The following is a 112,032-nucleotide window of genomic DNA, read 5'->3' on the forward strand; positions in this document are numbered from 1 at the left end:
GGGGACCGAGCTCGAAGTCAGCGCCGCCGCCACCAACATCATCTTCCACGGGGGCCGTTACCTGGCACTCCAGGAGGCCAACCTGCCCTGGGAGGTCAGCGCCGACCTCGACACGATCGGCGTCCACGACTTCGGCGGCAAGCTCACCAGCGCGATGACCGCCCACCCCAAGGAGGACCCGGTCACCGGGGAGCTGCACTTCTTCGGCTACAGCCCCTTCCCGCCCTACCTCACCTACTACGTGGCCGACGCGGCGGGCGAGATCATCCGGTCGGAGGTCGTGGACGGCTCCGGCCCGTCGCTCATGCACGACTTCGCCATCACGCGTGACCACGCCGTCTTCATCAACTCGCCCGTGGTCTTCGACCACTCCGAGCACTCCGGCATCCCCTACCGCTGGCACGACGACGTCCCGCTCCGCATCGGGGTGATGCCGCGCGCCGGCGGCAGCACCACCTGGTACGAGGTGGCCGACCAGGCGGCGCTGCTGCACGTCACGAACGCCTACACCGACGCACAGGGCCGGATCGTCCTCGAAGCCCCGCGCTTCGACAGGTCCGCCTGGGACACCTCGTGGAAGTGGTGGATCGGCGCCCCCGGCTACGGCTCCACCTTCGACGCGGGCTCGACCTTCCACCGCTGGATCATGGACCCGGCCACCGGCAAGGCCACCACCGAGGCCCTTGACGACCTGGTCACCGAGTTCCCGTCGATCAACGACGCCCACACCGGCTCGGCCAACCGCTACAGCTACGCCATCGCCTTCCCCGGCGCGGGCCTGTCCGGCTACCACACCATCAAGTTCGACACGCAGACCGGTGAGCAGACGCTGCACGCGCACGGCGAGGACCGGATGCCCGGAGAGGCCGTCTTCGCCCCCGCCGAGGGCGGGACCTCCGAGGACGACGGCTACCTGCTCACCATCGTCAGCGACCTCAAGGCCGACGCCTCGGAGCTGCTCGTGCTGGACGCGAGCGACCTGCGCACCGTGGCCGCGGTCGAACTCCCCCGCAGGGTGCCCGCAGGCATCCACGGCCACTGGATCCCCGACCCGAGCCTGTCCGCCTGACCTTCCCCTCCCCCTCCCCCCCACCGCCCGGGCCGCCGCTGACTCGCCGCGGCGGCCCGGGCCCGAGATCCGAGGAACTCCCATGGCCTACCCCACGACCATCGACGAGAACGCCCCCGCTGTCGTCGACCGCACCATCCGGATCGCCGCTCCCGTCGAGCGGGTCTGGCAGCTGCACACCGAGATCGGCTCCTGGCCCGGCTGGCAGCCCGCCATCACCGAGGCCCGGCTCGAAGGCCCCGTCGCCCCCGGCACCACCTTTCACTGGTCCACAGCGGGCCTGTCCATCGACTCCACCGTCTACTCCGTCGACGCCCCGCACCGCATCCTGTGGGGCGGTCCCGCGCACGGCATCACCGGCGTGCACGAGTGGACCTTCACCGAGGACGGCGACGGCGTCGTGGTCCGCACCCGGGAGTCGTGGGCGGGCGCCCCGGTCGAGGCCGACCGGGAGAACCTCACCGCCGCGCTGGACGAGTCGATCGTGGCCTGGCTCGACGCCCTGAAGAAGGCCGCGGAGTAGTGGCCGAGCCCCTCTTCCTCACCGATCTGGTGCTGGCCTTCGTGCTGGCGGTCACCGGCGGCCTGCTCGGCCGCCGGGCCGGCCGCGGCCAGGCACAGGCCGTGTCACAGCGGCGCGAGGTGCGGCGAAGACCACTGATCCTTTACGTCACCACAGGCGTCGTCGCGGCCCGGCTGGCGGTCGCGGTACTGCTGCTGGCGACCAGCGGGTGGCAACTGGTCGGCCATCGCTTCCTGCTCGGTCTGCCCGTCGTGGTGCTGCCGTTGGCGTGTGCGCTGGTGCGTCCGACCGCCATCGCCGCGCACACCACCGCGATGGGCGCCTGGCTGTCGTTCTACTTCCTCTACGTCCCACCCGGTCCGCAGGATCTGCCGATCGCAGTCGGGGCGTCGTCGCTCGTCCTGGCCACGACGATCGGAATCTCCCTCCTGCTCGGCGACCGGCGCGCCCGCGGCGGCAGGCTCGCCCGGCTCCCCTGGCTCTCCGGGGTCGCCTCGGTGGTCACCGCGGCGGCACTGGGCAGCCTGTTCCTGGTCAGCGAGTCCGAGTCCATGGACTGGGGCGGCGGCCCGGAGCGCGCCGGGCACTCCGTGCACTCAATGGGCCATCAACACGGCGCCGAGACCGCCGCGATGCGCTCCGTGGACGAGCTGACCGGACCGCGCGAGGGCACCCCCGACGCCCGCTTCACCCTGACCGCCGCGCACAGCACCGTACGGCTGTCCTCGGGCAGAAAGATCGACGCGCTCACCTTCAACGGCACCAGCCCAGGCCCCGAACTGCAGGTCAGGCAGGGGCAGTTGGTGGAGGTCACCCTGATCAACAAGGACGTGGCCGAGGGCGTCACCCTGCACTGGCACGGCGTCGACGTGCCCAACGCGGAGGACGGGGTGCCGGGCATGACGCAGAACTCGGTCGGCCCGGGAAAGCGGCACGTCTACCGCTTCGTACCCGACCGCACCGGCACGTACTGGTACCACACGCACCGGGACTCCGACCGTACCGTGGAGCGCGGCCTGTTCGCCGCGCTGATCGTCGAGGACGGCCAACAGGGCGTGCAGCAGACCGTGTTCACGCATCTGTGGCCGGGCGGAACGGACCAGATCGGTGCCTTCGGCACGGCCGACACCGTCGAGCGGCGCGCGATCCGTGCCGGCCGGCCGGTGGTGCTGCGGCTGATCAACAGCTCCAAGGAGCCGCACCGCGTCCTGCTCGGCGGCACCCCGTTCCGGGTCACCGCCCACGACGGCAACCCGATCGGGGAACCGGGCCGACTGAAGCCCGGCACGGACCTGTTCCTCGCCGCGGGCGGCCGCTACGACGTGGCCTTCACCATGCCCGACGACACGGTGACGCTACGGCTGGACACCTCCGAGATCCCCAACAAGGCGGGCCTCGCCTTCAGCCCCGACGGCCGCGCCGCCCCCGCCGAACTGCACCCGGGCAAGCTCTTCGACCGCCTGTCATACGGCGAGCAGACCGGTCCGAAGCCCGAAGGCGGCCCGTACCAGCGCACGTTCGACCTCGTGCTGGACATCGGCTTCGGCTTCACCGGCGGCTCGTTCACCTTCACCGACACCATCAACGGCCGCCTCTCCCCCGCCGTGCCGACCTTGATGGTCCACGAGGGCGACCGCGTACGGATACGTATCACCGCGCGCGGAATCATCGACCACCCGATGCATCTGCACGGCCACCGGGTACGGGTGATCTCGCGCAACGGCGAGGCGGTCACCGGCAGCCCCTGGTGGACCGACACGCTCAACGTCGCCCCGGGCGAGAGCTACGAACTCGACTTCACCGCCGACAACCCCGGTGTGTGGATGGACCACTGCCACAACTTCGAGCACGCCGAGAGAGGCATGATCATGCACCTGGCCTACGACGACGTCACGACGCCATACCACGGTCCGGCGCACTGAGGGTGCTGTCGCCGGTCGGGCAGGTGTCGGCGTGTGGAGGTCAACCGCCGATCCGCTGGCCGAGGAAGCTCGTGATCGTGCCCATGACCTTCTGGGTCGACCAGGGGATGCCCGCCTTGACGTCGCCGAGGTAGGACATGTCGCCGTGGTTGGCGCCCTTGACCACGTACCTGGTTGCGTCGACGCCCTTGGCCTTGAGGGCGTCGGCGAGGATGAGCGACTGGCTCGGGGAGATGATGTGGTCGTTGTCGCCCTGGAGCAGGATGAACGGCGCGGTCCGGGAGTTGACGTAGGTCGCCGGGTTCGCGGCCGCGCTGGCCGCCGCGTCGGCGGTGACGGTCTGCTTGGAACCCGGCCCGAAGACGTAGGCGTTGATGAAGCTGCCCGGGGCGTTGTATGTCTTCTGCGTCGCCGCGTCGAAGTCGTCGGCGATCTTCGACAGGTCACCCGCCCCGAACTCGTCGACGACGGCCTGCACTTCGCTGCTCTGGTCGAGGTTGTCACCGATGTCGAACTGCTTGTCGCCGTTGGTGGTGCCCGCCATGGCCGCGAGGTACCCGCCCGCGGACTGACCCCAGACGGCGACCTTGGTGCCGTCGATGCCGTACTCGTCCGCGTGCGCGCGCAGATAGCGGATGGCCGACTTCACGTCCGCCACCCCGTCCTTGTACGTCGCACCGTTGGTGGTCGTGCGGTACTCGATGCTCGCCACCGCATAGCCCTGATCGGCGACAAAGGTGCGCTGCCCGATGTTGGCCGTCTTGTCGTCCGCGACGAAGCCGCCACCGGTGATGTACACGACCAGGGGCTTTGCTTCGGAACCCTTGGGTACTTGGAGGTCCAGCTTGAGGTCGACCTTCTTACCGGCCGTGGTCGGCGAGGAGTAGACGATGTCCTTGTGGGTCGACAGGTCGGCTTGCCCGCACTGCATCTGCGGTCCCGTCGGATCGATGACCGTGCTTGTGCTGGTGTCCGTGGGCTTCACGGTCTTGGCGATCGACATCGCCTGTCCCTTGGGCGTTGCGCCTCCCTCGCCGGCCCCGCCTTCAGGCGCCTTGGTCGGCGTGGATTCCTGGGGGCAGGCGCCGAGCTTCGACGAGGTGCTGCTGGAAGCGCTGCTGTTTGAGGCGATGCTGCTCGAACCCGAGGAGCAGGCCGTGAGGACCAGCCCCAGGGCAACGGCTCCGGCGACGGCGAGTCGACTGCGAGTGGCCATGACTTTCTCTTTCCAGGTGCTCGAAGAAACGGAGGGACGTTTCCGGTTAGCTCCGAGTCTAACACTAAGCGGAGAGATCTCCTCCACTTCACGCTGATGATGATCACGCAACGGCGACACGCCATAACCATGAGCGAGGCCGGCCGTCCACTCTCCGCCGCTGCGGAGCGAAGGCGAAGTGGTCGGCACCGGGAAACGCCGTCGGCCGGGTCGGCGGGATAGCCCGGCGCGGGACCGCAACGGCGTTGCTCCTGCCCACGATTGACCCCTAGGATCGATCGCGTGACTGCCGGGTCGGCCATGGGCCATTCACGAGTGAGGTTCCCGGCCTCGGCGTGAGCACGAGGCGGGCAAGAGGCCCGCCCCCTTCTCCGCGTCTTTGCACCGGCGCCCGCGTGTGGCGCCCCATCCCAGCGGATCCAAAGACCCGGAGACACACCACTGATGTCATACGACCAGCAGCACCCGCACGAATACGAGCCGTCGGCGACCACCGTCCAGCTGAACCACACCGCCATCTACGCCAGCGACCGGCACCTGTCGGCCGAGTTCATCGCCGCGATCCTGGGGCTGAAGGTCGGTGCCCCCTTCGGGCCGTTCCTGCCCGTCGACCTCGGCAACGGCGTGACGCTCGACTACTACGAGAAGCGGGACGAGCCGATCCAGTCGCAGCACTACGCATTCCTCGTGCCCGATGCGCAGTTCGACGCCATGATCGCCCGTCTGGAGGCGGTGGGGGTCACCCACTACGCCGACCCCAGCCACACGGAACCCGGCCAGATCAACCGTCTTTTCGGCGGTCGCGGCGCGTACTTCAAGGACCCGGACGGCCACAACATGGAGATCATCACCCGGCCCTACATCCGCCCGTAGCAGACCGTCCGGCGGGGTCCGCCGAGCCCCCCTCACCGACTGACGCTCCAACTCGATGGCCTGGGCCAAACACCCGGGCCATCGGGGCGAGCCGGTTGGCGAGGCTATGTCGGAGCGTTCGTTGAGAGGCGTACCCATGCGGGGGTAGGGCGTGGCAAGGGACTCCTGCGATGCCCGTCCGGGGGAGCAGGGAAGGAGACGATCCGGAGCCTGACGAGCGGCGGTAGACAGAACCAGGTTCTCCGCACCCCGGCTCGGATCATAGGAATCCATCGTCAGGCGACGGGGACCGACCGGGCGCAGACCTTCCGCCGCGGTCGGACGACGGGGAACCGTCCCTCCGCGGCAAGCGATTCTGAATCTCGGGTGTGGCCGTGCCGGTGCTCGTTGCTGCGCTCACCGCACGCGTCGCCGGACCCTGAGTGGGACCGCTTGCAAGGTCCGTATGACTGCATGAAGCATGACTCCGGCGAGGTTCACTTGAACCCCCAGTCCGACGGCGCGATTCGCGGGTTCTCGGGCCGGCGCAGCCCGGCATTGCTCACCCTCGTTCTCCAGTCCCCCAGCAAAGAGCCGATTGTCGGCACCCGGGCGTGGGTCGCCGTCCGGTCCCGGAAACTCCCTCCGCCCGAGCCAGGGGACTGCATGTCCGGGATGCCGAGACCGCGCTCCCGGACGACCTGGTCCGCACCCGCGAGAAGCCCGACAGCCACGTCCCTCATCGGCGGTTTGACCTTGCCGCGACGTCAGGGTCTGTACTGGACCCATGACCGCACACCGGTCAGGACCGCAACGAAGGGAAAGATCATGACCGCGTCGGGACACACCCAGGCCGATCAGTCCGCTGCTGACATCCTCCGTACCGCGTTCGCCGCGCTCAACCGGGGTGACTTCGACGCCTGCACGGCCTTGATGACGGACGACTTCATCATCAACATCTCCGGCGTGCCGTACCAGATGCACGGAGTGGACATGTGGTTGCAGAACTCGACGGCTGCACGGGACGCGTTCCCCGACCTCCAGGCCCACATTGAGGACATCTTCGGGGAGGGCGACCGAGTCGCCGTCCGTCTCACTCTGCGCGGCACCCACAAGGGCCAGTTCCTGGGCATCCCGGCCACCGGCAGGTCCGTGGAGTACTCCAGCCTGGAGCTGTACCGCTCCGTCGACGGCAAGCTCGCGGAGGAGTGGATCGCCTCCGACCTGGAGACCCTGATGAAGCAGCTCAAGGGCGAGGAGACGCCCGCCGGTTGAGGACGAGTCGGACCGGAGTGGTGAGGGTCCCGACCGGCGCGCGAGCCATCCGCAGCATCCGCGACCCGGCCACCGCCACGCGCCAGCCCGTCCCGCCCCGGAAGGCACCACCTCACGCTGCCCCGGACCGGCACGGGGTCACACCGACCACCGCAAAGGTCCGGCAGACGGCATTCCCCCGGCCGGCAGAGCCGATCTCTGCGTCCAAGGCATCAGGCGCCCAGGCAACGGATCTCACCAGCACCGCGACGCCCGAAGAACGAACGCCCCTGGCCGCGCCACGGCGTCCCGTCAGCGGGTGGCGAGGAACTCCAGCGTGTCGATCACGCGGTTCGAGAAGCCCCACTCGTTGTCGTACCAGGCGACCACCTTGACGTGGCGGCCCTCGACGCGAGTGAGGGCCGAGTCGAAGATCGACGAGGCGGGGTTGCCCACGATGTCGGACGACACCAGCGGGTCCTCCGAGTACTCGAGGACACCGGCGAGCGGCCCCTCTGCCGCCGCGCGGTACGCCGCCAGCACGTCCTCGCGGGTCACGTCGCGGGCGACGGTCGTGTTGAGTTCGACGATCGAGCCCACCGGCACCGGTACGCGGATCGAGTCGCCGGACAGCTTGCCGTCAAGGTTCGGCAGCACGAGGCCGATCGCCTTGGCGGCGCCGGTCGTGGTCGGCACGATGTTGACGCCGGCGGCCCGAGCGCGACGCGGGTCGCGATGCGGACCGTCCTGGAGGTTCTGCTCCTGTGTGTAGGCGTGCACGGTCGTCATGAACCCGTGCTCGATACCGGCCAATTCGTCGAGAACCGACGCGAGCGGCGCGAGTGCGTTGGTGGTGCAGGAGGCGTTCGAGACGATCGTGTGCAGATCGGGGTCGTAGGCGTCGGTGTTGACCCCGAACGCGAGCGTGACGTCGGCACCGTCAGACGGTGCGCTGACGAGCACCTTGCGGGCGCCCGCCTCGATGTGGGCGCGGGCGGCCTTGGCCGAGGTGAAGCGGCCGGTCGCTTCCAGGACGATGTCGACGCCCAGTTCGGCCCACGGCAGCTGCGCCGGTTCGCGCTCGGCCAGCACCTTGATCCGGCGGCCGTCGACGACGAGGGAGTCCCCGTCGACGGTCACCGGACGCCCGAGCCTGCCGGCCGTCGAGTCGTAGGCAAGCAGCCGGGCGAGCGTGGCGGGCTCGGTCAGGTCGTTGACGGCGACGATCTCAAGGGTGCTGTCGCGCTCCAGCAGTGCGCGCAGCACATTGCGGCCGATGCGGCCGAAGCCGTTGATGGCGATGCGAGTCATGAATGGAGTCCCTTCCCTTCACCACCAGGCTCGCCCACCGCTCACGCCGAAGACAGTGGCGCGATCGCCACGGTTCAAAAGGATCCCGCCACGACGACCTGCCACGACTACTCGTCGCGGCTACTCGCCGCGGGTGAAGGTACGCCGGTACTCACTCGGCGTGGTGCCCAGGATGCGCTGGAAGTGCAGGCGCAGGTTCGCGCCGGTGCCGAGCCCGACGTCGGCGGCGATCTGTTCAACGCTGCGTTGGGACCGCTCCAGCAGTTCGCGGGCCAGGTCGATGCGGGCGCGCATCACCCACTGCATGGGTGTGTAGCCGGTCTCCTCGACGAAGCGCCGGGAGAACGTGCGCGGCGAGACCCCGGCCTGTCGCGCCATGGTGTCGAGGGTGAGGGGCTCGCCGAGCTGGTGCAGGGCCCATTCGCGGGTGGCGCCGAAGCGCTCGCCGCGCGGCTCGGGGACGCTGCGCGGCACGTACTGGGCCTGGCCTCCGCTGCGGTAGGGGGCCGCGACAAGGCGGCGGGCCGCGTGATTCGAGGCGGCCACCCCGAGGTCGCCGCGCAGGATGTGCAGGCACAGGTCGATCCCGGAGGCGGCGCCCGCCGACGTGAGCACGCTGCCCTCGTCGACGAACAGCACGTTCTCGTCGACCTGGACGAGCGGATGCCTGGCCGCGAGCGCCCGCGTGTAGTGCCAGTGCGTCGTGGCGCGCCTGCCGTCGAGCAGGCCCGTGGCGGCGAGCGCGAAGGCGCCCGTGGAGATGGCGGCAAGCCGCGCGCCCCGGGCGTGGGCGGCGATCAGTGCGTCGACGACGGCCCGGGGAGGGTCTTCGCGGTCCGGGTGACGGTAGCCGGGGACGAAGACGATGTCCGCCCACGCAAGCGCGTCCAGGCCGTCGGCGACGGAGTACGCCAGGCCGTCCCCGCCGGTCACGAGACCGGGTGTCGCCCCGCACACCCGTACCTCGTACGGCATGCTCGCCCTGGTCGTGAATACCTGCGCGGGAATGCCGACATCGAGCGGCTTCGCACCCTCGAGGACCAGAACGGCGACGCGATGCAGGCGGGAGGCTGACACGGGAAGAGGCTACGTGGGACGTGACGGGGGCCGGCACACCGTGGTCGAACCGACCACAGGCAGCCCCCGCCCCATCGGCATCGGCGCCCCGGTCATCGCCCACCGGGTGACGTCAGGTTGTCCACCAGCATCGACAGGGCCGACTCGGGCACGGTTCCGCTCGTATCGCCGTGTCCCTGCTCCCACGACTGACGAGAATCCGTGAAACCTGAGCTGCCCTTGGTGTCGTTGACACCCTGGAAGATGCCGAAGTCGAGGGGCCCGTCGTCTGCTGAGACGGGGACGGCGGACGTCAGGAGAGCCACACCGGCGAGCGCGGCGGCAGCAATGATCTTCATGCGTGGCTCAACGATGAGACCGACGTCAGGATGTTCCGTACCGCGCCTTCGGAGTAGCGCAATCAGCTCTTTCCCAGCAGTTCGCGCACATGCTGAACGATCTCCTCGTTCGTGTACGCGTGGCCTCCGATGCCCCATCCACCGGGGACGGCCTCGGTCAGGGCGACCCAGGTGCGCTCGGCCAGCGACGCGTCGCCGGCGGCCTTGGCCACCAGTTCGGAGATTTCCTTCACGAGGCCGAGCTGCTGCTCCCGATTCAGGGCACCGGCGTTCGTGGTCACGGTCACCCGCACGTGGTCGTTGCTTCCGCCGGCGGTGGCGAACGCGTCCCCGTCCAACTCGTGGACGAAGGCGGCCGTGTTGTCCGTGAAGAACGGGACAAGGGCATCGGCGGAGTCCATGACGACACTGCCGTCCGCCAGCGCGGCACGATAGCCCTCGCCGAAAAACCGACAGGCCGGCCGCACCCCGCCGGAGCCGCCGACCTCGGAGTTAACCGGTGGCACGGCCCCGGCGGGACGCCGGCAGCTACCTCATGTCGTGGGCCAGGCGACTAGCGGCTTCAGCCGTACCTCGGTCACGCTCACGTACTCCGGCGCGCCGAACGCCTCAACCATCACGCCGATGTTGACGTCGGTGACCTGTAGAGCCAAGTGGCCGGCCCCGAGGCGCACGTCGACCCTTGCCACGGGCTGGCCCGCGAAGTCCCGCATGCGGTGGATCCGTGCCGCCGGGTACCTCAGGCTCGTCAGCTTGTCCCGCATCTCCTCGTACGTGGCCGTGTCCGTCCCCGAGAACGCCCTGTTGATGCGCAGTTGGAGCTTCTGGGCGACGCACTCCTCTGTCACGGTCAGCGGTACCGGGTCGACCAGGATGGGCTGGGTGGTGTCGGGGGTCGGCGCCGCTGCGGCGGTGTCGGCCACGGAGGCCGACACCACGGCATCGACGCCGCTGAAGGCACGCGGGGAACAAGACTGCCAGAAGATGTCCATCATCTCGAAGAACCGCGCCTCCGCGTCGTCGTCGCCCGTCGTCGCGACGGTGCTGACCACGGAGGTCTGTTCGGCGGTGGCATTCTGCGCACCGAAGCCGGCCAGGACGACGACGCCGCCGAGCGCGGTCGCCAGCAAGGGCTTCGGGAGTAATATCGATCGCATCTCCAAACCATGCAGGCTGCCGACGTCCGCCCGCATGAGCACCCGTACTCAATCCAGCGGCACATCAGCGGCCCAGCCGCGGGCTACAGGCACCGAGGCTGTGGTGTCAAAGCTATGACTAAATTGCGTGTGACTCCGGATGCGAACGCGAAACAGTGCGGTTGAAAAGCGACAGCCCACAAGACACCGCCCGCACCTCAGTGCCCCGAGCCGGAGCAGACGAACACCCCGGCAGCGACCGCCCGCGTCAGGCCCGATGCCTGGCGTCGAAGGCGACGGAGTGGGTGGTCAGCTTCCCCAGCAGTTCGATGAGCGTGCGCTTCTCGTCCCCGGTGAGAGCACCCGCCCACTCCTGCTCCCGCTCGTTGTGAGCCAGGAACGCGGACGCGATCGCCTCCTGCCCCGACTCGGTGAGGGAGAGCTCCAAAGCCCGTCCGTCGTAGGCCGCGCGCTCCTTCCTCACCAGACCGTCGCGCTCCAGCGTGTTGACCAGCGCTGACACGGCAGCCCGGCTCATGCCGGACAGTTCCGCCACCTTCCTCGCCTCGACCGGCGCGGACAACCAGATCGCGAACAGCACACGAAAGCCGGGCCAGGACCAGCCACGCGGCCTGTGCACACTGGATTCGAGGTCATAGACGACCATGTTGGCCGCCCGATGCAGAGTGAACACCAGCCGCATGGCGAGCGGGTCGATGCTCGGCAGTTCCCGGGAGACCCGCCCGACGGCGTAGTCGATGAACGACCAGAAGTGCAGGTTCTCGGGGTCGGACGGTTCCAAGGTCATGTCAGGAGTGTAGGGCGCAGCTCGCGGCGGGTTCATCGGCGGACGCAGGCCGGTTCGCGACGTTTCCGACAAGTAACGGGCAGCTGTCGTTCGGGGCTTCCCAACGGACCCGAGAGCGGGTACCGTCCAATTAGTCAAAGCTTTGATTGATACGTTTGACAGCGTTCCTCCTGGTTCACATCTGGTTCCAACGGTGCGAACCCTCCCCGGTGTGGCGTCACCCCTTGCGCCTCACCGGCTTCCCTGATCGAGCCCCACCCCGGCAAACGCGATGCGAGTGCCAGTTATGGGAGTCCTCATGCCTGAAGCCCTAGCCCCTCCCAGCCCCGGCGCGCTGCGCGCATGCATGTCCCGCTTCGCCACGGGCGTCACCGTCGTCACCTACGACGGCGAGGACGGTCCTCGGGGCGCCACCATGAACTCGTTCACGTCCGTGTCAGCCGACCCTCCACTGGTGCTGATCAGCGTCGCTCGCAGAGCCCGCTGCCATGACCGGCTCATCGGCCAGTCGTTCTGCGTCAACGTCCTGGGCGCCGAGCAGGAACGCCTGGCCCGCCTGTTCGCGGGGGCCCAAGGGCTGCACGAGCCCGACTGGGTGGCCGACGCCCGGGTGCCACGGCTCGCCGCCCCCCTCGCCTGGATCGAGTGCGCCCCCTGGCGCTCGTACGACGGCGGTGATCACACCCTCGTCGTCGGCCAGGTCACCGACCTCGGCCACCGCGACGGCGACGCCCTCACCTACGCCTGGAGCCGCTTCGGCACAGCCGCCGAGTCGTCCGACGGCATCGAACACCTCATCTGACAGCTCAACCTCCCCACCACTGACCACCCCTCAGGAGCACCACCATGGCCGCACGCACCGGCAAGGAATACCTCGAGCGACTGTCCAACTCCCGTCCCACCGTGCACATCCAGGGCGAGACCATCGTCGGCGGTGTCCAGGACCACCCGGCCTTCCGCAATGTGGTGCGCACATACGCCGAGTTGTACGACCTCCAGCACTCCGCCGAGCACAAGGACGTTCTGACCTACACCTCACCCACCTCCGGCGAGCGGGTCGGCACCTCGTTCCTCACCCCGACCACGCCCGACGACCTGGTCAAACGCCGCCAGGCGTTCAAGGTCTGGGCCGACCACAGCAACGGCATGCTCGGCCGCACCGGCGACTACATGAACAGCTCCCTCATGGCACTCGCCTCCGCCGCCGACTGGTTCGCCCAGGCCAACCCCGCCTTCGGCGACAACATCCGCCGCTACTACGAAAAGGTCCGCGAAGAGGACCTGCTGTGCACCCACACCCTGATCCCGCCGCAGGTCAACCGTGCGGTGGCCGGCACCCAGCAAGCCGGAGGCAAGCTGGCGGCGCGGATCGTGAAGGAGGACGACAACGGGGTCGTCATCCGCGGTGCGCGCATGCTCGCCACCATCGCCCCGTTCGCCGACGAGATGCTCGTCTTCCCGTCCACCGTGCTGCGCGGAACTCCCGAGGACAAGCCGTACTCCTACGCCTTCGCCGTTCCCAACGACACCCCCGGCCTGCGCTACATCGCCCGCGAACCCCTCGACTACGACCGCCCGCGCCACGACCACCCCCTTGGCTCCCGCTTCGAGGAATCGGACTGCGTGGTCGTCTTCGACGACGTCCATGTGCCCTACGAGCGCTGTTTCGTCCTCGGCGACGCGGAACTGTGCAACGGCTTCTACTCCCAGACCAACTCGGTCAACCACATGACCCACCAGGTCGTCACCCGCACCACCGCCAAGACCGAGTACATCCTCGGCCTGGTGTCGCTGCTGACCGAGGCCATCGGCATCGAACAGTTCCAGCACGTCCAGGAGGACATCGCCGAGATCATCACCACGTTGGAGACGCTGCGCGCGTTCCTGCGCGCCGCCGAAGCCGACGCCGCAGTCAATGAGTACGGCGTGCTCACCCCGGCCTTCGCCCCACTCAACGCCGCCCGCAACCTCTACCCCAAGCTCTACCAGCGCTTCCCGCAGATCCTCCGCAAGCTCGGTGCCTCCGGCCTCATGGCCACTCCGACCGAACTGGACATCAACGGGCCGGCAGCCGCCGACATCGAGGCATACCTCCAGTCGGCGACTCTGACCGGACCGGAGCGCGTGAAGCTCTTCCGCCTGGTGTGGGACACCTGCATCTCCGCCTTCTCCAGCCGACAGGCCCTGTACGAGTACTACTTCTTCGGCGACCCCGTCCGCATGGCCGGCGCCTACGTGAAGTCCTACGACCGCGAGCCCTACAAGGCCAAGGTCCAGGGATTCCTGGAGCGTTCCTGATGACACATCCGCTGGGGAATCCCCCATCGAAGATCATCGCGGTCCACCTCAACTACCGCAGCCGGGCGAGGGAACGCGGACGGATACCGTCGCAACCGTCGTACTTCCTCAAGCCGCCGTCGTCCCTGTCCGGTACCAAGGAGGCGATCGTCCGGCCCGAGGGGTGCGAACTCCTCGGCTTCGAGGGCGAGATCGCGCTCGTCGTCGGCTCACGCGCCCAGCACGTGACGCCTGAGGACGGCTGGTCGTATGTGCGCTGGGTGACCGCTGCCAACGACGCGGGCGTGTACGACCTGCGGTACGCCGACCGCGGCTCCAACCTCCGCTCCAAGGGCGCCGACGGCTTCACACCGCTCGGGCCGCGGCTGCTTGACGCACGTGAACTCGACCCAGGCGCCCTCCAGTTGCGCACCTGGGTCAACAGCGAGCTGGTCCAGGACGACACCACCGACACCCTGCTCTTCCCCTTCGGGCAACTCGTCGCCGACCTGTCCCGGCTGGTCACCCTGGAGCCGGGAGACGTGATCCTCACCGGCACACCGGCCGGCGCCTCCGTCGTCTCGCCCGGCGACCTGGTCGAGGTCGAGGTGAGCGGCGGCGGGCTGTCCACCGGGCGGCTGCGCAATCCGATCGCCGCGGGGCCCGCACTCGACTCGTACGGCGCCATGCCCCGCGTCGATCCGGCGGAGCGCGAGGCCGCGTACGGATCGGCATACGTCCCCGAGCCGCTGCTCGCCAAGGAGATCGAGGTCGGGCTGCGCTCGGTCGCGGTCGCCACGCTCAGCGCACAGCTGCGCAAGCGCGGTCTGCCGCACATGTCCATCGACGGCGTACGTCCCACCCAGCCCGGCGCGGGCATGGTCGGCGTCGCCCACACCCTGCGCTATCTGCCGCTGCGCGAGGACCTCTTCAAGAAGTACGGCAACGGCATGAACGCCCAGAAACGGGCGATCGAGCAGCTTCGTCCGGGCCATGTGCTGGTGATGGACGCGCGGCGGGACACCTCCGCGGGAACGCTCGGCGACATCCTCGCCCTGCGCGCCCAGCAGCGAGGCGCGGCGGGCGTGGTCACCGACGGCGGGCTGCGCGACAGCGCGGCCGTGACGGAACTCGGTCTGCCGGTCTTCCACGGCGGGGCGCATCCGTCCGTGCTCGGCCGCCGCCACGTTCCCTGGGACACCGGCATGCCGATCGCCTGCGGCGGCGCCCTGGTCCAGCCCGGCGACCTGATCGTCGGAGACGCGGACGGCGTCGTGGTCGTACCACCCGAGCTGGCCGAGGAGTTGACCGCCGACTGCCGCGAGCAGGAGGCGCAGGAAAGGTTCATCACCGAGCAAGTGCGTGCCGGGCGCGGCATCGACGGGCTCTATCCGTTGGGGCCGCAGTGGCGTGCGCCGTACGAACTGTGGCGCAAGCAGCACGATATGGGAGGAGAGTCCCTGTGAAGTTCAGAAGTGACCCGTCCGCAATCCGCGGGTCCATCGCCCCGGTCGTCACACCGTTCACCGCGGACGGCGCGGTCGACCACGACAGCTTGCGGACACTGATCCGCTTCCAGCTCCAGGCCGGATCGCACGGGATCTCGCTGGGCGGTTCGACCGGCGAGCCCAGTGCGCAGTCCGCCGCTGAGCGCATCGAGGCGATGCGTACCGTCGCGAAGGAAATCGACGACCGTGTCCCGTTCCTGCCGGGCACCGGTTCGCACAAGCTCGACGAGACCCTCCAACTCACCGCCGCAGCACAGGAGATGGGGGCCGACGCGGCGCTCGTCATCACTCCGTACTACGCACGGCCCACCCAGGAGGCTCTCTATCAGTGGTACGCGACGGTGGCCCGGGAGTTCCCTGACCTGCCGATCGTCGCCTACAACGTGCCCTCGCGCACGGCGGTCGACATCGCGCCGGAGACCGTGAAGCGCCTGTTCACCGACTTCGAGAATTTCGTCGGCGTCAAGGAGACGACGAAGGACTTCGAGCACTTCTCCCGCGTCCTGCACGCGTGCGGCCGCTCGCTGCTGGTCTGGTCGGGCATCGAACTGCTCTGCCTGCCACTCATGGCCTTGGGCGGTGCCGGGTTCGTGTCGGCCGTCGCCAACCTCGCGCCGAGCGCGGTCGCCCGGATGTACGAGCTGTGGGAGGCGGGCGAGTTCGACGCCGCCCGCGACCTGCACTACCGGCTTCATCCGCTGGTCGACCTGCTGTTCGTCGAGACCAACCCGGCGCCTGCGAAGTGGGTGCTGCACCAGCAGGGTCTCATCACCTCCCCGCATGTCCGCCCGCCCCTCATCACTCCCACCGACGCGGGCCTCGTGAAGATCCGCGCGCTGCTCGCCGAGGGCGGCGATCTCACCTCACAGATCGGAGACGCACGATGACCACGGCCCCCAACGGCTTGCCCTCTGTCATTCAGCACTGGATCGGCGGCGAACTCGTCGATGCGGCCGACGGCCGAACGTTCGACGTCTCCGATCCCGTGTCCAACACCCCGTACTCGCAGGCCGCCCGCGGTTCGGCAGCCGACATCGACCGGGCAGCGCGCGCGGCAGGCGCCGCCTCCACGGCGTGGGCCGGGCTGTCCAACCGGGACCGAGCCACCACGCTGTACCGCATCGCCGATGCAGTCGAGGCCCGCCACGACCGGCTGGCCGCCTACGAGACGTACGACACCGGACTGCCCATCACCCAGGCACGCGGCCAGGCCCGGCGCGCGGCGGAGAACTTCCGCTACTTCGCGGACGTCATCGTCGCACTCGGCGAGGAGGCCTTCCGACAGGGCGAGGAACAGTTCTCCTATGTGCGACGCACGCCGGTCGGAGTGGCCGGGCTGATCACGCCATGGAACACGCCGTTCATGCTGGAAAGCTGGAAGCTGGCGCCCGCACTGGCCTCCGGATGCACGCTGATCCTGAAGCCGGCCGAGTGGACGCCGCTCTCCGCGTCACTGTGGCCGGAGATCTTCGCCGAGGCAGGCGTGCCCGCCGGGGCGGTGAACATCGTGCACGGCATCGGCGAGGAGGCTGGCCAGGCCCTCGTCGACCACCCGGACGTGCCGCTGATCTCCTTCACCGGATCCACCGACACCGGTCGGCACATCATCCGGTCCAGCGCCCAGCACCTCAAGACCACTTCCATGGAACTGGGCGGCAAGTCCCCGGCCGTCGTCTTCGCCGACGCCGACCTGGAAGCCGCACTCGACTCGATCGTGTTCGGGGTGTTCTCCCTCAACGGCGAGCGCTGCACGGCTGGTTCACGGGTGCTCGTCGAGCGATCGCTGTACTCGGAGTTCGTGCACCGCCTCGCCGAACGGGCCGCGAATGTGCGCGTCGGGTTGCCTTCGGACCCGGCCACCGAGGTGGGTGCACTGGTCCATCCCGAGCACTACGAACGCGTCTTGAGCTACGTGGAGATCGGCAAGAAGGAGGCCCGGCTCGTCGCCGGCGGAACCCGACCCGCTCACCTCAACGACGGCAACTACCTCCAGCCGACCGTCTTCGCCGACGTCGAGCCTGACGCCCGGATTTTCCAGGAGGAGATCTTCGGCCCGGTCGTCGCCGTGGCCCCCTTCGACGACGAGGCGGAGGCGATCGAACTCGCCAACGCCACGCGATACGGACTGGCCGCCTACATCTGGACAACCGACCTCAAGCGCGGCCACCGCATCGCCCATGCCGTCGAGTCCGGCATGGTCTGGATCAACTCCCACAACGTCCGGGACCTGCGCACGCCCTTCGGTGGGGTCAAGGACTCGGGCGTCGGCCGCGAAGGCGGCGCGCACTCCATCGACTTCTACACCGAATCCAAGATCATCCATGTCGCTCTCGGCGACGTGCACACCCCACGGTTCGGGGCCGCCTCATGAACGCACCTGATGTCATCCGCTCGGCGTATGCCCAGCTCGCCGTCACCGATCTCGGCGCGGCACGCTGGTTCTGGGTCGACATGCTCGGCTTCTACGTCCAGTACGAGGACGCCGACTCCCTCTACCTGCGCGGCACTGACGAACTCACCCACCATTCCCTGGTACTGCGCCGAGGTGAACTGGCCGCCCTCGACCACATCGCCTACCGCGTACGCACCCCTGATGACGTCGACAAGGCCGAGCGGTTCTTCGCCGAACTCGGCCGCCCCGTCAAGCGCTTGAAGAAGGGAGAAGGTACACACGGCATCGGTGACGCCGTCCGTGTGATCGATCCGCTGGGCTTCCCCGTCGAGTTCTTCTACGAGATCGAACACGCCGAGCGTCTCATTCAGCGCTACGACATCCGTCACGGTGCCGAGGCCGCCCGCCTCGATCACTTCAACATCTGCACCCCCGACATCCCCGCCGCGTACGCGCACTACAAGTCCCTCGGCTTCGGCTGCTCGGAGACCATCGAAGGCGACGAACACGAGCTGTACGCGGCGTGGATGTACCGCAAGCAGACGGTCCACGACGTTGCCTTCACCGGTGGTGCCGGCCCCCGCCTGCACCACCTCGGCGTCGCCACCCACGAATCCCACCAGGTCCTGCGCTGCGCCGACATCTTCGGCTCGCTGCGCAAGGAGCACCACATCGAGCGCGGCCCCGGGCGTCACGGCGTCTCCAACGCCTTCTACCTCTACCTGCTCGACCCTGACGGTCACCGAGTGGAGATCTACACCTCGGACTACTACACCGGCGACCCGGACCACGAGACGTTCCGCTGGAACGTGCACGACGACCGCCGTCGCGATTTCTGGGGCAACGCCGTGATCGAGTCCTGGTACAAGGAGGCCACTCCGGTGCTGGACCTGGACGGACAGCCTCAGGCCGTCTCCGATGCCGTCCTCGATGAGTCGGCCGTCCAGGTCGGCGCAGACGGACTCGGCTGAGCCTCCCCCGGGGGTCCCGAAGATCGGGGCCCCTGGCAACACATTGCTGACAAGGTAAATCCGAGGAGTAGGAAATGGGCAAGACCCTGTTGATCGGCGGCACCTGGCAATCGGCCGCGTCCGGCGCCGAATTCGAAACCGTCGACCCAGCAACCGGTGTGGCACACGCCCACTGCGCCGACGCCGGCCGAGAGGATGTCGACGAGGCGGTATCAGCGGCCAGGGCAGCACTCGGCAGCCCCTCCTGGGCGGGCCTCATGCCGGCCGAACGGGCTCGCATTCTGTGGCGCATAGGTGACCTGATCGAGGAACATGCCGAGGAACTCGCTCAGTTGGAAACCCTGGACCAGGGCCAGCCGATCGGCGTCTCAAGGGCGGTGAGTGTCAAGGGCGCAGCAGAGCACTTCCGTTACTACGCGGGCTGGGTCACCAAGCTGTACGGCGAGACGGCTCCGATGTCGTTCCCCAACGTCCTTCAGTACACCAAGCGGGAATCGGTCGGCGTCTGTGCCCTCATCACGCCGTGGAACTTCCCCTTGATGATTGCGAGTTGGAAGATCGCGCCCGCACTGGCATGTGGCAATACGGTCATCATCAAGCCCGCCGAGCAAACACCCATGACGACGGTCCGCCTCGTGCGGCTGTGTCAGGAGGCGGGCATTCCTGACGGTGTGGTGAATCTGCTCACGGGTGGCCCGGACGCCGGTCGTGCTCTGGTCGAGCACCCGGGCGTCGACAAGGTCTCTTTCACCGGGTCCACCGAGACCGGGCGCGGGATCGTGCGCGCTTCTGCCGGCAACCTGAAGCGCGTTTCCCTGGAACTCGGCGGCAAGGCACCCAGCATCGTGCTTCCCGACGCCGACCTCGATGCGGCCGTCGCCGGGTGTCTACAGGGCTCACTGCTCAACAGCGGACAGGTGTGTGCCGCGTACGCGCGCTTCTTCGTCCACCGGTCGCTGGCCGACGAATTCGCCGAGCGATGCGCCAAGGCGGTCGCCCAGATGCGGCTCGGCCCGGGCAGCGCCGACGACACCGACCTCGGCCCGCTGGTCACCGCGGAGCACCAGGCGCACGTCGACGCCCTCGTCCGAAGTGGCGTGGACGAGGGTGCCGGCCTGCTCACGGGCGGTTCTCGCGCCGATCGGCCCGGCTACTTCTATCGGCCCACCGTCTTCGCCGACGTCCGTGACGACATGCGCATAGCTCGGGAGGAGATCTTCGGCCCCGTGCTCGCCGTCCTCCCCTATGACGAGGAAGACGAGGCGATCGCCCGCGCCAACGACTCCGAGTTCGGACTCGCCGCCGCGGTATGGACCCGGGACGTAGGCGCTGCCCACCGTGTCGCCGGCAACGTGCGCGCCGGAACCGTTTACATCAACATGCCCAACCCCGTGGAGGCCTCGGCGCCGTGGGGCGGCTACGGGTCCAGTGGATGGGGCCGCGAAATGGGCAGCGGTGCGATTGACCTGTACACCGAAGTGAAGAGTGTCTGGACGTCGCTGACATAGCCTGCGCGTCGCGCCCCTACACCCGACAAGGCGGCGCCCCCTCCGGACTCTTCTGCCGAATGCCGGCGACACAGTCCGGAGGGGGCCATCAGCACACCACCCTCGCTCAGGTGAAGAACGGGTCGTCGACGACGTGAACCCATCCGCCCTCGGGGTGACGCCGTAGGATTTCGGTGGTGTTGGATACGACGGGCTCGGGCGTGGCTCCGGTCAGGGTTGCGGTGTTGGACACCAGGGCGACGTCACCGACCACGCGCAACTCTCTCGGCTCCAGCTTCAACTTCGCACCGCTGTCGATCAGCTGACGAAGAGCGTTACGGATGGCGTCCGTGCCGACCGCGTGATTACCGGGTTCCGGAACAAAGTGGGCGTTCGGGTCGTACAGCGAAACCAGGCCTTCCAGATCGCCGGCCTGAAGGTACTCCATGAACAAGGCGCCCACCTGCTCCGGCGTTTCAGCACGTCGCCGACCGGCGGCAGTCACGGGCTTGTCGCCCCAGCCGGCCCCCGCGAGCAGGTCATGCCAATCCGGGTAGGCACCGTACGGAAGATGCCGACGCAGCGATTGACCTACGAAGGTGGTCGGGCTGGCCTTCTGCGGCTTGGCAATGGCCTGGTTCACGACGGCATCGGTGAACCTGTACGCCAGATCGGAGCGAGGAAGCAGGGCGTGCACGTCGTCAGCGAGGCCGTCGGGAAGAGCTTCGCTCCCCAGACCGAGAATGTCGGTGGTGATGCCGGCCTGCGCAATGGAGACCTCCGCTCCCTTGCGCGCGGCGATTCCGTCGGACGTGTGCAGGGCGATTGCGTCCCAGACGACCTGGACACGTGGTTCCTCGACTCCCTGCTCCCGTAGGAACGCCGCCGCCATGTCGGCCCCGTCGACCTCGAAACGCTGATCGCCGTTGCCTTCCTCGCTCAGCCCCACATCGTGCAGGAGGCAACTGAGGAAGAGGAGTTCGTCGTCGTAGTCCGCACCCGGCCGCAAGTCACGGTGATTCGCGTGCGCACGGGCGAAGACATAGCTTCGAACGCTGTGGTTCAGGAGGTATTCCGGTGTGACGCGTGCAGTGAACGCAAACGCCAGTCGGGCAATCTCCGAGTCAGGCAGAGAGAGTTGAGTGAAGACGAGCGGGGGTGTGTCAGTCACGGCGTGTTTCTTTCTTCCATCGAATGTGACCGGCCGGATCGGGACCGGTCATCTGTGAGCGGGCGCGACTTCGTCAGTCCGGACGCACCGGGCCGGCGACCAACTCGTCCAGTCCGGGGAACGGATTGTCCGGCCGGTACTTGCGATACACGATGTCGACGAACGACAGCGGCACCCACTTCGACGGCTGCTCGTCGATCTGATGGACCAGCTGCGCGTGGATGTTCTCCCGCAGATCCAGATACGGGAACGCCGCGTGCGCTGCGTCCAGTACCGCCCGGTCCACCTCCTCGACACCGAAAGCGAATATGTCGGCGCCGATTCCGAAATGGGCGAGAGCACAGACCGCACTCTTGTGAGGCGCGATCCCCGAGGAGGTGTGCAGCGCCACCGCATCCCAGATCTGGTCGGCGGCAGCATCGGACAAGCCGTGCTCTCGGGCAAAGCGGGCGGCCGTGAACGCACTGTCCACCTCGAACCGGTTCGGCCCCTGCCCCACGTCGGTCAGGCCGATGTCGTGCAGCACCGTGGCAAGGAAGAGCGTCTCGTCGTCGTAGTCCACACCGGCAACCAGGTCCTTGGCGACGGCGATACTGCGGGCATAGAAATAGCTGCGGACACTATGGTTGAACAGCCATTCCGGAGCGTGCTCGGCAGTGAAGGCGACAGCGGCCTCCGCAGCCGCCGTACGCGGCCAACTTCCGATCTCCTCCGGCAGATTCTCGAGCACGCTCACTTGACCTCGGCCTCCAGTGCCAGGTGCTCGGCCATGACGGCATCGCCCGATCGCAGTTCACCCACGAGGTTGGTCTGCTCGAAGTAGTCGTACCAGCCGGCGCTTTCGACACCGCCCAGGAAACCGTCGGCCAATTCCCTAGAAGGGGCCTGCCAGACGGCAAACCAGTCGTAGGACGTGGAATGCGGGGCCGGTTCCGCCCTGCCCCAGCCGAGTGTCACGACGCCGATTTCCGCGAGCTGCTTCATCGCTTCCTTTATCCCCGCGAACAGGTTGTGCAGCGTCTCCTCGTCGGCGGCGAAGAACGCGGGTTTCGGGGTCCACGTCTCGACCACAACGTACATGTTGCGCATCTCCTCACTCATCGCGATCGGAATGATGCGTCCAGCCTAGGAATTCCCAGGTCGCCGTACGATGGCCAGATGGACAGTAATCCCAAAGATCCGGCCAAGGTCGCTGTGGTGGTGCAGCCGGGCTACGTCCTGTTGGACGTGGCCGTTCCCCAGCAGGTGTTCGGTCACTGGCCGGACTACGTGACCGCCTGCTGGCCCGGCGGCGCTCCCTACAAGCTGACCTTGGTGAGTCCGGTTCCCGCGGAAAGCCCGCTGGTGCCCCGCGAGGTCGAGCCACTCGACCGGTTGGACACGGCGGACACCGTGATCGTCGCCGGAGTGCAGGACCCCACGGAGCCCCCGGACGCCGAGCTGGTCGGACGCCTGCGTGACGCATACGACCGAGGCTGTCGGATGGTGTCGATCTGCACGGGCGCCTTCGCCCTGGCGGCGGCCGGGATCCTGGACGGCCGCAGCGCCACCACCCACTGGCACTGGGCGGGACTGCTACGAGACCGCTATCCGTCGGTCACGATCCGCGAAGCGGAGCTCTACGTCGAGGACACCGGTGTCTTCACCTCCGCGGGTGTCCTCGCCGGAACCGACCTGTGTCTGCATCTTCTGCGGCTCGACCACGGTCAGGCCGCCGCGAACACCATGGCCCGCTTCCTCGTCAGCCCGCCCCGCCGCGAAGGCGGACAGGCCCAGTTCATCGAGCACATCCCGCCCGCCGGTGATGCCGAGATCACCGAGGTGATCACTTGGATCCTGGAACACCTCGACGAACCGCTCACCCTCGAATCCGTCAGCCGGCACAGCCACGTGAGCACACGAACGCTGCGCCGCAGATTCCGAGCCGTGACCGGAACGAGCGTCATGAAGTGGGTGGCCATGCAACGCGTAGCCCGCGCCCGCGAGCTCCTGGAGACCACCCGCCTCGGCATCGACGACATCGCCCACCAATGCGGCTTCGGCTCCGCGGAGTCACTGCGGATCCACTTCACCACGATGACCAGGACCAGCCCGTCGAGTTACCGCCGCACATTCGCCGCCTGACTGCCGGCTTCCGTCTCCGACCGGAGGGCCGAAGAGTGTGGTGCTCGACCGTTCGTGAGGCCGGGTCCCTCGTCGTCACGGCAGGATCGAGTCGACGTATCCCCCATCGACCCGCAGGGCTCCGCCCGTCGTGGCGGAAGCCTGGTCGGAGCTGAGGTAGACGACCATGTGGGCGATCTCCTCGGGCTCGATCAGCCGTTGCAGGAGGGATTGCGGCCGGTGCTTGCGCATGAACTCGCGCTGGGCCTCATCCCAGGGCAGATCGCGGTCGACGAGTTCGTACACGAAGTCCTCGACGCCGCCGGTGTGGGTGGGGCCGGCGATGACCGAGTTGACCGTCACCCCCGTGCCCGCCGCCTGCTTCGCGAAGCCGCGGCCGACCGCGAGGAGCGCGGTCTTGGACATGCCGTAGTGGATCATCTCGGCCGGGATGACGACCGCCGAGTCGCTGGCGATGTTCAGAATCCGGCCCCAGCCGCGCTCCGTCATACCCGGCAGGTACATGCGGATCAGCCGAACCGCGGCCAGCACGTTCACATCGAAATAGCGCCGCCACTCCTCGTCGCTGATCTCCAACGGGTCGGCGGAGCCGAAGATGCCGAGGTTGTTCACAAGGATGTCCACCTCCGGCAGCGCCTCCAGGACGCGCTGTGCGCCCTCTTCGTTCGCCACGTCGGCGGCCACGGGCACGAAGGAGCCGTCGGGCACCTCCGCCGCCAGCCGCGCCACGCCCTCCGCGACCCGCTGCTCGTTTCGGCCGTTCACCCCGACACGGGCGCCGGAGCGCGCGAGTCCGGCGGCGATCGCCGCGCCGATGCCCTGCGTCGAGCCCGTCACCAGAGCGGTACGCCCCGCCAGGTCGATCTGCATGTGGAACCAGTCCCCTTGTTCTACGTCTCGCCGTTCTGCGTGCCGGTACGTCTGCCATCAGCCTGGCGTCAGGGCGATCGCCTCGCCACTCCGGCCGATTCCGACGGGCACGGACTCGGCTGCGTATGCCCACTCGGCGACGGGTGACACTCAGGTCGCTCGTGTCGGACGGTGTCGATCTCGACTGACTCAGAGCTCGGCATCCGGTCCCGAAGGACAAGGGCCGGTACTGGAGCGGATGGAGATCAGCGATCTCAGCACGACGTGCCGGGGAGGGGCGCCGGGCGAGGCCAACCGCTCCAGCATCAGCTCGACGGCGAACCGGCTGATCTCGTCGATCGGCTCGTCGGCCGCGGTGAGCGGCGGCGTCACCGTTTCCACCCAGGGTCCGGACACCAGGCCGACGACCGAGAAGTCCCGCGGCACGACGCGGCCCGCACGGGTCAGCCCTCGGTACACGCCGCCCAGGGACGCCTCGTTCAGGGTCACCAGTGCGGTGGTGGTCGGCTCCTCGTGCAGGATCCGCTCGAGGCACGCCTCGCCCTCGGCCTCGTCGTCCCCGCAGTGATAACCGCGTCCGGTGAGCCCCAACTCCGCAATGCCTTGGTTGAACCCTTCGAGCCCACGGTGCGCGGACTCGTACCCGGCATGGAAGAACTCTTGTGACCGGTTGACGAATGCGATCCTGCGATGGCCCAGGTCGGCCAGGTGCCGCACACAGGCACTGCCGAGGGCCACCCAGTCCATGTCCACCCACCAGGTCTTCTCCAGGCCGGACTGTCCGATGGTGACGAAGGGGAAGCCCAGCTCGATGAGGTGGACGGCCCGGGCGTCCTCCAACCGGATCTCCATCAGGATCAGGCCGTCCACCCGGTGTCCGGTCAGCATCCGCTGGAACGGCTCGTCGTCCACCTCGCGGCCGGTGGTCAGCAGCACGTCGTAGTCGTGCTCCTGGGCCGCCTCGGCCACCCGGCCGATGAACTCCATCTGCGTCTCCGTGTAGTGATCGCCGGCCGGCGGGAAGACCAGTCCGATCGTGCGGGTGAGGCCGTTCGGAGGTGTCTCCGAGGCGGCGTCGGCGTTCACGTCGATCACCATGCCTGGCCCGTCGGGATGAGTTGCTCCGCCCAGATGGTCTTGCCGCTGACGGTCTGCCGGGTGCCCCAGCCCTGGGTGAGCTGGGAGACCAGGAGAAGGCCGCGGCCGCCCTCGTCGAAGGTGCGGGCGCGACGCAGGTGGGGGGCGGCGCTGTTGCCGTCGGAGACCTCGCAGATCAGGGTGCGGTCGCGGATCAGCCTCAGCTGGATGGGGGCCGCGCCGTACCGGATGGCGTTGGTGACCAGCTCGCTGACCACCAGCTCCGTGATGAACCCCGCTTCCTCCAGCCCCCAGGTCTTGAGCTGGCGGGAGGCCTGGAGCCGGGCGTCGGCGACGATCTCGGGGTCGGCCGGCAGACCCCAGGTGGCGACCTGGTCGGCGTGCAGGGCCCGGGTACGTGCGACGAGCAGAGCGACATCGTCGGCCGGGCGAGCGAGGCGAGTGGGGGATCCACCCGGTCCGAGGCCCGAGGAGAAACGGGGCTGCCCCTCACCCGGCTGAGAGATGGAGGAATGCAGCAGTGCATCGATCAGGGTGTCGCAGGTGACCTCCAGCGAAGGGGACGGGGAGGCCAGGGCCTGACACAGCCGGTCGAGGCCCGCGTCGATGTCGCGGTCGCGGGCTTCGATGAGGCCGTCGGTGTAGAGGGTGATCAGACTGCCTTCGGGCAGTTCCAGTTCGGTGGCTTCGAAGGGCAGACCGCCGATGCCCAGCGGAGGACCCGGGGAGACGCTGACGAGGGCGACGGTACCGTCGGGGTAGAGGACGCCGGGCGGGGGGTGGCCGGCGCTGGCGAGGGTGCAGCGGCGCGAGACGGGGTCGTAGACGGCGTACAGGCACGTGGCACTGATCCCGTCGGCGTCCTGCGCGTCGGAGACGGTCGTGTCGTCCTCGTCATCGGAGGTCAGATGGGTGACCAGGTCGTCGAGATGGGTGAGGAGCTCGTCCGGCGGCAGGTCGACATCGGCGAGGGTTCGGACGGCCGTACGGAGGCTCCCCATGGTGGCGGAGGCACGGACGCCGTGACCGGCCACATCGCCGACCACCAGGGCGACCCGGGTTCCGGACAGCGGGATCACGTCGAACCAGTCGCCGCCCGCACCGGCCTGGGAACCGGCGGGCAGATAGCGGAAGGCGGCCTCGACGGCCGCCTGCCCGGGGAGTCCCCTCGGCAGCAGGCTGCGCTGCAATGTGAGTGCTGCGGTGTACTCGCGGGTGTAGCGCCGCGCGTTGTCCACGCAGACCGCTGCCCTGCCGGCGAGTTCCTCGGCGAGGACCAAGTCGTCCGCCTGGAAGGGGTCCGGACGCAGTCGGCGCCAGAAGACGGCCACCCCGAGTGTGATCCCGCGGGCCTTCAGCGGCACCGCCATGCCCGAGTGGACGCCGGCGTGACGGACGCCGGCGTTCCTGACGTCGTCGTCCTCGATCCACCGGACGAAGTCGGCATCCTCCAGCCCGCTCAGGATGGGGCGGCCCACGGCCAGACAGCGGGCCGCCGGTGAGTACGCCGGGTAGGTGTCGACCGCGCCCAGGGAAACGGCGGCCTCGGGGACGCCCTCGACGGCGGACCGATGCGCGACCCGGCGCAGTACGACCTCGGCATGAATGGGCTCCGCGGTCGGCTCCTCCCCTTGGAGGACCGAGTCGAGCAGGTCCACGCTGACGAAGTCGGCAAGCCGCGGCACCACCAGCTCGGTCAGTTCCTGGGCCGTGCGCACCACGTCCAGGGTGGTGCCGATGCGGGTGCCCGCCTCGTTCAGCAGGGCCAGCCGTTGCTGGGCCCAGTGCTGTGCGCTGCTGTCGAACGACGCGGCGCTGACGCCACACACCCGGCCCGAAGGGTCCTTGACCGGCCACATCTCGATGCTCCAGGCACGGCCGCCGAACTGGCTGTCGTAACTCGTCGGCGTCCCGGTCCGGACCACCTGGCGCAGATGCCGCAGGAACCCCTGCGTGGCGGGATTGTCGGGGACGGTGTCCCGGTACCGGCGTCCGCGCAGCTGTGCGGCTGTGGTTCCCGCCATGTCACACGCGATGTCGTTGAGCCCCTGGTACCGCAGCTCGGCGTCGAACGTGGCCAGGGCGACCGAGGCCTGGGTGAACGCCCGCTCCAGCATCCCTCGATCGTCCCCGCCTGCGTCCTCGTACCCGTTTCCGGCCGGGGCCGGCTCGAAGGCCACGACGAACCCGCTGGCCTCGCCCGCGCCGTCCAGCGACGGGCACACACGCAGGCCGAGATCGAGGCGGCTGCCGTCGCGATGGCGGATGGCGGCCGTCCCGCTCCAGGCGTCCGCACCGGCCAGGGCTGCCCAGGCCTCGTCGGAGGGGTCCGCGGCGAGCAACTCGGTGACGACGCGCCCCACGACGTCCGTGGCGGCATGGCCCAGCAGACGCTGTGCGCCGTCACTCCAACTTGTCACGATGCCGTGTCGGGTCAGCGTTGCCGTGGCCAGATCGGTCGCCGGATCGTGATCATGGGGCGACTCGAGAACAGCTTTGCCACGGCGTGTCATCGTTGCTCACCTCGCAGCCGCCGAGTCGCGCTCCGTAAGCACCACCCACCATATCCGGCCAAAGCACACCCGGCACCGGGATCTGGCCCCGCAGGCGAGCGCCCACTCCCCCCGTCGACTCATCGATGTTCCCGCCACCCGGGCCCCGTCACGCTTCACGTCTCCCGGCACCTCGCATGGCGCGACGATGCGGAGCAGTCTGTAGGTGAATGTAGAGAAACAACCTGAATATCCCTTACGCAGGGAGCACCTCCATGTCTCCTCCTCCGTCCCCGGGGCCGGCCCCCACCTCCACCCCCACACCGGGCCCTGTCCGGCTCGGTGACCGGGCACAGGTCGCACTGCGGCCGGCCGAGTCAGCCCGTGTCACCGGCGGTTTCTGGTACGAGCGCCGACGCGTCAACGCAGAGGTGAGCATCCCCCAGGGCCCGGCACTGCTGGACTCCGTCGGCAATCTGCACAACCTCCGGCTGGCCGCCGGCACGGCGACCGGTGAGTACCGGGGCGAGCTGCCCTTCCTCGACACCGACGTGACCAAATGGCTGGAGGCAGCCTCCTGGCAGCTGGCGGCGACGGACCGGAAGGAGGAGTTCGCGCAGGCCGAGGACGTGGACCGGATGATCCGCCTGCTGGCCGAGGCCCAGCAGGACGACGGCTACCTACAGAGCTACTACCAGGTGGTCAAGCCCGGACTTCGCTTCGTCGAACTCCGCTGGGGCCACGAGCTGTACTGCGCGGGCCACCTCATCCAGGCCGCCGTCGCCCACCACCGGGCCACCGGACGGGACGATCTGCTCACCATCGCCCGCCGCTTCGCCGACCACATCGACGACACCTTCGGCCCCGGCAGGCCCGTCGACGGCATCCCCGGGCACCCCGAGATCGAGACCGCCCTGGTGGAGCTCTACCGGGAGACCGGCGAGCGGCGCTATCTGGACCTGGCCGGGTACTTCGTCGACCGGCGCGGGCACGGCCTGCTGCACGACGGGCCCCCCATGCTGGGCGACGCACACGCCGTCCCCCCGGGGCCCGCGTACTACCAGGACCATGTTCCGGTGCGGGCGGCCGAGACCGTGACCGGCCACGCCGTACGCCAGCTCTATCTGCTGGCCGGCGTCGCCGACGTGGCCGCCGAGACCGGCGATCCGCAGCTGCGCGCCACGATGGAGCGGCTGTGGGAGGCGATGACCACCACCAAGACGTATCTCACCGGCGGCCTCGGCGCCCACCACGAGTCGGAGGACTTCGGCGACCCGCACGAACTGCCCAACGAGCGTGCGTACTGCGAGACGTGCGCGGCCGTCGCCTCGATCCAGTGGAACTGGCGGATGGCCCTGCTCACGGGCGAGACCCGCTACTCGGACCTGATCGAGCGGACGCTGTTCAACGGCTTCCTGTCCGGAGTCTCCCTGGACGGGCTGCGCTGGCTGTACGTCAACCCGCTCCGGGTGCGCGACGGCTACGAGTCCCAGGGCGGGGACAACACTGCGCGCCGCACCCCATGGTTCACGTGCGCCTGCTGCCCGCCCAATGTCATGCGGATGCTCGCGAGCCTGCCCCACTACCTGGCCAGTACCGACGCCGACGGTCTGCAACTGCACCAGTACGCCACCGGCTCGTACGGCGGGCTCACCGACGGCGGCCGGGTCGCGGTCCGGGTGGACACCGACTACCCGTGGCAGGGCCGGATCGCGGTGACCGTGGACGAGGCGGGCCCCGGGGAGTGGACCCTCTCGCTGCGGATGCCGCACTGGTGCGAGCAGTACACGCTGGAGATCGGTGCCGCGCCCGCCGAGCAGGCGCCGGAGGACGGCTGGCTGCGGATCCGCCGCGCCTGGCAGCCCGGCGACACGGTCGTCCTGAACCTCGCCATGAATCCGCGGCTCACCGAGGCCGACCCCAGGGTCGACGCGGTCCGGGGCTGCGTGGCCGTCGAACGCGGCCCGCTCGTCCACTGCCTGGAGCAGGTGGACCAGCCCGGCCTCCCCGGCCTGGACGACATCGTGCTCGACCCCGCCGCGGAACTGACCGTCAGGCACCGGCCCGACCTGCTGGGCGGGGTCACCACCGTGGTCGGCTCCGGCCGGCTGCGGGCCCGGCCCGCCGGTCAGGGCTGGTGGCCGTACCGCGCGGTCCGAGGTACCGCTGGCGCCGCGCAGGCCCGGGACGTGGTGGACGTCCCCGCGGACGCACCTGTCGAACTGACGACCATCCCCTATTACGCCTGGGCCAACCGAGAGGACGGCAGTATGCGCGTCTGGCTGCCCACGAGCTGAGTGCGCCCCACCACCCCTTGAAGGACTGGTAGTCATGCGAACCAGCAGAACAACAGCAGCGGGTACGTTGCTGACGTCCGTGGCGCTGATCGCCACCGCCTGCGGTGGCTCGGACTCGGACACGTCGGGATCAGACTCGGGAACCATCACGCTGTGGGCCCGCGACGCCCAGAAGGGCTTCATCAACCTGGTCGCGGACGCCTGGAACGATGACCACGACACGAAGGTGAAAGTGACCGTCGTCCCCACCGCCAACTTCGTCCAGAAGTTCGGCACCGCGGCCGCGAGCGGCTCAGGACCCGACGTCGCCTCCATCGACCTCGTGTACCTGCCGTACTTCGCCTCCACCGGGGTACTGGACGACATCACGGAGCTGGAGAACGAGCTGCCGTACAAGGACGACCTGAGCGCGGCCCACCGCAAGCTCGCCACGTACAACAGCCGTACGTACGCGCTGCCATTCACCGCCGAGGCGTCCGTTCTCTTCTACAACAAGGACCTGTTCAGAAAGGCCGGTCTCGACCCGGACAAGCCCCCGGCGAACTACGCGGAGATCACCTCCGCCGCGCAGAAGATCCGCGCGCTGGGCAAGGACACCTACGGGTACGCCATCGCCGGACAGTGCGGCGGCTGCCAGGTCTTCGAGTTCACTCCGCACATCTGGGCCAGCGGCGGCGACGTGCTCTCCGCCGACGGCAAGAAGGCCCTGTTCGACACGGTCGAGGTCACCGACGCGCTCACCTTCTACCGAAAGCTGTACACCGACGGCTCGATGCCGGCCCAGTCCAGGACCGACACCGGAACCAACCAGCCCGCCCTGTTCCAGAGCGGCAAGCTGGGCATGACGCCGATCGGCGCCTTCTTCGTGCAGGTCCTCAACGCGGACGACAAGGTCGACTTCGGTGTCGCTCCGCTGCCCGGCAAGGACGGCGGCACGGCCTCCTTCGCGGGCGGCGACGAGATCGCCGTGACCAAGAACGCGAAGAACAAGGAGCAGGCGCAGGAGTTCATCAAGTGGACGACCGGCGAGGAGGCTCAGACAGTCCTCGCGGAGAACGGCGTCGTCCCGGTACGCACCGATCTGATCGACAAGATCTACAACCCGCTCGATCCCCGGTACAAGGTGCTGGGCGAGGCGATGGAGAAGGGCCGTACGCCGTACAGCACGGTCGAGAACGCGCTGTTCAACGACAACAACGGGCCCTGGGTCAAAATGATCAACCAGGCCGTCTTCGAGGGCGACATCTCCCAGGCACAGGAGGAAGGCCAGAAGGCCGCCCAGTCGATCATCGACAACGCGCCATGAGCTGAGACCGCCGCCGCGCCCCCGTCGTCGTCCTCCCTCCCCTCCTCGGAGTTGAGCAGATGCCCTCCCTCACCCAGCGCGGCGGCAGTGCCGGTGACGGCGCCGTCCACCGTCGGCCCCTGTCCCGGGCCGGGCGGCGCCGGCTGGCCGGTATCGCGATGACCACCCCGGCGCTGGCGATGATCACGCTCTTCTTCTTCGTCCCGCTCGTCATGATGCTGTGGATGTCGCTCCACGACTGGCCGCTGCTGGGCGAGCACCGCTTCATCGGTCTGGAGAACTATCGCGACGCCCTGCACGACAGCGAGTTCCGCACCGCCGTGATCTTCACGGTCAAGTACACGCTCATCACCACGCCGGTGCTGTTCGTCCTCGGGTTCGGACTGGCCCTGCTGGTCCGGCAGAGGCACCGCGGCGCCCGCTTCTTCCAGGCCCTGTACTTCCTGCCGGTCGTGGTCGGTCTCGCCTCGGGCGCCTTCCTGTGGCTGTTCATGTTCCAGTCCGACATCGGTCCGGCCGGGGACCTGGCCGACCACCTCGGTCTCGGCAGCCGCGCCACCAACTGGTTCGCCGGATCGACGTCCGCGATGCTCGTGGTCATCGGCATGGTGACCTGGAAAATCGTCGGCCTCCAGATGCTTCTGCTGCTGACCGGACTCCAGTCGATCCCCACCGACGTGGAGGAGGCCGCCAGAATCGACGGCGCGAGCCGCCTCCAGACCTACCGCTACGTCATCCTTCCGCTGCTGCGCCCCACGCTGGCCCTGGTCCTGGTCTTCTCCGTCGCCGGTTCGCTGCTCGCCTTCGACCAGTTCTACGTCATGACCGGTGGCGGCCCGTCGAACTCGACGATCACCGCGGTGTACGAGATCTACCGCACGTCCTTCATCAAGTTCCAGCTCGGATACGGCTCGGCCCTGTCCGCCCTGCTCATGATCGTGCTCGCCGCGGTCAGCGCGGTGCAGATGCTGCTGCTGCGCTCTTCCGACCACGGAGGATCCGAACCGTGAGGAGGCCGAGCAAGGGGACCCGCGCCCCGGTGAGAAGGCCGGAGGAGACGGACTCGGACTCCAGAAACCCGGTGGCCGCCATCCGCCAGTCGCTGCCGCGCGCCGCCTGGTGGACGGTCTGCGCCTGTCTGGCCGTGCTCTTCCTCTACCCGCTGTACGTGATGCTCTCGCAGAGCCTCAAGGCACCGGGCGAGGCCGCCGCCGCGCCGCCCACCCTCTATCCGCACGAGCTGTCCCTGGACAACTTCCGGGCCCTGGGCGGTGAGGCGGGGATCGACATCGTGGCCAGCGCAGGCAACAGCCTGCTGGTCTCCCTGGGCGCCACACTCGCGACCGTGGTCCTCAGCACCGTCGCGGGCTACGGTTTCGCGCGACTGCGCTTCCCCGGCAGCAACGTCCTCTTCTTCGCCACCCTCGCCACCTTCATGGTCCCCTTCCAGGCGGTCATCACCCCGCTCTACCTGCTCCTCGACAACCTCGGCCTCCAGAACTCGCTGCTCGGACTGGCCGCCGTCTACACCACCTTCCAGCTCCCCTTCGGGCTGTTCCTGATGCGCAATTCCTTCGCGGCCGTCCCGCGCAGTCTCGAAGAGGCCGCGCTGATCGACGGCTGCGGCATCCTGAAGGCGATGGTCCGGGTCGTCCTGCCGGTCGCAGTGCCGGGCGTGATCACCACCGCCCTGCTCACCTTCTTCGCCTGCTGGAACGAGTTCTTCGCAGCGCTGATCCTCGTCACCGACCAGGAGAAATTCACCCTCCCGGTCAGTCTCAGCGTCCTCGCCAGCGGCAGCTTCGGAAGCGTCGACTGGGGGGTCCTCCAGGCAGGCGTCGCGGTGACCATCGTCCCCTGCCTCGTCATCTACCTGCTGCTGCAGAAGTACTACGTCGGCGGACTGCTCAGCGGCGCGATGAAGTAGGCGCGCGCAGGAACGGGGAGCATGCGAGCGCGCAACCCACAACTCACCAGGAGCAACTCGGCGTTGCTCCTGGTGAGTTCCACGCCGCCTTCGCAGCGCGGCGCAGCGATCAGTACTGCTCGGTCTCCACGAAGCCGGCGTCCGCGTCGTTGTCCGCGCCGAACGCGTCCGCAGCAGCGGTCGGGTCGAATCCGGGCGGGCTGTCCTTGAGACCCAGACCCATGCCGGCCAGCTTCACCTTGACCTCGTCGATCGACTTCGCACCGAAGTTGCGGATGTCGAGCAGGTCGGCCTCGGAACGCGCGACCAGCTCACCCACGGAGTGGACGCCCTCACGCTTGAGGCAGTTGTACGACCGAACCGTGAGGTCGAGCTCCTCGATCGGCAGCACGAGGTCGGCGGCAAGGGCGGCGTCCGTCGGGGACGGACCCATGTCGATGCCCTCGGCGTCGATGTTCAGCTCACGGGCGAGACCGAACAGCTCCACCAGCGTCTTGCCGGCGGACGCCATGGCGTCACGCGGACGCATGGCCTGCTTGGTCTCGACGTCGACGATCAGCTTGTCGAAGTCGGTGCGCTGCTCGACACGCGTGGCCTCGACCTTGTACGTGACCTTGAGCACCGGCGAGTAGATGGAGTCGACCGGGATACGACCGATCTCCTGGCCCACCTGCTTGTTCTGAACGGCGGAGACGTAACCACGGCCACGCTCGACCGTGAGCTCCATCTCCAGCTTGCCCTTGCCGTTGAGCGTGGCGAGGACAAGGTCGGGGTTGAGTACCTCGACACCGGCCGGGGGCGCGATGTCGGCGGCGGTGACCAGACCCGGACCCTGCTTGCGCAGGTACATCACCACAGGCTCGTCGTGCTCCGAGGAGACGACCAGCTGCTTGATGTTGAGGATCAGATCGGTGACGTCCTCCTTGACGCCCGGCACGGTGGTGAACTCGTGCAGAACGCCGTCGACGCGGATGGACGTGACGGCAGCCCCGGGAATCGAGGAGAGGAGCGTACGGCGAAGAGAGTTGCCGAGGGTGTAGCCGAAGCCCGGCTCCAGCGGCTCGATCACGAACCGGGAACGGAACTCGTCGACGACCTCTTCGGTCAGGGACGGACGCTGAGCAATAAGCACGAGGTGTTGCCTCCAGTGGTTCGGCGCCCGCTATGTGACGCCGTTGACACCACAAAGACTACGGGCGATACGGGCGATACCGGCGATACGGCTGTCCAAGAGAGCCCAACTACCCGGTAGAGCCGCGTGTGACAGGGGCCTTTCGCCTCCAGTCCGGCGGGTCCCCTCGCGCTGGGACCAGGCTTCCACCGGCCCTCACCACGTACGCCCGACTTCCAGAAGGCGGTCGCGAACGATCGCGACATGCGGATCGCTGTTTGAATCAAGCCGCTCGACGAGATAGCCCGTGTTGATCGGAGAGTCCTCCGGCCGGCGGAGCAGAACCAGGGTGCCGTTTGCGAGGTGATCGGCACAGAGGTAGCGGGGCAGGACCGTGACGCCCGCACCAGCAGCGACTGCGGCCAGCACCCCACGCAGGTCCGGCACCGTGATGGCTGCACGCGCGGTGAGCCGGGTGCCGAAGACGTGGCGCCAGTAGCGGCGGAGAATAGGGAGGTCTTCGGCAAAGGCCACCAAGGGGACGTCCTGAAGAGCTGACGGACCATCGGAGTCCAGCCGTCGCGACCCACCGATCCGCTCGGCCCACACGGGGGCGGCCACGAGCAGGAATTCCTCGTCCGACAATGGGTTCGCGATCAGGCCACGCCCCCTGGGACGATAGGTGGATATGACGAGGTCGTGTCGCCCGGACCGGATTTCCTGGAGAACCTGATCGGTCATTCCAAAGGTCACACTGAGTCGGACACCACGCTCGATGACCGGTGCCAGCGCCGGAAGAACAAGGGCGCATATCACCTCGGCAGGGCCACCCAAATGCACCGGCGCAGAAATACCGCCGCCGTGGACTCCTTCACGCCCGCTCAGCGCAGCCAGCGCCTTGAGTGGCGCTGCTGCTTCCGAGGCCAGCTCATCCGCGAATGGGGATGGAATGACGCCCCGCGACTGCCGCTCGAACAGCTCACGACCGAGTTGTTGTTCCAGCGACCTCACCTGTGTAGTGACTGCTGGTTGAGAAAGGCCAAGCAGGCGTGCGGCAGCTGTGAATGACCCGGTTCGATGCACTGCCAAGAACGTCCGCAGTAGATTCAGATTCAATGGCGGCGCAGTCGACGTCGATTGTTCCATCGTTGGCTCATCCGGATCACCAGCGGTCACGTCAACACTCATTTCTGTCGCGATCACTCATCAGCTTATCAATGTCTGATACGGGATTCGCTATTGGCGGCTGGCGGCGCGACGAACCTATCGTCGGGCACGTCGACGAGGCATCAACTCGCCGATCAGGACCTTCCCTTGGAGGAAGCACGACATGACCAAGATCCTCTTCGTGGTGACAGGTGCCACTCACCTGACGCTCGCGGACGGTATTCAACACCCCACCGGATTCTGGGCCGAGGAGGTAGTCGCGCCCTACAACGCCTTCACAAGCGCAGGCCACACGGTCGTCGTGGCCACCCCCGGCGGCGTGATTCCGGCCGTGGACCAGGAGAGCCTTTCTCCCGAGCTCAACGGAGGCCAAGAGAACGCGGACAAGATCACGGCAGCGTTGGCCGCAATCACGGAACTGACGAAGCCCGTCGATCTGGACAGTGTCCGCCTCGACGACTACGTCGCCGTGTTCTACCCCGGTGGCCACGGACCGATGGAAGATCTGGCGGACAGCGGCCCCTCCGCCGAGTTGCTCCAGGCCACCCTGACATCAGGTAAGCCGCTCGGTGTGGTCTGCCACGGCGCAGCCGCACTCCTGGGGGCACGCGACGCCGAGGGCGCCTGGCTGTTCGCGGGCTACCGCATCACCGGGTTCACTCGCGCCGAGGAGACCCAGACCGGCCTCGCCGACAAGGTGAAATGGGTGCTGCAGGACCGGCTCGTGGAGTCGGGCGCCGTGTTCGAGGAGACGGCGCCGTGGGCGCCCCACGTCGTCGTCGACCGCACCGTGATCACCGGACAGAACCCGGCTTCGTCCGCTCCCTTGGCAGCGGAGATGCTCAAGGCACTGGGCTGAAGACATGAGCGTCGACTGGCTCACCTAGGCACTCGACGCAGCCGCAATCTCATCAGGAGGCCACCCATGCCTTTTCCCAGTCGGGAATGGCACCTCACCACCCGCCCGATCGGTGAGCCGAAGCCCGCAGACTTCACGCTCGTCACCACGACTGTCCCCGACCCGGCGCCGGGGCAGGTGATCGTGCGCAACGACCTCATGTCGGTCGACCCCTACATGCGCGGTCGGATGAACGACCGTAAGTCCTATATCCCCTCCTTCAACCTCGGCGAGGCGATGGATGGTGCCGCGGTGGGCACCGTCGTGGCCTCCCGGGCCGACGACGTCCAGCCAGGAACAGCGGTCAGCCACTTCGCGGGCTGGCGCGAGTACTCCCTAGTCAACGCCGCCGAAGTCAAGGTCATCGACGTCGACATCGCCCCGGCCTCGGCGTACCTCGGCGTACTCGGCGCCACCGGCATCACCGCCTACGCCGGGCTGACCGAGATCGCCCCGGTCACAAGAGACGACGTTGTCTTCATCTCCGGCGCGGCAGGCGCCGTCGGCACAGTCGCGGGAGTAGTGGCACGACATCTGGGAGCGGCCAAGGTCATCGGTTCGGCCGGCGGACCGGACAAGTCCCGCCGTTTGGTCGACGGGTTCGGCTTCGACATCGGACTGGACTACCGCGAAGGTGACCTGCCTGGCCAGCTCGCCGCCGCTGCTCCGGACGGCATCGACGTCTATTTCGACAACGTCGGAGGCGATCACCTGGAAGCCGCGCTGGGCGCGATCAACACCCACGGGCGCATCGCGCTGTGTGGCGCGATCTCGGTCTACAACGACATCGAACCCAGCCCCGGCCCGAACAACCTCGTCCTCGCGATCGGCAAACGCCTCTCGCTGCGTGGCATGAACGTCAACGACCACGAACATCTCGTCGCGGACTACCGGCAGCACGCCGTCGGCTGGCTCAAGGACGGCCTACTGCGCACCGAACAGACCATCGTCGTCGGCATCGAGAACGCGGTTGAGGGATTCCTTGCCATGATGCGCGGCGCGCACACTGGCAAGACGTTGATCGAACTGACCAGGAGTTTGAATTATGTTCAAGCCATTTGCGCCATTCAAGGACAAGAGGCTTGACGGCAAGGTGGTAATGATCACTGGTGCCGCGCGAGGAATCGGAGCGGGTCTTGCGGAGCGGATTGCAGCTCGTGGTGCGAAGGTCGCTCTAATTGGGCTCGAGGCCAGGGAGCTGGGAAGGATCGCTGATCGTATCGGTCCAACCGCGCGAGCGTGGGAAGCTGACGTTACGAGCTGGGACGATTTAGGGAAGGCGACGGCAAGCATTGCGGAGCATTTTGGTGGGATCGATATCGCTATCGCGAACGCCGGCATCGTGACAGCCGGATTCGTCCGATCTGTCGACGTGAAAGCATTCGAAAAGGTCATCGACGTGGACCTACTTGGCGTTTGGCGGACTTTCCGGGTAGCGCTGCCGCACGTGATCGAGCGTAAAGGCTACCTGCTTGCCATTTCGTCGCTCGCCGCGATCACCCACGGGCCTGGCATGGCGAATTACGCCGCCGCGAAGGCCGGGGTGGAGGCCTTCTCCAACAGTCTCCGTGTCGAGGTCTCCCATCTGGGCGTCAAGGTCGGGGTCGCTCACCCGACATGGATTCGTACGGACATGGTCGAGAGCGCCGACACGCACCCCTCGTTCGGCCCGCTGCGTGCGGCGATGCCCGGTTTGCTGGGTCGGACATACCCGCTGGACGTCGCGCTGGACAGACTCGAAGCCGGAATCCTGACGCGGGCCCGGACGATTCACGTGCCACGGTGGGTCGGGATGCTCAAGTTGTTCCGGGCGTGCCTACCGCCAGTCATCGAAATCGGATCCCGCAGTCACGTGGCGGCGGCGGACGAGGCCGCGCTCAACGACGTCAGGCAACGCGGCACACTGGAATCCTCGATCATCGGACCCGGCGGGCGAGCAGCCACACGATCCCTCAGCCATTCCCGAGAGCAGGGGTGAGTGCAGAGGCAGCAGCCACACATGCGCTGAGGGGCTCGGGCATTGCCCTCAGTCCCAGGTAATCGGCAGGGCCCGCACGCCGTTCACCGGGCCGTCGGACCGGAACACCAGCTCGGACTCCTGCGTTGTCACCCGCAGGTTCGGCAGCTTGTTGAGCATGGCGGGAAGGGCCACTGACAGTTCCATACGTGCCAGTTGTTGCCCGAGGCACTGGTGGATGCCATGGCCGAAGGCAAGGTGCGCTCCCGGCTTGCGCGTGACGTCGAAGACATCGGCGTCCTCGAGAAAGCCGGCGTCGCGGTTGGCTGAAGGCAGCGACACCATGACCATCTCGCCGGCCGGGATCGTCTCGCCTCCCAAGGTGATGTCCTCGGTAACGACACGTGGGGAACCGGTGTGCACGATCGACAGGTACCGCAGGATTTCATCGACAGCGGTTCCCAGCACACCCGGATCCTCGCGGACCAGCCGCATCTGCTCGGGGTGCTGCGTCAGGAGCAACGTACCCAGTCCGATGGTATTGGCCGTCGTCTCGTGACCAGCGATCAGCAGGATGTTGCCGATCCCGACGAGCTCGTCGTCACTGACATGATCCGAGTGTTCCCGGATGAGCATGCCGAGGATGTCGTCACCGGGGCTGTCACGGTGCCGTGCGACCAGATCCCTCATGTAGGCGTTCATCTCGCGGGAGTTCTCCGCCCCTGCCTCGGCTTCCACTGTCGGGTCCAGAAGCACGTCGCTGCGCCGCTGGAAGTCCGCGCGATCGGCGTAGGGCACGCCGAGCAGCTCACAGATGACAAGTGACGGGACGGGCAGTGCGAAGTCGTGCATCAGGTCGGCGGTCCTCCCCCCGGCCAGCATGTCGTTGAGGAAGCCGTCGACGATCTCCTGGACTCGCGGGCGGAGTGCGTTGATCCGTTTCACGGAGAATTCGCGGGTCAGCATCCGGCGGATCCGGGTGTGATCGGGCGGGTCCAAGGACAGGAGGAACCCCGGCTGACTCTGAGCGGCAGCGCCACGATTGAAACTGTTGCTCGTACGAGGGCTGGCCAGGAACTCGCGAACTTCCGCGTACGTGGTGATCAACCACATGGTCGTCAGGTGGCCGTTCATCATCTGCCGCTGAATCCTCAACACCGGCTTCTCAGCCCGCAGCTTGGCGAACTCCGGCGCTGGTTCGATCGGATGCCGCGAGTCCCGGTTCGAACTGGGGGCCGCGGGGGTGGACTGGGCCATCGTCAACTCCTTGGTGGGGGGCGTTTCAATGCTGGATCTACGGATTCGGCTCCAGGCCGACAAGAGCGGCGCTGTCACGCCACAGGCTGTCCATCGCGCTGTCGCTGCGGGCCAACGGCGCCGGGTCCGGCCACGTCAACTCCCCGCGTACGAGCGAGGCGTAGATGCGTCCGTCCGGCGGCCGGACCTCACCGAGCGCCAGGTCCGCCAGGACCCGGCCGGCTTCGACCACCGTGTTGATGTGCAGGAATCGCCGGGCGACGGGTACCACCGCACTCATGACGGTGCGCACGGTCCGGTTCGCGGACCGGTTCAGCCCGGTTCCGGGCGTGAAGCCGGGGTTATAGGCGACAACGGTGACGCTGCTCCCCCGCTCGGCGCCGTACTGGGCGAGACCGCGGGCCGTGAGCAGGTTGCACAGCTTCGAGGAGGAATAGGCCCGGAACGAGTCCAGGATCCCCAACGAGCCCTTGCCCGCTTCGGGGAGCGCAAGGGCGTCCGCGTAGGCATGCCGGGGCGGGGCCAGTTTGTTGATCTTCGGATCGTGCGTGTCGCTGGTCGTGACGACAACCGTCGCGGTCGGGGACAGGTGAGGGACGAACAGCCGTAGGAGCAGGTAGTGCGCGAGATGGTTGGTGGCGAATACGGTCTCGTAGCCGTCCTCGGTGGCAAGACTGTCGCCAGTGACGCCGAGGCCGGCGTTCAGCACCAGTACGTCGATCGGGGTGTCCCCGAGCAACTGACAGACACGTTGGGCGAATGCTCGGGTGCTTGCGAGCCGCGACAGATCGAGGGACTCGGTCTCTGCGTCGTCGACCCGCTTTCCCCGAGATCCGACGATGAGCCGGGTATCGGGAGTCTGCGAGATATACCGCGCGGCGACGGCACCCAATCCTGAGGTAGCGCCCGTCATGACAACTGTTCTCATAGTGCCCCTCAATTTCGGCATCCGGGAGCCAATCCCTGTCTGTCGAGCTCAGGTTGATCGGCTGGTGGAATCAGCCAGCCATGTTTCTCTTCATCATCCGGCTCGACATTGTGAGCAGAATGGACACCGGAAGGCGGGCGACAATCCGGGCGAAAAAGGCGCTGAGTCGTCCATCGACGACGGACGTCTTGCGCGTTCTCAACGCTTTGAATGCCGTAGAGACCACTTGCTCGGGGGTCCGCATCCTGCCCAGCGGCGATCTCTGACCGTCCATCATGGGGGTATCAGTCGGTCCGGGGCACAGGGCGAGTATCCGGACGCCGGTGCTGGCATTCTCGGCGCTCACAGCTTGTGTGAACGACAGGACGCAGGCCTTGGTCGCACCGTATGTGGCCATGTAGGGGGCGGGCTGGAAGGCCGCCGTGCTCGCGACGTTGATGATCACGCCATTGCCTCGAGCGGTCATGGCGGGCAGGAACCGGATGGTGTTCTCCAGAACGGTCGTGGCATTGAGATCTACAAGCTCAGCCACTCGCGATATGGGCAACTCCACCGCCGGTCCGACAAGACTGACGCCTGCGCTGTTGACGAGGAAGTGGACGGAAAGGCCGAGTTCGGTGATCCGCTGGAAGAGACGATCTGAAGCATCGGGCGCGGACAGATCCAGCTTTTCAGTGATCACGTCGATGCCGTATCGGCGTCGCAATGACACGGCTAGCGTCTCCAGTTTGTCGATCGACCGGGCGACGAGCACGAGGCTCGCCCCTCGCGCTGCCAGTTGACGGGCGAACTCCGCACCGATGCCGGTCGACGCTCCCGTGATGAGGGCCGTGCGGCCGGAGACGGACGACACGTCGTACATGGGGACTCCTCTGGTGTGGGCAGGACGCCTTGCTCTCTCACGGATCAGCAGACAGTGGTCACGCCGCCGCGACCAGTTGACGGGCCTTTCGTGCGCCGCGCGCGTCGTTCCAGCCGATGGCCGCAGTGATCCGTCCGTCCGACCTCGCTACAGCCACGAACCGTCCGTCCTCCAGGCTGCCGTCGAGCAGTTCGACGGCCGCACCGGGCTGGGTGGTGCCGTAGATCTGGATCCGAGTCCCGTACTGGTCGGTCCAGAAGTACGGCACCGGCGTGTAGGCGCGGTCGGCGCCGGTGATGTTCGAGGCAACCAGCAATGCCTGCTCAACCGCGTTCGTACGGTTCTCCAGCCGCAACCGCCTGCCCTGATGCAGATGGTGAAAGCGGGCGACATCGCCGACGGCGTATACGTCCGGTGCGGCCCGACACCGTGAATCGCACCCGACACCGTCTTCGAGGTCGAGTCCGCTGTCCTCCAGCCATCCGGTCGCCGGCTTCGCGCCGATGGTCACCACCACGACGTCAGCAGGCAGGACTTCGCCGTCGACCTCTACCCCGATGACCCGCCCGCCCTCCTGAAGCAGCCCTTGCACATCGGCTCCGGCACGGATCTGAACACCATGTCCCCGGTGCAGGGCCGAGACGAATTCCCCCAGGGGGCTTCCGAGTTGCCGGTGCATGGGCCCAGGAAGTGGGTCGACCAGCGTGACGATGCAACCGAGCCCCGCGCAGTGGCGCCGACCTCGCAGCCGAGCACTCCTGCGCCGACGACGACCACCCGGCGCCCGGGGACCAGCTCATGACGCAGCGCCGCGCTGTCTTCGAGAGTGTGCAGGGTGTGCATCCCCGCAAGGTGCGGTTGCGCGGGCAACTGTCGGGGCGTCAGCCCGGTCGCCACGACGAGCGTGCGGTAGGCGAGTTCCGTCCCATCGTCCACGGCCACGATGCGCCGGGCGCGATCCAGCGCGGTCGCCCGCCTGCCGAGCACCCAGTCTGCCTTCAGCGCGTCGAGGTCACCGGCAGTACGCAGCGCTGCCCGCTGCGCCGGCCAAGCACCGGAGAGCACCTGCTTCGACAGGGGCGGCCGATCGTAGGGCTGGTGCCGCTCGGCGCCGAGGAACGTCACGGTGCCGTGGAAGTCGTTGCGGCGCAGCGCCTCGGCGACGCCCAGGCCTGCTGCCGACGAACCGACCACCAGTACGTCACTGATCACGACGCCAACTGTTCCTGGATGCGGATGGCAGCCGCCGGGCACAGGACGGCGGCCTCGCGGACGTTCGGCAACTCGGTTTCCGGCGGAGTGTCCTGGAGGAGGAGGACGATGCCGTCGGAGTCACGCTGGTCGAACACCTCGGGTGCGGCAAGCACGCATTGCCCGCTGCCGACGCACTTCTCCTCGTAGATGATGACGTTCATCTCTGATCCTCTCACCAGGTGATGGGCAGGGCGCGCAGCGCGTAGACCGGGCCGTTGACGCGAAACCGCAAGTCGGTTTCGGGGACCGCCAGCCGCAAGCCCGGGAAGCGTCGGAGGAGGGCGGGCAGCGCGATCCGCAGCTCCAGCCCGGCGAGTTGCTGACCGAGGCACTGATGCACCCCGAACCCGAACGTCAGATGCGGGACAGGCCTGCGTCGCACATCCAGCGCTGAGCCGTCGCCGATAAGGCTGGGATCACAGTTCGCAGCCAGTGGGGACACCACGACGCGCTGCCCGGCCCTGACACGGTGGTCGCCGACAGTGACGTCCTCGGTCGCCTCCAGGGCCAGGGACGAAGCGATGCTGAGTAGTCGCAGCAGCTCTTCCACCGCGGGTGTCGGTGACCCGATCGTCGTCGCGGACCAGGCCGAGCTGCTCTGGTGCCTGTAGCAGCGCCAGTGTGCTGAGCGCGATCATGTTCGACGTCGTTTCGTGCCCGGCGATCAGCAACAGGATGCTGATGCCGACCAACTCGTCGTCACTCAGCTCGTGTCCGTGCTCGCGCACCAGGTCGCCGAGCAGGCTGCCACCGGGGTCGGCGCGGCGGCCGGCGACGATACCGACGACGTAGGCACGGAAATCGGTCACAGCGTCGACCGCTTGCTGTGTACTCCCGCGGCCTTCGAGGATGATCTCGGTCCGCCGCTGGAACTCCGTGCGTTCCGAGTACGGCACGCCGAGCAGTGCGCAGATCACCTGGGAGAGCACGGGGAAGGCGAAATCGGTGACCAGGTCCCCAAACGGTCCGGCCTTGGCCAGTTCGTCCAGCTGGGCGGTGACGATCTGTTCGATCTGCGGCCTGAGCTGCTGGACACGTTTCACCGAGAAGGCACCAGTGAGCATGCGACGAAGCCGGGCATGCTCGGGGCCGTTGTAATTGAGCAGGAAGCCCGGCTGGTTGGCCAAAGTCCGCGGGCTCTCGGGATCGGAGGCGAGGCCCACACGGAACCGTTCGTCACCGAGGACCTGCCGTACGTCGGCGTATCGGGTGATCGCGAGGGCGACAATTCCGGGACCCGGCCCGAAGACCACAGGGACCGCCGGCAAACCGTCCACACTGTCCCGGGTCACCGTGAGTTTGCTGTCGGGGGCGAATGGACAGCGAAGGTCGTGTCGGTCGGTCAGCAAGGCGGCGGCTTCCTGACGAGGCATAGCACGCTCCTGTCGAGGGAGGTGGCTGTAGGCGATGAACGCCCGGTTGTCAGGACCCTGTCCGCATCGGGTTGCCGCTGACGGCACTCACCGTTCAGCATGCATCGCCGTCTTACGACGTCGACCGTGGCCAGGGTCCGGCTGCGTCAGGACCACTATAACCACAATCGGATGGCGTATCCGAATGGACAACTCATCCGGTACTCAAGTACTGCCGCTCCACCGGCCGTCGCCGCGTCACGGACGTCACACAGAGTCGGATCAAGGAGGCCGTCGGCACTCACGGTGCACGGAACGGCCCTCCGCGCTACCAACCCTTCCGCCGGCGCCATGACCAAGCGGCCCCGGACAAGGCCCGGCCGCCGGGCCGGAGCAACTCCCCCGCCTTCCACTCCCGCCAGATCCGCGAAACCGGTCGAGACTCACCCCGACATGCGGCAGCCACCCAAGCCATCCACGGCCGCGTCAACCCGACCCCGCTCCGCGACGCTCGGTGGATTCAATCCGCGAAGCGTCAGTCGCGCGGTTGGGGCCTGAGAGCACCGTCAAGCAGGGCATTGAGGTACCGGTCCGGCAGGCCGGGATCGCTGCGGTCGGGAACGTGGCGGATGGCGAACCCTATGCCGCACAGCAGGAGCATCATGTCCGAGGCATCGATCGACGAATTCAAAGCGCCGTCCTCGGCGGCAGCAGCGAGCAAGTTGCCCACCTGGGCCAGGAGTTGTTGACGCAGATCCTGCATCTCAGGCGTGCCGGGATTCGGGTCCGTGGCCGCCTCGGCGAAGATGTCGTCCTCCAGGTAGGCGGACAGGGCAACCCTCAGGAAGTCACGCAGAGCATGAGCGTCGGGGGCCTGCGCCGCCTGCTCTGCATGGCGGATCAAGGCGGTGAACTGTTCAGCGGCCAGGGCGTCACGGAGGGCTTCCGGCGTCGGGAAGTGCCGGTAGACGGTGCCAACTCCGACATCAGCCGCTTGGGCAACCGCGTTGAGTTGGCCTGCCTTCCCTTCCCGCGCCAAGGCCCGTGCCGCATCCATGATGCGGCGGCGGTTGCGGGCGGCATCCTTGCGCAGCGCGGGTAGTTGAGGGGAAGCCGTGTCACTCATCTCACGATTCTACTCGGGTAGCGGATTTCCAGTCCATTCGGATACCGAGTCCGTTTAGGGTTGCGACCCGGGTGGCGGCCCGCCGAATCCATGACTGCCGCCCACTCGATCACGAAGCGACTCCGCACGTATCGGATAGCTAGTCCATTCGGATAATCAATCCGTTTGTTGTTACACTGGAGGTCCTGGCGCAGGAAGCCCGCGCCACTGTCATCTCCTGAGGGATGGGATCTTCGATGAGTACGCTGCCCGAGATCAGTGTGTCGGCCGAGTCGTTGGACGTCGGAGGCAGGCGACGCACGCTGACCGTTGTGCACCGGCGGCAGCCGGGGGCTGACAAGGTGCCCGTGGTGCTTGTCCTGCACGGCTCCATGCAGACCGCTTCTGCGATCCGGTCGTTCACGGCGAACACCTTCGACGACATCGGGACGGAGTCCGGCGCGGTCGTTGCGTACCTCGATGGATACAAGAAGCACTGGAACGATGCCCGGCTCGTGAACACCTCAGCGGCTCGGACCGACAACGTGGACGACGTTGCCTTCGTCATGGCCGCGATCGACCTCTTGGTGCATCGCTACGAAGGCGACAGCGCGCAGGTCCACGCCGTCGGCTTCTCCAATGGCGGGCAGATGGTGATGCGCCTGATCCATGAAAGGCCCTCAGCCCTGGCGGGAGCGGCCATCCTCTCCGCCACCCAGCCCGTCCCGGACAACTTCGCCCCGGACTCCCCGCAGGGGCAACCGCTGCCCGTCATGTTTGTTCACGGCACCAAGGACCCCATCACTCCGTACGCGGGAGGAATGGCCAAGATGTTCAGGGTCAGTCCCCGAGGCATCGGACTGTCCGCACAGGATACCGCCGCCTACTACGCCCGCCGGAACGGCATCACCACCGCCCCCACCAGCACGGCTCTGAAAGCGACCGGGACGGGACGGACACGAATCGAACGGACCGACTACCGTCAGCCGGGCCATCCTCCGGTGACCCTGTACACCGTGCACGAGGGCGGCCACACAATCCCAGGGCCCAAGAAGAAGGTCCCCTCGCTCGCCACTCGCATCATCATGGGCCGTACCGACCACACCCTTCAGACCGCTCAAGTGATCAGCGAGTTCTTCGGCCTCACGACCCTCAGCCAACACACCTAACAATCCGCACCTGACCCCGAATCGCCAGGGCCCTGGCGCGACAGCACAACTACTGGCTCAATGGAGATCAGAATCAGGTGACGAGCCCGACGTGCCGACGACGGTAGCCCGAGGGCGACTCGTCGTAAGTCTTGCGGAACAGCTCGCTGAAGTGGGGAGCGCTCTCGAATCCCCAACTTCTGCCGATCGCGGCCACCGAGAGGTGAGTCAGAGTCGGATCAGCAAGGGCTCGGGCGCACTTTGCGAGCCGACGCGCCCGGATATAGGCACTGACGGTCTCACCATAGTCCTGAAACAGGGCGTGCACGTAACGGACCGATACGTAATGCGCGTTCGCGATGGAGACTGGCCCGAGGGTCGGAGCGCCGAGGTTGCGTTCAATGAACTCGAGCATCTCTGCCCGGCGGGACGGTCCCGTACGTGCGACCGCAGTGGCGGCGTCATGGCCCGACCATTCCCGCGCCACCGAGCTGATCAGGTCCACGGCGGTGAGGACCATTCGGCCGCGAGATTCGGAACGGGCACGATCGATCGCGCCGTTCATCCACCGCAGGTACTCGCCGAGCGCGAAGACCGGACCGCTGGCAGGCTTCGTGAGGTCGCGAGCCGTCATCTCGTCCAAGGCGGTGTTCGGAACGTCCAACAGATGGCCGGGCACATGCAGGGAGACAGCCCGGAACTCATCCCCGAAGACGATGGCCGCCTCCCGGTGCGCGGCATACACGGCCAGGCCGCCTGCGGAAAGCGTGACGGTGCGTCCGTCCTGGTCGATGACGCCGTTGCCGCTCAACTGGTGGCAGAAGATGTACTCCGGCGCCATGCCGCTGGCGCCCCGACCGGTTGTCCCCCAACTCGCGCTGGCTGCGATGTCGGACAGCAATATGTCCACGGCGCCGCGGGTCGTCAACGTCCCGAGGAACTGCCGTGCGGTCGGCCTCAAGAGCTCCAGATCGACGAGGGTCTCGCCGATTACTCTCTCCCACTCGGCCGGATCGGCATCCACCGTCTCGATCCGCCCCGTCCCACGGGCGATCGAGCTTCGGACATTGCCGCGCAGCGCGGCAGAGATCTCGGTCATCGTTCCAGCAGCTCACAGGTCAGCCGGTCGACGACCGCGTTGTCGGCCGGGTTCACGCCCGCCCCTGCAGCGTGTCCCCAAACTCCGGGCAACACCTCGAACCGGGCACCAGGGATGCAGGAGGCCTCGTACTCAAGGTCCTCGGCGCAGAAATACAGGTCCCGTTCGGCTGCCAGGATCAAGGTGGGTGCGGTGATCGTGCCCAGTGCGGCTGCGAGGTTGCCGTCGAAGCGCGTGCCGGACGCGACATCGCCCCGCTTCCAGGTCTCGATCATCGACAGCACGTCGTTGGCGTCTCTGTCCCGCACGAACATCGCCTCCCAGAACCCGGCGACGAACTCCTCACTGGATCCGAAACCCAGTGTGCGGTATGCCTGCTCCCGATAGAAGGCCTGGCTGAAGGCCCAGCCCGCGTAGACCCGCCCGGCGGCGCGCAGACCGCGGACCGGTTGCTCCCGGTAGCGGCCGTCGGCGAAGGCGGAATCAGCCGTGATCGCGGCGGCGACGCCGGAGAGGAAGACCCGGTTGTGTTCAGTGGTGCGGGCCGTTCCGCAGGAGGCCACGACACGGCCGACCGACGCCGGGTGCTCCACGGCCCAGTGCAGGGCTTGGGCGGCGCCCATCGACCAGCCGACCACGGCGTGGAGTCGCTCGATTCCCAGCGTTTCGACCAGGAGGTCACGCTGGGCCCGTACCTGGTCCCGGTACGTCACCACGGGGAATTTCGCGCCGCTGTGCTCGGCGGCCGCACGCGATGGCGAGGTCGATACGCCGTTGCCGATGAGGTTCGGTACCACCACGAAGTACCGGTCAGGGTCCAGGGCCATCCCGGACCCGATCGCCCACGTGTTGTCCGTGTCCCGGCCGAGAAACCACGTCGGATTCAGGACGGCGTTGCTGCGCTCGGCGTTCAGCCTCCCGTAGGTCCGGTAGCGGATCTCTACGTCGCGCAGGGCCTCCCCGTTCTCAAGCGGGAGCTCATCCATGCGGTGAGTCATGATGATCTCTGCCACGGGTCACCTCTCTCCGGTCCCGACAGGCACTTCGGCACCGGCCAGCGCCTTCTCGGCCATGGCCGCGATTTCCAGTAGCCGGTCGTCGGTGCCTCGTAGCCCCTCGACTGTGAGTCCGACTGGCAGGCCTCCGCGGTCCCGGCCGGCGGGCACACTGATCGACGGATTGCCGGCGAATGCTCCGGCTTCGGTGTGCCGGGTCAGGGTGGGGAAGGTCTCCACGGTCCGGCCGCGGTGCGCCATCGCAGCGCCTTCACCGAGCAGCGGCGGGCGGGAGGGGATGGTCGAGTAGAGCAGTGCGTCCAATTGCGCCGACGAGGCCACCTGCCGGTATTCGGTCTGCACGGCGTCGCGCGCGTCCCGTGCCCGGCAGTAGCCATCCCGCCCAACAGGGTCGGCCATTATGCGGTCGAGCAACGCCTTCACGTCCCCCGACCGTGCTCCGGATGCGAGCGTGGCCAGGTCCATCTCGTTGTAGGGCGGCCGTAGTTCGCTGAGATACGCCTCGACGGTACGGGGGGCCTCGAAGGCGACCACAGCGAACCCATGCTCGAACGCGCGCGCGTCGAGGAGGGCTGTCGACACATCGTGCAGTTCGACGAGCCCGCTCCCCTCCAGCCGGCTGAACGCCTCGACGACGACGGCGGCCACCTCGTCGTCGAGATCGTTCATGCGGTTTTGTGGGACACCCAGCCGCACGGGGCCGCGGCGCCGCCGGGGCCGCCTCGGGCGTCGGCCGGTCACTGCTGCGTCGACTGCGATCACGTCCGCCACGGATGCGGCCATCACGCCGATGCTGTCCCGTGTCCAGGAAATCGACAGGAGCCCGTCGACGGGGTACCGGCCACGGGTCGGCCGATACCCGACGACACCGCAGCACGACGCGGGGATCGTCATCGAACCGCCCGTGTCGGTGCCGAGGGAGAAGGCCGCCGCGCCGACCACGACCGCGACCGCGCTCCCCCCGCTCGACCCACCGGCTGATCGCCCGGCGTCGTACGGGTTCCGTACGTCCGCGAACGCCCCGTTCTCCGAGGTGACCCCCAGGGCGAGTTCGTGCAGGTTGGTCTTGCCGACCACCCAGGCGCCCCGGTCGAGCAGACGCCGAACGACTCCGGCGTCCGCACGGGGCAACGAACCGTCCAGTACGGCGGAACCACCTGTCGTCGCGAGAGACACGGTGTCGATGTTGTCCTTCACTGCGAAGGGCACACCTGTCATTCCCCGGGTCCGTCGCTGCGGTGGCGCGGAGCCCGGCTCGGCCACGCTCAGGAACGCTCCGAGGTCCGCGGCACTCTCCAGTGCCGCGCCCCGGGCGCGGTCCCGAGCAGCGCGCGGGTCGGTGGCGATCAGCTCTCGCCAGTCCTCAAGCCCTCTTGCACGTCGATCCACGATGGCCTCCGCACTACTCACGGTCAGGCGCTGAACGCCTGGTCGGGCTCGGCGTACTTGGCGAGGAAGGGACTCAGCCAGGCGAGGTAGTCCTCCCGGCCCGCGAAGGAGTCGTGGACGCAGTGAGGCGCCCCGACGACGTTGTGAACCTCGACCTCGGGATGCCGCTCCCGCAGCTGAGCGGCGTGGGCGTGCCCGAACACGGCGCCGAACTCCCGGTCTCCGCCGATGATCGAGACGGGAACCTGCAAGGGCGATTCACGGTCCACACCCGACACCATCGTTGCGTCTATCGCGGCTTCCATCGTTCCCCGATCGCGGGCCAACGTGGCCTCGGCGAGGACACGCACGCTGTCCGGATGATGCAGATCGCCCCAGACCCGTTCCGGTCCGAGAGGGTTACCGGCGAGCTCGCGGGCAGCCTCGTCCACGCTGACCTCACGCGCGAGCCAGTCCATCTCCTGCTCGATGGTGAAGCGCAACATGTCCGGGAGCACGCCGTCGTCATAGATCTCTTCGAAGAACAGCGGGGGGTCCTCCAGAAACGCGGCACGGACGAGATCGGGCCGCCGCTGCGCGAGCTGCCAGCCGACCAGCCCGCCGAGCGAGAACCCGACGACGACTACCGGCGCACCGACCTTCTCGATCACTTGGACCGTGTCGTCGTAATAGTGACCGAGGTCGTAGGTCCCGGGCTGGTGCCCTGACTCGCCGTGCCCACGGAAGTCGTAGCTGATGCACTCGCGGCCGTCGGTGACATCGCGCGGAAGCCAGTCGTAGGTTCGCCGACTCGATGCGACGCCGTGCAGGAGCAGAATGCGCGTGCCCGTTCCGCTGCCGCGGACGTTCACGCTGAGCCGGACGCCGTCCGGGCTGATCACGTTCATCTGGGATTCCTCCTTCGCGGCGGTACCGCGGTCCCGCTCGGACGTCACTGCTTCGGGCCCTGGACGACTTCCAGCACTTCCCAGTGCTCGACGATGCGGTCCGACTCGATCCGGAAGAGCTCCATGGTGTGGCTCCACTCATCGTTCGGCTGCTGCCGGCCGCGGCCTTGAACGAACACGTACGCGCGGTCGGCGAGCACGCGGTCCATGACGATCTCGCCGTCCGGGAAGCTCTCGCGGAAGCCCTTCAGGAAGGCGCGGAATCCGTCCAGGTCTCCGGGGACGACGCCGCTGGCGTGGTCGCGGTAGCTGTCGGAGTAGTACGGGGAGAGGTCGGACTCGGCGTCCTTGGTGATCGCGTCGTAAGCACGCAGGACGAGGTCAAGGTTGTTCCGCTCCCCGGCCGTCAAATCGGGGTGCCTGGTTTCGTCGAGTTCAGGTGCGGGCAGAGAGGTGAATCGGACCATGGCGGTGTCCTCATTTCTGTGTGGGCAGTGGATCCTGGGCGCGGTGGCTGAGTATCGGGAGGGTCAGGCCGCGGGGCGCCCCGCGTTCGCTGCGACGAGGAGAGGGCGATAGAACTCCTGGTCGTCCCACTCCGGGATCTCGATACCGAATCGCTTGCGCAGATCTTCGACAGTTGTGCGCAGGGCCGGGGAACTCCACTGATTCTCGTTCCTGCGGGTGTTGACGAACGGTGTCCCTGCTTTGAGATCCGGCCGGTAGTCGTTCTTGATCTCTTCGATGGCCTCGCGGCCCCGGCCGGTCAGGGTGGCCCGGGCGTCGGCGACGACGAGCTGGGCGAACTCGTCGAAGTTCTGATAGCCGTGATCGGCGGCGTGCTGGATGCCGACGGCGTAGAAGTTCTCCAGGCCCGGGAAGAACGTTGCGAGATGGGTCACCGGCCTGCCTTTGCGATACTCGACGGCTCCCTCTGGCAGCCACGGGATCTCGATGTCGTATCCGGTGGCGAACACGATGGTGTCCACCTCGCGCTCCGTACCGTCCGCGAAGACCGCCCCGGTTTCGGTGAGCCGTACGACGTCCGGGACCCAGGCCAGCCGGGCATGCGCCAGGTAGTGCAGGACGTTGTTGTTGACGATCGGGTGCGTGGCCGTCACCGGGTGGTCAGGGGCCGGCAGTCCGAAGCGGGTCAGATCGCCGACGATGGCCAGCAGCATCGCAACCCGCCTCTCCTCGTCGAGTCCTTCCAGCATCGGGTGGTCGGGCAGGCTCTCGCTGCCGTCGAGGTACTCGGTGATCGGAACGCCGAAGACCTGCTTGGGCAGGAACCAGTAGCCGCGTCGTGTCGACAGATACGCCTGCTCGGCCATGAACGCGGCGTCCGTCGCAATGTCCACCCCGGAGTTCCCTGCCCCGACGACGAGGACTCGGCGACCGTCGAACTCGGAGGTGCTGCGGTAATCCTTGGAGTGGATGATGCGCCCGGCGAACGACGTCGTTCCGGGGAGGTCGGGAAGGTTGGGCTTCCACTCATGACCGCCTGCGTAGACGATCCCCCGGTAGTCCCTGGTCCGGCCATCGGCGAGGCGGACCGTCCAGTAGGTTCCCGCAGCCGTGCGGACGGGCTCGGCAGCGACCACCTCGGCGCAGAAGGTCACGAACCGGCGCAGGTCGAACGCGTCGGCCATGGCATGGATGTAATCCCTGATCTGCTGCCAGGTCGGGTAGTCGGGGTAGTCGGCCGGCATCGGGTATCCGATGAAGCCGCCGCGTTTGCTGCTGGCGATGAAGTTGCAGGACTCGTAGAGGGGCGAGCCGGGGTGATCGATGTTCCAGATGCCGCCGACCTCGTGGTAGCGCTCCAGGATTTCGACAGCTATCCCCGCACGTCGCAGAGCCCGTGCGGCGATCAGTCCGCCCGGACCGGCCCCGACGACGCAGTAGGTGGTCGGCAACTCAGCGGCCGGTAGGTCGACTTGGGGTGACGCTGGCATGCGGCTTTCTCCGTTCGTGCGTCGTGCGATCAAGGTCAGGCGTCCTCAAGGCACCGGTCGACGGCCGAGAGGAGGACCGTGGCCCATTCCGATCCGCCGAGGTCGGGCATCGCCGTGTCGGTCGTGAACGTCGCCCCGACCTTTCGGCGGGGATCGGCGGCGAGGACACTGCCGCCGGCGCCCTGGTGACCGAACGACTCCCGGCCCAGGAGGGGCAGTTGTGGCCGCGCCAGTTCCACGCCGCCCGCCCACTTGATCCGCTGGAGCAGGACCCGGTCCCATCCGACGGACGTGGGCGTGACGAGATGGGCCAGTCCCTTCTCGTGCAGGACGCGCACGCCGTCGACGGCGCCGACGGTCTGCGCGGCGAGCTTTGCGAGGGACCGGGCAGTCGCGAACACCGACATCGCAGGCCACTGGGCGCGCTGTACCTCAGGGTCCTGGAAGAAGGCGGTGGGGTCGGCAGCGACGGCGGCGAAGCTCCCGTCCTGGATCGCGGTCCCCGCTTCGTGAGCGGCGAGCGCTGCGGGCGTCACGACGGGCGGTACGAAGCGTGTGGGCACCGACCGGCTCTGCCGGTCCTCGGGCAGCCCGTACCAGATGTCGAGCGCCGCGGGACGGGCGATGTGCTCCGCTACGTACTCAGCGACGGTGCAGCCGAGTTGCCTGATGAACACACCGTCGAGCAGGGCACCGAATGTGAAGGCGCCGTACCCGTGGGCGGTACCCGGCTCCCAGAACGGCTCCTGCCGCGCGACGGCGGCATCGAGGCCGCCCGTGAGCAGATCCTCCCTGGTGAGCGGTTCGCCCACGGCCGGCAGGCCGGCAGAGTGGCCGAGAACCATGCGGGGGGTGATGGTGTCACGCCCCGGACCACGAAACTCCGGCCAGTGGTGCGCCAGTGGAATGCCGACATCGAGCCGACCGTGCTCTACTGCGTGTGCCACGGCCACGGCGGTGACGGCCTTCGACACGGAGAACACCTGGGCCAGCGTGTCCTCGGAGAACGATCCGCCGGTCAGGTCGACGACTTTACGCCCGGAAACGTACACGGCGAACGCCGCTCCGCCCGAGGGCAAGGCCCCGATGCAGCGCACGAAGACGTCTCGTACGGCCTCGAATTGCTCGGAGACGTCACCGACGACCCTGAGGTTGCGAGGGGAGGTAGCGCCGCTCATGGCAGTCCTCTTTCGTCATGAGGGTGGGTTGCTGATGACTCGAATCTAGGAAAGGCGGACCGGCCGCAATGTCGTGCAAGTGCACAGGCCATGTCGTGTGTGCGCAGACCGTGGCCGCTGAGGACGCGGCCGCCACATCAGGGAGCGGGCTCGGCAGCCTCGGTCAGTGTGCGGGGCACGGCGGTCTGCGGGCGTTCGAGGTCTCCGGCGACTGAGCGCGAGGCCCGGACGAACATCCAGCCCGACGCCAGCGCGCTCAGGGCCGTGATGAGCATCGCCAGCTTGAGCCCGCCGTTGCCCAGATAGGGCGTAAACAGATCGCTGAGCGCGCCGACCACCAGCGGGCCAAGACCCGTGCCGACCAGGTTGAGCACCATCGCGGTGACGGCGACGGCATGCACCCTGGCGTCGACGAGATCCTGGGTGATGGCCAGCACGGGACCGTTGTAGGCAAAGAATCCGACGTAGAGCGGTATCAGGAGCAGGAGGGAGGCCACTGCGTTCGGAACGTAGAGGATGAGCAGCACGAACGGGACTTGGGTGGCAGTGAGTCCCGCCGCGAGCCGCAGCTGGTTGCCTGGCTGGCCACGAAACCACCTGTCGGCCGCAAAACCCCCCAGCAGAGTGCCGAGGGCGGCGCTGCCGCCGGCGACCAGGCCGAGCCAGAGACCGAGTTGCGCTGAAGAAATCTGATGCGCACGGGTGTAGAAGACTCCGGCCCACTGGCTGACGCCCATGGCATCCACATTCGCCAGCATCACCGCGAGCACGATGCTCCGGAACGAGCCATTCCGACTGAGGATCGCGAGCACCCCCGTCAGTGGCAGCCTGAGCTGCAACGGCGCGGACGCCCCGGGCCGGCGGCGCGGCTCACGCAAGGTCGGAGCGGCCAGGATGGCGAGCAGCGCTCCGGGGACGGCGGCGATGATGAAGGCAGTGCGCCAACCGAAGGTCTGGTTGGCGCACCCGGCCAGGATGAATCCCAGGGCGATGCTCAGGCCTACGCCGGTCATGAAGACCGAGAAGACCCGGACTCTGCGTTGCGCGGTGAAGTGGTCCCCGATGAGGGAGTAGCTGGCGGGAAACACACCCGCCTCGCCCGCGCCGGCTCCGACCCGCACGAGAAGCAGCAGCATGAACCTGGAGACAAACCCCGTGCACAGCATCATCACTGCCCAGACAGCGACTCCCAGGACGGCGATGAGCGCCCGGTTGGTGCGATCTGCGAGGTAGGCGACGGGAACCCCGAGAATCGAGTATAAGAGGGCGAACGCGAGTCCGGTGAGAAGTCCGAGCTGGGTGTCGGACAACCCGAGGTCCAGCTTGATCGGCTCCATCAGGATATTGATCATGGAGCGGTCCATCTGACTGACCGTGTAGGCCGCCGTCAGCAGGAAGAGAACGAACAGGCGGTGGCGGCGTGACCGCTCCTCGTCAGATCCGGATCCCAGTACCGTCATGGTGTGGACCTCTATGCTGGTTCGGGGCACGGAGCCGAGACATCGGTTGCGTGCTCGCCCTGACCACGGCACGGCACCCGCAATGGGCGTGCGGGAGCGTCTCGTTCGGGACCGTATAGGCGGCACCGGCAGTGAAGTTCCGAAGGAGTGCACAGCTCATCGGCCTGAGCGCAGAACCCATGGCCGGCGACCAGCCGCGCGGGAACGCCCGGTAGCGGGTGTCGAAGGCAAACTCGTGTCGGTTAGCGCCCATCCAAGTGAAGGGAATACACGGGGAGACGAACCAGCTCACCGAGTGGTGAGCGGTCCACCGGCGCTGCGCCAGTCGATGAGGCCACGGCTCATGTTGACCGCGTCGAACCCGTTTTCAACAAGTAAGTTCGCCGCACCGGCAGAGCGGATGCCACCGGTGCAGAAGGTGATCATGAGACGGTCATCGGGGAGCTCCAGTCAACGGCCGGGCAATTCCTCGAGCGGCACGTGGACGGCACCCGGAATATGCACCCGATTCCACTCGAACTCGCGGCGAACGTCCACGACGAGTGCGCCGTCCGCGACGAGACGGACTGCCTCAGCAGCGGATACGGACGGCGATCGGCGCAGGTAGTGGCGAAGACTCATGCGCTCCACACCGCCAGCCTCAGGCCGCGGAGAGTGCCCGTAGAGCCTTGGGCAGACCGCAACAGGGAATGCATACCTTCAGGCTACCTGAAGGTTATCGCTTCTCCCCCAACACCTGACCCATCTGGGCACGCAGCGCGTCCGCCAGACCCGGATGTTTCGCGGTGAACTCCTCATCGAGGCGGGCCACCACCTCGGCAGCCTGAGCCAACAGCGACTCACCCTCGACCGTGACGCACAGACTCGACGCGGAGCCGGCGGATGCCGTCCCATCATCGACGAGGCCGGCCTCGACGAACGCCACGACCGCTGCGTGAACACTCTGCACGGTGATGCGCGAGCGCCGGGCCAGCTCGCTGAACGAGATACCCGGGGCGCCACGAACGTGACCGAGCAGTCCGAAGTTGCGAGTGGTCAGCCCGAGGGGCTTCAGACGTTCGGCGAACTCCCCCTCCCAGGCCCGACCCACCGCAAGAAGCGCAACAGTAGGGCTGAAGGGCGGCGACTCAGCAGGCATGGGTGCAGGCTACTTGCCGCCGACGGGCTGCACATGGCCTCGGTGGTCATCTTTAAGGCACACTTACACCATGACTTGTAGCCTGACTGCAAGTTCTCCGAGGCGGAGACGAGAGAAAGAAGGAACATGACCGACGTACCGCGCAAGCTCGAGATCGCGATCCTGGTATGCCCCGGCTACATGCCGGTCGACATCATCGGCTTCCACACCGCGCTGGGAGTGCTGCCCGACGTGAACGTGCATCTCGTCTGGAAAGACCGGGACGAGATCTCCGGCTTCCCGCATTTCCCCACGCGCGCGACCACCACCTTCGAGGAGTGCCCTGCCGACCTGGATGTCCTGTGCGCGGGAGCCACACCCGCCGAGATCCTTGAGGACGCCGAGACACTGGAGTTTCTTGCCGACCGCGGCAGTCGCGCGAAGTGGGTCGCGGGCACCTGCTCGGGAAGCCTGCTGTTGGGTGCGGCCGGCCTGCTGCGCGGTTACCGGGCCACGACCAACTTCCACGTCTACGACCTGCTGCGGTACTACGGCGCGGAATCGGTGCCGACCAGCAATGTCGTGGAAGACCGCAATCGCATCACCGCCGGCCCCGCGACCGGAAGCTTCGAAGTCGCCGTGCAGCTGATCCAGCACCTCCGGGGCACGGAGGCCGCCAGGCTGGCCGAGCTGAGCATGGAGTACGCACCGAAGCCCCTGTTCGGGGTCGGCACACCGGACCTGGCCGGCCCCGAGCTCACGGAGGCCGCAGTCGCCATGACAACCGACCTGACCGCCGGATACCTCAAGGTTTCGGAACGGGCGGCCAAGCGGCTCGGCGTAACGGTGCAGCCGGCCTGATCATCGGAGTCCGACGACCTGGGACACTGTTATCGCGAGAGCCCAGTACGAGTCGCGATCGGTAGGGAGAGCCCAGGTGAGCAGCAAGGCGCCAGAGAGTTCGCTGTCGACCGTCATGCTGGTGATCGCCGCCGGCCGACGTCTGCAGGAGCGGCTGGAAGCAAGGCTCGCCGATATCGGCCTGTCCATGCGACTCTTCGGCGCGCTCGGACACATCTCCCGCAACGCCGACCTGTCGTACAGCGACTTGGCCCGCCGAGCAGGCGTCACGAGCCAGAGCATGCGCGCCACCGTCCTCATGCTGGAAGAGTTGGGGGCGGTGGAGCGCGACCTACAGGGACAGGGGCACCGCGCGCGGCTGGAGTTGACCGAGCACGGCCGCTCGCTGCTGTCCGAAGCGCGGAATATCGTCTCCGATCTGGATACGGAATTCCTGGCCGACTCGGCAGAAGACCAGAAAGAGACACTGGACGAATTCTTCACCCGTACGCTTAGAGCCCCGATCAACATCCAGCCCGCGGAGTCCTGATGGGGATCACGTGCTCTGGCATGCCGAACTTGGCGAGGCTCTTCGTTTGAGGTACGCGCAAGGAACGGGAGACCGTTGCCTCCACTCGGTCCGCGAGGGTCAGAAGAGCGCGACGGGGTTACTGGCACTCGAAGTGACGCCGACCATCCGCCAAGGCAGCGCCGCGAAGAAGAACTCCGAGCGCTCCTCCTCCTTGCACACCGCAGCGAGCTCGGTGAGGTTCATGTTGTCGACGAGCCACAGGCCGAGCGCCACGAGTCCGACCGTGTGAACGGGGCGCGTGAGATCCGGACCGTACCCGGATGGCTGCACGTCCTGGACCCCGTCGTTGCCGAGTACGGCGACGTCCCGCTCACGTAGGAAGGGCAGACAACTCGCGTGGAGGCCGGCTTGACGGGCAGCGGGACCGATCGCGTCGGGGCCCTCAGTAAGGATGGCTGCCACATTGCCGGTGTGGACCAACAGGGCATCACCGGCGCGTACCGTGACCCCCTGCCTGGCCTCGGCCGCCTTCAACTCCTCCGGCATGACCGCGTGGCCACGATCGAGCCATTCGACACCGTGAAGCGCTGCGATGTCGAGCAGTACGCCGCGAGTGAGGAAGCCGTGTTCGGCGTGGTGCACCGAGAGCTTGCGCGCGCCGCTGATCGACTTGTTCTCGGAAGCCGGGAAGCCGTTGTAGTTGGTGCCATCCCACGAGTAATGCGCGAGACCGTCGATGTGGGTGTTCGATCCATGCGCAGCGATCCCCACATATTCGGTGACAGCGTCGAACCGCAGCGGGCTGCCGAAGTGTTCCTCGACCTCGTTCAGACCCGTGAAACGGTGCACCTGGGCGATGCCAGAGCCGAGTGCATCGCCCGCGCGCGGATCTATGTCGCGGGACAACGACACCGCCCGCCCGGTTCGGATCGTGCGGGCCGCGGCGGACCGGACCTCGTCCGTGATGGTGTTCAGTGTGCCGAGGCGGTCATCCTCGCCCCAACGCCCCCAATTGGACAGGGTCGTGAAGTACTCCAGGACCTCGTCTTCTGTGGCCTTCCGGCCGGTCACGACGTCGTCTGTCATCGCTGGCTTCCCTTCACCGTCGCGTAGTTGAGCGCTTGGAGGGCATCTGAAAATCCGTCGAACAACAGGCCTCTGTCCCCGGCGACCGTCACGACCCTCGAGTCGGTCGCAGCAATCCCGTCGAACTCCCACGGGCCGTTGGCGACCACGTACTCGATGCCGGCACGGCGGCATGCCAGGACCACCCGGTCATGGATCTTTCGCAGGTCCTCCTGGGTGACGTCGCCGTCGAAGCCAAGGGCCATGCCGAGGTCGAAGGGGCCGAACAGGAGGCCGTCCAGTCCCGACTGAGCTATCGCCTCTACATTTTCTACGCCCTCGCTGTCCTCGATGAGGCCGAACACGAGGACATCCGCATCTGCCGTTCGGTAGTCAATGGACCAGTCGGTGGTGATGTGGCCCACCGAGCGCACCGAGGGGCAGGCGCCTCGAATCCCCCGCGGGCTGTATCGGACCGAACTCGCCAGGCGTGTCACCTCCTCGACGGTCCGCACATGCGGGGCCATGATGCCAGTAGCTCCGAGATCAAGGACACGTTGTATAAACGACGGTTCGCGATCGGCCACCCGCACAATCGAGTCCATTCCTACGGCGTCCGCGGCTCGGATCAGCTCCCGAATCTCGGAAAGCCCGAAGCAGCCGTGTTCAGCGTCGATCCAGGCGTAGTCAAAACCTGTCTGTCCTGCAATCTCGATCACATCCGGGCTGGGCAGTTGCACGGCGACACCATAGGAGGTAGCGCCAGCTTCCCATCTGCTACGAATTCGGCGCGGTCGATTCGCTTTCATGCTTGGTACCTCGTCATTCGATCGATGCCCACTGTGCGGTGACTCTGTGCGAAATATCGTCGCACCGAGTCCTATCAGCTGTATTGGCTCCCAGGAGGCTTACCGCCGTCCCAACTGCTACGGGCGCCTGTCAGCTCTGCGCGGTGGGTCGAACGACGACCTCGTTCACGTCGACGTCGTCCGGCTGCTCGATGGCGAAGGCGATGGCGCGAGCGATTGACTCCGGCGACACGGCGAACTTGTCCCGGGCCGCAATGAGTTGGGCCCTCACCTCGGGACTCTCCACGGCCTCCACGAATCCCGTCTGGACGAATCCGGGCGAAATGATGGTCACGCGCAGAGCATCGCCGGATTCCTTTCGCAGGCCCTCGGAGATTGCGGTCACCGCGGCCTTCGTCCCAGAGTAGACCGCCATATTCGGCGACGTGGTGTATGCAGACGTGGAGGCAGTGTTCACAATGTGACCGAACCCCTGCTCATAGAAGACAGGAAGCGCAGCAGCTATACCGTACAGAACACCCTTGAGGTTGACATCAACCATTAGCTCCCAGTCCTTCACGCGCAGTTCAGCCAGCGGCGAGATCGGACCCACTCCGGCGTTGTTGACGAGAACGTCCAGCTTTCCGAACCGCTCGCAGGCCAACGCAACCAGATCGGCCGGGCCCTTGCGCCGGGTCACATCCGACTTCACATAAGCGGCTTCACCGCCGCCGGCCGTAATCCGCGCAGCCACCGCCTCAAGGGCATCCACGCGCCGACCGCCAAGGACGACCTTCGCACCGCGCTCGGCGAGCAGGACCGCAGTAGCAGCACCGATACCCGCGCCGGCACCCGTGATAGCAACGACCTTGCCATCGATACCCGACATAGTCTTCATCCATTTCCCTGATCGAAGGATCCGCTCCCGACCGGCCGACAGCCTTCATCCCGCGGCACAAATGCCAGTCAGACAGCATTGGGTTCACCACGGCCCCGGTGTGGCCGGTACGCACGCTTTGCGGGCCGGTGACAGGGAGCGGTCATGCCCGCGTCGCCATAGAGCGAGCGAGGAGGCCTCAGCCATAAGTGGAGGCGCATCCGATTCAGCTGGAACCGTACCGGGTGCGCCTCCACTTATCAAGCGGGGGCGTCCAGCGCCCGGGAAAGGCCGTGGCCAGAGCGGCTGGCCCTCAAGGCGTCGCCCACCCGCCGGGTCGCCGGGGCCCGCCTGCGGAAGGGGCCACACAGAAGCCGCCAGCCCCTCCGACAGACCTTTGACCAGGCGGCCAGCAGCGCTCAGCCTCGGCATTCCGCCAATGCCGGTCACCGCCGGTTCAGCAGTTGGGGCAGCTCCTTCGGGAGGCGCAGTGACCAAACAGACTGACTTCCAGGATGCGTCTACGTAGGCGAGATGGGCACCTCAGACGGAGCGGCGGAAGAGTATGGCGGTCGCCCCCTCGTCCAGGCGGGTCAAGAAGTGCCCAAGCTGATTTTCGTCGTGCCAGCCGTCGACACGCATGTCGGCTCACAACTGGTCGAGGGCTTCGGGATGCGCCGCCGGCTCGGATCCTGCCAGGCATGGAAGCCAGGAGTGCGGCGGGTGACCTCATACAAGGCATCCTCGCTGACACCATCAAGCCCGCAGGAGTCGCTGAATCAGCCGCGAAGCTAACGAAAGAAGGGCAGGTTGCCACTCATCGCCGGTACCCGATCTTCACTCTGGCTGCCGTACCTGCTGATCCCATGGAGAGCAGTCGGCGTCCTGGACTGCAATCAGCAGCGGTATTTCATTGCAGGCGGGCAGTCAGCCCGTCGAACGTGAGGTCGAGGAGGCGTTCGGCCTGTTCGCGCTGGTCAGGCTTGCCCGAGGCCAGGGCGATGCCGGTGAGGGCGGCGAACATATCGGTACCGCTGATGTCAGATCGAATGGCCCCAGCAGCAACGCCGGCATCCAGAAGGGACTCAAGGGCGTCCAGCATCAGTTCGCGGCTCTGGGCGTAGGGGTTGACGCCTGTCTCGACCAGGGCGCGCAGAGCGTCGGCCATGCCCATCTTGGCAGTCGCGTAGTCGATGAAGCGGCCCATCCAGGCACGCATGGCCTCCCGCGGCGGCATCGTCGCCAGCAACTCAGGGGCCGCGTCGCACAACTTGGCCAGCTCGCTCCGATATGCCGCTTCGATCAGGATCTCTCGGGTGGGAAAGTTCCGATAGAAGGTGCCGCTGCCGACCCCCGCCTCCTTGGCGATGCGCTCCAAGTGCGCACCCAGGCCCTCTTCCGCGAAGATACGCACTGCCGCGGAGAGGATCTTCTCCCGATTACGCTGCGCGTCGGCACGTAGCGGGCGACCTGCTTCCCTGGCCATATCGGCGAATCTCCCTCACTCTGAAGTTGCTAAGTGGAGGCGTGCCCACTTACACTGAAATAACTGGGGCTCCCCCCGCTTCTACTGTAGGGCACCGTATGTCCGCAGCCGTTTCACCAGGACAGCCAAGGTCCTACGCACCTCCTCGCCCGGTCGGCGGCAAGCCCATCTGACCCGAAGATGCCTGCAGCAGGCCGGCCCGCCAGGGCGGGAGCCCCTCACTCCGTCTGCGCAGTACCCCACAGCGTGGTGCTGCGCGGTAATCCTCGTGAATGTCGCAGGAGGAACACCATGGGTTTCACACTCGAAGGCAAGGTCGCCGTCGTCACTGGCGGCGCGTCCGGGGTCGGCCTGGGTATTGCCCAGGAATTCGTCGCCCACGGCGCCAAAGTAGTGATCACCGATCTACGGCAGGACCAAATCGACGAGGCGGTGAAGATCGTCGGCCCGAACTGCTTGGGGATCGTGGCGGACGTCACGAGTCTGGAGAGCATGGGAGCGATGTACGAGCAGGTCAAGGACCGCTACGGGCGGCTGGACGCGGTCGTGGCGAACGCCGGGATCGGCGCTCACTCCGCGCTCGGCTCGATCACGGAAGAGCAGTTCGACCGTACTTTCAACGTCAACGCCAAGGGTGTCCTGTTCACGATCCAGCCGGCACTGCCGCTGATGGCGAACGGCAGCACGGTCGTCATCATCGGTTCGACCGCGTCCATCCAGCCTCCGCGCGGAATGGGCCTCTACGGTGGATCAAAGGCCGCGGTCCGCGCGTTCATCCGGTCCTGGATCCAGGACGTCAAGGGCTCCGGTATCCGGATGAACATCCTCAGCCCCGGCGCTGTCGACACCGAGTCCCTGCGCAGTGCCCTGGGCATGGCCCAGGGCGCAGACCAAGTCCCCGCCGCCATTGCGGAGATGGGTGAGGGCAATCCCACCGGCCGCATCGGCACCCCCCGCGAGATGGGCAAGGCCGCAGTCTTCCTCTCCAGCGACGCCTCCAGCTTCATCACGGGTATCGAACTCTTCGTCGACGGCGGCATGGCCCAGGTCTGAAACAGTGACACAAGCGGGTCCCGGCAGGCCTGAATCGCACCGGCCCGTGCACGCGGCGCTATCGGCCAACTCGGCGGCCTCATGACAGCCCTTCCGACCTTCGCGGGCGAGTGCCCGTTATCGCACCTCGGGCTCGGGGAACGCGCGCTGTACAGCGGCGATCGCCGGGCGCAGGTGCGGCGTGGGTTCTTGGTCGGCCCTCCACGTGAAGTAGGTGATCAGGCGCGCAGGGCGCGTAAGAGGCTTCATGACGTACTGGGTGGGTCGGGCGTCGCGGAGGAAGGTGTGTCCGCTTCCGGCGAGCGGGAGGAACGCGCAGTGCTCTCCGCCCGACAGCAGCAGAGCAAGACCGTCCTCGACTGCGGGGTTGACCCGGTCGACGAGCGGCAGCATCTCCAGGTACGCGGCGATGTCGGCCGGGAAGCGCAGCGGATCCACCGTCGCGGCGAGTCTCAGTCCGACGAGGTCTCGGGGCGAGACGGCATCCAGCGCGAGGAACCGGCCGGTGGCGGGAACAGCAACGCCCATTTCTTCCTCGAGCACCGGCAGTTGCAGCAGCGAGGAAGGCTCCTCGGACCGCCAGACCAGCGCGAAATCGAGGGCACACGATCGGAGCAGTTTCAGCTGACGGTCGGAGTCGAGCGGCTGAGGCGCGACAGAGCAACCACGGAGGGCGGGCGCGAGCACCGTACTGATGAACCGGTCGCGGAAATCGGAGGGCAGCGACCGCACACCGAGGCGTACCGAGCTCGCGATGCCGGTCCGGAAGATCGCCTCGATCGTGTTCAGTTCGCGCATGATCGCCTCCGCTCGCGGGAGCAAGGACTTCCCGGCGGGCGTGAGCGAGGTGCGGCGGGTCGTGCGACGGAACAGAGGTGCACCCAGCTCCGCTTCCGCCTCCTGGATCCGGTGGCTGAGGCGCGAGGGCGCCACGTGCAGAGACCGGGCAGCGGCGGTGAAGCTCAGCGTCTCAGCGACCGCGAGGAACGCCTGGAGGTGCACGATCTGCAGTTTCATTGCTCTGTCTCTCGATGCTCACTGATGCGGATTACAGAATAATAGCTGAACCATTGCGGGTTACGGTGCTAATGGCTTGTTCTCCCTGCAGACAAGGAAGTCAGCATGACCAGAGAGACCGCTCCCTCGCCGACCCAGGATCCCGCCGCCGGCATCGGCGGACGCATCGACCGAATCCCCGCCCCCACTCGACGACATCTCGGCCTGATCGCCATGCTGGCCGGGCTGTTCATGTTCGACATCGTCGATTTGGGATCGTTCGCCTACGTCGCCCCGGTCATCCGTGAGCAGTGGGATCTCTCGATCGAGACCATCGGCATCCTCACCAGCACGGCCTTCCTGGGGATGGTCTTCGGAGGGTTGATCGGCGGCCGTCTCGCCGACCGGTTCGGCCGGCGGCCGGTCGTGCTCATCGCCGTGACCTTCTTCTCCCTGGCCTGCCTCGCCTCGGCCCTGGCCACCGGCCCGGTGTTTCTCGGGGTGACACGGTTCCTCACCGGCCTGGGACTTCAGGCGGCCACCAGCGCGATCCTGGTGATGGCATCGGAGATGTTCCCGAAGCCCTTCCGCGGACGTGCGATGTCGATCATCCTCGGGTTCGCGCTCATCGGTGCGCCGATGATCGCGCTCGTGGCGCGCATCGTGGTGCCGATGGGGACGTGGCAATGGATCTATGTCGCCGGCTCCGGCGGTGTGATTATCGCGTTGATCGGCATCAAAGTGCTCCCCGAGTCACCTCGCTGGCTGGCCAGTCACGGCTGCTACGAACAGGCTGACGCCCTGGTGACCCAGTACGAGGAGGAGTACGTCCGCACGAAGCGTCGGGAGCTTCCGGCGCCCATCGTCGACACCTTCGTGCCGGTCGCCACGAAGACCTCGACCGCGGCGATCTTCTCCCGCGGGCTGATCGGACGCACCCTGGCCGCGACGGCCGCGTTCTGCATACTCATCCTCCTCAACTACGGCCTCCCGCAGTGGCTGCCGGTCATCCTGATCGACCGCGGGTATCCGCAGGACGATGCGCTCACGTTCGCGTTCATCCTGTCGTTCGCCTACGTCATCGGGGCGTTCCTCTCGGCGCTGATCATCGACCGTTTCGAGCGGAAGACAACCATCACGGCCTGCGCGGTGATCCTCATAGGCGCCTACCTGGCCGTCGGGTTCATCCCGAGCGTCCCGGTCCTGCTGATCGCCGGGTTCCTGGCCGGTCTGCTGAGCCAGGCCATCTCCGCCGCCATGTACTCCTACGTTCCCGAGATGTTCCCGGTCGAGGTCCGAGGAATCGGCGCCGGGTTCGCCAATGGCATGGGCCGCGTCGCCGGCGTGTTTAGCGGCGTGATCGTGGCCGCGGTGATCGCCGCCTTCGCAACGGAAGGCGTGTTCGTCTACCTCGCGGTCGTCGCTCTCGCGATGGCGCTGGTGATCCAGGCCGGCCCGCGTATCGGCATCCGCGAGGCCCGCAAGCGACTGCTGCACGGGCAGCAGCCGAAGGCTGTGGAGCCCGAACGCTCGGACGACAGGATTCCGACCGCCTGAACCACTGGACCACGCCCGTGAACGACGTACAGAAAGCAAGAGAAGCGATGCTCTTCCCCCGCCCCCGCAGGATCCGCACTCGCCTGGACGCCGGCGAGCCAGCCTTTGGTCTCGCCGTCCAACTGCCCTCGCCTGACATCGTCGAGATCGCCGGTCAAGTCGGGTACGACTACACCTGGATCGATGCCGAACACGGGTCGTTCGGGCTCTCGGAGATACGAGAGCTCATCCGGGCCGCCGACGCGGTCGGGATCGACTCCGTCGTCCGGGTGCCCGATCACTCGCCGTCCTTCATTCAGCGCGTCCTGGACCTCGGTGCCACCGGGATCATGGCTCCTCATGTGCGCACCGCGGACGAGGCACGCGCGCTCGCCTCGGCTGCCCGGTACAGCCCGAAGGGAATCCGTGGCGCGTGTCCGTCGGTCCGCTCGGTCGGACACATCACGACCGACTGGCCGCACGACGCCGCCCGCGCCAATGACGACGTCTTCGTGTTCGGCCTCATCGAGGACATCGAGGGGATCGAGAACCTCGATTCCATCGCACGCGACGGCGGCCTGGACGGTCTGCTGTTCGGCCCCTTCGACCTCTCCATGGCACTCGGGCTGAACGGGGAGGTGCAGCATGAGCGTCTGCTCGAGTTCCACGACCAGGTCGTGGGAGCCTGCACAACCGCGTCGATCGAATACGTCACAGCCAATGCCGCGTGGGAGTTCGGCGGGGTCGACTCGACTGGATCGCGCATCGTGACCGTGGCAGGAGACCGCGGCGTCGTGTTCGAAGGAAGCCGTGACGCACTCAGCGCCGTGCGCGACAAAATCCGGTCAGGAGAGCTCCGATGAGCCACAACCAGCCGACACCGGAGGCAGAGGGCTACCGGTCTGGCATGCTGGAGAACGACGTTGCGATCGTCACCGGCGCGGCTTCGGGAATGGGCGCGGCCACGGCGCGGCGCTTCGTCGCCGAGGGCGCTCGTGTGATCCTCGCCGACATCGACGAAAAGCAGGGCGCCGCACTGACCCAATCGCTGGGTGAGCGGGCGATGTTCGTCGAGACGGATGTCGCCTCGTCCGCCGGATGGAACACTGCCGTCGAACAGGCGGAGAGCGCCTTCGGCCCCGTCACGATTCTGATGAACAACGCCGGAGTCGACGCGTTCGGCTTCATCGAGCACACCGAACACGACTCCTGGGCCCGTAGCCTGGCGGTGAACCTGCAAGGCCCCCTGCTCGGGATGCGTACGGTCATCCCGTCGATGCGGCGCGCGGGGCGCGGATCCATTATCAACGTCTCCTCTCTACAGGGACGCGAAGCCGAGGTCGGCGTGGTGCCCTACATCGCCGCGAAGTTCGGGTTGCGGGGACTGTCGAAGGCCGCAGCAGTGGAGCTCGGTCGTGATGGCATCCGCTCGAACACGATCTTCCCCGGTCTCATCCGCACGGGTATGACCGAGGGGCAACGCGACCACTACATGGGCCTGATCCCTCTGGTGCGCGCCGGTGAGTCCGACCGGGCGGGACATGCTGACGACGTGGCTGCCCTGGCCGTGTTCCTCGCCTCGTCCCGCTCGTCGTACATCACGGGCGCGGAGATCACGATCGACGCGGCGAAATCGGTCCGGTTCCCGACACTGCTGCATGACTACTCCGCCGAACTCGCGTGGCTCGCGAAGAACGATGAGGTGGATGCGTCATGACGTACGACTCACGAACCACGGTTGTGCTGGGTCCGGCCTGTGCGATCACCCTTGGGGTCACCGAGACACTCCGCAAGGCCGGCAATGACGTGACCATCGAGCCCGGGTACGTAGGTGCCGCCTCGACGACTGCGTGCGTCGACGGGGTCGTGCTCGTCGTGGGCGCACCGGATGCCTACGGGCTCGACGCCGGGGACCTGCACAGCTACCTCTCGGTGATCGCCACCGCTGCCGGGCGAATCGAATGGCTGATGGCCGGGGACGCGACCCACGATCGATCCGTGGTGCTCGTGGCCCCATCCGTCGGGTCCTCTCTACGCGCCGGCCCGACGGCCGTGAGCGCGGCCACCGGCCTGCTTCGAGGGCTCTCCCAGGCGTGGGCCGTCGAATGGGGCGGGCGCGGGGTCCGCTGCAATCTCGTGCAGCCGGGCATCCTGGACACGGACGCGCATGTCGACCACCAGCCGGCGACCATCCCGCTGCACCGCCCCGAGGGCAGAACCGGCACGGCACAGGACGTGGCCGACGCCGCTGCGTTCCTCAGCTCCTCCGACGCCGCCTATCTCAGTGGAGTCGAACTGGACGTCGACGGTGGCCTGAGCGAGAACCGCCAATCCTTGCTTTCGGTGCTGTGGGCAGAGGGATCGCTCACTCCGGAACAAAATCCCTTCGCACGGCTCCTCGGAAAGGCCTGACCCAGCAGCTCCGACTTGTTAGGACCTGCCTACGATGCGAGCCGCCCCGCCCGGTGCGGTGGTCGGGCCTTCCTGACCACCGCACCGGGCGGACATTTTCGAGCAAGTATCTAGATCTCGCCCTAATATTGGGCACATGGTCGAGGTGGATCGGGTGCGACCCCTGGAAGGCGACGCCACCGTTGTCTTCCTCAGCGAGGACCTGTGCGTATTGAATGCCGCCCTTGATCCTGCAACCGCCGGCAGCACCTTCGTGAGTCCAGGTATTCCGCTGGCCGAACTGGTACCGGGGAAGGACAGAGAAACAGCCCTATCCCGACTGAAAGACGTTTTGGCGACCGGTCGGCCTTCCGTCGACCCAAGTTCTCGGAGGTGGCGACTCCAGGTACCTGGAGGCCCACTGTACGTGGCATTGAGCGTGGTGAGGTCAGTCGACATCGGAGGCCGACCGACACTGGCAGTCACATTGCTGAACGTCTCGCAGCAGACTTCGCAGGCTGGGCGCTTGCAATTCCTCAAGGAAGCGTCGGAGCCGATGGGGACTTCGCTCGATGTCCTCACGACAGCACGGCAGTTGGCGGAGGTTCTGGTCCCGGGCCTGGGCGACTTCGCAATCGTAAGCCTCGCCACGGAGATCAGCACAGGAGAGGAGCCGCCGAACAGGACTGGCGGCGGCAATGTGGCATTGCGTCGTGCAGCACTCGCTCCCGCAGGCAGAGAGTGGCCGGAGGGCTTCCTCCTGGAGGGCGAGGACCTCCCGCCACTCCCGAACCAGGAGGTCATCAGGGCCTACCAGCGCGGCCAGGCCTTCTCCCTGACCGGCCGGGCGTCCATCACCGCCGTTCACGGAGACGATCCCGCCATGATCCGAGCCATGGTGCCTGCGGCCGGAGAGTTGTCGGTAGCTTGCGCACCACTTGTCACGGAGCGTGGGCAGGGCGCTCCGGGGCTACTGCTGGGCTCGATCGAGGTCTGGCGTAGAGCGTCCTTTGACGATGTTGAGGTGCGACTGCTCCAAGGGGAGGCATCGCGGGCCGCAGTCGCCATCGACAATGCGCGCCGCTATACGCGGGAACGCAGGATGTCTCTGGCCTTGCAACAGAGCCTGCTGCCACGAACGTCCGGCGAAATGGTGGCGGCCCAGACAGCAGGCGCGTATCTGCCGACGGCGGCAGCCGGACGGCACGAGTTGGGGGGCGACTGGTACGACGTCATCGCCCTGTCCGGAGTGCGGGTGGCCCTGGTAGTCGGGGACGTGGTGGGTCACGGACAGCGGGCAGTGGCAATGATGGGCCGGCTTCGGACAGCCGTGCAGACACTCGCGGATCAGGATCTCGCCCCCGATGAGCTAGTGACACATCTGGACGACCTGGTCGCCCGGATCGACGCGGAGAGCCCGGAGTCGCCGTTGGGCTCCACCTGTCTGTACGTCATTTATGACCCCATCACCCGTACTTGCAGCATGGCCAGCGCAGGTCACCCCCCGCCGATACTTGTGCACCCGGACGGACGCGCGTCACTCGTCGACATCCAACCCGGCCCCGTACTCGGTCTCGGCGGCCACCCGTTCGAGGTCGTTGAATTCAAGGTGGCGCCCGGGTCGGTACTCGCGCTCTACAGCGACGGCCTGATTGAACACCCCGACATCGATACAGGGATCAAAAACCTGGTCGACCGATTGAGCGGCGTCAGCCCGGATGATGCTCCCGAGGCGATCGTCTCCCGGCTGGTGGAGGGGAAATCAGCCACCCGCGATGATGCCACGGCCCTGGTCGCCCGCCTGCGCGAGATGCCGCCCGGCAGCGTCGCGGCCTGGGAACTCGCCGCAGAGGAATCAGCCGTTGCCACAGCCCGGAAGAGCATCCGTCAACACCTCGCCGAAACTGAAGCGTCCGACGAACTCTCCTTCACCACGGAGTTGGCCGTCTCCGAGTTGGTGACCAACGCGGTCCGCTACGGCGGAGGAAGCAGCGTCACACTGCGCCTGATCCGCGAGGGCGACCGCCTGATCTGCGAAGTTTCTGACCCGTCCAGTACCGCGCCACACCTCAAACGCGCCCACAGTGACGACGAAGGCGGACGCGGACTCTTCATCGTTGCCCAGACTGGTCGGCATTGGGGCGTCAGATTCACCGACCACGGCAAGATTATCTGGACCGAACTGCTCTGGAGGTGAGGGCCGCACGGCCTGCCGGACCGCTCAGGTGTGGCGGTCCATGGTCTTCTTGCGCGGGCCATGGACCGCCATCTGAGCGCCTGGAGAATCCCCTCTGTTCAGTGCGCCGCCTTCTAACCGACCAAGGTCGGCTCCTGAGCGCCACGGAGACCGGGCTGGGCATCCAGCGGGGCCAGGGCGCGCAGAATCTCCTCCACGCTCTTCTTGGCGTCGCCGAAAAGCATGCTGGAGTTCTCACGGAAGAACAGCGGATTCTGTACGCCGGCATAGCCGGAGGCCATGGACCGCTTGAAGACGACTACGTTCTCCGCCTCCCACACCCTCAGTACGGGCATGCCTGCGATGGGACTTGAGGGGTCCTCTGTCGCGGCCGGATTGACGGTGTCGTTGGCGCCGATGACCAGCACCACCGAAGTGTCGGCGAAGTCGTCGTTGATCTCGTCCATTTCCAGGACGGCGTCGTACGGGACCTTCGCCTCGGCCAGCAGAACATTCATGTGCCCGGGCAGCCGGCCCGCCACCGGATGCACGCCGAACCGCACCTCCACCCCGCGCTCGCGCAGGGTCCGCGTCAGCTCGGCCACCGGATGCTGGGCCTGCGCGACCGCCATGCCGTAGCCCGGCGCGATGATCACCGACGAGGCGCTCTCCAGTAGCGCTGCGGTTTCCTCCGCACTGGTCTCGCGGTGCTCGCCCTGCTCGTCGTCACTGCTCGCCACGGCCTCGATGCCGAAGCCGCCGGCGATCACGGAGATGAACGAGCGGTTCATCGCCTTGCACATGATGTAGGACAGGTACGCACCGGAGGAACCGACCAGTGCCCCGGTCACGATCAGCAGATTGTTGTTGAGCAGGAATCCGGCAGCCGCTGCCGCCCAGCCGGAATAGCTGTTGAGCATGGAGACGACGACCGGCATGTCGCCGCCACCGATCGAGGCGACCAGGTGCCAGCCGAGAACGAGGGCCAGGGCGGTGATGGCGATCACCAGACCGAGACTCGGGGTGATCGCGAACCAGATGGTCAGCCCCAGGAACACGGCCAAAGCTCCTACGTTGAGGGCGTTCTTGCCCGGCAGCATCAGCGGCGCCGACTTGATCCGGGCCGACAGCTTCAGAAAGGCGATGATCGAGCCAGTGAAGGTGACCGCCCCGATGAAGATGCCGATGGACACCTCGGCATGGTGGATGCGGAGCAGGTCGGGAGCGATCGCAGTCTGCGCCGAGCCGTGCGCCTCGACCTCGTAGTAGCTGTTCCAGCCGATCAGCACCGCGGCGAGGCCGACGAAGCTGTGCAGGATGGCGATGAGTTCCGGTATCTGGGTCATCTCGACCTTCCGGGCCCGCCAGATGCCCGCCGCGCCGCCCACCACCATCGCGGCAATGATCAAGACGATGGCGACGGCCGAGATGTCCCTGCCCGCGATGACGATCGTGGCGACCAGCGCCAGTGTCATACCACCGATGCCGTACGCGACGCCGGCTCGCGAGGTGTGGTGCTGGGAGAGTCCCGCGAGACTGAAGATGAAGAGCAGGGCCGCGACGATGTCGGCGGCCTGGATAGCCGTATGGGCAGTCATTGTGCTCAGCCTCTCGAGAACATGCCGAGCATGCGGCGGGTGATGGCGAATCCTCCGAAGACGTTCACGGACGTCAGCAAGATCGCGATGAACGACAGCACGGTGACGGTCGCCGAGTCATGGCCGATCTGCACGAGCGCGCCGATCACCACGATTCCGGAGATCGCATTGGTGACCGACATCAGCGGGGTGTGCAGCGCATGGTGCACCTTGCCGATGACGTAGTAGCCGATGACCACGGCGAGTGCGAACACCGTGACGTTCCCCGCCAGTTGGGCTGGAGAGAACGCGATCAGCAGGAACATCGCGGCCATGCCCAGGCCCACCAGACCAAAGCGAGCAGTCGCCGGCATAGGCTTCTTCGGCTCGGCGGCCTCCTCATCCGGAACGACGGTCGCCTTCGCAGGCGCGGCCGACACCTCCACGGGCGGCGGGGGCCAGGTCTTCTCGCCGTTCCGCACCACGGTCACGGAGCGCTGCACCACGTCGTCGAAGTCCAGCTCGAGGTGCCCGTCCTTCTCCGAGGTGAGCAGCTTCAGCAGGTTGACGAGGTTGGTGCCGTACAACTGCGACGCCTGTGCGGGCAGGCGACCGACCAGGTCCGTGTAACCGATGATCGTCACGCCGTTGTCGGTGACGATCGCCTCACCGGCCACCGTGCCCTCGACGTTGCCGCCCTGGGCCGCGGCCATGTCGACGATGACACTCCCGGGCTTCATCGACGCCACGTCCGCAGCGGTGATCAGTCGGGGTGCCGGGCGGCCGGGTACCAGGGCCGTGGTGATGATGATGTCGACGTCAGCGGCCTGCTCGCTGTAGACCTCCGCAGCGCGCTGGTTGTACGCCTCCGACGTCGCCTTGGCGTACCCGTCGGTGCTGGCCTGTTGCTCCACCTCGACGGCCAGGAACTCGCCGCCCAGCGAGCGGACCTGGTCGGCGACCTCGGCCCGTGGGTCGGTGGCCCGTACCACTGCGCCCAGGCTGTTTGCCGCGCCGATCGCCGCGAGTCCGGCCACACCGGCACCCGCAACCAGGACCTTCGCCGGCGGCACCTTGCCCGCGGCGGTGACCTGGCCGGTGAAGAACCGGCCGAAGACGTGCGCGGCCTCGATAACCGCGCGGTAGCCCGCGATATTGGCCATCGAGCTGAGCACGTCCAGCGACTGGGCCCGGGAGATCCGCGGCACGGCGTCCATCGCCAGTACCGTGATGGGCCGCCGCGCGAGCTCGTCCAGCAGCTCGGAGTTGAACCCCGGGGCGATCAGCCCAACGAGCACGGCGCCGTCCCGTAGCCGCCCGATCTCCTGCGACGACGGGGCATTGACCTTCAGCACGACATCCGCCTGCCAGGCATCCCCGATCAGGGCCCCGGCCTCCTCATAGGCGTCGTCGGTGAAGCCCGAGGCCACTCCGGCCTTCGACTCCACGACGACCTCGTAACCCAGTCCGAGGAGCTGACGCACACTGGACGGTGTCGCCGCGACGCGGGTCTCTCTGGTGGCAGATTCGGCGACGACACCGACCTGCTGCGGTGGTGATTCCGACATCAATAGCTCACTTTGCATGCGAAATGGTTTCTGAGCAGCGATAAATGACGGGCAGTAGCTCAAATTCGACAGAAGCGTTCCCCTCGCCTGCAACGCTGCGATTCAGCGGGCCAGGGGATCGAGGTCGACCCGAACGCAGCGGGTGGCCTGTGTGGCTACGGACGGACCTTAGTCCTGCGCGGTCGGACGGATGACGATGGTGCCCACGTCGACGCTGTCGGGCTGCTCGATGGCATAGGCGATGCCGCCGGCCACCGCCTCCGGCGGGATCGCGATCTTGTCCATCATGGTCTGGATGTCGCCCCTGACCGTCTCGTTCATGGGCTCCGCGAACTCCGTCGCAACGAACCCCGGCGAGATGGTGGTGACGCGGACGCTGCCGTTCGACTCTTGGCGCAGGGCCTCGGAGATGTCGGAGACTGCACTCTTCGTACCGGCGTACACGCCCATGGTCGGAACGATGCGCAGGCTGGCAGTGGACACGGTGTTGACGAAGTGCCCGAAGCCCTGTGCCCGGAAGACAGGCAGGGCTGCGGCGATCCCGTAGAGGACACCCTTCACATTGATGTCGATCATCTGCTCCCAGTCCTCGACGCGGAGCTCGTCGAAGGGGGAGATCAGACCGATGCCCGCATTGCTGACGAGGGTGTCCAGCTTGCCGAACCGGTCACAGGCCAGCTTGACCAGGGCGCTCACGTCGTCACGCTTCGTCACGTCCGTGCTGATCCAGGCGGCTTCACCACCTGCTTTCTCGATGCGACCGGCAAGAGCCTTGAGACGCTCCGGACGGCGTGCCGCGAGGACTACCTTCGCACCTCGTTCGGCCAGCAGAAGCGCGGTCGCCTCGCCGATGCCGCTGCTGGCACCAGTGATCGCCACGACCTTACCTTCGATACCCGACATGATTGAGAGTCCTTCCGGACGGACGATGGGAGCGGGCGGGCGCCATGCTCTACAGCCAAAAGTGGCGGCGTCCCCGCTTCACGCCTACACTAAGTGGCGGCACCTCCACTTGGCAAATGGGCAGGCGGGAGTGGGGCAGCACCCTTTTCCGGAAGTTCTCGACCAGGGAGCCCTGGACGGGGCGGTCTACCCGCAACGACGTGGAGTCAGATGTTCAGGAAACAGCCGTGGTCCTCTTCATGATGCGGCGCGCCATCGCGAGGGTCATCGCCTCTGGTAGGCGGGAGCCGACTCGGGCGATGAGGTTGTTGAGCCGGCCGTCCACGACGGATGCCTTTCGAACGCCGAGTGCCTTGAGAGCAGTGGTGACCACCTGCTCGGGGGTGCGCATCTTGCCCAGCGGCGACTTCTGACCGCTCATCATGGGAGTGTCGGTCGGTCCGGGGCAGAGGGCGAATACGCGGACACCGGTGTCGGCGTTCTCGGCGCTCACAGCCTGAGTGAACGACAGAACGAATGCCGCGCTCGCAGTACGCGCCGCCATATAGGGGGCGGGCTGGAAAGCACCAGTTCCTGCGATGTTGATGATCACGCCGCCGCCTCGCGAGACCATGTCGGGCAGGACACGGACGGTGTTCTCCATGACTGTCCTGACGTTGAGATTGACAAGTGGGCCCGCGGCTTCCGGGTCCATGTCCGCCACTGCTCCGAGAGGGCTGAGGCCCGCGTTGTTCACAAGGAAGTCGATGGAGAGGCCGAGGTCGGCGATGCGCTGGAAGAGGCGTTCCGATGCGTGGGCTGCGGAGAGATCGATTCTCTCCGTGAACACGTCAACGTGATGCGCGGCGCGAAGCGACGCCGCCAAGGCGTCAAGCTTGTCGATCGACCGCGCGACGAGCAGAAGGTGGGCGCCGCGCGCTGCGAGCCGACGGGCGAACTCCTCGCCGATGCCGGAAGAGGCCCCGGTGATCAGGGCTGTTCGGCCGGAGATGACGGACGGGTCGTACATGACGGCTCCTCGCTTTACGGGTTGGCGACGTCACCGGAGCAGTGCCGGCCCCGATGTTCCAACTGTGGTTGAGAGGGCCCTGGCGCGAGGTCGACGCCATCTCCAGCCCGGAGTTGTTCAGCGTGGCCAGGACTGCAAGGTCGTCCGCGGTCACGGGCCGCGGGCTTCACGGGATGTCGAGGGCGCGTGAGGCCGTCGGCAAGTCGTCAGCGGCGGATCTTGTGGATTGCCTTCTCGGCTCGGCCCGCTGAGATGCCTGATCTGAGCGGCCGCAACGCTGTCGTGGTGCAGCTGAGAGGGCAACCGTGTGGTACGTCGCCGACACCGCCTGCCTGGCGGATATCTCGTCCATTCGGATAGCGTATCCGATTACCTTTGCGCTGGGGCCGGTAGGGCGCCCGGAGTGCTCGCCTTGCCTCCCGGTTCTTGCCACCCCTGAGGCTCACTGGGAGGGGTTCAGACGGCGTGACCGGCGAAGGAGCGGCTGAACTGCTGTCCCGACTGAACCATCGCTCGGACGTCGCCGAGCCGCTTGTTCTCGTAGTCTCGGAGAGCATGTGTCAGCGCTGGTCCTTGGACACCGGATGCAACAGATTCAGCGAGGGCCTCGGCGTCGTCAAGCGACGCGTTGAATCCGGAACCCGTCATAGGGGTCGGCACATGCGCAGCGTCTCCCACGAGGGCAAGGCGCCCGTTGACGAGTCTGTCGGGAACGTACTCTGCGATCGGAGTGCCGATGACGGCATGCCTTGCAGCGCAGTCGAGGATGACATCGCGCCAGAGGGCCGGCCAGAGGTCATTGGCCTCTGCTGTGAGTTGACGGAGAGTCGCCTCTGGCATGTCCGCGGAAGCGAGTGAATGGTGCACGACGTCGCCGACGACGCACCCCGTGTTACGGAGGAGTTCATTGCGGCTGGCGTCGAACCAGCCCCAGCCGAGCCGGCGGGACCCCGGAACGGCAGAGCCGTCGCGGCCGGGCAGCGGGTAGCCGAAGAGGTAGCTGTCCCCGGTGCCCAGGATCTCCATGGCCCGGGGCCACCGGTGCCGTGAGGGAATCGCGGACTCATCGGTCAGACCGATCCAGAGCACATATCCGGCGAAGGTCGCGTCGGGCCTGTCAGGTGAGACGCTCCTGCGCACGACACTTCGGTGACCATCGGCGCCGATCAGGACATCACCACGGAACACCTGGTGGTTCGAGGTAGTCGCCCACGCGGAATGGGCGTCCTGGCCAACGCTCTTCACGGACGTGTTGTGACGAAGCTCGATGTGGGGATCGGCGTCGACGGCCGCACGCAGCCGGTCATGAACGGCGGTCCAGGTCATCACAGGGGCGGAGTCGGATGAAGGGCTGAGCGCCGTCGAGTCCCCATCCGAGCGCTCGCGCCCTGTGAGTCTTTCGAACAGGCCTTCACGCACAGAGCCGAGAGACGCACCAGTGCGAGGGAAGTCGTCCACTCGCTCCAGCATCGTGACGTCGATTCCGGCGCGAGAAAGGGCCAGACCGGTCATCAAGCCTGAAAGAGATGCGCCGACCATGACGGCGGTGCCCTGACGCCCGGAACAATCGCGAACGGGGTGCATCTTGCGTGCTTGCGTGTTCATGATGTTGATTCCCTCATGCACGGGAAACCACAGCGGCGCTGTTGGTGCCGACATGGCCCAACCCCTCTGGTTGGCGATCCGCACATCGGACTCACCAACCAAGTGGACACGTGTCCGATCACACCCAGAACGTTACCGGACGCGCCTCCACTTAGTAAACGACACCTGATTCATGACGGGATGACCTCTTCCGGCAGGGCCCGGGCCGTATCAACGCGGTCGAGTTGCCGCAGCGCGAGCAGCCCGCCGACGCCCGGAACGACGGCCAGGACCTTGGCGGCGGTCGTGGTCCGCCTGAGACGCCAGGTCGCGATCACGACGAACAGGTAGGCGCAGCCGTGAGTGGGGCCCATCAGGGACGAGACGGGCTCGAGGTGGACGGTGAACAGATTGGCCAGCATCACGATCAGCGAGATCAGTTCGACGTGAGCGGCAATGCGCAGATGGCTCGGAGACCGCACGTGCACGGTCACACCCCCGTGGTGGAGCCGGGGCGGATGATCATCAGGACGGTGACCGTGGCCCAGAGCAGATTGAAGACGCCGGTGAACATGGCGAGACGGCCCGGTGACAACGGGGTGCCCGCTGACGACGGCGCCGAGCGTGCAATCTCCGTCCCGGCCAGGGCGCGGTCCTGAGCAGGAAGGATCACCAGCGCCAGGACACCGGAGGCCGCTGCGGTCAGCAGGATCGAAGCAACCAACCAGGTATCGCCGAGGATGCCGAGGCTACTGGCCGTGGCAAAGCCGAACAGGGGAACCGCGATGCCGATTCCCGCGTAGACGCGGCAGATGCGGTGCAGCGTCCGCAGGGCCGTCAGCGCCTCGCCATGGCCGGAGTCGCCGAGGGCGCGGCGCCACGTCGCGGGAAACATGCTCGCGGCCACGGTGACCGGACCAACGGCCACGATGGCAGCCAGAACATGCAAGGACAGGAGGAACTTGGTCATGCCTGGCGCTCCGGGGCGGCCTGACGCTCGCCGGTGACCTTCGAGGCCGGAAGGCGGCCAGCCTTCGAGGTGCCCTTGAGCGTGTCGCCTTCGACAGTCACGTCAAAGACCAGCTTCAGCCGCATGGGCTTGGTGACGGCCTGCTTCCAGGTGAGCCGGGCGCCGTCGATGACGACGTCGTTCAGCTGCACCTCCTCACCGGCTCCGTGGGCAACACCGGTCAGGACACCGTCCTGCCGACGGAGTTCGACCACGGCCTTCATCTTGCCAATGGGGGTGGAGATGGACAGGTTCCAGGTGCCTTCAACGGACATGCTGATGTTCTTCCTGACTGTGCTGTGCAAGGGAGATGGCGGACGAATGGGCGGCAAGGAGCGCGGCCCGAATGTTCAGAGGACGGCGGGAACCGGGCCCTGGGCGCGCCAGACGGTCCCGCGCCGCTCGTGGGCGAAGAGCTCTTCGACAGCGTGCGCGACGCGGGGACCCACCTCGCGCTCCAGCAGGTACAGCCCCAGGTCGAGCCCGGAGGTGACGCCGGCTCCGGTGATCAGGTCACCGTCGTCCACGACTCGGGCGCGGACCGCGTGGGCGCCGGTGGCATCCAACATGTCCAGGCCGATGTGGTGCGTGGTGGCGTGGCGCCCCTCCAGCAGACCCGCCATGGCCAGGACGAGCGAGCCGCCACAGACGGTCGCGACCGTCATGTCCGGGTCATCCATCGCCTTCTTGAGCAACGCCGGCAGCTCGGTGGTCAGCGTGCGGCCGAGGAGCACCGGGATGAACTCGTCCTGCTTCCACTCGCCGGCACCCACCTCTTCCTCGGGAACCTCGCCTGGCTCGCCGACGCGTCCGGACGCCCCGGGCACCAGGAACATGTCCGCACGCTCCAGGTCGAGGGCGGCGGTAGCACGCAGTGCCAGCCCTCCAGTACCGCTGATCACCTCCCGGGGACCCTCAGCAGAGGCCAGCTCGACGGTTACCGCACCCTCTGATGCGGCGCTGCCCGCGTACAGCACCTCGTAGGGGGCGACGACATCGAGGGGGTCGAAGCCATCGAACAGGACAATCTGGATGCGCATGGGTGTTCCTTCGGATGTCGATTTCCTCTGACGCTCCGAAGTCAACCGGCTGCCGCCCTGATCGCCCAGTGGCACTAGTGACAGTTTTCAACGGGATATCGCCAAGGACTACCAGAGGGCTCATACCTGCGATGACATGGGGTTATCCGGATACCGGGCCAGATCTGCCGCACGATGAGGAGGGAGGTTCCGGTCATGCACACCGTCGCCGTTCTCGCGCTGGATCAGGTGATCCCGTTCGATCTGTCCACCCCGATCGAGATCTTCACCAGGACCCGACTCCCCGACGGCCGCCCCGGCTACCAGATCCGGGTGTGCGCCGAGCGCGACGAGATCGACGCCGGGGCGTTCACCCTGCGCGCCCCCTGGGGCCTGGAGGGCCTCCAGGACGCGGACACGATCATCGTGCCGGGTGTCACCGATCCCATGGCCCCGCTCGCTTCACCCGTGCGCCATGCACTGCGTTCGGCCGCCGCCGACGGCACGCGGATCGCCTCCATCTGCGCAGGCACCTTCCCGCTGGCTGCCACCGGTCTCCTCGACGGATTGCGGGCAACCACCCATTGGCGTGCGGCCGGGCTTCTGGCCGCACGCCATCCGGACATCGACGTCGACCCGGATGTCCTCTATGTCGACAACGGCCAGTTCCTCACCTCGGCCGGCGCAGCCGCGGGTATGGACTTGTGCCTGCACATGATCCGCCGTGATTACGGCTCGGCCGTCGCCGCCGACGCAGCCCGGCTGTCGGTGATGCCCCTCGAACGGGAGGGCGGGCAGGCGCAGTTCATCGTCTACGACCACGCTCCCACGCCACAGGGTTCCGACCTCGAGACGCTTCTCACCTGGCTGCGGGAAAACCTGGGCCGCAATCTCACCCTCACTGACATCGCCACCCACTCGGGGACCAGCACCCGCACCCTGATCCGACGCTTCCGCGACCAGACCGGCACCACCCCGCTCCAGTGGCTCCATCGAGCCCGCATCCGCCAGGCACAGCATCTGCTCGAGACCACGGAGCACTCCGTCGAACGCATCGGCACCCAGGTCGGCTTCGGCTCACCCACCACCTTCCGCGACCGCTTCAAACGCACGACTGGCGTCAGCCCGCAGACCTACCGGCGCACATTCAGCTGAGCTCCGACAAGGCCCGCGACGCCGTCGCCGACACTCGCCGAGCGACTCACCCTCGCGGGAGGCATCCCGGACATCGCGATGGCCGGCGACAACGGCACCGCCCCCGCCCACTTGGCCAAATCGCAAAGCACTGACCGGCAGCCCGTCATCGGTTTGTGAGCCACCGGGCCCACTAGACAGTGCCCGGCGAGGAGCCCGCACCCTTCGCAAGCTTTGCAAAGTACGCAAAGAAGATTCGCAGCAATTGGCAGCCATCCACGCTTGTTGGCACTTAGTGCCAGTGCCAGAGTTCCAGTGCGGCCCGCCGAACCTTCGGCAGCAGGCGCAAAGAACCGGGCACGATTCACGCCCTGACGTCGGCGATCCCGGCAGTTGTGCGCGCATTGCACGGCAGCATTGCTCAGCTCCGCTCGGCGACGGGACGGCGGGCCGCACCCAAGATCGAGACAATTCGAGACACACAGTGCCACTCGCTACTTCTGATGACCGGGAGATTGGCAGAGCGGCCAACCGAGGAGACGGTGACAGTCATGGCAGAGTCGAGGACGCAGGCGGCCGGGGAACTCGCGGGGCGCTGGGCCACCGACCCGCGCTGGCAGGGAATCGAGCGCACCTTCAGCGCCGAGGACGTGGTCCGGCTCTCCGGGAGCGTCCGTGAGGAGCACACGCTGGCCCGGCGCGGTGCCGAACGGCTGTGGCGGCAGCTGCACGAGCTCGACTACGTCCACGCGCTCGGCGCGCTCACCGGCGGCCAGGCCGTCCAGCAGGTCAAGGCAGGGCTCCAGGCCATCTATCTGTCCGGCTGGCAGGTCGCCGCCGACGCCAACCAGGCCGGCCACACCTACCCCGACCAGAGCCTCTACCCCGTCAACTCCGTGCCCCAGGTGGTCCGCCGGATCAACAACGCGCTGCTGCGCGCCGACCAGATCGCCACCGCCGAGAACGCCGGCGACACCATGGACTGGCTGGCGCCGATCGTCGCCGACGCGGAAGCCGGGTTCGGCGGACCGCTGAACGCCTTCGAGCTGACCAAGGCGATGATCGCGGCGGGGGCCGCCGGCATCCACTACGAGGACCAGCTCGCCTCGGAGAAGAAGTGCGGGCACCTCGGGGGCAAGGTCCTCGTGCCGACCTCGCAGCACATCCGCACCCTGAACGCGGCCCGTCTCGCCGCCGACATCGCCGATGTGCCCACCGTCATCGTCGCCCGCACCGACGCGCTCGCCGCCAACCTGCTGACCAGCGACGTCGACGAGCGCGACGCCCGGTTCGTGACCGGCGAGCGCACGTCCGAGGGCTTCTACCGGGTCCAGAACGGCATGGCCCCCGTGATCGCCCGCGGCCTCGCCTACGCCCCGTACGCCGACCTCATCTGGGTCGAGACGGGCACCCCGGACCTCGCCCAGGCCCGAGAGTTCGCCGAGGCGGTCCATGCCGAGCACCCGGACCAGCTGCTCGCCTACAACTGCTCGCCGTCCTTCAACTGGAAGGCCGCCCTGGACGACGACCAGATCGCCAAGTTCCAGCGGGAGTTGGGCGCGATGGGCTACCGGTTCCAGTTCATCACGCTGGCCGGCTTCCACTCCCTCAACCACGGCATGTTCGACCTCGCCCGCGGTTACGCCGAGCACGGCATGACCGCCTACGTCGACCTACAGGAGCGGGAGTTCGCCTCCCAGGAGCACGGCTTCACCGCCGTGAAGCACCAGCGGGAGGTCGGTACCGGCTACTTCGACCTCGTCTCCACCGCCGTCAATCCGGCCTCCTCCACCACCGCGCTGGCCGGCTCCACCGAGGAGGAGCAGTTCCACTAGGCACCGCACGGTCGCCCGCGGGCCTCCTCCCCTGATCGGGCGGGAGCCGGGCGACCGTCCCCGCCCGGCTCCCGCTCCGCTCCCCGATCAGGAGATCCTGATGTCCACCAGCGCACTGACCCACCTCGTCCGCGTCCTCGCGGCACCGGGCGACCGCTACGACGAGATCCTCACGCCCTCCGCCCTGGACTTCGTCGGCCACCTTGCCGCCGCCTTCGGCACGCGCCGCCAGGAACTCCTCAAGGAGCGCAGGCGGCAGGCGATCCGGCTCGCGTCCGGTTCCCCGCTCGAGTTCCCGATGGTCACCTCCGCCGTCCGCGCCGATCCGACCTGGCGCGTGGCACCCCCCGCCCCCGGCCTGACCGACCGCCGCGTCGAGATCACCGGGCCGCCGGACCGCCGTATGACGGTGAACGCCCTCAACTCCGGTGCCCGGATATGGCTCGCGGACTTCGAGGACGCCACTGCCCCCACCTGGGACAACCTCATCGGCGGGCAGATCAATCTGCTCGACGCCATCGAGCGGCGCATCGACTTCACCACGCCGGAGGGCAAGGAGTACCGGCTCGGGGAACAGCCGGCCACCATCGTGGTCCGGCCGCGTGGCTGGCATCTCGACGAGGAGCATCTGGAGTACGAGGGCAGGCCGGTGCCCGCCGCCCTCGTCGACTTCGGGCTGTACTTCTTCCACTGCGCGCAGCGCCAGATCGACGCCGGACGCGGCCCGTACTTCTATCTCCCCAAGCTGGAGAACCGGTACGAGGCCCGCCTCTGGAACGACATCTTCATCATGGCGCAGCATCTGCTCGGCATCCCCAGGGGCACGATCCGCGCCACCGTCCTCATCGAGACGATCACCGCCGCCTTCGAGATGGAGGAGATACTCCACGAACTGCGTGAGCACAGCTCCGGCCTCAACGCGGGCCGCTGGGACTACCTGTTCAGCCTGATCAAGACCTTCGGCCACCGCACCGACTTCCTGTTGCCGGACCGCGCACAGGTGACGATGACCGCCCCTTTCATGCGGGCCTACACCGAACTGGTCGTCCGCACGTGCCACAAGCGTGGTGCCCATGCCATCGGCGGCATGGCAGCCCAGGTGCCCAGCAAGGACGGGGCCGCGCACGAGGCGGCCCTGGCCAAGGTCCGCCTCGACAAGGAACGCGAGGCCGAGGACGGCTTCGACGGCTCCTGGGTCGCCCACCCCGGCCTCGTCCCGGTGTGCCGCGAGGTCTTCGACGGTGTCCTCGGCGAACGGCCGCACCAGATCGACCGCACCCGTGACGACGTGGAGGTGACGGCGGCGGACCTGCTGTCGGTGCACCGTATCAGCGGTCCGCCCACGCCGGAGGGGCTGCGCACCAACATCGCGGTCGCGCTGCGCTACTTCGCCGCCTGGCTGCGCGGGCAGGGCGCGGTCGCCCTGTACGGCCTGATGGAGGACGCGGCCACCGCCGAGATCGCCCGGGTGCAGATCTGGCAGTGGCTGCGGCACCGTGTCCTGGACCGGGAGAGGGTCCTGCGGGTCCTCGACGACGAACTCGCCGCGCTGGGCGCCGAATACCCGTGGGCGGATCTCGACGCCGTGCGAGCCGTCTTCGAACGCACCGCCCTGGCGCAGGAGTTGCCGCTGTTCTTCACTCCCGACGCCTACTCCCGTCACCTCGTCCGGAACATCGAGGCAACGAACCCCGGGACTGCTCAACCGTAGGACCGGCCGGGAATTCCACACATACGGCCAGGAATGAGCAACCTGGCGCGACCGGGCTGAGGGGCCCGGACGACGGCCACCGGTTGAGGGACCGGCGGCTGCTTGACAGGGGAAGGGCGGGAAGCGCGAGTACGGCGCTTCCCGCCCTCGGCGTGGGAGGTCAGCGGGACAGTGCGCAGTCACCGCACAAGGACCCCTTGCCATCCGGCGCGGCGCGATAGATCAGGCAACAACTGCGGCGCCGGAACGCTCCGTCGGGCGTCGAGGTACTGGTGTCGCGCAGTGGGGGCCGTTGCAGAAGGAGCGAGCTGAGGGTGCGGGTCCGGGCGGTGAGATCCGGGCGGGCCGCTGTGATCATGGTTGCCGCTCCGTTGACGGCCGAGGCGGTGTTGCCGCGCAGGATGTGCCGGGAGACCGAGAACTGGGCCATGGTGTCGGCGAGTTCGCGCAGAGCGCCGTCCAGCAGGCGGCTGCTGAGTTCGTCGGCGAGCCGGGGCGGCGAGTCTGCGGGTTCGGCGGTGAAGGCGTCGTAGGGCAGCGACAAGGGGATCGGGCCACCGATCACGGGCCGCCAGCGCAGATCGTCGAGGCCCGGAGCGAGGACCAGGCCGTGCAGCACGGCGGCGGCCAGGGCGGGCGAGATGAGCCGGGCGGCCAGCCCGAGGTGGGCGACGGAGGCCGCCACCCGCACCTCGACCGCGCCGGGTGGCTGCCCGCCTGCCGTGGCCAGCCAGTCCCCCACACCCGTCACACGCGCTGCGAGCAGCGGACGGGACATCGGCTGCCAGGGATCGGCCGGCTCCGTGCCGGGCGGGTGTGCCTCTACGGCGAAGAACGGGCCGAGCGCGGTGATCTCCTCGATCACCGCGCTCGCCGTCGGTGGGCTGGTCATGCCGGGAGGGGGTCCGGCTTCGGAGAAGTGGCGGGGGCGTCCTGACGCGCGGGCTGCAACAGGCGTTCCGCCAGCGGGGCGAAGACCAGGCCGATGGCCGCCCAGAGGATCAGCTGCGCGCCCACGGAGTAGAAGCGGAAGGCGAACAGCACGTCGGCCGGGAAGCCCGGGTAGACGATGGTGCCCTTGGCGTCGGTCAGCGGCAGCGGGGTCTCGGTGGCCTGGTTGCCGTAGTTGTCCCTGTTGTACCCGAGGTCGCCGTACTGGGGCAGGAGCAGCATGACGATCCCGATCGCCACGACGAACGCGGCGACGGCGAGGAGCGTGGCGTTCCAATTGCCGAACCGTGCCTGGAGCCGCTTGCCGAGCCAGACGGCTCCGGCGAGGAGGGCGATGGAGCAGACGACCATGGTCAGGTACAGGGCGCTGCGCTGTTCGATGGTTTCCTCGTGACCGATGGCAGGCGGATTGGCCGGGTACTTCAGGAACGGCACCAGGTACATGCCGAGGAACCCGCCGCCCGCCACGAGAAGCGCCAGCGTGCGGGCGCGCAGACCGCCGGTGCGGCCCAGGCAGACGGCGTAGGCGACGGCGAACAGCGCGCCCATGGCCATGCCGAAGAACACGATGCCCACGCCGATACCGAGATTGGCCTGGATCGTCCGGCTGAACAGTTCGGATCCTGCGGCCTCGACGGGCAGGCCCGCCGCCTTGTCCAGGGCGTTCTGTGCGGCGTCACGCCCGCTCTCGTAGTCGATGGCCTTGGCGATCTGCGGTTCGGCGAAGATCCGCGCGAAGGCGAAGGCGAGCAGACCCGCGACCGCGCCGGCGAGCACGCCGCGCAGTATGAGCTTCTTTTCCATGTCGAGTTGTCCGTACGTCCTGGTGCCGGCGGAGGGTCAGTGGCAGGGGAAGCCGAGGAAGTGACGAGCGTCGTGGACGAACTCGTGCACGTGCGCGTCGTTTCCGAACACCGACACCGCGCCCTGGTCGACACCGATGAAGTAGTAGACGGCCAGCGCGATCAGAGCGGTGCCGACCAGCCAGATGACGGCCTTGGAGACCGGCAGGACGACCGGTGTGGACGCCGGGCGGGGCGTGGAAATGCTGCTCAAGGTGAGCCCTCCTTGGGGATCGTGCGTCCCTTGCGTGTACGGGCGGAGTGAGGGCTCAGTGTCTGACTCGCCCGTCACCTTCCGGTGGCGGGCTCACAGTGGCGCGACCGTGCTGGAATTCCACCAGCTTCCTTATGCCATCACTACATGGGGAACGTACGGCCTGCTTCTCCGGCCGGTCAATCAAGTCCACCCCAAATCAACCGGCAGAAGCCCGCGCCTCTTCGGGTCAGCGGTGGCGGAACTCGGGCGGCCGCTTGTCGACGAAGGCGCCCATGCCCTCCTTCTGGTCGGCGGTCGCGAACACCGCGTGGAAGAGGCTGCGTTCGAAGCGGACGCCCTCGGTGAGCGTGGTCTCGAAGGCGTGGCCCACGGCTTCCTTCGCCATCATCGCCACCGGGAGCGACATGCCGGCGACGGTCTCGGCGACAGCGAGCGCCTCGCCGAGCAGCTCGTCGGCGGGCACGATCCGGGAAACGAGTCCGGCGCGCTCGGCCTCGGCGGCGTCCATGGTGCGCCCGGTCAGGCACATCTCCATGGCCTTGGCCTTGCCGACCGCCCGGGTCAGCCGCTGGGAGCCGCAGTTGCCGGGGATCACGCCCAGCTTGATCTCCGGCTGGCCGAAGACGGCGGTGTTGGCGGCGAGCAGGATGTCGCAGAGCATGGCGAGTTCACAGCCGCCGAGGGCGTATCCGGAGACGGCCGCGAGGGTCGGCGTGCGCACCTGGGCGAGCCGGTCCCAGGCCGTGAACCAGTCGGTGAGGAACATGTCCAGGTAGCCCTGCGGCTGCATCTCCTTGATGTCGGCCCCGGCGGCGAACGCCTTCGCCGAGCCCATGATCACGATGCACCCGCACTCCGGGTTCCGGTCGAGGGCCTCGGTGGCGGCCACGACCTCCTCCATGACCTTCAGGTTCAGTGCGTTGAGGGCCTTCGGACGGTTGAGGGTGAGCAGGGCGGTACGGCCCTTGCGCTCGACGAGGATCGTCTCGTACTCGGTGCTCATGCGTGTTCCCCGCTCCGGTCCCTGATCGTCCGTACGATGCCGGAGAAGTCCTCCGTGGCTCCGGCGCGCTCGGCATAGGCGGCGTACAACTCGGCCGCGCGCAGACCGAGTTCCGCATGGACGCCGCCCGACCGGACCGCGTTGGCGGCCAGGGCCAGGTCCTTGGCCATGAGGGAGGCGGCGAATCCCGGCCGGTAGCCGCGGTTGGCGGGGCCGGCCGGGACGGGGCCGGAACATCCCGCGGCCGGTATCCTGACTCCCGGATCAGCGCGCGCCGTCCGCCTTCCCGACATCCAGCTCGTCAGTGGCGTAACTCTCGACGGCGTACTCCCCGGTCACAGTGGCGGGACCGCGCCGGATTCACACCGGCTTCCCTGCACCGCGGGCCTTGTGCTCACGACAATATAGTTGGACGTCCCAGTAAATCCACCCCGCGGGACCCCACCATGACGTCGCTGCCGGTCCGGCCGACATCACATTCTCGGCCGCCGCGCAATTCGAGAAGGTTTAGCCCAAAGCCTTAGGGCCACTCGAAGACGGTGTGGCGATGGAGAACGCGTGAGTTTGCGCGTGAGCCGTGAGCCGCTGCACGCCTCACTAGTTCACAAAAACCTCATAAAACTCACATAAATCACATATGACGGCAGACCGCGGTACTCGAAGCGTGCGGAGCGAGGACGACGCCATGACGGACGACGACCGGCAGACGCCGACAGAGGTACTGCGCCGGGCGCGCGACCAGCTCGGCGACATGACCGGCATGACAGCGGAGACCGTCTCGTCCTTCGAGAAGACGGACGGCGGTTGGTCCCTGGCGATCGAAGTCCTCGAACTCGCCAAGGTCCCGGAGACGATGAGCCTGATGGCGAGCTATCAGGTGGACCTCGACGAACAGGGACAGCTCACCGGCTACCGGCGCATCCGTCGCTACGAGAGGGGGCGGTCCGAAACAGACCGCTCCGGCGGCCAGTAGGCCGCCCGCCCGCGGTCAGCCCTTCCCCCGGCAAGGAGGACGACAGACATGACCGTTGTCCCAGCACAACAAGCCAGCGGAGGAGGCCGCAGCAGCAGCCTCTACGACGTACTGGAACTCGTCCTCGACAGGGGTCTGGTCATCGACGCGTTCATACGTGTCTCCCTGGTCGGCATCGAGATCCTCAAGATCGACGTACGGGTCGTCGTCGCCAGCGTCGACACCTACCTCCGCTTCGCCGAGGCCTGCAACCGCCTCGACCTGGAGGCGGGCCCCCACAAGAGCCCCGGCCTGCCCGACATGGTCGGCGAGATCACCGAGTCCGGCGCCCGCGGCAAATCCAAGGGCGCGCTGTCCGGCGCCGCGGAGACGATCTCCGACGCCTTCCGGCAAGGCCGTGACGAGGGCTCCTCGAAGGAGCAGGAAGAGCATGAGCGCCGGCCGCGGACGCGCAAGAGCACAGCTGCGCGCCGCAAGGAGAGGGAGGAAGACGAGTGAGCACCTACGTCTACGCCATCACCGCGCGGTCGCACCCCGCCCTCCCCGAAGGCCTGGACGGCGTGGGCAACCCGCCCCAGCCGGTGCGTGTGCTGGAAGAGGGTGAGCTCGCGGCGGTCGTCAGCGACGCGCCGGAGGACCTGCGCCCCAAGCGACGCGAACTCCTCGCCCACCAGAACGTGCTCGCCGAGACCGGCTCCACCGGCTGCGTACTGCCCCTGCGGTTCGGAAGTGTGGCCCCCGACGACAGCAAGGTCACCGCGGTCCTCGCCGAGCGCGCGAACCACTACGAGGAGCGGCTCAAAGCGCTCGACGGCAAGGTCGAGTACAACCTCAAGGCCTCCCACGTCGAGGAAGCGGTACTGCACCACGTGCTGGCCGACAGTCCCGAGCTGCGGGCCCTCGTCCAAGCCGGCCGGCAGGCGGGCGGCCGCAGCCACGAGCGGCAGCTCCAGCTCGGCGAGATGATCGCCGCCGCCGTGCAGGCGCAGGAGGCCCAGGACGCGACAGCCGTGCAGGAGGCCCTCGCGCCATACGCCGCGGCGACCAGTCTCGGCCCCGGATCGGGCGGATGGCTGGTCAATGTCTCCTTCCTGGTGGAGCGGGACTCGGCCGCCGGCTTCCTGGAGAAGGTGGAGGAACTGCGCGCGGCCGTCCCGCACCTCGAAATGAGCGTCAACGGCCCGCTGCCTCCGTACAGCTTCGTCGAGCCGGGCCCGGCTCGACCCGCCGGCACCGACGGCACCGACGGTTAGAAGGCACATCGTGGGACTGATCTCGGAAGTGCTCCTCCTCCCGTTCGCCCCCGTGCGCGGCAGCGCGTGGGTCATCGAGCAGGTGGTGCAGGAAGCCGAACGCATCTACTACGACCCCGCGACGATCCAGGCCGAACTCGCCCGCCTGGAGACGCTGCTGGAGGCCGGTGAGATCACCGAGGAGGAGTTCGACCAACTGGAGGACGAACTCCTCGACCGGCTGGAGACGGCCACACACAGAAGCTTCGGAACGGACGACGGGACGACACCATGAACCGAACACTCATCGGCCTCGCGATCGGGGCCGGGTACGTCCTCGGACGCACCAAGAAGCTGAAACTGGCCATGGCCGCGGGCACGTTGATCGCGGGCAAGCGACTGAACCTGAGCCCCGGCGCCGTGGCGGACCTGGTCTCGCGGCAGCTGAAGGACAACCCGCAGTTCAAGCAGATCGGCGACGAGCTGCGCCAGGACCTGAGCGGCGTCGGCAAGGCCGCCTCGGGCGCGCTGGTCGAGCGGCAGATGGATGCGCTCGCCGACCGTCTGCACGGCCGTACCGCCGATGTCCGCGACCAGCTCGCGGGTGTCGTGGAGACCGGGCACGACGAGGACGAGGAAGACCAGGACGAGGAACAGCAGGAAGAGAAGCTCGAGGACCGCGACGAGTCCCTGGACGCCGACGAGAGCGAGGAGACGTCGCGCAAGAGGGCCGCCCGGAAGGCTCCGGCTCCGGCGGAGAAGAGCGCCTCCCAGACCGCCCCCAAGACCGCCAAGAAGTCCGCGCGCAAGGCGCCCGCCAAGAAGACGGCCCCGAAGAAGACCGCAGGTGCCCGGAAGCCGGCCGCCAGGACCCCCTCGCGTGCCACGAAAGGGAAGGGAGGCGGCGAGCGATGACTCCGAACCCGGCATCCACGGCCACTGACGCGGCCGGGAAGGCCACCAGTGCGACTCCGCTGTCCGGCCTCGCCCAGAGCGAGGCGGCCGACCGGCTCAAGGCGGAGGTGCAGCAGTACCTCTCCGCGCAGGCCGAGCGCCTGCTCGTCGGCGTCGGCCGCAAGCTCGGCGAGACCACCGGCAAGCTCAACGACATAGCGGAGGGCAACAGCCCCGGCTTCGGCAAGCTCGCGCTGGACGGCGGCCGCAAGCTCGCCGAGGGCAAGGGCCCGCTGCGCTCCGCCCTGGCAGTGGGTGTCTCCGGTGCGAAGGAAAAGGTCGTCGGCGCCCTGAAGAACCTCGGCGGCGGCAAGGGCAAGGGCAAGGGCGCCGCGGGCAAGAAGCCGACCGTCATCATCGAGCAGGTCGACGTCTGCGTGCCGGTGCGCACCGCCTACGACCAGTGGACCCAGTACCAGGAGTTCAGCACCTTCGCGAAGGGTGTGAAGAGCGCGGGCCGTGCGGACGACACCCAGTCCGACTGGCAGCTGAAGGTCTTCTGGTCGAACCGCAGCTGGAAGGCGAAGACCACCGAGCAGATCCCCGACGACCGCATCGCTTGGACGTCGGAGGGCGCCAAGGGCACCACGAAGGGCGTCGTGTCCTTCCACCACATCGCGGAGAACCTCACCCGCGTCCTGCTGGTCATCGAGTACTACCCCAGCGGTCTGTTCGAGAAGACCGGCAACATCTGGCGCGCCCAGGGCCACCGGGCCCGGCTCGACCTCAAGAACTACGCCCGCTTCATCGCCCTCAAGGGCGAGGCCTCCGACGGCTGGCGCGGCGAGATCGGCGACGGCGAGGTCCTCCGCAGCCACGAGGACGCGGTCGCGGAGGAGGAGAACGAGGGCCAGGAGGACGACGAGCAGTACGAGGAGGAGCCCGAGGGCGAGGGCGAGTACGAGTACGAAGGCGACGAGGAGGAAGCCGAGGAGAGCGCGAAGGACGACGAGGAGCCCGAGGGCGAATACGAGGAGGAGCCCGAGGACGAGAAGGCGTACGAAGACGAGGAAGAGTACGCCGAGGGCGGGAGCCGGCGATGACCACGGCGAGCCGGCTCCCGCAGCCCTACGGACACGACGGCGGCAGCAGTCTTGCCGACATCCTGGAACGTGTCCTCGACAAGGGCATCGTGATCGCCGGTGACATCCGGATCAACCTGCTCGACATCGAGCTGCTCACCATCAAGCTCCGCCTCATCGTCGCCTCCGTCGACAAGGCCAAGGAGATGGGCATCGACTGGTGGGAGGACGACCCGGCCCTCTCCTCCCGCGCCCGCCGCAACGAACTCGCGCGCGAGAACACCGAGTTGCGCGAACGACTGGCGCGCCTGGAGGAGCTGGAGGCGGCGCCACCCACGGCCCGGGCCGAGCGCACCCGCGAGGACGGAGGAGGGGATTCGGCGTGACCGAACTGCGGTACGTCTACGCGATCTGCGAGCCGCTCGGCGCAGAACTCCCGGCCGGGCTCACCGGCGTCGCGGGCGACCGGCCGCACATGTTCCCGCACCTCGGCCTGGTCGCCGTGGTCAGCCATGTGCCCGAGCGCGACTTCGCCGAGCAGCCGCTCCGCGCCCACCTGGAGGACCTCGACTGGCTCGCCGATACCGCGCGCGCCCATGAGCGGGTGATCGAGGCGCTCATGGGCGCGTCGATCACCCCGCTGCCGCTGCGCCTCGCCACCGTCTTCCATGACGACACAGGCGTCCGCTTGATGATGGAGGAACAGGCGGCCCACTTCCGCGACACCCTGGACCGGCTTCAGGGCCGTATCGAATGGGGTGTGAAGGTCTACGCCGAACCCGAACCCGAACCCGAACCCGACGCCGAGCCGGCGCAGGGCGACGGCCCTCGCGGCAAGCCGGCCTCGGGCCGCGACTACCTGCGGCAGCGGCGCCGGACGGTCATGGCCCGCGAGGACACCTGGCAGCAGGCCGAAGGGTTCGCCGACCGGCTGCACGCCACGCTCTCCGCGCACGCGGAAGGGACCCGGCTGCATCCGCCGCAGAACCCGGCCCTCTCCTCGGCCCCGGGCCAGAACGTCCTCAACGCCGCGTATCTGGTGCCCCGTCCGTACGCCGCGGAGTTCATGGACGTCCTGGACCGTACGAAGTGCCGCGAGAGGGGGGTCCGGATCGAGCTGACCGGGCCGTGGGCGGCCTACTCCTTCGTCGAGAGTGTCGGGAGCGGCGGTTCGCAGAGCAGTCCGGAAACCGGTCCGGGGGCGGGCACATGACCGTCGTGGAGGGTCGTGAGGTGGCTCTCGTGGACCTGCTCGACCGGCTGCTCGCCGGCGGAGTGGTCATCACGGGAGACATCACCCTGCGCATCGCGGACGTCGACCTCGTCCGTATCGACCTCAACGCCCTGATCAGCTCCGTGAACCGACAAGTGCCGTCCCCCTGGGGTGACTCACCGTGAACGAGCGTCGCAACCGACTCGACCTCGAGCCCGACACCGTCGAACGCGACCTGGTGAAACTCGTCCTCACCGTGGTCGAGTTGCTGCGCCAGCTGATGGAACGCCAGGCGCTGCGCCGCTTCGACCAAGGCGACCTCAGCGAGGAGCAGGAGGAACGCATCGGGCTCACACTGATGCTGCTCGAGGAGCGCATGACCGAGCTGCGCGAACGCTACGGGCTGCGCCCCGAGGACCTGAATCTGGACCTCGGGCCACTGGGGCCGCTGCTTCCTCGGGAGTGAGACGCCCCGGAGTGAGACGCTCCGGGGCGTGCGGTCGGGGAGTTCGGGGCAATCGTCAACAGGCAGATCGTGCCGTACGAAGGCGATCCTCACGTAGTCCGCACAGGCGGGTGCGGGTCAGGCGATCGCCTCGGCGAGCAGCGTGATCTGGTCGAGTCCCGATCCGGTGGGGACGAAGATGAGCTCGTCGCAGCCGGCGGCCTCGAAGGCGGCGGCGTAGGACTTGACCATGTCCGAGCTCACCGCGGCGCTCGCGGCGACCTGGCTCGCGGCGTCGCCCAGGAAGCCGTAGTAGTCCAGGAGGTAGGCGTCCGCCTGCGCGCGGGCGTCGGGGCCGAGCCCGAAGTAGGCCAGTGACAGCTTGCGGGGCGTGCCCGCACGCCCCGCGTCCCGCCACGCGGCGTCCACGCCGACCGCGGCCTGGGAGAACATCTCCGGGGTGCCGCCGCCCATGATCCAGCCGTCGCCCAGCTCCGCCACCCGCCGGAAGCCGGCCTCGGTGGAACCGCCCAGAATCAGCTCGGGACCGCTCTCGCGTACGGGCCTGGGCCCGATCGCGCCGGCGAATCCACGCTCCTCGCCGGCCCAGACGCGCTTCATCTCCTGAAGCTGTTCCTCGAAGCGGCGCCCTCGGCCCTTGGTGGACAGTCCGCTGGCGGCGAAGTCGTCGTCGCGCCCGCCGAGTCCCAGCCCGAGCACGAACCGTCCGGCGGAGATACGGTCGAGGGAGGCCGCCTGCTTGGCCAGCAGGGCGGCATTGGTGTGGAGCGGCGCGAGGAGCACGCTCGTCGTCAGGCGGATCCTGCTGGTGACGGCGGCGGCCGCAGCGAGGGCGATCAGTTCCTCGTAGCCCGGGTAGACCAGTCGGCCGATCGTGCCCAGGGTGGTGAACCCCGCCTCCTCGGCCTGCCGGGCCCAGTCGAGCAGCCTCGGCGGTTCGGTTCCGGGAACCGTGTTGGGAAGGCCGATTCCGATGTCCATCCGTTCCTCCAGTCGCAGGGGACTCGCTCCGATCCCATCATGCGCACAGATGCCGCACAGGCGACCGCAGTGACATCGGCCCGCCATACCGGCGGGGCCGTCCATACACCGGCAGTCCTCGTGCTGCACGCACACGATGTGCCCGAGCCGACGGCCCGTCAGCCCGATTCAGCCCCGCCCGAAACCCCGGACCCCCGGACCTCTTCCGGCTACCGATGGAGGGGTCAGCGGTCCAGGGCGGGAAGGTCGGCCAGGCCGGTTTCGAGCATGATGCGGTCGACGGTCTCCTCGAGAGTGCTGCCGGCCCCGATGACGGTCTCGGTGCCGCCGGGCAGGAGATCGAGCTCTCGGTACCACTCGCGCAGCCGCGGCTCGCTCACCTCGCTCGCGGTCGGCTTGGTGGCGTGGCGGGCGAGGGTCTGCTGGAACGGTACGTGCAGGTAGTAGGCGTGGGTCGGGCCGCGGTGGGCGGCGCGCAGTTCGGCGAGCATGTCGCCGTAGTGGTCGGAGTACAGGATGCCTTCGACGACGACGTGGTACCCGGCATCGAGCGCGTAGCGGGCCGTGAGGTCGATCAGGCCGATGTTCGCCGCGCCCGGCCTGTCCCGCTCCCGCAGAACGATGCGTCGGAGGTTGTCCTGGCCGACCAGAGCCAGGCCGCGTCCGAAGCGGTCGCGGATGCCGGCCGCGACGGACGACTTGCCCGAGGCGCTGTTGCCACGCAGGAACACCAGCCTCGTGTCATCGGTGCCCACCATCATCCGGCGGAGGCTACCGGCAGCCGCTTGCGCCGGCTGTCGTTCGCCGGCAGCGGGGCGCGGCGACGCACGACAGCCGGCCGCGACCGCTCTACGGGGTCCGGCCTCAGGTTCGCGGGCCCAGCAGGCGGATCGCGTCGGCTGCCACCGTGCCGTCGGCGTCGTTGGTCAGCTCGATCGACGTTTCGAGTCCGGCTCGCAGCCGGAACTCGCCGAGCGAGACCCATGAACCGCCGCGCGGATCGGGTTCTCCCGCAACCCGTTGGTCGATCCGTACGGTGGTGGCGGCGTCCGCGTGGAAGACGGTGTACGGGGCGTTGCCCGCGCGGGTGGCGGCCGGAGGGTACGACGCCTGGATCTCGTACACGCCGTCGAGCGGCACGGCCGGCCGCCAGCGCACCATCCGCTCGCCCGAACCGGCGGGCGCGGTGCGGTAGTTGCCCGACCAGAAGCCGGGGTCCGCGGTCGCGGTGGCCCAGGTGCCACTGACGACCTCGAAGCCCAGCCGGGCGTTGTCCACGACCACCTCCGCGCGTACGTCGGCGGAGCCCGGTGCCTCGATCAGGCTGAGGGAGTCGAGGCCGAGCCGGGTTCCACCGCCCCGGCCGGTTCCCGTCACCGCGCACCGCAGGGTGTGCCGTCCGGCGCGGAGCCGGGTGGTGCCGAGGTGGGCCAGATCGAAGCCGTCCGCCGACTGCGCCGTGGTGTCGATCGCGAAGTCGGGCAGTCCGGTGCGGTTCATCGTGACGGTGGCCAGTGCGCCGTCCGCCGAGCGGTGGTAGCGCAGGAGCAGCTCGTACTCTCCGGTGTGCGGCACCCGGAAGGTGAACTCCAGCTCATCACCAACCTGTTCGGGCGTGAAGACCAGTCGCTCGTCACGGCGCGCGAGCGGATCGGCGACGGTCTGCACGACGCCGCCGGTGACCTCACGGTCCGCTGCGGCCAAGGCGATGACGGCCTCCCGGTAGTGGGGGCCATGGCGCAGGCTGTCGCGACCACGGGTCAGCCACTCCAGCGAGAAGCGGCAGACGTTGACCCGGCGCGGGGCACTCGCCAGATCACCGTCGCAGCCGTAGAGCAGCACGATGGTGCCGTCGGACAGCCGGGCGAGATCCGAGTAGAAGGAGCGGTTCTCGTTGATGACCCGCTGGTAGCGGTACGAGAAGCCCTCGTCGTAGCTGACCGACACCGTCATGTTGTATCTGACGGGAGAGTCGGGGCGGCTGAAGAGCATCCGCCCGGTGTCGCGGCTGCCGGGGCCGCCGGTGTAGCGCAGCAGACCGGCGTCCACCGCGTTGAACGAACCGGTGCCGCCGTCGAACGCCGGCTGCGACCAGGTCAGACCGTCGTCCGAGCTGACGGAGACTATGCGCTGGCCTTCACCGCCCGCCGCGGCGCGACCGTTCACGAACACGGTGCCGTCGGAGCGCTGCACCATCCGCGCCTCGTTGATGGGGTACGCGACCTGTACGGGCACTTCGCCGGCGGCCTGCCAGGTGACGCCGTGGTCATCGCTGTACAGCGGCGCGACGCCGTAGTACCGCTCGGCCACGGTGTTGCCGACGATCACCCTGCGGTGCAGGCAGTTGAGCAGCAGCCGGCCGGAGCGCAGCTGGAGTCCGTGGCCCGGACCGGGGCCGTGCAGCGCCCAGTTGTAGGGAAACCCGTCGAACAGGCCCGCCAGGCTCCGTGCTTCCCCCCAGGTCCGGCCGCTGTCCCGGCTGGAGATGACATAGAGCTCGCCCGAGTCACCGGAGCAGGAGGTGTTCTGCGGCAGCCGGAGCGAGAGCATGTAGAAGAGGAAGACCTCCCGCGTCTCCCGGTCCACGACCAGTGCCGGGTTGCCCCAGGACTGGCCGTCGACCGAGGTGACCAGTGCGCGGCTCGCCTCCCAGGTCCGGCCGCCGTCGGTGCTGCGGCGCAGCAGCAGATCACGCGGGCCGGCGTCGCACACCTCGTGGCGGCCCTCGGTCACGGCCAGGATGGTGTCGTCGGGCAGTACGGCGAGTGCGTGGACGTGATAGTTCACGAACGGGCCCTCGGCGGAGTCCCAGAGGGTCTGCTCGTGGAAGAGGACGCCGTCCGGGTCGGACACGGAGGAGCGCTCGGCGGCGTGTGCCGTGGATCCGAAGGCCGCGGGGCCGAACGCGGCGGTCGCCGAGGCGCCGACGACGCCCAGGGCGAAGGATCTGCGGTTCATGGCGGTGCGGTTCGGTCCGCTGTCGGACATGGTGGGCCACCCCTTTCGGGCGGTACGGAGGTGAGGGACCCGGCGCGGGGCGTCACGGTCCCGATCGGGACGTACGGAACTGGTCAGGGGCGTGTGTTCTGGTCGGGTAACGCCTGTGGTGCCGGTCGGGCACGTGCGTGTCCGGCGCGTACCGGATCGGACGCGGGTACGGGATCAGGCGCGGATGAGATGTGAGTCGAGGGGAGCGAGCAGGTCGAGCAGTGCCTTCCGCTCCCCGTCGGAGCACGGTGTGAAGGGCGCCGCGACATACGGCGGGCAGAGCCCTCGTTCGGCCAGGACGGCCTTCACCGCCGGCACACCGGGTCGAACCGTGTGCAGTGCCAGCACCTCGTCGAGCCGCTGTTGCGCGCGCCGCGCGTCACCGTCCCGGCCTTCGCGGTGGGCGCGGAACAGTTCGACGGTCGCCACGGGCGCCAGATTGGCCACGCCCAGCACCACGCCGTCGGCCCCGAGCCGCAGCGCGTCCAGTGCCTGCCGCTCCGCACCCTGGCTGACCCCGAAGTCCTCGCGCCGGCGGGCCGCTTCGAGGGCGTGGCCGAACAGCGCGAGGTCGCCCGAGCTGTCCTTGATGCCCACCAGGTGCGCGAGGCCCGTCAGTTCGTCGAGCAGCGCGGGTGTCAGCGGATTGCCGTAGCGGGGAGCGTGGTAGGCGACGACCGGAACGCCGAGCCCGGCCAGGGCGGCGTAATGCGCGACGATCTCGTCGTGCCGGTGGTGGAAGTAGATCGGCGGGCTGAGCACCAGCGCGTCCGGCTCGGCGGCCCGGACGGCGTCCGCACGCTCCAGCGCTTCCGCGGTGCCGGGTGCCGTGACATTGACCAACACCCGGCCACCGTCGGTCAGTTCGCGCCAGCGTGTCGCCACTCCGGCGGCGAAGTCGCCCAGTTGTGCCGTGGGGAGCAGCGGGCCCTCGCCGTTGCTGCCGAAGAGCATGAGGCCGCGTGCGCCCGCCGCCGCCAGCGCGCCGAGCAGGGCGTCGGCGGCCCGGGCCGACGGTCGTCCCGGCCGGTCCATCGGTGTCACCAACGGGACGATCACACCGGCCAGCAGCGCGCGACCGTCGACCTGACCCTTTCCGCCGCCGGCCCGTCCCGGCGGGTCGTCCCTTCCGTCACCGCCGGAGCGTCTTTCCCCGCGCGCGTCTCCGCCCTGACTGTCCATCAGTACCCCTTGACCTCGGGCCAGGCCAGTTCGACCCCGGCGCGCGTGAGTTCGTCCTGGAAGGTGCGCAGCCGTTCGCCGTCCTCGTACACCTGCTCGACGTCCAGCCGGTTGTCGAGACAGTGCGCCGCCAGCGACCCGGCCGCCTCGCCGATGTTCCACTCGACGGGGTGCAGCCGGTAACAGCCGTTGGTGATGTGGGTGGTGCCGATGTTCTTGCACACCGGCAGCAGGTTCCGCAGCCGCACCGGGAGCAGGGCGCCCAGCGGGATCTGGAAGGGGCTGCTGGCCACGTCGATGTACGTGTCGCCGCCGGTGGACGGGTGCAGGTCGATCCGGTACATCCCGATGCCGACGGAGTCCGGGCAGCGCACCGCGCCGTGCTCGCCCCGCACGGTGAGGGACAGGTCCTGTTCGACGATCCGGCGCCGGGCGACGATCCGGCGTGACTCACGGATGTACGGCGCCTTGGCCAGCCCGTCGGCCGTGCCCAGCACATCGCCGCGCAGTCGCAGACCGGGCCAGCCGGTGCCGCCGTCGGGGCGGGGAGCCTCGGTCTGGAGCCAGTAGAGCATGCTCATGCTCAGCTCACGGGCCCCCGCCAGATGCCGGTCCCGCTCCTTGTCGTCCACCCCGATCAGCGGTCCGGGCAGATAGTCGATCATGGGCCAGTTGACGATGGTCACATCGCTCGCGGCGAACCCCGGCCGGTACAGCTTCCGGGAGACCACCCGGCGGAACTCCCACAGCTCCTTGTCACCCGCGTCCTTGCTCTGGTCGGCGACGACGGGCCCCGAGTCGGCGTTCGGAGTGAAGCCGCGCGGCACCGTCCGAAGCGTCCTCGGGTCGGGCGCGCTCAGACTCAGCAGCCGGTTCGGCCACTGCGGGGGGTGGTAGGCGGCCCAGCCGTCGTAACCGGCCGGCCGGTCGACGGTGTGGTCCTCGCCGGCCACATGGTCGACGGCGAACACCCAGGAGAACGCCTGCATGTTGGCCGGTTGAGCCTCGTCGGGTGCGCTCGGCTCCCCGGTGTCCCGTCGCGACTCGAAGCCCGTCACATGCTCGGCGCCGGTCAGCGGCAGCAGGTCGCCGAGTTCCGTCGCGTCGAGGACGTACGGCGCCGACACCTCGATCCGTGTGGCGTCCGGCCCTTCGACGACCACGGACCGCACCCGGTCGCCGTCCACGGAAGCCGCCACCGGTCGGTGCCGGTACAGGATCCGCAGCCGGCCGGCGGTCACATACGGCGCGACCATGGCCTCCAGAACGGCGGCGGCCACCCTCGGTTCGTGGCACAGTGCGCTCACGCGCCCCTCGCCCGGGTTGAGATACCGGCGCCGCCTGGCCTCGTCGGTGAGCGGATACCAGGTCCGGTAGTGGTCGCGGATCGCCTCCCGCAGCGCTCGGTAGGTACGGGTGGCACCGAACTGCTCGATCCAGGCGTGCTCGTCGGGCGGCACGCCCTGACTGGTGAGCTGACCGCCGATCCAGTCGGTCTCCTCGGTGAGCAGGACAGACCGCCCTCGGTCCAGGGCGGCCAGTGCAGCGGCCACACCGCCGAGGCCCCCGCCCACGACGAGGATGTCCGTGGCTGCCGACGTCTCTTCGCTCATGTGCCGCTCCCCTCCCCCAACTCGCCCGCACCGTCCGGGCCGAACGTGAAACTCCGGACTCCGCCCCGTACGTCCACCGGCACGGGCGGGCCGCCGCCCGGCGGGGCGACCAGCAGATCGCCGATGCCCTCGGCGGTACCGGAGACGCGGTCGCCGGTCCGGCGGTAGCCCCGTACGACGACGCCGGGCGCCATGTCCAGCAGGACACTTCCTTCGAGGTGAACAGTGAGCCGGCCGGCCGCCCGGACGTCGAGGCGGCCTTCGCCGAGCGGCAGGTTGCACAGCTCGGCCGGCTCGCCCGGGTGGGCGAACCGCCAGCCGTCCGGGCGCGCGTCGGCCAGCTCGCCGAAGGCGAGGTACGCCAGCAGACCTCCCCATGCCATGAGCCCGTCCGACCGCTTCTGAAGGCTCGTCAGGTTCTCTCCGTCGACGGCCGGATAGTTCTCCCTGACGTGGCCGTACACACGCCACTCGTCGAGAAACAGCCGCAGCAGGTCCCTCACCACCGGCCGGCTCAGCTCCGTCAGCCCGTACCGCCGCAGCCCGGATACGGCGAGATACGCCATCGGCGCCCAGATCCGGCCCCGCCAGTACGTCGCCGCGAAACCGGGGTCGTTGCGGGCCACGCTGGGCAACGGCCGTACGCCGCCCAGCACTTCGGGCCGTAGCAGATCGGCCGCCGTCGCAGCCGCGCGACCGGCGTCCGGCAACCCGCCGAGCAGCGCGTACAGCATCGTCGGTGAGACATGCGGATCATGCGCGTCCGCCGACGTGAGATTGCGGTAGCCGCTGTGCTCGCCGTCCCACAGCAGCCGGTCGGCGACCGCCCGGGCCGCGGTAACCTCGGCGCGCAGTCGGTCGGCCGTCGCACGCTCCCCCAGGATGCCGGCGATCTCCGCCAGGGCCTCGGCGTCGGCGATGTGCAGCGCGTTCAGGCCGACGTCGGCGAGGTCCATGGTGTGGGTCACCGGGTCGAACCGGGTCTCGTCGTACATCGGCGAATCGTCCAGGCCCGACTCCCGTTTGGCCCGGTCCAGGGTCGCCGACGCGGGGTCGCCCGGGATCGGGTCGGACCCCCAGGCGAGCAGCCCGTGCGGTCCGCGGCGGGCCCGGGGCCACCAGTCGTGCCAGGCCAGGAGCGCCGGGAAGGTGCTGTCGAGCAGCGCCGTGTCACGGGTCTCGGGCGACAGGCCGCCCGCGAGATAGGCCTGATACACCGTCAGCGCGCCGACCGGCGGCTGCGAACGGTCGTCGGTGCGGCCCCTGTCGTCCGAGATCCGGTTCGGGATCATGCCGGCCTCGTCCGCGTACGGCAGGATCTGCTCGAAGACGCCGCGCGCGTAGTCCCGGTCGACGGCCGAGGCGGCGAGACCGGTGAAGAACGTGTCCCAGGCGTGCAGGGCCCACGTGCCGTAGAAGCCCTTCCGCTCGGCGGACACGAAGTCCCTGGAGGTCGGGGTGAGGACGCGGCCGATGTCGGGCGCGTAGATGGTGTTCCAGGTGACGGCCCTGGTCAGGGCGTCGGCGGCATCGCCGAGCCAGCCACCGGAACGCAGCCGGGTGCGCTCCGCTGTCAGCGCCGCGATGTGCAGTCTTTCGGCTGCGGCGCCGTGGGGGCTGGTCGCGCAGTTCCCCGCGCCCCTTCGGGGCGCTGATGTGGCCGGCTCGATGTGCAGATTTACGGCGCCTTCGCTTGGCTCCATGTCGAACGCGAGCACCAGCGCCCCCTTGGGGCCCTCGACCCTGCGGGCCCGCGACGAGGTGGTGACCGTCCAACAGATCCCACCCGCGCGGACGGTGGCAGTCAGGTCCGTCGGTTCCTCGATGTCGTCCAGGCCCTCCACCGACAACACGATCACGCCCGCACTCTCGGCGCGTGCGTCCAGAACGTCCCCCGGCCCGCCCGCGAACTCCAGCCGCAACCGGTGCCCCGCCGCCCGTACCGTCACCTCGGCGTAACTGCCGTCCACGGTGTGATGGCCGAGCCGCTCCAGTCCGTCGCGCCAGGTGAACCCGTCGAGTACCGGGCCCTCGGGACCGAGTACGCCGAACCGCACCCGCGGTCCGGAGGGCAGCCGGCTCATACCGGTGTGCGTTCGGACGTCCCAGGTGTTCCAGCCGGTGGGCGCCGGAGTCGCGGTGGCGTGTCGCCGGTTTGTCCCGCGCTCGCTCATACGACCGCCTTGCCGTCGGCGGCACCGTCACCCGGCACCGAGTCGTCCAGGTCCAGGGCGGCGTCCAACAGCGCCTGGGTGTACGCGTGTCGCGGTGCGGTCAGCACGTCGCCGGTCCGGCCCTCCTCCACGATCACGCCCTGGCGCATCACCGCCACCCGGTGGGCGATCTGGTGCACCACCCCCAGGTCGTGCGAGATGAAGAGCATGGCGAGCCGGTGCCTGCCGCGCAGATCGACCAGCAGCCGCAGGATCTGGGCCTGGACCGACACGTCGAGCGCGGAGACCGCTTCGTCGCACACCAGCAGCCGGGGCCGTACCGCCAGCGATCGGGCGATGCTGACGCGCTGGCACTGACCGCCCGAAAGATCCCCCGCGCGCCGCGACGCCACCTCGGGGTCGAGCCCCATGTCGGCGAGGAGTTGGTGCAGGGCGGCGGTGCGGTCGCCCTCGGGTGCGGTGACCGGGTGGGTGCTCCAGACCTCGGCGATGATCGAGGCGACCGTCATACGCGGATTGAGCGACGACCGCGGATCCTGGAACACCATCTGCACCGCACGCTGAAGCTCGGGCGGCCGACGCCCCGCGCGGCCGAGCGGCCGTCCCTCGAAGGTGAGCGTCCCGGCGCCGGGCCGCAGCAGTCCGGCCACGCACCGGGCCACGGTCGTCTTGCCGGAGCCCGACTCGCCGACCAGCCCGAGTGTCTCCTCGGGTGCCACCGACAGACTCACCCCGTCCACGGCGACCTGACCGCCCCGCCGTCTTCCGTAAGTGACCCGCAGATCGCGTACGTCGAGGAGTCCACGCTCCCTCGTGCTCACGCCTCCGTCACCTCCTCGGCGAAGTGGCAGGCGCTCCAGCGCCCCGGTGCCACCTCCCGCACCTGCGGCACCTCGCTGCGGCACCGGTCGCGGGCCATGGGGCAGCGCGGGTGGAACGCGCAGCCGACCGGCCGGTTCGCCGGTGTCGCCGGTGCGCCCGGCAGCGGATCGGCCAGTGCGGTACGGGTCCTGACGGCGGGCACGCTGCGCACCAGGGCGGCGGTGTACGGATGGGCGGGGCGCCGCAGGACGTCACGGGCGGCGCCACGCTCGCAGACACGTCCCGCGTACATCACCACGACTTGTTCGGCGACGTGCGACACGACCCGTAGGTCATGGCTGACCAGCAGCATCGCCAGTCCGTCCGCGGCCTGGATGTCGGCCAGCAGCCGCAGGATCCGGGACTGCACGGTGACATCGAGGGCCGTCGTGGGTTCGTCGGCGAGCAGCAGCGCCGGGTTCCCGGCCAACGCCATCGCGATCATGGCGCGTTGGCGCAGGCCTCCGGAGAGTTCGTGCGGGTAGGCGCGCATCCTCCGCTTCGGCTCGGGCACCCCTGCCCGGTCGAGGAGTTCGGCGACCCGGCGGTTCACCTCGGCACGCGGCAGCCGGTCGCGGCGCGGCACCTCGCCGACCTGACGGCCGATCCGCTGGGTCGGGTTGAGCGCGGCGAGCGGGTCCTGGAAGATCATCGCCATCTCCCGGCCGCGTACCGCACGCAGCCGTGCCCGGTCGGCGGCGATCAGGTCCTCGCCGTGCCACAGCAGTCGGCCGGCCATCGTCGCGCCCTCTGGTGGCAGGCCCAGGATCGCCTTGGCGGTCATCGTCTTTCCGCTGCCCGACTCGCCGATCAGCCCCACGGTGGTCGCGCGTGGCACATCGAAGGACACGCCGTCCACCACGCGCATCCGGGTGCCGTGCGGGCCGGGCAGTTCCAGCACCAGGTCGTCGATCCGCAGGATCGGCCCGTCGGTCGCCGGCGCCGCGTTCCCTGCGCCGCGTTCGCGTGCGGTTCCGGCGGGGGTCACGAGCCGCCCGTCCGTACGGCGGCGAAGTCCGGGAGTCCGCTGGCGTCGGGGACGAAGCCCTTCAGGTCGCTGTTCCAGGCGTATGCGATGCTCACCGACATCGGGTACATCCCGACCGCGTCCTGCCAGATGATGCGGCTCGCCTGACCGTAGAGGTCGGTGCGCTTGTTCTTGTCGGCCGTCGCTCCCGCCGCCGCCAGCAGACCGTCCAACTGCTTGTTGCAGTAGCCGTTCCGGTTGGCCGCACAGGTGTAGAGACGGCCGAGGTTACTGGCCGCGTCGTAGCTGGGGGTGGCCAGCTGCTGGAAGTTGATGTCCCACTTGAGGGCGATCAGGTCCTCCGTGAAGGCGGCCTGCTCCTTCTCCAGCGGGTCCACCTGCACGCCGACCTTCTGGAGGTCCGAGACGACGGCCTGGATGAACGGCCGGAACTCGGCGTTGGCGAACTGGAGCCGCAGCTTCTTGGAGAAGTCGAAGCCCGCGGCGGTGAGCGCCGCCTTGGCGGCTGCCGGGTCGTGGGCCACCGGCGGCTGCGCCACATGTCCGAGGACGACGCTCGTCACGGGCGCGTCGGCCGGCTTGCCGGTCTCGGGATAGAGCTTGCTGATGATGGTCTTGAAGTCGACCGCCTGCCAGATCGCCCTGCGCACCTTCGCGTCCTTGAGCGCGGGGATCGAGGAGTTGAACCACATGGTGAACTCGGCGCTGCTCGGCACGGTCTCCACCGTCAGGTCCTTCTGGCCTTGCAGAGAGGCTAGTTGGTCGTCCGGGATGCCCCACACGACGTCCACCTCGCCCGTGCGCAGTGCGGTCATGCGGGCCGCGAGCTCGGGGATGTTCCGTACAGTGACGCGGCGAAGCGCGGGCTTCTCGCCTCCGTACTTCTTGTTGGGCACCAGGGCCAGCGACTCGCTCGGGGTGAAGGCGTCGACGGTGAACGGGCCCGAGCCGACGGGGTGGTTGAAGAAGGCGGTGTCGTCCTTGCCGACGCCCGTCGGGATGACGTAGAAGGTGCCGAGCTTGCCCGGGACGGACGCGTCGGGCGTCGGGCTGTGGAGGACCACCTCGGTGGGTGAGGTCTTGGTCATCGTGTTGCCGGGGAAGTTGCCCGCGTTGGGGCCGTTCAGGCTGATCATCCGCTTGAAGGATGCGACCACGTCGTCGGCGTCGAGCGCGGAGCCGTCGGAGAACGTCACGCCGGTGCGCAGCGTGAACGTCCAGGCCGTGACGTCCTTGTTGGGCTTCCAGGAGGTGGCGAGGTCGCCCTTGAGTGTGCCGTCCGCGTCGGGTTTCACCAGTCGGCTGAAGATCTCCTGTGCGGCCAACTGCGTTCCCGTGGAGGCACCTTGGGCGCCGTGCGGGTCCAGGCTCTCGATCGGATAGGTGCCCGCGGCCGTCACGTCGCCCGTGCCGGCGGAGCCGTCTGCGTCGTCGCCGCCGGTTGTCGTCGAGCAGGCGGCGAGGAGCGCCGCGCCCGCCGTGGCGGTGGCGGCGAGCCGGATCAGCCGGCTCCTTCCGTGCTCACGCGTCCTGGTCATGGTGGTGTGCTCCTGTCGATCGGGGGTCGGTCGGAGTCAGCTGGTGCGCGGCGCTGGGAAGTTCAGCCGGGGCGGCCACGCCCGTAGCGGGCGGTGAGTTGGTCGCCGAGGATGCCTACGTTGACGATCAGGAGGGACAGGGCGATGCCCGGCAGGGTGGAGATCCACCAGTGGGTTTCGAGGTACTCCTTGCCGTTGGCGATGGTCTGCCCCCACGACACGGTTGACGGCGGCAGGCCGATGCCGAGGAAGCTGAGCCCGGCCTCCGCCAGCACCACCAGCGCGAACTCGAGCGTGGCGAGGGCGACGACCGGTCCTGCCGTGAACGGGAGTACGTGCCGGGCGAGGATGGTCCGCGCCGGCACGCCCAGCACTCGTGCGGCGTCGACCCAGGGCCGTTCCCTGAGGGAGAGCGCGATGCCGCGGGTGACGCGGGCGAAGGTGATCCAGCCGGTCGCCGACAGCGCGATGACGACCAGCAGGGCACTGCGTTTGAAGGCGCCCGCGATCACGATCGCCAGCAGGATCGCGGGAAACGCCAGCAGGATGTCGAAGATCCGGGCGAGTACGGCGTCGGCGGCGCCGCGGAAGTAGCCGGCGACGGCGCCGAGGACAACGCCGACGAGACACGAGAGCGCGACCGTGGACACGCCGATGAGCACCGCCGTTCGGGCCCCGTAGACGATCTGGGCCAGCATGTCGCGGCCGAGCCCGTCCGTGCCGAGCCAGGCGGTGCCCCCGCCGGACGTCCTGGAGCCGGGTGAGAGCAGCCGGTCCTCCAACGATGTGTGCACCGGGTCGTAGTCGATCAGCAGCGGTCCGACGACGGCGACCAGCAGATAGCAGGCCACGATCAGAAAGGGGACGCGGGACAGGAGCGGGCGCCGCGCCCGCCGCGGAGCCGTCAGCTGCTTTTCGGCGGCGACGGTGATGTCGGCCATCAGACGGCTCCCGTCCGGATACGGGGATCCAGTTGGGCGATGAGCAGGTCGGCCATCAGATTGAGTACGACGACGATGCCGGCGATCAGGAGGGTGGTGCCCTGCACGACCGTGTAGTCCCGGTTGGCCACCGCCTCCACCACCAGCGATCCGAGGCCGGGCCAGGCGAACACGTTCTCGACGATCACGGCACCGCCGACCAGGGCCCCGACCTGGACGCCCACCACCGTCACGACCGGGATCAGCGAGTTGCGCAGGGCGTGGCCCAGCAGCACCTGACGCTCGGTCAGCCCCTTGGAGAGGGCGGTCTGGATGTACTCCTCGCGCATCGTCTCCGCGAGGCTCGTCCGGGTCAGCCGGGCGATGATCGCGATGAACGGGAACGAGAGGGTGACGGCCGGCAGAACCAGATGCTGGGGCGTGCCGACCCCGGAACTGGGCAGCACGCGCAGGCTCAGCGCGAAGACCAGCACCAGCATGATGCCGATCCAGAACGTCGGGAACGACTGGAGGGCGATCGTGCAGGCCGAGACCACCCGGTCCACCACCCCGCCCGGCCGCGCGCCGGCCAGCATGCCGAGCGTCAGTCCCACGATCACCGCGATCGCGGTCGCCGTCAGCGTGAGGTCGATCGTGGCGGGCAGCCGGTCGAGCACCGCTTCCATGGCGGGCCTGCCGAGCCAGTGCGACTCGCCGAAGTCGAGCCGGCAGACATCGCCGAGGTAGCTGAGGTACTGCGCGCCCAGCGGCCGGTCGAGTCCGAGCGAGGCGCGCAGACTGTCGATCTGGCTCTGGTCGGCGTCCGGGCCGAGCAGGACCGTCGCGGGGTCGCCGGGCGCGGCCCGGACGATGAGGAAGATCAGCGAGGCGGCGCCCCACATCACGAAGACCCCGATGAGCAGCCGGTGCACGATCATCCGGATCATGACCTCGGCCTCCTGCCGGGCTCGGGCGGAAGGGCGACCGGACCGGTGACGGCCGGCCGACTGCGGACCGGGCCGACCGAGTCACCCGGTACGAAAGCGCAGGGCACCGTCAGCCGGCGCGGCTCAGGTGTCTCCTGGTCGAGCAGCTCGATCAGCACCCGTACGGCCTCCCCCGCCATCTGGGCGCGGGGCAGCGAGAACCGCGTCCAGTTCCGCGCCTCGGGTGTCCAGGACGGCGGATCACCCAGCAGGGCCAGCGAGCAGTCCTGCGGAAACCGGACCCGCTGTGTGCCGGCCATCGCCGCCAGCGCCTCGGTGAGCCGGTTGTCCTCGGTCGGCTCGACCAGCAGCGCGGTGATCCCTAGCTCGTCGATCCACCCTTCCAGCCGCTCGACGGTCAGGTCCGCCGGGTCGGTCAGGGTCCGGATCAGCGTCTCGTCCAGGGCGAGGCCGGCCTCGGCCAGCCCGCGCCGGTATCCCTCCTCGCGGTCCCTGGTGGGTTCGCTGTCCTGAAGGGCCCGCAGATACAGGATCCGCCGGTGGCCGAGTCGCGCCAGCTCCGCGACGAGTGCCGCGGTCGCCGAGACGTAGTCGGCCGCCACGTAGGAGAGTTCACCGTCGTCCACCTCGCGGCGTCCGACGAAGACGAAGGGGAAGTCCTCCCGGACCAGCGCCGACAGCTCCTCGCGGCGGACGTTCCTGCCGAGCAGGACACAACCGTCCGCGATCTTCAGCCGGTTGGCCCCACCGACGTAGATCGACCGCTCGGCCCCCGAAGCACCGGCTGCGCCGCCGCCGGAACAGAACAGCAGCAGGTCGTAACCCTGCCGTGCCGTCTCCTCCTCCACGCCGAGCAGGAACGGGTAGTAGAAATCGCGCTGGTCGATCGGGAACACCGACTCGAACGTGTACAGCCCGAGCAGCCGGTTCCGGCCGCCTTTCAGACTGCGCGCGGCGACATTGGCCGTGTAGCCCAGTTCCTCGGCCGCCGCCAGAACGGTCTGGCGGGTCGATTCCGCGATCTGCGCACTCGCCGCGCCTCCGCTGATCACCAGTGACACCGTTGCCTGGGAGACGCCGGCATGCCGGGCGATGTCCCGCTGAGTGGAGCGTCTACGTCGTTCGGGAGGAACCATGAGCACTCCCACTTAATACGTATTAGCAAGTGCCGAAAGACGCTACTCGGATACGGAGAAACGCGTCAAGACTCGTGAACTGCCTTTGTCCTGCTTGTTTCTGACAGATGATCTGATCTTGCGGAGTGACGGGATTCGCCATCTGTGTGCACAGGAGAGCCATGGCACGCGGACGCGATGTTCAGGAAGATCGGGAGTACGACCGCATTCCGGCATCCCGGTATTCCGGCATCCGGCATCCGGCATTCCGGTGGGAAGGGGAACTCGATGACCGTCCGCACCATTCGTGAGAACACCGCTGCCGACGACCTCGCGTCCCGCTTCGACCGGGACGGATACGCCGTGCTGGAGGGCGCCCTGACGCCGGATGAGGTGGCGGAGCTGCGAGCGGAGACGGTGCGGATCTGTCGCGGCGAGCGGGGGGCCGTCGAGGGGGCGCCGCCGTCGGTCGCGGGCGAGAGTGACGACGACACCGTACGGAGATTCCTGTGCGTGCACTATCCGCACAAGCTGTCGGCGCTCATGCTCGACACCATGCGCCATCCCGCCGTCGTCGGACCGCTGACGCAGGTGATCGGTCCCGACATCAAGTCGATGCAGTCGATGCTGTTCGTCAAGTCCGAGGGGAAGCCCGGCCAGGCGTGGCACCAGGACGAGATGTTCATCCCCACCCGGGACAGGTCGCTGACCGCCGCCTGGATCGCCCTCGACGACGCCACCGTCGACAACGGCTGCCTGTGGGTCCTGCCGGGTTCGCACCGTCCCGGCGTCATCTACCCCAACCGGCAGCACGACGACGCCCGTTACGACTGCACGGTCGAGTCCTACGGCTTCCCGTACGACGACGCTGTCGCCGTTCCCGTCGAGATGGCCGCCGGTTCGGTGCTGCTCTTCAACGGCTATCTGCTGCACAAGTCGCTCCCCAACACCGGTCGGCAAGGCTTCCGCCGGGCCCTGGTCAACCACTACATGAGCGCCTCGTCCCTCCTCCCCTGGGCACCTCCCGAGGCCGAACTGCCCATGGCCCAGGCCGACTTCAGAGACATCGTGCTGGTCGCGGGCCGGGACCCGTACGCCTACAAGGGCACCACCGACATCCGTACCCCCCGTGTACGGCGCGACCGGTCCGGAGGCTGCGACAGGTGAGGCCGTGACGGACCGCGCCGCACGCGTCCCGCCCTTCGCCCCCACGCTCCTGGCCCGGCTCGGACCGGCGGTCGCCGACTACCCGCCCGGGTCGGTCTTCGGTCCCAGGGACGCGGGTTCGTACGAGTTCGTCTGGCTGCTGCACGGCAGTGCCCGCTGGGTCTGCGGTGACCGGACCGTCCCCCTGACACCCAGTGCGCTGCTGCTCGTGCGCCCCGGTATGCGCGACACGTTCCACTGGGACGCCCACCGGCCGACCCGGCACGCCTACACGCACTTCCGGCTGTCCCCCGTCGTAGGGGGTGCCGGTACCTCGTACGACGGCGACTGGCCGATCGTCCGGGACCTGACGGGGCGGGGCGACCCGATGGCCGCGCTCTGCCAGTACCTCCTGACACTCGGCGCGAACCGCCCGCCGGCCTGGGAGCGGCACGCCGAGGAGACCCTGCGGCTGCTGCTCTTCACCTTCGTGCACGGCACCGGCCCGGAGACCGGCACGCAGACGCTCCCGGAGCCCCTGGTCGCCATGATGGCCGCCGTCCGCTCCGACTGGTCGGACGGCGTCGCCCGGCCGATCACCCTGGCGCGGCTGGCGCGGGCGGCCGGAGTCTCGGAGAGCACGCTGAACCGCATCTGGCGACGGCAGTTCGGCCTCAGCCCCGTGGCGGGGCTGGAACGGCTCCGCCTGGCGCGGGCCGAGCCGCTGCTGTGGCTGAGCAACCTCTCGCTCCGCGCGATAGCGGTCCAGTGCGGCTTCGCCGACGCGTACCACTTCTCGCGCCGATTCCGCGCCGTCTACGGAATGTCCCCGAGCGCCTTCCGCAGGATTCCGCCCGAGTCGGCACCGCCGTCCCCGATCAGCAACGGCGCACTGTCCGCACTCCAGCCTCTGGCGCCTCCCTCGCACCCGGGTCAGTGAGCCGGGGGCAAGCGCGTGGCATGCGCCTGCCCCCGGCCCGCGGTCACAAGGCAGACGTCACAACCCGGATCCTCCCGTCCCGCAGTGCAGCGTTGCCGCTCCCCAGTCCGCGTGGTCGTGTGCGTTTCCGTCGCCGCCGTCGGTGACCCGTAGCGTGAGGCGCTCCGCGCCGTCGACCGGGGCCCGGACGGACACGGCGGCGTCCGCGCCGGTCAGGACCTCGCTGCCGTAGACCTTCTTTCCGTCGGCGAGGACTTCGAAGGCGGTGCTTCCGCCGTCACCCACCTCGTCGTCCAGGCCGACCTCCGCCGTGAAGGCCGAGCACGCCCCGCCGAGGTACATCGTCACGACCGAGTCGGCATGCACGCCGAGCCCCTTGTCGTAGGACGTGCCGCCGATGGTGAGGGGCTTGCCGTCGCCGGGGGCGGACTCGCCGTTGCTCCTGTCCTTCTCCACCGGGCCCCAGCCGTTGTCCGCGGTGATGAAGTCCAGGTCGGACACGGATACTTCACCCTGAGGAGGGGGCGGGGTGCCCTCGACGACGAGGGTCGCCTCGTGGCGCACCCGCGCGCCGCCGGTGGAGTTCGCGGAGACCGCGGCCACGGTCGGTCGCCGGCCGTCCGGGGTGCCGTCTCCACGGGAGATCACGACGTCCACGGTCGCGGACTCACCGGCCGCCAGATCACCGATGTCCGACGAGACGCTCGGTACGACGGTCCAGCCGGCCGGCGCCTCGAAGTCCGCCGACACATCGCCCAGTTGGACGTCACAGGGGTTGCTGACGGTCAGCTTGCCCGGAGTGGACCGGCCGGCGGGCAGGCCGGTGTCCTCCGCGGTCAGCTTCGCGCTCGGGGTGCAGACGACCGGACCTCGGGGAGTGCCGCTGCCTGCCTCGTCGCCGGTGAGCGGGCGCAGGCGCAGCGTGTACGCGTACTCCTGGTCGGGCCGCACCTGGTACTCGGGCAGCACGGTGTGGAAGGTCTCGCTGACTCCGCTGACCGCGTGGTCCAGGTGCAGGGTGTTGCCCTGAGGGCTGCGCTTCAGGGCGAACGGGTAGGCCGCGCGGTCGAGATCCTCGTACGGCGTGACGCCGGCGGAGAAGGTCTGCGAGGTTCCGGAGACCAGGAGCCCGCTGCGCCCGTCGGAGAGGGAAGCCCAGCGGACGTCCTCGTGGTTTCCGTAGTCCTGTGGCCGGGTGTATTCGGAGAACTGCTCGTCGGCGTCGGTGGAGTACACGCCGACGGGTGAGCCGTCCTCGCGGTCGTTGTAGTTCTCCTGGGGGCCGCGGCCGTACCAGGTGAACTCGTCGTAGCGGTCGGGGAGTTGCAGGGCCAGGCCGATGCGCGGCAGGTAGGGCACCTTGCGCGCCGCGCCATGCGCCTCGGCCCGGTGGTCGATGCGCACCTCACCGGTTCCGGTCACGGTGTACCGGATGGTCTGGGTGAAGGAGGAGTCCTTGACTCCCGGGGCGGCGACGGTGCTGGGCACGGTCACCGTGACCGCGCGGTCCCGCTCGGCCACCTCCACCTTCCCGGGATCGGTCCGCAGCCGGTCGAGGCCGGCCGCACGCCATGGCCCCTCCTCGGAGCCGATCTCGTTGCTGACGGGAGCCCGCCAGGCGTCCAACTCGGGCCCACCGCTGAGCAGTTCGCGCCCACCCGCCTTCATGGAGGTCAGCTCGCCGCTCTTGCGGTCGAAGGTGTACGTGAAGCCCTTGCCGGACACGGTGATCCGGTCCGGCGTCTCGGTGGCCGTCACCTTGCCGGGCGCTCGGGCGGGCAGTACTCCGGCCAGTTGCCGGCCGCCGATGCCGAACTGCTCGACGGCGACGGTGTGCCCGGCCCTGGCCCACGCGGTGTCCTTCACCTGCACGGCTTCGACGGTGAGTTGCCGGTCGGCGTCCTTCGGGTTGGCCGGGGGTGTGGTCAGGCGGATGTCCGTCCGTTCGCCGGGGGCGAGGGAGATCGGGCGCGTCCCCCGGTCGATCACCCGGGCGCCCTCGGTGATCTTCCACCGCAGTCGCAGATCGCCGGTGCCGGTGAAGGAGCGCTCGTTGAGCACCCTGACCTTGCCGACCGTCGCGTCCGCGTCGGTGATCCGGATAGGTG

At 68.1% G+C, this 112,032-nt stretch carries 109 protein-coding genes, 3 pseudogenes and 2 riboswitches (2 of these 114 running past the window's edge); of the genes and pseudogenes, 44 read left to right on the forward strand and 68 right to left on the reverse strand.

Going from position 1 to position 112,032, the window contains the following annotated elements; all coding sequences use genetic code 11:
* The 3 genes from ACIHFB_RS26080 to ACIHFB_RS26090 all read left to right on the forward strand — a co-directional run.
* Positions 1-1,069 carry the 3' portion of a carotenoid oxygenase family protein gene (locus ACIHFB_RS26080; protein ID WP_365281959.1) on the forward strand. Its footprint begins 269 nt before the window's first position, so only the last 1,069 of its 1,338 coding nucleotides appear in the window; its start codon lies off the left edge, out of view; its stop codon occupies positions 1,067-1,069.
* Positions 1,070-1,151: 82 nt separating this feature from the next.
* Positions 1,152-1,592, forward strand: coding sequence for an SRPBCC family protein (locus ACIHFB_RS26085; protein WP_365281960.1), 441 nt, complete (start codon positions 1,152-1,154; stop codon positions 1,590-1,592).
* A complete protein-coding gene (locus tag ACIHFB_RS26090) occupies positions 1,592-3,514 on the forward strand; it encodes a multicopper oxidase family protein (RefSeq protein WP_400128071.1) in 1,923 nt (640 codons plus the stop codon). Before ACIHFB_RS26085 ends, ACIHFB_RS26090 begins: the two co-directional genes overlap by 1 nt.
* 40 nt (positions 3,515-3,554) lie before the next feature.
* On the opposite strand, the gene ACIHFB_RS26095 is transcribed toward ACIHFB_RS26090, so the two are convergent.
* Entirely contained in the window at positions 3,555-4,730 is a 1,176-nt protein-coding gene (locus ACIHFB_RS26095; RefSeq protein WP_400128072.1) for a prolyl oligopeptidase family serine peptidase, read from the reverse strand.
* Between the two features lie 444 nt (positions 4,731-5,174).
* Between ACIHFB_RS26095 and ACIHFB_RS26100 the strand changes: the two genes are divergently transcribed.
* Together ACIHFB_RS26100 and ACIHFB_RS26105 are read left to right on the forward strand one after the other, a co-directional pair.
* Entirely contained in the window at positions 5,175-5,603 is a 429-nt protein-coding gene (locus tag ACIHFB_RS26100) for a VOC family protein (RefSeq protein WP_400128073.1), read from the forward strand.
* Between the two features lie 807 nt (positions 5,604-6,410).
* Entirely contained in the window at positions 6,411-6,857 is a 447-nt protein-coding gene (locus ACIHFB_RS26105) for an ester cyclase (RefSeq protein WP_365281964.1), read from the forward strand.
* A 291-nt stretch (positions 6,858-7,148) separates the two neighbouring features.
* On the opposite strand, the gene gap is transcribed toward ACIHFB_RS26105, so the two are convergent.
* The 6 genes from gap to ACIHFB_RS26135 all read right to left on the reverse strand — a co-directional run bounded on the left by gap (position 7,149) and on the right by ACIHFB_RS26135 (position 11,506).
* Positions 7,149-8,147, reverse strand: coding sequence for a type I glyceraldehyde-3-phosphate dehydrogenase (gene gap, locus ACIHFB_RS26110; RefSeq protein ID WP_365281965.1), 999 nt, complete (start codon positions 8,145-8,147; stop codon positions 7,149-7,151).
* 120 nt (positions 8,148-8,267) lie between these two features.
* On the reverse strand, positions 8,268-9,224 hold the full coding sequence (locus tag ACIHFB_RS26115; protein WP_365281966.1) for a helix-turn-helix domain-containing protein: 957 nt from the start codon (positions 9,222-9,224) through the stop codon (positions 8,268-8,270).
* 92 nt (positions 9,225-9,316) lie between these two features.
* The gene (locus ACIHFB_RS26120; protein ID WP_365281967.1) at positions 9,317-9,562 is read right to left on the reverse strand and encodes a hypothetical protein; all 246 of its coding nucleotides are present in this window, start codon (positions 9,560-9,562) and stop codon (positions 9,317-9,319) included.
* 62 nt (positions 9,563-9,624) lie between these two features.
* A complete protein-coding gene (locus ACIHFB_RS26125) occupies positions 9,625-9,963 on the reverse strand; it encodes a 4-oxalocrotonate tautomerase family protein (RefSeq protein ID WP_400128074.1) in 339 nt (112 codons plus the stop codon).
* Positions 9,964-10,095: 132 nt separating this feature from the next.
* A complete protein-coding gene (locus tag ACIHFB_RS26130) occupies positions 10,096-10,719 on the reverse strand; it encodes a hypothetical protein (protein WP_400128075.1) in 624 nt (207 codons plus the stop codon).
* A gap of 247 nt (positions 10,720-10,966) precedes the next feature.
* Positions 10,967-11,506: a MarR family winged helix-turn-helix transcriptional regulator gene (locus ACIHFB_RS26135; protein WP_400128076.1), complete on the reverse strand. Its 540-nt coding sequence runs from the start codon at positions 11,504-11,506 to the stop codon at positions 10,967-10,969.
* Positions 11,507-11,804: 298 nt separating this feature from the next.
* On the opposite strand from ACIHFB_RS26135, the gene ACIHFB_RS26140 reads away from it, so the two are divergent.
* The 7 genes from ACIHFB_RS26140 to ACIHFB_RS26170 all read left to right on the forward strand — a co-directional run bounded on the left by ACIHFB_RS26140 (position 11,805) and on the right by ACIHFB_RS26170 (position 20,162).
* Positions 11,805-12,308, forward strand: coding sequence for a flavin reductase family protein (locus ACIHFB_RS26140; RefSeq protein WP_365281995.1), 504 nt, complete (start codon positions 11,805-11,807; stop codon positions 12,306-12,308).
* 44 nt (positions 12,309-12,352) lie between these two features.
* Positions 12,353-13,804, forward strand: coding sequence for a 4-hydroxyphenylacetate 3-monooxygenase, oxygenase component (gene hpaB / locus ACIHFB_RS26145; protein ID WP_400128077.1), 1,452 nt, complete (start codon positions 12,353-12,355; stop codon positions 13,802-13,804).
* Positions 13,804-15,249 (forward strand): fumarylacetoacetate hydrolase family protein, encoded by a 1,446-nt coding sequence (locus ACIHFB_RS26150; RefSeq protein ID WP_400128078.1) that lies wholly within the window; start codon positions 13,804-13,806, stop codon positions 15,247-15,249. Before hpaB ends, ACIHFB_RS26150 begins: the two co-directional genes overlap by 1 nt.
* On the forward strand, positions 15,246-16,178 hold the full coding sequence (gene dapA / locus ACIHFB_RS26155) for a 4-hydroxy-tetrahydrodipicolinate synthase (protein WP_400128079.1): 933 nt from the start codon (positions 15,246-15,248) through the stop codon (positions 16,176-16,178). Before ACIHFB_RS26150 ends, dapA begins: the two co-directional genes overlap by 4 nt.
* Positions 16,175-17,662, forward strand: a complete 1,488-nt coding sequence (hpaE, locus tag ACIHFB_RS26160; RefSeq protein WP_400128080.1) for a 5-carboxymethyl-2-hydroxymuconate semialdehyde dehydrogenase — start codon at positions 16,175-16,177, stop codon at positions 17,660-17,662. The genes dapA and hpaE overlap by 4 nt, the downstream gene beginning before the upstream one ends.
* The gene (gene hpaD / locus ACIHFB_RS26165) at positions 17,659-18,654 is read left to right on the forward strand and encodes a 3,4-dihydroxyphenylacetate 2,3-dioxygenase (protein ID WP_400128081.1); all 996 of its coding nucleotides are present in this window, start codon (positions 17,659-17,661) and stop codon (positions 18,652-18,654) included. The genes hpaE and hpaD overlap by 4 nt, the downstream gene beginning before the upstream one ends.
* Before the next feature lie 74 nt (positions 18,655-18,728).
* Positions 18,729-20,162: an aldehyde dehydrogenase family protein gene (locus ACIHFB_RS26170; RefSeq protein ID WP_400128082.1), complete on the forward strand. Its 1,434-nt coding sequence runs from the start codon at positions 18,729-18,731 to the stop codon at positions 20,160-20,162.
* Positions 20,163-20,268: 106 nt separating this feature from the next.
* Here the strand turns inward: ACIHFB_RS26170 and ACIHFB_RS26175 are convergent, their stop codons facing one another.
* From ACIHFB_RS26175 to ACIHFB_RS26185, 3 genes are all read right to left on the reverse strand, one after another.
* Complete coding sequence (locus ACIHFB_RS26175; protein WP_400128083.1) at positions 20,269-21,312, reverse strand: nuclear transport factor 2 family protein; 1,044 nt, start codon at positions 21,310-21,312, stop codon at positions 20,269-20,271.
* Positions 21,313-21,385: 73 nt separating this feature from the next.
* Positions 21,386-22,048, reverse strand: a complete 663-nt coding sequence (locus ACIHFB_RS26180; protein ID WP_400128084.1) for an HD domain-containing protein — start codon at positions 22,046-22,048, stop codon at positions 21,386-21,388.
* Positions 22,045-22,413 (reverse strand): DUF6616 family protein, encoded by a 369-nt coding sequence (locus ACIHFB_RS26185; protein WP_400128085.1) that lies wholly within the window; start codon positions 22,411-22,413, stop codon positions 22,045-22,047. Before ACIHFB_RS26185 ends, ACIHFB_RS26180 begins: the two co-directional genes overlap by 4 nt.
* A gap of 57 nt (positions 22,414-22,470) precedes the next feature.
* On the opposite strand from ACIHFB_RS26185, the gene ACIHFB_RS26190 reads away from it, so the two are divergent.
* Positions 22,471-23,436 (forward strand): helix-turn-helix domain-containing protein, encoded by a 966-nt coding sequence (locus ACIHFB_RS26190; RefSeq protein ID WP_365282005.1) that lies wholly within the window; start codon positions 22,471-22,473, stop codon positions 23,434-23,436.
* A gap of 75 nt (positions 23,437-23,511) precedes the next feature.
* On the opposite strand, the gene ACIHFB_RS26195 is transcribed toward ACIHFB_RS26190, so the two are convergent.
* The 3 genes from ACIHFB_RS26195 to ACIHFB_RS26205 all read right to left on the reverse strand — a co-directional run bounded on the left by ACIHFB_RS26195 (position 23,512) and on the right by ACIHFB_RS26205 (position 27,917).
* Positions 23,512-24,306 carry an SDR family oxidoreductase gene (locus ACIHFB_RS26195; protein ID WP_365282006.1) on the reverse strand — a complete coding sequence of 265 codons (795 nt, stop codon included), beginning with the start codon at positions 24,304-24,306 and terminating at the stop codon, positions 23,512-23,514.
* A gap of 189 nt (positions 24,307-24,495) precedes the next feature.
* Positions 24,496-25,404, reverse strand: a complete 909-nt coding sequence (locus ACIHFB_RS26200; RefSeq protein ID WP_365282007.1) for a substrate-binding domain-containing protein — start codon at positions 25,402-25,404, stop codon at positions 24,496-24,498.
* A complete protein-coding gene (locus ACIHFB_RS26205) occupies positions 25,398-27,917 on the reverse strand; it encodes a SpoIIE family protein phosphatase (protein ID WP_400128086.1) in 2,520 nt (839 codons plus the stop codon). The genes ACIHFB_RS26200 and ACIHFB_RS26205 overlap by 7 nt, the downstream gene beginning before the upstream one ends.
* A 254-nt stretch (positions 27,918-28,171) precedes the next feature.
* On the opposite strand from ACIHFB_RS26205, the gene ACIHFB_RS26210 reads away from it, so the two are divergent.
* Genes ACIHFB_RS26210 through ACIHFB_RS26225 form a run of 4 tightly spaced genes read left to right on the forward strand, consistent with a single transcriptional unit; the run spans position 28,172 to position 33,426 of the window.
* A complete protein-coding gene (locus ACIHFB_RS26210; RefSeq protein ID WP_400128087.1) occupies positions 28,172-30,193 on the forward strand; it encodes a glycoside hydrolase family 127 protein in 2,022 nt (673 codons plus the stop codon).
* A 34-nt stretch (positions 30,194-30,227) separates the two neighbouring features.
* Entirely contained in the window at positions 30,228-31,499 is a 1,272-nt protein-coding gene (locus ACIHFB_RS26215) for an ABC transporter substrate-binding protein (RefSeq protein ID WP_400128088.1), read from the forward strand.
* A gap of 59 nt (positions 31,500-31,558) precedes the next feature.
* Positions 31,559-32,509: a carbohydrate ABC transporter permease gene (locus tag ACIHFB_RS26220; protein WP_400128089.1), complete on the forward strand. Its 951-nt coding sequence runs from the start codon at positions 31,559-31,561 to the stop codon at positions 32,507-32,509.
* A 29-nt stretch (positions 32,510-32,538) separates the two neighbouring features.
* A complete protein-coding gene (locus ACIHFB_RS26225) occupies positions 32,539-33,426 on the forward strand; it encodes a carbohydrate ABC transporter permease (RefSeq protein WP_365282012.1) in 888 nt (295 codons plus the stop codon).
* Between the two features lie 109 nt (positions 33,427-33,535).
* Here the strand turns inward: ACIHFB_RS26225 and ACIHFB_RS26230 are convergent, their stop codons facing one another.
* Both ACIHFB_RS26230 and ACIHFB_RS26235 read right to left on the reverse strand, forming a co-directional pair.
* Positions 33,536-34,558, reverse strand: a complete 1,023-nt coding sequence (locus ACIHFB_RS26230) for a DNA-directed RNA polymerase subunit alpha (protein ID WP_365282013.1) — start codon at positions 34,556-34,558, stop codon at positions 33,536-33,538.
* Between the two features lie 195 nt (positions 34,559-34,753).
* Entirely contained in the window at positions 34,754-35,683 is a 930-nt protein-coding gene (locus ACIHFB_RS26235; RefSeq protein WP_400128275.1) for a LysR family transcriptional regulator, read from the reverse strand.
* A gap of 184 nt (positions 35,684-35,867) precedes the next feature.
* On the opposite strand from ACIHFB_RS26235, the gene ACIHFB_RS26240 reads away from it, so the two are divergent.
* From ACIHFB_RS26240 to ACIHFB_RS26250, 3 genes are all read left to right on the forward strand, one after another.
* Positions 35,868-36,563: a type 1 glutamine amidotransferase domain-containing protein gene (locus ACIHFB_RS26240; protein ID WP_365282014.1), complete on the forward strand. Its 696-nt coding sequence runs from the start codon at positions 35,868-35,870 to the stop codon at positions 36,561-36,563.
* A gap of 66 nt (positions 36,564-36,629) precedes the next feature.
* The gene (locus ACIHFB_RS26245) at positions 36,630-37,688 is read left to right on the forward strand and encodes an NADP-dependent oxidoreductase (protein ID WP_365282015.1); all 1,059 of its coding nucleotides are present in this window, start codon (positions 36,630-36,632) and stop codon (positions 37,686-37,688) included.
* Positions 37,648-38,580 carry an SDR family oxidoreductase gene (locus ACIHFB_RS26250; protein ID WP_365282016.1) on the forward strand — a complete coding sequence of 311 codons (933 nt, stop codon included), beginning with the start codon at positions 37,648-37,650 and terminating at the stop codon, positions 38,578-38,580. Before ACIHFB_RS26245 ends, ACIHFB_RS26250 begins: the two co-directional genes overlap by 41 nt.
* A 48-nt stretch (positions 38,581-38,628) precedes the next feature.
* Here ACIHFB_RS26250 and ACIHFB_RS26255 read toward each other — a convergent pair whose 3' ends face one another.
* The 9 genes and pseudogenes from ACIHFB_RS26255 to ACIHFB_RS26295 form a co-directional block, all read right to left on the reverse strand.
* Positions 38,629-39,816 carry a cytochrome P450 gene (locus tag ACIHFB_RS26255; protein WP_365282017.1) on the reverse strand — a complete coding sequence of 396 codons (1,188 nt, stop codon included), beginning with the start codon at positions 39,814-39,816 and terminating at the stop codon, positions 38,629-38,631.
* A gap of 37 nt (positions 39,817-39,853) precedes the next feature.
* On the reverse strand, positions 39,854-40,729 hold the full coding sequence (locus ACIHFB_RS26260) for an SDR family NAD(P)-dependent oxidoreductase (protein WP_400128090.1): 876 nt from the start codon (positions 40,727-40,729) through the stop codon (positions 39,854-39,856).
* A gap of 85 nt (positions 40,730-40,814) precedes the next feature.
* A complete protein-coding gene (locus ACIHFB_RS26265) occupies positions 40,815-41,606 on the reverse strand; it encodes an SDR family oxidoreductase (RefSeq protein WP_365282019.1) in 792 nt (263 codons plus the stop codon).
* A 58-nt stretch (positions 41,607-41,664) separates the two neighbouring features.
* The gene (locus ACIHFB_RS26270; protein ID WP_365282069.1) at positions 41,665-41,874 is read right to left on the reverse strand and encodes an oxidoreductase C-terminal domain-containing protein; all 210 of its coding nucleotides are present in this window, start codon (positions 41,872-41,874) and stop codon (positions 41,665-41,667) included.
* A 108-nt stretch (positions 41,875-41,982) separates the two neighbouring features.
* Positions 41,983-42,860: pseudogene (locus ACIHFB_RS26275) on the reverse strand (NAD(P)/FAD-dependent oxidoreductase); the annotation flags it as partial.
* Complete coding sequence (locus ACIHFB_RS26280; RefSeq protein WP_365282020.1) at positions 42,815-43,021, reverse strand: ferredoxin; 207 nt, start codon at positions 43,019-43,021, stop codon at positions 42,815-42,817. The pseudogene ACIHFB_RS26275 and the gene ACIHFB_RS26280, both read right to left, overlap by 46 nt.
* An 11-nt stretch (positions 43,022-43,032) precedes the next feature.
* On the reverse strand, positions 43,033-43,383 hold the full coding sequence (locus ACIHFB_RS26285; RefSeq protein ID WP_400128278.1) for a cytochrome P450: 351 nt from the start codon (positions 43,381-43,383) through the stop codon (positions 43,033-43,035).
* Entirely contained in the window at positions 43,277-44,233 is a 957-nt protein-coding gene (locus ACIHFB_RS26290) for a hypothetical protein (RefSeq protein ID WP_365282076.1), read from the reverse strand. The genes ACIHFB_RS26285 and ACIHFB_RS26290 overlap by 107 nt, the downstream gene beginning before the upstream one ends.
* Before the next feature lie 514 nt (positions 44,234-44,747).
* The gene (locus ACIHFB_RS26295; protein ID WP_365282021.1) at positions 44,748-45,338 is read right to left on the reverse strand and encodes a helix-turn-helix domain-containing protein; all 591 of its coding nucleotides are present in this window, start codon (positions 45,336-45,338) and stop codon (positions 44,748-44,750) included.
* Between the two features lie 236 nt (positions 45,339-45,574).
* On the opposite strand from ACIHFB_RS26295, the gene ACIHFB_RS26300 reads away from it, so the two are divergent.
* The gene (locus ACIHFB_RS26300) at positions 45,575-46,486 is read left to right on the forward strand and encodes a dienelactone hydrolase family protein (RefSeq protein ID WP_365282022.1); all 912 of its coding nucleotides are present in this window, start codon (positions 45,575-45,577) and stop codon (positions 46,484-46,486) included.
* 73 nt (positions 46,487-46,559) lie between these two features.
* Here ACIHFB_RS26300 and ACIHFB_RS26305 read toward each other — a convergent pair whose 3' ends face one another.
* The 11 genes from ACIHFB_RS26305 to ACIHFB_RS26355 form a co-directional block, all read right to left on the reverse strand.
* Positions 46,560-47,564, reverse strand: coding sequence for a helix-turn-helix domain-containing protein (locus ACIHFB_RS26305; RefSeq protein WP_365282023.1), 1,005 nt, complete (start codon positions 47,562-47,564; stop codon positions 46,560-46,562).
* Positions 47,561-48,550, reverse strand: a complete 990-nt coding sequence (locus ACIHFB_RS26310; RefSeq protein ID WP_365282024.1) for an alpha/beta fold hydrolase — start codon at positions 48,548-48,550, stop codon at positions 47,561-47,563. The genes ACIHFB_RS26305 and ACIHFB_RS26310 overlap by 4 nt, the downstream gene beginning before the upstream one ends.
* Positions 48,551-48,580: 30 nt before the next feature.
* Complete coding sequence (locus ACIHFB_RS26315; RefSeq protein ID WP_365282025.1) at positions 48,581-49,969, reverse strand: amidase family protein; 1,389 nt, start codon at positions 49,967-49,969, stop codon at positions 48,581-48,583.
* A 23-nt stretch (positions 49,970-49,992) separates the two neighbouring features.
* Positions 49,993-50,856 (reverse strand): alpha/beta hydrolase, encoded by an 864-nt coding sequence (locus tag ACIHFB_RS26320; protein ID WP_365282026.1) that lies wholly within the window; start codon positions 50,854-50,856, stop codon positions 49,993-49,995.
* 44 nt (positions 50,857-50,900) lie between these two features.
* On the reverse strand, positions 50,901-51,323 hold the full coding sequence (locus tag ACIHFB_RS26325; RefSeq protein WP_365282027.1) for a nuclear transport factor 2 family protein: 423 nt from the start codon (positions 51,321-51,323) through the stop codon (positions 50,901-50,903).
* A 63-nt stretch (positions 51,324-51,386) separates the two neighbouring features.
* A complete protein-coding gene (locus ACIHFB_RS26330) occupies positions 51,387-52,814 on the reverse strand; it encodes an NAD(P)-binding domain-containing protein (protein WP_365282028.1) in 1,428 nt (475 codons plus the stop codon).
* 35 nt (positions 52,815-52,849) lie between these two features.
* Entirely contained in the window at positions 52,850-53,992 is a 1,143-nt protein-coding gene (locus ACIHFB_RS26335) for a serine hydrolase domain-containing protein (RefSeq protein ID WP_365282029.1), read from the reverse strand.
* A 137-nt stretch (positions 53,993-54,129) separates the two neighbouring features.
* Entirely contained in the window at positions 54,130-55,452 is a 1,323-nt protein-coding gene (locus ACIHFB_RS26340; RefSeq protein WP_365282030.1) for an MFS transporter, read from the reverse strand.
* 288 nt (positions 55,453-55,740) lie between these two features.
* Positions 55,741-55,878, reverse strand: coding sequence for a rhodanese-like domain-containing protein (locus ACIHFB_RS26345; protein ID WP_400128091.1), 138 nt, complete (start codon positions 55,876-55,878; stop codon positions 55,741-55,743).
* Positions 55,879-55,902: 24 nt separating this feature from the next.
* The gene (locus ACIHFB_RS26350; protein ID WP_365282071.1) at positions 55,903-56,073 is read right to left on the reverse strand and encodes a rhodanese-like domain-containing protein; all 171 of its coding nucleotides are present in this window, start codon (positions 56,071-56,073) and stop codon (positions 55,903-55,905) included.
* Between the two features lie 94 nt (positions 56,074-56,167).
* Entirely contained in the window at positions 56,168-56,590 is a 423-nt protein-coding gene (locus ACIHFB_RS26355) for a MarR family winged helix-turn-helix transcriptional regulator (protein WP_400128092.1), read from the reverse strand.
* Positions 56,591-56,716: 126 nt separating this feature from the next.
* On the opposite strand from ACIHFB_RS26355, the gene ACIHFB_RS26360 reads away from it, so the two are divergent.
* The gene (locus tag ACIHFB_RS26360; RefSeq protein ID WP_365282032.1) at positions 56,717-57,430 is read left to right on the forward strand and encodes a DJ-1/PfpI family protein; all 714 of its coding nucleotides are present in this window, start codon (positions 56,717-56,719) and stop codon (positions 57,428-57,430) included.
* Between the two features lie 76 nt (positions 57,431-57,506).
* Entirely contained in the window at positions 57,507-57,959 is a 453-nt protein-coding gene (locus tag ACIHFB_RS26365) for a MarR family transcriptional regulator (RefSeq protein WP_365282033.1), read from the forward strand.
* 99 nt (positions 57,960-58,058) lie between these two features.
* Here ACIHFB_RS26365 and ACIHFB_RS26370 read toward each other — a convergent pair whose 3' ends face one another.
* The 4 genes from ACIHFB_RS26370 to ACIHFB_RS26385 form a co-directional block, all read right to left on the reverse strand.
* The gene (locus tag ACIHFB_RS26370; protein ID WP_400128093.1) at positions 58,059-59,027 is read right to left on the reverse strand and encodes a cyclase family protein; all 969 of its coding nucleotides are present in this window, start codon (positions 59,025-59,027) and stop codon (positions 58,059-58,061) included.
* Entirely contained in the window at positions 59,024-59,746 is a 723-nt protein-coding gene (locus ACIHFB_RS26375; RefSeq protein WP_365282035.1) for an aldolase/citrate lyase family protein, read from the reverse strand. Before ACIHFB_RS26375 ends, ACIHFB_RS26370 begins: the two co-directional genes overlap by 4 nt.
* Before the next feature lie 199 nt (positions 59,747-59,945).
* Entirely contained in the window at positions 59,946-60,683 is a 738-nt protein-coding gene (locus ACIHFB_RS26380) for an SDR family oxidoreductase (RefSeq protein ID WP_365282072.1), read from the reverse strand.
* Between the two features lie 898 nt (positions 60,684-61,581).
* Positions 61,582-62,157, reverse strand: coding sequence for a helix-turn-helix domain-containing protein (locus tag ACIHFB_RS26385; RefSeq protein WP_365282036.1), 576 nt, complete (start codon positions 62,155-62,157; stop codon positions 61,582-61,584).
* A 291-nt stretch (positions 62,158-62,448) separates the two neighbouring features.
* On the opposite strand from ACIHFB_RS26385, the gene ACIHFB_RS26390 reads away from it, so the two are divergent.
* Entirely contained in the window at positions 62,449-63,210 is a 762-nt protein-coding gene (locus ACIHFB_RS26390) for an SDR family oxidoreductase (RefSeq protein WP_365282037.1), read from the forward strand.
* Between the two features lie 117 nt (positions 63,211-63,327).
* On the opposite strand, the gene ACIHFB_RS26395 is transcribed toward ACIHFB_RS26390, so the two are convergent.
* Positions 63,328-64,008: a LysR substrate-binding domain-containing protein gene (locus ACIHFB_RS26395; RefSeq protein ID WP_365282073.1), complete on the reverse strand. Its 681-nt coding sequence runs from the start codon at positions 64,006-64,008 to the stop codon at positions 63,328-63,330.
* Positions 64,009-64,047: 39 nt separating this feature from the next.
* A pseudogene (locus ACIHFB_RS26400) lies at positions 64,048-64,227 on the reverse strand (LysR family transcriptional regulator); the annotation flags it as partial.
* A gap of 105 nt (positions 64,228-64,332) precedes the next feature.
* Between ACIHFB_RS26400 and ACIHFB_RS26405 the strand changes: the two are divergent.
* From ACIHFB_RS26405 to ACIHFB_RS26425, 5 genes are all read left to right on the forward strand, one after another.
* Entirely contained in the window at positions 64,333-65,763 is a 1,431-nt protein-coding gene (locus ACIHFB_RS26405) for an MFS transporter (protein WP_365282038.1), read from the forward strand.
* 47 nt (positions 65,764-65,810) lie between these two features.
* Positions 65,811-66,605: an aldolase/citrate lyase family protein gene (locus ACIHFB_RS26410; RefSeq protein ID WP_365282039.1), complete on the forward strand. Its 795-nt coding sequence runs from the start codon at positions 65,811-65,813 to the stop codon at positions 66,603-66,605.
* Positions 66,602-67,459 (forward strand): SDR family oxidoreductase, encoded by an 858-nt coding sequence (locus tag ACIHFB_RS26415; protein ID WP_365282040.1) that lies wholly within the window; start codon positions 66,602-66,604, stop codon positions 67,457-67,459. The genes ACIHFB_RS26410 and ACIHFB_RS26415 overlap by 4 nt, the downstream gene beginning before the upstream one ends.
* Complete coding sequence (locus ACIHFB_RS26420; protein ID WP_365282041.1) at positions 67,456-68,154, forward strand: SDR family oxidoreductase; 699 nt, start codon at positions 67,456-67,458, stop codon at positions 68,152-68,154. The genes ACIHFB_RS26415 and ACIHFB_RS26420 overlap by 4 nt, the downstream gene beginning before the upstream one ends.
* Before the next feature lie 136 nt (positions 68,155-68,290).
* Positions 68,291-70,330: an ATP-binding SpoIIE family protein phosphatase gene (locus tag ACIHFB_RS26425; protein ID WP_365282042.1), complete on the forward strand. Its 2,040-nt coding sequence runs from the start codon at positions 68,291-68,293 to the stop codon at positions 70,328-70,330.
* Between the two features lie 113 nt (positions 70,331-70,443).
* Here the strand turns inward: ACIHFB_RS26425 and pntB are convergent, their stop codons facing one another.
* From pntB to ACIHFB_RS26470, 9 genes are all read right to left on the reverse strand, one after another.
* Positions 70,444-71,907, reverse strand: coding sequence for a Re/Si-specific NAD(P)(+) transhydrogenase subunit beta (pntB, locus tag ACIHFB_RS26430; RefSeq protein WP_365282043.1), 1,464 nt, complete (start codon positions 71,905-71,907; stop codon positions 70,444-70,446).
* 5 nt (positions 71,908-71,912) lie between these two features.
* Complete coding sequence (locus ACIHFB_RS26435; protein ID WP_400128094.1) at positions 71,913-73,454, reverse strand: Re/Si-specific NAD(P)(+) transhydrogenase subunit alpha; 1,542 nt, start codon at positions 73,452-73,454, stop codon at positions 71,913-71,915.
* A gap of 168 nt (positions 73,455-73,622) precedes the next feature.
* Positions 73,623-74,357: an SDR family oxidoreductase gene (locus ACIHFB_RS26440; protein ID WP_365282045.1), complete on the reverse strand. Its 735-nt coding sequence runs from the start codon at positions 74,355-74,357 to the stop codon at positions 73,623-73,625.
* Positions 74,358-74,571: 214 nt separating this feature from the next.
* Entirely contained in the window at positions 74,572-75,366 is a 795-nt protein-coding gene (locus tag ACIHFB_RS26445) for an SDR family oxidoreductase (protein WP_365282046.1), read from the reverse strand.
* Positions 75,367-75,822: 456 nt separating this feature from the next.
* On the reverse strand, positions 75,823-77,025 hold the full coding sequence (locus ACIHFB_RS26450) for an FAD-dependent monooxygenase (RefSeq protein ID WP_365282047.1): 1,203 nt from the start codon (positions 77,023-77,025) through the stop codon (positions 75,823-75,825).
* A 116-nt stretch (positions 77,026-77,141) separates the two neighbouring features.
* Positions 77,142-77,438 (reverse strand): DUF3817 domain-containing protein, encoded by a 297-nt coding sequence (locus ACIHFB_RS26455; protein ID WP_400128096.1) that lies wholly within the window; start codon positions 77,436-77,438, stop codon positions 77,142-77,144.
* A 2-nt stretch (positions 77,439-77,440) separates the two neighbouring features.
* Positions 77,441-77,920 carry a hypothetical protein gene (locus ACIHFB_RS26460; protein ID WP_365282049.1) on the reverse strand — a complete coding sequence of 160 codons (480 nt, stop codon included), beginning with the start codon at positions 77,918-77,920 and terminating at the stop codon, positions 77,441-77,443.
* Entirely contained in the window at positions 77,917-78,234 is a 318-nt protein-coding gene (locus ACIHFB_RS26465; protein ID WP_365282050.1) for a hypothetical protein, read from the reverse strand. The genes ACIHFB_RS26460 and ACIHFB_RS26465 overlap by 4 nt, the downstream gene beginning before the upstream one ends.
* Before the next feature lie 75 nt (positions 78,235-78,309).
* Positions 78,310-78,999, reverse strand: coding sequence for a DJ-1/PfpI family protein (locus ACIHFB_RS26470; protein ID WP_365282051.1), 690 nt, complete (start codon positions 78,997-78,999; stop codon positions 78,310-78,312).
* A gap of 195 nt (positions 79,000-79,194) precedes the next feature.
* On the opposite strand from ACIHFB_RS26470, the gene ACIHFB_RS26475 reads away from it, so the two are divergent.
* The 3 genes from ACIHFB_RS26475 (at position 79,195) to aceB (ending at position 83,658) form a co-directional block, all read left to right on the forward strand.
* Positions 79,195-80,133, forward strand: a complete 939-nt coding sequence (locus ACIHFB_RS26475; RefSeq protein WP_365282052.1) for a helix-turn-helix domain-containing protein — start codon at positions 79,195-79,197, stop codon at positions 80,131-80,133.
* Between the two features lie 530 nt (positions 80,134-80,663).
* Positions 80,664-81,947, forward strand: coding sequence for an isocitrate lyase (gene aceA / locus ACIHFB_RS26480; protein WP_400128097.1), 1,284 nt, complete (start codon positions 80,664-80,666; stop codon positions 81,945-81,947).
* 100 nt (positions 81,948-82,047) lie between these two features.
* Positions 82,048-83,658, forward strand: coding sequence for a malate synthase A (gene aceB / locus ACIHFB_RS26485; protein ID WP_400128098.1), 1,611 nt, complete (start codon positions 82,048-82,050; stop codon positions 83,656-83,658).
* A 160-nt stretch (positions 83,659-83,818) separates the two neighbouring features.
* Here aceB and ACIHFB_RS26490 read toward each other — a convergent pair whose 3' ends face one another.
* The 5 genes and pseudogenes from ACIHFB_RS26490 to ACIHFB_RS26510 form a co-directional block, all read right to left on the reverse strand.
* Positions 83,819-84,550, reverse strand: coding sequence for a (2Fe-2S)-binding protein (locus tag ACIHFB_RS26490; RefSeq protein ID WP_365282055.1), 732 nt, complete (start codon positions 84,548-84,550; stop codon positions 83,819-83,821).
* On the reverse strand, positions 84,547-85,413 hold the full coding sequence (locus ACIHFB_RS26495) for a CbtA family protein (RefSeq protein ID WP_400128099.1): 867 nt from the start codon (positions 85,411-85,413) through the stop codon (positions 84,547-84,549). The genes ACIHFB_RS26490 and ACIHFB_RS26495 overlap by 4 nt, the downstream gene beginning before the upstream one ends.
* Before the next feature lie 36 nt (positions 85,414-85,449).
* Positions 85,450-85,665 carry a CbtB-domain containing protein gene (locus tag ACIHFB_RS26500; protein WP_365282057.1) on the reverse strand — a complete coding sequence of 72 codons (216 nt, stop codon included), beginning with the start codon at positions 85,663-85,665 and terminating at the stop codon, positions 85,450-85,452.
* 34 nt (positions 85,666-85,699) lie between these two features.
* Positions 85,700-85,840: riboswitch (cobalamin riboswitch) on the reverse strand.
* 54 nt (positions 85,841-85,894) lie between these two features.
* A complete protein-coding gene (locus tag ACIHFB_RS26505) occupies positions 85,895-86,671 on the reverse strand; it encodes an enoyl-CoA hydratase (protein WP_400128100.1) in 777 nt (258 codons plus the stop codon).
* Positions 86,668-86,901, reverse strand: a pseudogene (locus tag ACIHFB_RS26510) (NAD-binding protein); the annotation flags it as partial. The pseudogene ACIHFB_RS26510 and the gene ACIHFB_RS26505, both read right to left, overlap by 4 nt.
* A riboswitch (cobalamin riboswitch) is annotated at positions 86,896-87,077 on the reverse strand. (Overlaps the previous pseudogene by 6 nt.)
* Positions 87,078-87,308: 231 nt before the next feature.
* Here ACIHFB_RS26510 and gvpO point away from each other — a divergent pair.
* Genes gvpO through ACIHFB_RS26560 form a run of 10 tightly spaced genes read left to right on the forward strand, consistent with a single transcriptional unit; the run spans position 87,309 to position 92,531 of the window.
* Positions 87,309-87,644, forward strand: a complete 336-nt coding sequence (gene gvpO, locus ACIHFB_RS26515) for a gas vesicle protein GvpO (protein ID WP_400128101.1) — start codon at positions 87,309-87,311, stop codon at positions 87,642-87,644.
* A gap of 48 nt (positions 87,645-87,692) precedes the next feature.
* Positions 87,693-88,142: a gas vesicle structural protein GvpA gene (locus tag ACIHFB_RS26520; protein ID WP_365282060.1), complete on the forward strand. Its 450-nt coding sequence runs from the start codon at positions 87,693-87,695 to the stop codon at positions 88,140-88,142.
* A complete protein-coding gene (locus tag ACIHFB_RS26525; RefSeq protein ID WP_400128102.1) occupies positions 88,139-88,897 on the forward strand; it encodes a GvpL/GvpF family gas vesicle protein in 759 nt (252 codons plus the stop codon). Before ACIHFB_RS26520 ends, ACIHFB_RS26525 begins: the two co-directional genes overlap by 4 nt.
* A 10-nt stretch (positions 88,898-88,907) precedes the next feature.
* Positions 88,908-89,171, forward strand: a complete 264-nt coding sequence (locus tag ACIHFB_RS26530) for a gas vesicle protein GvpG (RefSeq protein ID WP_365282969.1) — start codon at positions 88,908-88,910, stop codon at positions 89,169-89,171.
* Positions 89,168-89,791, forward strand: coding sequence for a DNA primase (locus ACIHFB_RS26535; RefSeq protein WP_400128103.1), 624 nt, complete (start codon positions 89,168-89,170; stop codon positions 89,789-89,791). The genes ACIHFB_RS26530 and ACIHFB_RS26535 overlap by 4 nt, the downstream gene beginning before the upstream one ends.
* Positions 89,788-90,873 carry an SRPBCC family protein gene (locus ACIHFB_RS26540; RefSeq protein ID WP_400128104.1) on the forward strand — a complete coding sequence of 362 codons (1,086 nt, stop codon included), beginning with the start codon at positions 89,788-89,790 and terminating at the stop codon, positions 90,871-90,873. The genes ACIHFB_RS26535 and ACIHFB_RS26540 overlap by 4 nt, the downstream gene beginning before the upstream one ends.
* On the forward strand, positions 90,870-91,238 hold the full coding sequence (locus ACIHFB_RS26545; RefSeq protein ID WP_365282966.1) for a gas vesicle protein: 369 nt from the start codon (positions 90,870-90,872) through the stop codon (positions 91,236-91,238). Before ACIHFB_RS26540 ends, ACIHFB_RS26545 begins: the two co-directional genes overlap by 4 nt.
* The gene (locus tag ACIHFB_RS26550; protein WP_400128105.1) at positions 91,235-92,065 is read left to right on the forward strand and encodes a GvpL/GvpF family gas vesicle protein; all 831 of its coding nucleotides are present in this window, start codon (positions 91,235-91,237) and stop codon (positions 92,063-92,065) included. Before ACIHFB_RS26545 ends, ACIHFB_RS26550 begins: the two co-directional genes overlap by 4 nt.
* Entirely contained in the window at positions 92,062-92,250 is a 189-nt protein-coding gene (locus tag ACIHFB_RS26555; protein ID WP_328368606.1) for a gas vesicle protein, read from the forward strand. The genes ACIHFB_RS26550 and ACIHFB_RS26555 overlap by 4 nt, the downstream gene beginning before the upstream one ends.
* Positions 92,247-92,531, forward strand: a complete 285-nt coding sequence (locus ACIHFB_RS26560) for a gas vesicle protein K (protein ID WP_365282964.1) — start codon at positions 92,247-92,249, stop codon at positions 92,529-92,531. Before ACIHFB_RS26555 ends, ACIHFB_RS26560 begins: the two co-directional genes overlap by 4 nt.
* 117 nt (positions 92,532-92,648) lie before the next feature.
* Here ACIHFB_RS26560 and ACIHFB_RS26565 read toward each other — a convergent pair whose 3' ends face one another.
* From ACIHFB_RS26565 to ACIHFB_RS26620, 12 genes are all read right to left on the reverse strand, one after another.
* Positions 92,649-93,512 carry an LLM class flavin-dependent oxidoreductase gene (locus ACIHFB_RS26565; protein ID WP_400128106.1) on the reverse strand — a complete coding sequence of 288 codons (864 nt, stop codon included), beginning with the start codon at positions 93,510-93,512 and terminating at the stop codon, positions 92,649-92,651.
* Between the two features lie 224 nt (positions 93,513-93,736).
* Entirely contained in the window at positions 93,737-94,270 is a 534-nt protein-coding gene (locus ACIHFB_RS26570; RefSeq protein WP_400128281.1) for an AAA family ATPase, read from the reverse strand.
* A 106-nt stretch (positions 94,271-94,376) separates the two neighbouring features.
* Complete coding sequence (locus tag ACIHFB_RS26575; protein ID WP_400128107.1) at positions 94,377-96,500, reverse strand: exo-alpha-sialidase; 2,124 nt, start codon at positions 96,498-96,500, stop codon at positions 94,377-94,379.
* Between the two features lie 174 nt (positions 96,501-96,674).
* The gene (locus ACIHFB_RS26580) at positions 96,675-97,682 is read right to left on the reverse strand and encodes a dihydrodipicolinate synthase family protein (RefSeq protein WP_400128108.1); all 1,008 of its coding nucleotides are present in this window, start codon (positions 97,680-97,682) and stop codon (positions 96,675-96,677) included.
* Positions 97,682-99,295, reverse strand: coding sequence for an FAD-dependent oxidoreductase (locus ACIHFB_RS26585; RefSeq protein ID WP_400128110.1), 1,614 nt, complete (start codon positions 99,293-99,295; stop codon positions 97,682-97,684). Before ACIHFB_RS26585 ends, ACIHFB_RS26580 begins: the two co-directional genes overlap by 1 nt.
* Complete coding sequence (locus ACIHFB_RS26590; protein ID WP_365282959.1) at positions 99,292-101,469, reverse strand: MGH1-like glycoside hydrolase domain-containing protein; 2,178 nt, start codon at positions 101,467-101,469, stop codon at positions 99,292-99,294. The genes ACIHFB_RS26585 and ACIHFB_RS26590 overlap by 4 nt, the downstream gene beginning before the upstream one ends.
* Entirely contained in the window at positions 101,466-102,290 is an 825-nt protein-coding gene (locus ACIHFB_RS26595; protein ID WP_365282958.1) for an ABC transporter ATP-binding protein, read from the reverse strand. Before ACIHFB_RS26595 ends, ACIHFB_RS26590 begins: the two co-directional genes overlap by 4 nt.
* Positions 102,287-103,318 (reverse strand): ABC transporter ATP-binding protein, encoded by a 1,032-nt coding sequence (locus ACIHFB_RS26600; protein ID WP_365282957.1) that lies wholly within the window; start codon positions 103,316-103,318, stop codon positions 102,287-102,289. Before ACIHFB_RS26600 ends, ACIHFB_RS26595 begins: the two co-directional genes overlap by 4 nt.
* Positions 103,315-104,856, reverse strand: a complete 1,542-nt coding sequence (locus ACIHFB_RS26605) for an ABC transporter substrate-binding protein (protein ID WP_400128111.1) — start codon at positions 104,854-104,856, stop codon at positions 103,315-103,317. The genes ACIHFB_RS26600 and ACIHFB_RS26605 overlap by 4 nt, the downstream gene beginning before the upstream one ends.
* A 62-nt stretch (positions 104,857-104,918) precedes the next feature.
* Positions 104,919-105,797, reverse strand: a complete 879-nt coding sequence (locus ACIHFB_RS26610) for an ABC transporter permease (RefSeq protein WP_365282955.1) — start codon at positions 105,795-105,797, stop codon at positions 104,919-104,921.
* Positions 105,797-106,723: an ABC transporter permease gene (locus ACIHFB_RS26615; RefSeq protein WP_400128112.1), complete on the reverse strand. Its 927-nt coding sequence runs from the start codon at positions 106,721-106,723 to the stop codon at positions 105,797-105,799. Before ACIHFB_RS26615 ends, ACIHFB_RS26610 begins: the two co-directional genes overlap by 1 nt.
* Positions 106,720-107,859 (reverse strand): LacI family DNA-binding transcriptional regulator, encoded by a 1,140-nt coding sequence (locus ACIHFB_RS26620; RefSeq protein ID WP_400128113.1) that lies wholly within the window; start codon positions 107,857-107,859, stop codon positions 106,720-106,722. Before ACIHFB_RS26620 ends, ACIHFB_RS26615 begins: the two co-directional genes overlap by 4 nt.
* Before the next feature lie 267 nt (positions 107,860-108,126).
* Between ACIHFB_RS26620 and ACIHFB_RS26625 the strand changes: the two genes are divergently transcribed.
* Positions 108,127-109,005, forward strand: a complete 879-nt coding sequence (locus ACIHFB_RS26625) for a phytanoyl-CoA dioxygenase family protein (RefSeq protein WP_400128114.1) — start codon at positions 108,127-108,129, stop codon at positions 109,003-109,005.
* A 4-nt stretch (positions 109,006-109,009) separates the two neighbouring features.
* Positions 109,010-109,924 carry an AraC family transcriptional regulator gene (locus ACIHFB_RS26630; RefSeq protein WP_400128115.1) on the forward strand — a complete coding sequence of 305 codons (915 nt, stop codon included), beginning with the start codon at positions 109,010-109,012 and terminating at the stop codon, positions 109,922-109,924.
* Positions 109,925-109,981: 57 nt separating this feature from the next.
* Here the strand turns inward: ACIHFB_RS26630 and ACIHFB_RS26635 are convergent, their stop codons facing one another.
* On the reverse strand, positions 109,982-112,032 hold the final stretch of the coding sequence (locus ACIHFB_RS26635; protein ID WP_400128116.1) for a glycoside hydrolase family 2 TIM barrel-domain containing protein. Its footprint extends 2,533 nt past the window's final position; the window shows 2,051 of its 4,584 coding nt (coding positions 2,534-4,584); its start codon lies beyond the right edge, outside the window — the gene reads right to left on this strand; its stop codon occupies positions 109,982-109,984.

Origin of the sequence: Streptomyces sp. NPDC051963, assembly GCF_044593495.1 — a bacterium.
GTDB lineage: Bacteria > Actinomycetota > Actinomycetes > Streptomycetales > Streptomycetaceae > Streptomyces.

Excerpts from the sequence above, each read along its gene's own strand:
- ACIHFB_RS26425 (WP_365282042.1), top strand. The coding sequence starts at position 68,291 with ATGGTCGAGGTGGATCGGGTGCGACCCCTGGAAGGCGACGCCACCGTT.
- ACIHFB_RS26460 (WP_365282049.1), bottom strand. The coding sequence starts at position 77,920 with ATGACCAAGTTCCTCCTGTCCTTGCATGTTCTGGCTGCCATCGTGGCC.
- ACIHFB_RS26585 (WP_400128110.1), bottom strand. The coding sequence starts at position 99,295 with ATGAGCGAAGAGACGTCGGCAGCCACGGACATCCTCGTCGTGGGCGGG.
- ACIHFB_RS26610 (WP_365282955.1), bottom strand. The coding sequence starts at position 105,797 with ATGGCCGACATCACCGTCGCCGCCGAAAAGCAGCTGACGGCTCCGCGG.
- ACIHFB_RS26540 (WP_400128104.1), top strand. The coding sequence starts at position 89,788 with ATGACTCCGAACCCGGCATCCACGGCCACTGACGCGGCCGGGAAGGCC.
- ACIHFB_RS26320 (WP_365282026.1), bottom strand. The coding sequence starts at position 50,856 with ATGAACGTGATCAGCCCGGACGGCGTCCGGCTCAGCGTGAACGTCCGC.
- hpaD (WP_400128081.1), top strand. The coding sequence starts at position 17,659 with ATGAACGCACCTGATGTCATCCGCTCGGCGTATGCCCAGCTCGCCGTC.
- ACIHFB_RS26235 (WP_400128275.1), bottom strand. The coding sequence starts at position 35,683 with ATGGAACAATCGACGTCGACTGCGCCGCCATTGAATCTGAATCTACTG.
- ACIHFB_RS26475 (WP_365282052.1), top strand. The coding sequence starts at position 79,195 with ATGCACACCGTCGCCGTTCTCGCGCTGGATCAGGTGATCCCGTTCGAT.
- ACIHFB_RS26440 (WP_365282045.1), bottom strand. The coding sequence starts at position 74,357 with ATGTCGGGTATCGAAGGTAAGGTCGTGGCGATCACTGGTGCCAGCAGC.
- ACIHFB_RS26345 (WP_400128091.1), bottom strand. The coding sequence starts at position 55,878 with ATGATCACCTTCTGCACCGGTGGCATCCGCTCTGCCGGTGCGGCGAAC.
- ACIHFB_RS26305 (WP_365282023.1), bottom strand. The coding sequence starts at position 47,564 with ATGACCGAGATCTCTGCCGCGCTGCGCGGCAATGTCCGAAGCTCGATC.
- ACIHFB_RS26170 (WP_400128082.1), top strand. The coding sequence starts at position 18,729 with ATGGGCAAGACCCTGTTGATCGGCGGCACCTGGCAATCGGCCGCGTCC.
- ACIHFB_RS26380 (WP_365282072.1), bottom strand. The coding sequence starts at position 60,683 with ATGTCGGGTATCGATGGCAAGGTCGTTGCTATCACGGGTGCCGGCGCG.
- gap (WP_365281965.1), bottom strand. The coding sequence starts at position 8,147 with ATGACTCGCATCGCCATCAACGGCTTCGGCCGCATCGGCCGCAATGTG.
- ACIHFB_RS26575 (WP_400128107.1), bottom strand. The coding sequence starts at position 96,500 with ATGTCCGACAGCGGACCGAACCGCACCGCCATGAACCGCAGATCCTTC.
- ACIHFB_RS26620 (WP_400128113.1), bottom strand. The coding sequence starts at position 107,859 with ATGGTTCCTCCCGAACGACGTAGACGCTCCACTCAGCGGGACATCGCC.
- ACIHFB_RS26300 (WP_365282022.1), top strand. The coding sequence starts at position 45,575 with ATGAGTACGCTGCCCGAGATCAGTGTGTCGGCCGAGTCGTTGGACGTC.
- ACIHFB_RS26470 (WP_365282051.1), bottom strand. The coding sequence starts at position 78,999 with ATGCGCATCCAGATTGTCCTGTTCGATGGCTTCGACCCCCTCGATGTC.
- ACIHFB_RS26200 (WP_365282007.1), bottom strand. The coding sequence starts at position 25,404 with ATGGTGATCGACGTGAACGCCGACGCCGCCTCGGAGACACCTCCGAAC.
- gvpO (WP_400128101.1), top strand. The coding sequence starts at position 87,309 with ATGACGGCAGACCGCGGTACTCGAAGCGTGCGGAGCGAGGACGACGCC.
- ACIHFB_RS26085 (WP_365281960.1), top strand. The coding sequence starts at position 1,152 with ATGGCCTACCCCACGACCATCGACGAGAACGCCCCCGCTGTCGTCGAC.
- ACIHFB_RS26295 (WP_365282021.1), bottom strand. The coding sequence starts at position 45,338 with ATGAGTGACACGGCTTCCCCTCAACTACCCGCGCTGCGCAAGGATGCC.
- ACIHFB_RS26105 (WP_365281964.1), top strand. The coding sequence starts at position 6,411 with ATGACCGCGTCGGGACACACCCAGGCCGATCAGTCCGCTGCTGACATC.
- ACIHFB_RS26095 (WP_400128072.1), bottom strand. The coding sequence starts at position 4,730 with ATGGCCACTCGCAGTCGACTCGCCGTCGCCGGAGCCGTTGCCCTGGGG.
- ACIHFB_RS26420 (WP_365282041.1), top strand. The coding sequence starts at position 67,456 with ATGACGTACGACTCACGAACCACGGTTGTGCTGGGTCCGGCCTGTGCG.
- ACIHFB_RS26360 (WP_365282032.1), top strand. The coding sequence starts at position 56,717 with ATGACCGACGTACCGCGCAAGCTCGAGATCGCGATCCTGGTATGCCCC.
- aceB (WP_400128098.1), top strand. The coding sequence starts at position 82,048 with ATGTCCACCAGCGCACTGACCCACCTCGTCCGCGTCCTCGCGGCACCG.
- ACIHFB_RS26545 (WP_365282966.1), top strand. The coding sequence starts at position 90,870 with ATGACCACGGCGAGCCGGCTCCCGCAGCCCTACGGACACGACGGCGGC.
- ACIHFB_RS26405 (WP_365282038.1), top strand. The coding sequence starts at position 64,333 with ATGACCAGAGAGACCGCTCCCTCGCCGACCCAGGATCCCGCCGCCGGC.
- ACIHFB_RS26415 (WP_365282040.1), top strand. The coding sequence starts at position 66,602 with ATGAGCCACAACCAGCCGACACCGGAGGCAGAGGGCTACCGGTCTGGC.
- ACIHFB_RS26580 (WP_400128108.1), bottom strand. The coding sequence starts at position 97,682 with ATGGACAGTCAGGGCGGAGACGCGCGCGGGGAAAGACGCTCCGGCGGT.
- hpaE (WP_400128080.1), top strand. The coding sequence starts at position 16,175 with ATGACCACGGCCCCCAACGGCTTGCCCTCTGTCATTCAGCACTGGATC.
- ACIHFB_RS26605 (WP_400128111.1), bottom strand. The coding sequence starts at position 104,856 with ATGACCAGGACGCGTGAGCACGGAAGGAGCCGGCTGATCCGGCTCGCC.
- ACIHFB_RS26125 (WP_400128074.1), bottom strand. The coding sequence starts at position 9,963 with ATGGACTCCGCCGATGCCCTTGTCCCGTTCTTCACGGACAACACGGCC.
- ACIHFB_RS26370 (WP_400128093.1), bottom strand. The coding sequence starts at position 59,027 with ATGACAGACGACGTCGTGACCGGCCGGAAGGCCACAGAAGACGAGGTC.
- ACIHFB_RS26340 (WP_365282030.1), bottom strand. The coding sequence starts at position 55,452 with ATGACGGTACTGGGATCCGGATCTGACGAGGAGCGGTCACGCCGCCAC.
- ACIHFB_RS26385 (WP_365282036.1), bottom strand. The coding sequence starts at position 62,157 with ATGGCCAGGGAAGCAGGTCGCCCGCTACGTGCCGACGCGCAGCGTAAT.
- ACIHFB_RS26205 (WP_400128086.1), bottom strand. The coding sequence starts at position 27,917 with ATGACACGCCGTGGCAAAGCTGTTCTCGAGTCGCCCCATGATCACGAT.
- ACIHFB_RS26335 (WP_365282029.1), bottom strand. The coding sequence starts at position 53,992 with ATGAGCGGCGCTACCTCCCCTCGCAACCTCAGGGTCGTCGGTGACGTC.
- ACIHFB_RS26220 (WP_400128089.1), top strand. The coding sequence starts at position 31,559 with ATGCCCTCCCTCACCCAGCGCGGCGGCAGTGCCGGTGACGGCGCCGTC.
- ACIHFB_RS26190 (WP_365282005.1), top strand. The coding sequence starts at position 22,471 with ATGGACAGTAATCCCAAAGATCCGGCCAAGGTCGCTGTGGTGGTGCAG.
- ACIHFB_RS26520 (WP_365282060.1), top strand. The coding sequence starts at position 87,693 with ATGACCGTTGTCCCAGCACAACAAGCCAGCGGAGGAGGCCGCAGCAGC.
- ACIHFB_RS26505 (WP_400128100.1), bottom strand. The coding sequence starts at position 86,671 with ATGAGCACCGAGTACGAGACGATCCTCGTCGAGCGCAAGGGCCGTACC.
- ACIHFB_RS26435 (WP_400128094.1), bottom strand. The coding sequence starts at position 73,454 with ATGTCGGAATCACCACCGCAGCAGGTCGGTGTCGTCGCCGAATCTGCC.
- pntB (WP_365282043.1), bottom strand. The coding sequence starts at position 71,907 with ATGACTGCCCATACGGCTATCCAGGCCGCCGACATCGTCGCGGCCCTG.
- ACIHFB_RS26395 (WP_365282073.1), bottom strand. The coding sequence starts at position 64,008 with ATGCGCGAACTGAACACGATCGAGGCGATCTTCCGGACCGGCATCGCG.
- ACIHFB_RS26350 (WP_365282071.1), bottom strand. The coding sequence starts at position 56,073 with ATGAGTCTTCGCCACTACCTGCGCCGATCGCCGTCCGTATCCGCTGCT.
- ACIHFB_RS26615 (WP_400128112.1), bottom strand. The coding sequence starts at position 106,723 with ATGATCCGGATGATCGTGCACCGGCTGCTCATCGGGGTCTTCGTGATG.
- ACIHFB_RS26130 (WP_400128075.1), bottom strand. The coding sequence starts at position 10,719 with ATGCGATCGATATTACTCCCGAAGCCCTTGCTGGCGACCGCGCTCGGC.
- ACIHFB_RS26185 (WP_400128085.1), bottom strand. The coding sequence starts at position 22,413 with ATGAGTGAGGAGATGCGCAACATGTACGTTGTGGTCGAGACGTGGACC.
- ACIHFB_RS26555 (WP_328368606.1), top strand. The coding sequence starts at position 92,062 with ATGACCGTCGTGGAGGGTCGTGAGGTGGCTCTCGTGGACCTGCTCGAC.
- ACIHFB_RS26495 (WP_400128099.1), bottom strand. The coding sequence starts at position 85,413 with ATGGAAAAGAAGCTCATACTGCGCGGCGTGCTCGCCGGCGCGGTCGCG.
- ACIHFB_RS26260 (WP_400128090.1), bottom strand. The coding sequence starts at position 40,729 with ATGACGGGCGCTACCTCAGGATTGGGTGCCGTCGCCGCGCGGTATATC.
- ACIHFB_RS26135 (WP_400128076.1), bottom strand. The coding sequence starts at position 11,506 with ATGACCTTGGAACCGTCCGACCCCGAGAACCTGCACTTCTGGTCGTTC.
- ACIHFB_RS26215 (WP_400128088.1), top strand. The coding sequence starts at position 30,228 with ATGCGAACCAGCAGAACAACAGCAGCGGGTACGTTGCTGACGTCCGTG.
- ACIHFB_RS26245 (WP_365282015.1), top strand. The coding sequence starts at position 36,630 with ATGCCTTTTCCCAGTCGGGAATGGCACCTCACCACCCGCCCGATCGGT.
- ACIHFB_RS26355 (WP_400128092.1), bottom strand. The coding sequence starts at position 56,590 with ATGCCTGCTGAGTCGCCGCCCTTCAGCCCTACTGTTGCGCTTCTTGCG.
- hpaB (WP_400128077.1), top strand. The coding sequence starts at position 12,353 with ATGGCCGCACGCACCGGCAAGGAATACCTCGAGCGACTGTCCAACTCC.
- ACIHFB_RS26325 (WP_365282027.1), bottom strand. The coding sequence starts at position 51,323 with ATGGTCCGATTCACCTCTCTGCCCGCACCTGAACTCGACGAAACCAGG.
- ACIHFB_RS26265 (WP_365282019.1), bottom strand. The coding sequence starts at position 41,606 with ATGTACGACGTGTCGTCCGTCTCCGGCCGCACGGCCCTCATCACGGGA.
- ACIHFB_RS26410 (WP_365282039.1), top strand. The coding sequence starts at position 65,811 with ATGCTCTTCCCCCGCCCCCGCAGGATCCGCACTCGCCTGGACGCCGGC.
- ACIHFB_RS26390 (WP_365282037.1), top strand. The coding sequence starts at position 62,449 with ATGGGTTTCACACTCGAAGGCAAGGTCGCCGTCGTCACTGGCGGCGCG.
- aceA (WP_400128097.1), top strand. The coding sequence starts at position 80,664 with ATGGCAGAGTCGAGGACGCAGGCGGCCGGGGAACTCGCGGGGCGCTGG.
- ACIHFB_RS26535 (WP_400128103.1), top strand. The coding sequence starts at position 89,168 with ATGAACCGAACACTCATCGGCCTCGCGATCGGGGCCGGGTACGTCCTC.
- ACIHFB_RS26210 (WP_400128087.1), top strand. The coding sequence starts at position 28,172 with ATGTCTCCTCCTCCGTCCCCGGGGCCGGCCCCCACCTCCACCCCCACA.
- ACIHFB_RS26290 (WP_365282076.1), bottom strand. The coding sequence starts at position 44,233 with ATGCCTCGTCAGGAAGCCGCCGCCTTGCTGACCGACCGACACGACCTT.
- ACIHFB_RS26490 (WP_365282055.1), bottom strand. The coding sequence starts at position 84,550 with ATGACCAGCCCACCGACGGCGAGCGCGGTGATCGAGGAGATCACCGCG.
- ACIHFB_RS26450 (WP_365282047.1), bottom strand. The coding sequence starts at position 77,025 with ATGTCGGCACCAACAGCGCCGCTGTGGTTTCCCGTGCATGAGGGAATC.
- ACIHFB_RS26280 (WP_365282020.1), bottom strand. The coding sequence starts at position 43,021 with ATGAACGTCATCATCTACGAGGAGAAGTGCGTCGGCAGCGGGCAATGC.
- ACIHFB_RS26330 (WP_365282028.1), bottom strand. The coding sequence starts at position 52,814 with ATGCCAGCGTCACCCCAAGTCGACCTACCGGCCGCTGAGTTGCCGACC.
- ACIHFB_RS26465 (WP_365282050.1), bottom strand. The coding sequence starts at position 78,234 with ATGTCCGTTGAAGGCACCTGGAACCTGTCCATCTCCACCCCCATTGGC.
- ACIHFB_RS26570 (WP_400128281.1), bottom strand. The coding sequence starts at position 94,270 with ATGGTGGGCACCGATGACACGAGGCTGGTGTTCCTGCGTGGCAACAGC.
- ACIHFB_RS26100 (WP_400128073.1), top strand. The coding sequence starts at position 5,175 with ATGTCATACGACCAGCAGCACCCGCACGAATACGAGCCGTCGGCGACC.
- ACIHFB_RS26140 (WP_365281995.1), top strand. The coding sequence starts at position 11,805 with ATGCCTGAAGCCCTAGCCCCTCCCAGCCCCGGCGCGCTGCGCGCATGC.
- ACIHFB_RS26590 (WP_365282959.1), bottom strand. The coding sequence starts at position 101,469 with ATGAGCGAGCGCGGGACAAACCGGCGACACGCCACCGCGACTCCGGCG.
- ACIHFB_RS26565 (WP_400128106.1), bottom strand. The coding sequence starts at position 93,512 with ATGGACATCGGAATCGGCCTTCCCAACACGGTTCCCGGAACCGAACCG.
- ACIHFB_RS26120 (WP_365281967.1), bottom strand. The coding sequence starts at position 9,562 with ATGAAGATCATTGCTGCCGCCGCGCTCGCCGGTGTGGCTCTCCTGACG.
- ACIHFB_RS26310 (WP_365282024.1), bottom strand. The coding sequence starts at position 48,550 with ATGGATGAGCTCCCGCTTGAGAACGGGGAGGCCCTGCGCGACGTAGAG.
- ACIHFB_RS26625 (WP_400128114.1), top strand. The coding sequence starts at position 108,127 with ATGACCGTCCGCACCATTCGTGAGAACACCGCTGCCGACGACCTCGCG.
- ACIHFB_RS26250 (WP_365282016.1), top strand. The coding sequence starts at position 37,648 with ATGTTCAAGCCATTTGCGCCATTCAAGGACAAGAGGCTTGACGGCAAG.
- ACIHFB_RS26445 (WP_365282046.1), bottom strand. The coding sequence starts at position 75,366 with ATGTACGACCCGTCCGTCATCTCCGGCCGAACAGCCCTGATCACCGGG.
- ACIHFB_RS26195 (WP_365282006.1), bottom strand. The coding sequence starts at position 24,306 with ATGCAGATCGACCTGGCGGGGCGTACCGCTCTGGTGACGGGCTCGACG.
- ACIHFB_RS26255 (WP_365282017.1), bottom strand. The coding sequence starts at position 39,816 with ATGGCCCAGTCCACCCCCGCGGCCCCCAGTTCGAACCGGGACTCGCGG.
- ACIHFB_RS26240 (WP_365282014.1), top strand. The coding sequence starts at position 35,868 with ATGACCAAGATCCTCTTCGTGGTGACAGGTGCCACTCACCTGACGCTC.
- ACIHFB_RS26150 (WP_400128078.1), top strand. The coding sequence starts at position 13,804 with ATGACACATCCGCTGGGGAATCCCCCATCGAAGATCATCGCGGTCCAC.